This window comes from Rhizobium sp. CCGE 510 (assembly GCF_000292525.1).
Lineage (GTDB): Bacteria > Pseudomonadota > Alphaproteobacteria > Rhizobiales > Rhizobiaceae > Rhizobium.
Genome location: NZ_AEYF01000044.1, coordinates 670,511 through 783,599 on the forward strand (window position 1 = coordinate 670,511; position 113,089 = coordinate 783,599).

Below are 113,089 nucleotides of genomic sequence, written 5' to 3' on the forward strand. Positions count from 1 at the left end.
CATCCTTGTGGAAAGGACAGGTTTTCGATGTTGGCGCCGGTATAGACCTTGCCGTCCTCGGCACGGATCGCCGCGCCGACCGGGAATTTGGAATAGGGCGCGTGCGCGAAGGCCATGGCGCCGCGAGCGGCTTCGAACAGATCGTGAGACATATCAACGCTCCTTCGTATAGGGCACGCCGCCGGCTTTCGGCGGGGTCGCGACGCCGATGAAGCCGGCAAGCAGGATGCAGGTCAGGATATAGGGCAGCGCCTGGAAGACCTGTACCGGCACTTCGCCGATCAGCGGCACCTGCTTGCCCTGCATGAAATTGGCCAGCGCATCGAGGAAACCGAAAAGCAGGCAGGCAAACATGACCGGCACCGGCTTCCACTTGGCGAAGACCAGGGCGGCGAGCGCGATATAACCCTTGCCGGCCGACATGTCCTTGATGAAGGCGGCGGACTGGGCAATCGCCAGATAGGTGCCGGCAAAGCCGCAGAGGATGCCGGCGCACATGACGGCGCGGTAGCGCAGCCAGGCGACCGAGATGCCGGCGGTATCCACCGCACCCGGGTTTTCGCCGACGGCGCGCAGCCGCAGGCCGAAGCGGGTGCGGTAAAGCACCCACCAGGAAAACGGTACGGCAAGAAAGGCGAGGTAGGTCAGAATATTGTTGCCCGATATGACATTGGCATAGAGCGGGCCGAGGATCGGTATGTCGCGGGCGGCATCGGCACCCGGCAGGACGATCGGTGCGAAACGCGCATCCGGTGACAGCTGCGGCGTGCGCCCGCCTTGGCCGAACCAGGCCTGACCGAGCACGATGGTGATGCCGGCGATGAAGAAGTTGATCGCCACACCCGAGACGATCTGGTTGCCGCGGTTGGTGATCGAGGCAAAGCCATGCACCAGGCTGAGTGCCACCGAACAGACGATGCCGGCGCCAAGCCCGAGCCAGGCCGAATCGGTGAGATAGGCGATGCAGGCGGCCGCAAAGGCCGAGCCCAGCATCTTGCCCTCAAGGCCGATATCGAAAATGCCGGCGCGTTCGGAAAACAGACCGGCAAGGGCGGTGAAGATCAGCGGGATCGACAGACGAATGGTCGAGCTCAGAACGCTGATGAAGATGTCATAATAATCCATCGCCCGCTCCTTAACCGCGCTTGAACTGTTGGTAGAGGCGCACCACCGCCGGCCGGAACATGTATTCCAGCGCGCCGGCAAAGAGGATCACCAGACCCTGGATGACAAGGATCATCTCGCGGGTGATGTTCGGCATTTCGAAGGAAATCCAGTCGCCACCCTGGTAGAGGATGCCGAACAGGATCGCAGCGAAGACGATACCGAGCGGATGATTGCGCCCCATCAGCGAGACCGCGATGCCGACGAAGCCGGCACCACCGACGAATTCCACCTGCAGGCGGGCCGACGAGCCCATGACCGGGTTCAGCGCCATCATGCCGGCGAGCGCGCCGGAGAGCAGCATGGCGATGATAACGATCCGAGCATAGGGAATGCCAGCATAGTCGGCAGCCGTCGAGCTCACACCCAGCGTGCGCATCTCGAAGCCAAGCTTGGTGCGCCAGATCAGGACCCAGACAAACCAGGCGGCAAGAAGGGCGATGATAAAGGAGACGTTGAACGGCGCAGCACCCAGCTTGGCTCCGAACATCGTCATGAGCCAACCGAGCTTTGGAAGCTGCCCTCCCTCAAGGAAGGTGCGGGTTTCAGGCGCCATCTTGCCCGGCACGATCAGCACGTGCACCAGCAGATACACCATGAGCGCGGCGGCGATATAGTTGAACATGATCGTGGTGATGACGATATGGCTGCCGCGCTTGGCCTGGAGGAAAGCGGGGATGAAGGCCCAGGCCGCACCAAAGAGACCTGCGCCAATGACGGCGATCGGCATCGTCACATACCAGGGAACGTAACGATCGAGCGCCAGTGCCACCAGCGCGCAGCCGAGACCGCCGACATAGGCCTGACCTTCAGAGCCGATGTTGAAGAGGCCGGCATGGATTGCCACCGCGACGGAGAGGCCAGTAAAAATGAAGCTCGTCGCATAGTAGAGCGTAAAGCCGATGCCTTCACCGTTGCCGAGCGCACCCTCGATCAGCAGCGACAGCGCGTCGAGCGGGCTTTCGCCGATCAGCCAGACGACAAAACCGGAGATCAGGAAGGCGACGACGAGGTTCAAAAGCGGGATCAGGCCGTAATTGATCCAGTGTGGTAGCGGAACGGAAGCAGTGCTCATAAAGGCCTCACGCGGCAATGCCGGCCATCATCAGGCCGAGGGTCTGTTCACCGGCATCGGGCGTCTTCTCGCCGACCACATGGCCGGCAAACATGACAAGGATACGGTCTGAAAGGGAGCGGATTTCATCGAGTTCGACGGAGACGAGCAGGATCGCCTTGCCGGCGTCGCGCATTTCGATGATCCGGCGGTGGATGAATTCGATGGCGCCGATATCGACGCCGCGGGTCGGCTGGCCGATGATCAGCATCTTCGGATCGCGCTCAATCTCGCGTGCAACGACGATCTTCTGCTGGTTGCCGCCGGAAAAATTCGCTGTCTTCAACCGCGGGTTCGGCGGGCGGATGTCGTATTTCTCGATCATCCCCATTGCATCCTTGCGGATCGCTTCGAGATCGAGCAGCGGGCCTTTGCTGTAGCCCGGACGCCGGTGATAGCCGAGCACGGAATTTTCGTATTCTTCGAATTTCAGCACCAGGCCCATGTGGTGGCGGTCTTCCGGAATATGGGCGAGACCGAGCTCGCGCAGGCGGGCCGGATCGGCCTTGTCGATCGTCTGGCCGTCGAGCAGGATTTCGCCGGAGGCCGGCTTGCGGATGCCGGCAATCGCCTCCAGCAATTCGGACTGGCCGTTGCCGGCAACCCCGGCGATGCCGACGATCTCGCCGGCGCGCACGTCGAAGGAGACGTTGTCGACCATGGTGACGCCGCGATTGTCCTTGACCGAAAGGTTGCGGACGGAGAGCACGGCAGCTCCCGGGTTCGCCTCGCCCTTCTGCACGCGCAGCAGCACGCGGCGGCCGACCATCAGTTCGGCAAGCTCCTCCACCGTCGTTTCCGCCGTCTTGCGGGTCGCGACCATCTCGCCGCGGCGCATGACGGAAACCGTATCGGTGATCGCCATGATCTCGCGCAGCTTGTGGGTGATGAGGATGATCGTCTTGCCCTGGTCGCGCAACACCTTGAGAATGCGGAAGAGGTGGTCAGCCTCGGCCGGGGTCAGCACACCGGTGGGTTCGTCGAGGATCAGGATCTCGGCGCCGCGATACATGGCTTTGAGGATTTCGACGCGCTGCTGCAGGCCGACCGGAAGCTCTTCGATCAGCGCGTCCGGATCGACCTCGAGGCCGTATTCCGTTTCCAGCCGCTTGAGTTCGGCGCGGGCCGATGCAACGCCTCTCGCCAGCAGCATGCCGCCTTCGGCGCCGAGCATGATGTTCTCAAGCACCGTGAAATTGTCGACCAGCATGAAATGCTGGTGCACCATACCGATGCCGGTGGCGATCGCCGCCTGGCTGTCGCGGATGGTGACGGGATCGCCGTTGACGCGGATCTCGCCGCTATCGGCATGGTAGAAACCGTAAATGATCGACATCAGCGTCGATTTGCCGGCGCCGTTTTCGCCGATGATCCCGTGGATCGTCCCCCTGGCAACGGTGAGGTTGATGTCCTTGTTGGCATGGACGGCACCGAATTTCTTATCGATGCCGACAAGCTCGATAGCGGGCTTATCTGTCACTGCAGGCTCCAAATAAGAAAAGGGCGTATGGCGAAAATCCCCTCCGCCATACGCCCGATCTCAATCGTCGATCACTTCCGGGCGCGGATCACTTCGGGCAAGCATTGTCCGAAGTGTAATCGTGAACCTTGACGGTTCCCGCGATGATGTCGGCCTTGGCCTTGTCGACGGCAGCCTGCATTTCCGGCGTGATCAGCGACTTGTTGTTGTCGTCGATCGCGGCACCGACACCCTCTTCCTTGACGCCGAGCGCCTGGACGCCACCAGTGAACTTGTCGTTCTTGGTGTCGGTATAGGCGTTGTAGACGGCGAGATCGACGCGCTTGACCATCGAGGTCAGGACCGAGCCCGGATGCAGATGGTTCTGGTTGGAATCGACGCCGATCGAAAGCTTCTTATTATCGGCGGCCGTCTGCAGAACGCCGAGGCCGGTGGCACCGGCTGCCGCGTAAATGACATCGGCGCCCTGATCGATCTGGTTCTTGGTGAGTTCGCCGCCGCGAACCGGGTCATTCCAGGCTGCACCCGTGGTGCCGGTCATATTCTGGAAAACTTCGACATCGGCCTTGGCGGCGCGTGCGCCCTGCTCATAGCCACATTCGAACTTGCGGATCAGCGGAATGTCCATGCCGCCGACGAAGCCGACCTTGCCGGTCTTCGATGCCATGCCGGCGAGAATGCCGACGAGGTAAGAGCCTTCTTCTTCCTTGTAGACCACCGAGCGGACGTTCGGTTTTTCGACGACCGAGTCGACGATGATGAACTTGGTGTCGGGGAATTCGGCTGCAACCTTCTCGATGGCCGACGTCCAGGCGAAGGAAACGGCGACCACCGGATTGAAGCCGCGGCTTGCGAAGTTGCGGATGGCCTGTTCGCCCTGGGTGTCGCCCGTCGGCTCGAAGTCGCGATAGGCAATGCCGGTCTCGGCCTTGAATTTCTCGGCGCCGTTATAGGCCGCCTCGTTGAAGGACTTATCGAACTTCCCGCCGGTGCCGTAAACCAGCGCCGGCTTGACATCGGCAGCGAGCGCCGTCGTCGACATGGCAGCCACGGCAAGGAGAGTGAGAAGGGATTTTTTCATTGTGCAGCCCTGTTGTTGCTATTCGTTAGGGGTCCTCCCGCAAGTCCTTTTCGGACATGTCTGCGGAACCACCGACCTCCCCCCGGAGGCCTGGCTGCGTGCATCCTTGCATGGCTCACGGAAAAATTCACCAGAAATTTTTCAGCTGGTAAAGATTTGCAGCGATTGCCGAAAATCCGTTCTCCGGGGCTGATTTTTAGACATTTCCGCCGCCCGGATGCGAAATTTCCAGCCAATCCAGCAGCCATTTCGGGGCTACGGAACCATTGGCGACCGATTGGATTCCCAGCCGGATCGTGGCGGCAAAGCAGCTTGGCTATGCAGTAAAGCGGCCGGCCACCGGCGGCTTCTTATAACCGACCATCCAGAGAAGCAGCGCGATCACCAGGAAAACGGCAAAGGCCGGCTGGAGCATCAGCCACTGGAAGATGAAGGTGTAGAAGCGCGGATGAACATAGTAGGACAGGGACGATTGCAGCGACGTGAGGGTTGTCGGGCTCACATCCTGCCAGGCATCGGAGATCGGCGTCACCACCACCGAGGACGCCGCAACCGATTGGATCGAATCGATGGTCCCGGCAATAACGGCCGCCGCAAGCGCGACAAGGCTGGCCAGACGCAACAGGAAACGCATCAATTCCTCCGACGCTCGTTATGCCGGACAATTCCGGCCGGCCGCGCCATTCTCCACCTTGAGAATTACATAGTCGTCGATGAGGTGAAGCACAATGGACGGGTCGAGGCGAGTTTTATCGGAAGAAGTCAAAAAACTGTTAGATTTCGGTTGATCGACAAAAATTCATCGGTATATATCGCGCCGTTCCGACGATTTGCTCCTATCCAGGCGCGAACGCCAAAGAAGGACAGGTGGCCGAGTGGTTTAAGGCGCACGCCTGGAACGCGTGTGTACGTGAAAGCGTACCGTGGGTTCGAATCCCACCCTGTCCGCCATATCTCTTTAAAACCGCAGATCCCTTCCTTCGCAGGGCCGTGCCAGCCCTCGCGAAGATCTATTGTGTGTGGGCTCCAGCTCAACACCCCTACCGAGATTCCCGGACTTGCAGATTGGAATGCCCGGCGGCGGCTCAGCATGATCACGACTAGCGCGTCGGCCCGAAAATCGGAATCGATTCGGGCCGATGCGTAGATTCAGAGTGTTACAGGGTCCTTTCCGCGTCTGAAAAGACGTGCGGCGCTGTAGGCCCTATTCGAAAATTTCCGAGACGCTCGTCGCTGCGGCCGCATTCCCTTGACGTCCTCCGATTGGAGACCGCGGAGCCTCGGAACTCACCAGTTTGCGAGCCAGGACGATCGAAACGTAGCACAGGCCGAATATCGACGCCCATTGGCAAATCACCAGTACTGCTAAAGCGATGAGGTTCAGTTTTCCGTCCGAGAAGATGCTATCGGCTTCGTATGACATCGATGTTGCTGCCGTCATCAATATCAAAGCACAGATGAAGGGCAGACAAAGTCCAGCAAACAGCCGTAAAAAGGTGGGAACCAAACCGCGTTTCCCCCGGCTGAAGGCAGCTGAAAGCCCGCTTTTGGACCCCGCAATTCCGGCAATGGGCCAGGTTCCGATAAGGGCAAGTATCAGCGGAAGGATGATTGCGACCACCGCAAGACATAAGAGTAGAAATACGTTCTTTGATAGAGAGGCGGCGCCGAATGCGACAGGGCCACCAATCCCAATTCCAAATCCGACGAGCATGATAAGCAAGTTCTTCCAGATGTAGCCACCAAACCCACGCATGCCGCTGGTCAGGCTTGAAACTTTCCCGTCTCCATTTAATATTGCATTCTGAATGAAGAATGCAAAAGACAGAGAAACGAAGAATTGCGCTGAATTACTTTTGTTTCCACCGCTGTAATCATCAAAAGCGACGAGTGCGCAATTGGCTGCAACAACAACACACACAAAAGACAGATTACGTCTTACAAAGGAAATCGCTTCACCTAACATTGCACACCTGCCATCCCTCGCCTCTGGATGGAAGATATCGTCATTAAAACATGGTGCTGTCAAACGTCGATCTTTCTTTTCAGCAAGTGCCTGCACCGCAACCCCGCAGAAGCCACCAATCGGTAGTGTCGAGCGTGGCGACGGTACCCGATTGACGCCCCGACAACCTGGGCAAGATTCCTGATTTTTTACCATGCCGCTTCACCGCGTCTTTGCACGTTTGGGTTTATCTTTCTGCCAAACCAAAAAACGGAGATTTAAACAGGTGGAAGAACTTTCGGTGAAGTCGAAGATCATTAAATCGGTCTATTTCAGCCAGGACGACGGACAACTGAGGATTTGTTTCAAGAATGGCGAGGAGCGTCTGTTCGAAGGCGTTCCCTCTTCGGAAGCTCATGCGATGACGGTGGCGGCGTCTCCCGGCCATTATTACCTCGACCGGATCAGAACCCGGTTTCGCAGGCTGGCGGCCTGAACGTTTGAGAGAACGACCGCGTCGCCTCGAATTGAGACGGCATCGGTGGATATTCACCGTTGGTTAACTCTGGCGATCATCAGCATTGGATCGGCCCGAGCGGAAAGCGGCATCTGTCGATGCTGCCGGTTTTCGAGATTCGGTCAGCCGGGAGGCTCGGTGGCGGACCCCAGCCAGGAAGCCGGGCCTCCCCGTCATGCTAGCGGTGAACGCGATCGGATGATCCTGACGGGATTCCGCCGGAGATCATGGAAAACTAGCAAATTAGAGCTAATCCTGTGAAAAACTCGAATTATCGCATCCGGACTCGACAATGCTTTATTAGGATGATTGCATAAAGCCTTCGACTTGGACCGGGGGCGATGATGTTCGAGAATCTGCTTGAAATGCAGGAGCGTGGCGTGCGGGACCGTGCGCGTGGCCGCAGCCTGACCGACAATCCGATGTCGAAGCCGGATATTCTGCCGATCACCGATTTCCAAGAATGGTACTCGATGTTCGACGCCTGGCGTTTCGGCTGGTCGATCGAGGATGCAATGGCCGGGCATGACAATGCGCCGCGGGATGGCGTCGCCGTGTCGCTCGCCTACACCAGAACGGTCTGATCGATCCTGTCCTCGGCGCCGAAGAATTTCAGGTAGCGCTCGACCTCTGCCGGTTCGCCGGTCGCCTTCTGCGGATTGTCGGAGAGCTTGACCGCCGGACGGCCGTTGGCGTCGCTGACCTTGCAGACGACCGAGATCGGGTTGAGGCCGGATATTTCGATCGGCGCGCAGCCGGAAAAATCGTTGGTCAGGTTCGTGCCCCAGCCGAAGCTCATGCGCACGCGGCCTTCGAAATGCCGGTAGGTATCGATGATGGCATCGACATCGAGACCGTCGGAGAAGATCAGCAGCTTCTGGCGCGGATCGCGGCCCATCTTCTTCCACCAGTCGACAATCTTTTCGCCGCCTTCGATCGGCGGGGCACTGTCCGGGCGGAAGCCGGTCCAGTCGGCGACCCATTCCGGCGCATCGCGCAGGAAAGCCGCCGTACCGAAAGCATCCGGCAGAACGATCAGAAGGTTGCCGCCGTAGAGCTTGTTCCAGTCGCGCAGGATCTTGTAGGGCGCGTTGCGCAGTTGCTCATCGGTTTGCGCAAGGGCGGCAGCCACCATCGGCAGTTCGTGGGCATTGGTGCCGACGGCCTCGAGATCGGAATCCATCGCCAGCAAGACGTTGCTGGTGCCGGTGAAAGCCGGGCCGATGCCTTCCTTCAGAGCCTCGACGCACCAGCGCTGCCAGAGGAAACTGTGACGGCGGCGGGTGCCGAAATCGGAGATGCGCAAGCCCGGCAGTTCCTTCAGCCGTTCGACCTTCGACCACATCTTCGCCTTGGCACGGGCATAGAGCACATCGAGGGTAAAGGGACCGAGCGCCCTCATCGCCGAGCGCGACCGCAGCTCGTTGACGATGGCGAGCGCCGGGATCTCCCACATGGTGGTTTCCTTCCAGGCCCCGTGGAAATCCAGTACATATTGACCGTCCTTCTTCGACAGCTCGTATTCGGGGAGCTGGAAGTTGGAAAGCCAGGCGAGGAATTCGGGCTCGAAGATCTGGGCGCGGCCATAGAAACTGTTACCCGCCAGCCAGATCATCTCCTTCTTGGCGAGTTTCAGCGTGCGAGCATGATCGAGCTGTTCGCGCAATTCGCCTTCGTCGATCTCATCGGCAAGGCGCACGCGCTTGGTGCGATTGATAAGGGTAAAAGACGCGTTCACGTCAGGATAAAGCTTCCAGATCATCTGCAGCATCAGAAGCTTATAGAAGTCGGTATCGATCAGGCTGCGAACGATCGGATCGAGTTTCCAGGCGTGATTGTAGACGCGTCTTGCAATATCGGTCCTGGCCATAAAATTCCTGCCCCTGTCCACTCCGGTCAGGTGCTGCCAAATTCCCGGGTATTGCCAAGTCCGGGCCGGCGCACGAACCGGCTCGTGCGCCTTCTTATCGAAAAATCGACAGACAAAGTCCAGATAAAACAACAAGCATCCCGCGGCGCGCATGGCGGCGGGATGCGAGAGATCATCTGCCGAATGCTTATCGGGCCGGCGCTACGGGCTGGGCCGGTGCTGCAGGCGTGACACCAGGGGCCGCCGGCTGAGTGTTTTGCGTCTCGGTCGGAACCGCCGTGCCGTTTTGCAGCGTTGGCGCAGGTGCCGTGTCAGGCTGTTGCGACTGCAGCTGCTGGCCGGGCTGCTGCGGGGCCACCTCGTTTGCTTCGCGCTTGCCCCAGATCTCCACCGGGATCCAAACCACGAAAGCCAGCACCAGCGCGGCAAGCAGCACCAGCAGGATGCGATAACCCGTGCGCCCCTGCCTTGCCTTCACCGGCGGGATCTGTTCTTCCTTGTGAAGCTTGCCGTCAGACTTTTCCCAGCGTGTTTCCGTCTGATGCGCCATCATCGTTTCCTTCCGCTGTCTTGACCGGCCGGATCCGGCCCGAGAATTCCACAGGGAAACGGGTTGCTGTGTGGAAGGTTCCGAGGGCTTAGTAACCGACGGCGCGGTCGACCAGGAATTGCAGCGGCTCGCCACGCTCGAAACGGGCGATCTGCGTCTCGACATAACGGAACAGCGCGTTTTCTTCGGAGACAGCCGCGTCGTGCGGTGTGATGAAGACGTTTTCCAGTTCCCACAATGGGCGGTCGGGGCCAAGCGGCTCCACCGCGAAGACATCGAGCGAAGCGCCGCCGAGCGTGCCGTCGCGGACGGCGGAAACGATATCGGCTTCGACCTGGCTCTTGCCGCGGCCGGCATTGATGAAGACCGGGCGTCCGAGCGCGCCGCCGCGACGCAGCCTTTTAAATAGCCCGCTATCATAAAACCCTGTCGTCTCCGGGGTCAGCGGCAAGAGGCCCACGAGGATATCGGTCCTTGCGAGGAAATTGTCCAACGCGACGGCGTCGAAGGTTTCGACGCCGTCGATCTCCTTGCGCGTGCGCGACCAGCCGATGACGTTAAACCCCATCACCTTCAGCTTGGCGACCGCATCCAACCCGAGAATGCCGAGGCCCATGACGCCGACCGTCACCTCCGCCGCCTCCGGCGCGATCAGCTTGGCCCATTGGCGCTGCCGTTGGTGGCTGTCATGGGCATATTGCCCCCGCAGATGCATCAGACACTGCATGACCACCCATTCGCTCATGCGGGTCGTCAGGCTGCGATCGACGAAACGGACGATCGGGATTTCGGGCAGGCCGTCCATGCCGATAATATGGTCGACGCCGGCGCCGCCGGAGAAGATCACCTTAAGGTTTGGTGCCCTTGCGAAAAGGTCGGCATCCGGCTTCCAGAGAAGCGCGTACTCGGCCTCGCGGAGATCACGCTCCCGATCGGCGGGATCGGCGAGATTGATGCTGCCGCGATCGGAAAAGGCCGTCTTCAACACCCGGGCGACGCCTTCGGGATTGAACTTGATATCGACGAGAACGGGAGGTGTCGGCATGATCATCTTTACTGCTGCACGGCGGGCGTCGGCACCGCCTCGATGTTGAAAGCGGCCGCCATCAGCGCCCTGGTGTATTCGTCCTTCGGCGCGCGGAAGATTTCCGATGACGGACCCTGCTCCACCACCTTGCCGAAGCGCATGACGATGACGTCGTTGGCGAGCGCCTTCACCACCTTCAGGTCATGACTGATGAAGAGATAGGCGAGATCGTGCTTCTTCTGCAGATCGCGCAGCAGGTCGACCACCTGGGCCTGCACGCTCATGTCGAGCGCAGAGGTCGGCTCGTCGAGCATGACGAAGCGCGGCTTCAGCACCATGGCGCGGGCAATGGCAATGCGCTGGCGCTGACCGCCGGAAAATTCGTGCGGATAACGCCAGCGGGTTAGGGGATCGAGGCCGACCTCCTCCAGCGCCCAGCAGACGCGCTGGTCCCGCTCTTCCGATGTCAACGAGCGCTCATGCACCTTCAGCCCTTCGGCGACGATATCGCCGACCGACATGCGCGGGCTGAGCGACCCGTAAGGATCCTGGAAGACCACCTGCAGCTGGTTGCGCAGCGGCCGCATCTCGCTGAACGAATAGCCGGCTATATCCTTGCCGACGAAGGCAATCCGCCCCTGCGAGGATATCAGCCGGGTCAGCGCCAGGCCGAGCGTGGTCTTGCCGGAACCGGACTCGCCGACGACGCCGAGCGTCTGCCCGGCACGCAGCGAAAGATCGATGCCGTCGACGGCCTTGACGTGATCGACGACGCGGCGCATCAGCCCCGCCTTGATCGGGAACCAGACGCGAATGTCGGATCCTTCCATCACCATCGGCTTTGCGGGATCGGCAAGCGGCGGCTCGCCGCGCGGTTCGGAGGCGAGAAGGTGGCGGGTATATTCGTGTTTCGGATTGGCGAAGACTTCCTCGACCGTTCCGGTTTCGACGATCTTGCCCTTGGTCATGACGCAAACGCGATCGGCGAATTTGCGCACAATGCCGAGATCATGGGTGATGAACAGCATCGACATGCCGTGCACGGCCTTCAACTGCCGGAGCAATTCGAGGATCTGCGCCTGCACGGTGACGTCGAGGGCGGTGGTCGGTTCGTCGGCGATCAGCAATTCCGGCCGGTTGGCGAGTGCCATGGCGATCATGACGCGCTGACGCTGGCCGCCGGAGAGCTCGTGCGGATAGGCCTTCAAGCGCTTCTCCGGCTCGCGGATGCCGACCTGGTTCAACAGTTCCAGTATGCGCTGGCGCGCCGGCTGGCCGGTGAGACCCTGATGCAGCGCCAGGATCTCGGCGATCTGCTTCTCAATCGAATGAAGCGGATTGAGCGAGGTCATCGGCTCCTGGAAGATCATGGTGATATCGTTGCCGCGCACCTCGCGCAGCGCCCGTTCCGGCGCCTTCAGAAGATCCTTGCCCTTGAACAGGATTTCGCCGGAGGGATGGCTTGCCGAGGGATAAGGCAAAAGCTTCAGGATCGAATTGGCCGAGACCGACTTGCCGGAGCCGGATTCGCCGACCAGCGCCACGACCTCGCCCTTGGCGATATCGAAGGAGATGTGGTCGACGGCGAGCGAGGTCTGGCCGCCCTGATGAAAGGCAACCGAGAGATCGCGGACGGAAAGCAGCGGTCCTGTCATCTCACTCATTGAAACGTCTTCCTCGGATCGAAGGCATCGCGCACGGCTTCGCCGATGAAGATCAGCAGGGACAGCATGATCGACATCGCAAAGAAGGCCGTCAGCCCGAGCCACGGCGCCTGCAGATTGCTTTTGCCCTGGGCGATCATTTCACCAAGCGAAGGGGAGCCAGGCGGCATGCCGAAGCCTAAGAAATCGAGCGAGGTCAGGGTTGTGATCGAGCCTGAGAGGATGAAGGGCAGGAAGGTCAGCGTCGCGACCATGGCGTTCGGCAGCAGGTGGCGCCACATGATGGTGCGATTGTTGACGCCGAGCGCGCGGGCGGCGCGGACATATTCGAAATTGCGGGCACGCAGGAATTCGGCGCGCACGATGCCGACGAAGCCAACCCAGGAAAAGAGCAGCATGATGCCGAGCAGCACGAAGAAGCCGGGCGGCAGGATGGCGGCGATGATCAGCAGGATGTAGAGCACCGGCATCGACGACCAGATCTCGATGAAGCGCTGCAACAGCAGATCGGTCCAGCCGCCGAAATAGCCCTGTACCGCACCCGCGGTCACGCCGATGACCGCCGAGCAGATGGTCAGCACCAGGCCGAAGAGCACCGATATGCGGAAACCGTAGATGACGCGTGCCAGCACGTCGCGGGCCTGGTCGTCGGTGCCGAGCCAGTTGAGATTGCCCAGCGTGCAATCCGGATCGTTCACGCCCTGCGGATAACCGGCGCAGCGTTCCTCCTTGGTCATCAGCCAGAAGGGGGCAGTCGGCGCCGAATGCGGAATGTTTGAGTTGACCGAGCGGTAGGAATAGCGGATCGGCGGCCAGACCATCCAGCCATTGGCATTGATCTCGTCCGATATCACCGAGGAACGATAGTCAGTCTCGGCGAGGAAGCCGCCGAACTTCTCCTCGGGATAGTCGATCAGAACCGGAAACAGGATCTCGCCCTTGTAGGAGGCGATGATCGGCCGGTCGTTGGCGAGGAATTCGGCAAACAGGCTGAGGACGAACAGCAGCAGAAACAGCCACAGCGCCCAGTAACCGCGGCCGTTCGCCCGGAAATTCTGCCAGCGGCGAATGTTAGTCGGCGACAGCAGGCCCTTGCGCGGAGGCTTGACGGGTGTTGCGACAGCAGGATTTGCGGCGGCGTCCATCAGACATCCCTCCGCTCGAAATCGATGCGTGGATCGATCCAGGTGTAGATCAGGTCGGAAACCAGGCTGACGACGAGGCCGAGCAGCGAGAAGATGTAGAGCGTGGCGAAGACGATCGGATAATCCCGGTTGACGACCGAGAGATAGCCGAGACGGCCGAGGCCATCCAGCGAGAAAATGTTCTCGATCAGCAGCGAGCCGGTGAAGAAAGCCGAGATGAAGGCGCCGGGAAACCCTGCGATGATGATCAGCATGGCGTTGCGGAAGACATGACCGTAGAGCACCTGCCGCTGGTTGAGGCCCTTGGCGCGGGCGGTGACCACATATTGCTTCTTGATCTCCTCGATGAACGAGTTCTTGGTCAGGAGCGTCGTCGTCGCGAAGGCCGACAGCGAAAGCGAGATCAGCGGCAAGGTGAGATGCCAGAAATAGTCGAGCGGCTTCTGCCACCAGGCCAGCTGGTCGAAATTATCGGAGACCAGGCCGCGCAGCGGAAACCAGTCGTAGAAGGAGCCGCCGGCGAAAAGCACGATCAGCAGAATGCCGAAGAGGAAGCTCGGCACGGCGTAACCGACGACGATGACGCCCGACGTCCAGACATCGAAGGTCGATCCATCCTTGACCGCCTTGCGGATGCCGAGCGGGATGGAAATCGCATAGGAGAAGATCAGGATCCAGATGCCGAGCGAGATCGACACAGGCAGCTTCTCCTTGACGAGTTCGAGCACCGAGGTATTGCGGAAGAAGCTTTCGCCGAAATCAAAGCGGATGTAATTCCACATCATCTCGCCGAAACGCGTCAGCGGCGGCTTGTCAAAGCCGAACTGCTTTTCGAGCTTGGCGATCAGCTCCGGATCGAGACCCTGGGCGCCGCGATATTTAGAGCCTTCGTCGTTACCGCCGCCGCCGAGGAGATCGCCACCGCCGGACAGGCGCTGGTCGGCACTGTCGGCCTGACCAGTCAATTGAGCGATCACCTGTTCGACGGGACCGCCGGGGGCAAACTGAATGACGGTGAAGGAAATCGCCATGATGCCGATGATGGTCGGGATCATCAAAAGCAGACGGCGAAAGATATAGGCGCCCATCAGCCTTCAGCCTCCGGAAATGTTTTTCCTGTCTGCCCGCCGTCCAGTCCAATGCCGCTCAATCCGCCAGCCTTCCCTTGCCGGCACTGCCGACGTGTCGTGATTCGCTCGTGCCATTTGGAGCCCAGGGCCCCTGCATTGCAAGCCCGCTCATTTTGCCGCGGTCGACCACCAGGCATCGGGGAAGCCAAGGCTGTAGGCCGGAAACTCCGCCGGATGTGTGACGGTGTTCCAATAGGCGATGTTATAGGTATCGCGGTAAAACAGCGGAATGACGTAGTGATTTGCCAGCAAGACTCGGTCCATCGCCTTGATCGCAGCGACTTGTTCCTCGCGGTTCGGCGCGAATATAATCATGCGAATGAGTTCATCGACGGCCGGGTTGGCAATACCGGCATAATTGCGAGAACCCTGCTGGTTGACCGAGCCGGATCCCCAATAGTCGGCTTGTTCGTTGCCTGGATTCATCGTCTCCGCCCAGACATTCCAGATCATATCGTAATCAAAGCTGCGTTCGCGGTTGACAGCTTGCGAAGCGTCGACCGTCCGAACCCGCGCATCTATGCCGATTTTCTTAAGATTGCTGGCATAGGGCACCGCCCAGCGCTCCAACATCGGGCTCGACAACAATATCTCGAAACTCATCGGCTGGCCGGTCTTGGTATTGACCATGCGATTGCCCTTCAGCTCCCAACCGGCTTCTTTCAGCAGAGCAATCGCCTTGCGGAGGTTGTCGCGGCTCTTCTGCGGATCGCCGCCGACGGGATTGGTGTACGGCGTCGTGAAGACCTCCGGCGGAATCTTGTCTTTCAGGCCTTGCAGTAATTCGAGTTCACGCCCCTGCGGCAGACCGGAGGAGGCGAGCTCGGTGTTCCAGAAATAGCTGTCGATGCGCTTGTAACTATTAAAGGCAACGGTGCGGTTCAGCTCCTCGAAATCGAGGCCATAGTTGAGCGCCTCGCGAACTCGCTCATCCTTGAAGAGGTCACGCCGCATGTTGGGCACGAGCGCTTGCAGGATGCCGGTGGAGCGTAGCGGATTTGTGACCTCTTGCTTCTTGACGCGTCCTTCCTTCACCGCGGGAAAATCATATCCCGTCGCCCAGCGGGCAGCCGTGGTCTCTTGCCAGTAGTCGCTGTTGCCAGCGCGAAAGGCTTCGAACTCCACATCCCGATCACCGAAATAGGTGTAGATGACGTTGCGGAAATTGTTCTGGCCGACATTCACATTGAGATCCTTGCCCCAATAGTCGTCGCGCAGTTCATAACGGATCGTTGCGCCAGGCGAGAAGGACGCAATCTTATACGGCCCGGAACCCATCACCGGCTCCAGCGTCGTCTTGGTAATGTCGCGCGGCTTGCCGTCCGGTCCGGGCGCTTCCCACCAATGTTTCGGCACGATCATCAACTGGCCGAGAATGTTTGGCAGTTCACGATTGTTCTTCTCGTCGAAGGTGAAGGTGACGTCACGCTCGCCGGTCTTTTCCGCCTTGACGACGTGATGGTAATAGTTGCCGGCCAGGGGGTTCAATTCCTTGGTCTTATCAAGGCTGAAGATGACGTCTTCGGGCGTCACCGGCTGACCATCTGCCCATTTTGCTTCCTTACGCAGGCGAAAGGTCGCGCTGGAGACGTCAGCGGGGTAGGATAGCCCCTCGGCAAGCAGACCGTAGGAGACCAGGAGTTCGTCATCGGCCGGCTTCATCAACGTGTCGTAAGCAAGCGACAGACCTATCGCTGTCTGGCCTTTTGCCAGCAGAGGATTGAAGGTGTCGAAGGCGCCGCTTGCGGAAAGACGCAGATCTCCGCCTTTCGGCGCATCGGGTTTGACGTAGTCGAAATGCGCAAAGCCCGGCTTGTACTTCATCTCGCTGATGACGGAGCTGCCGATCTGAAAGGGCTGGTCCTGACCCGTTGCCGTCATGGGCGCCAGGGCCCCCGCAAGCGATAGAAATACACCGATCTTCGACCACAGAGCCATTCAAGCTTCCCCTGATTATTGGTGGTTCGACAATACGAAAAATACCGGCGAAAAACAGGAGAGAGTTTGGTTTTTGCCGGGCACGCGAAAATTTCAGCCATCGGAGCGTGTCACGGCATCGCCTCTTCGAGCCGCCTCGCAATTTGAGGCACAACGCCCCGCGGCGATCCGCCACCGGCTCCTCTTGCGGCCATCCGGCAAAACATCGATTCACCAAAATCGCTTTTCACGATAGGCTCGACGCAAATCACTTCGGCGGTGGTTCAAGGAAACAATATGGCTTTCGGCTTCGCACAGGCTTTCAGGACATTCGGTAAACTGACGCTTGCCGGCGCAATCGGCGCAGGCCTTGCCGCCGGCGATGTCGGCGCTGAGCAGAAGACGCCGAGCCCCGGCAGCGCCAAAGGCCAGTTCGGCGCCGTCAGCCTGCCGACCCAGGGATCGGCGCAGCCGATCGGCTTTTACGCCAAGGGCTGCATGACGGGGGCGGTGGCGCTGCCGACCGACGGGCCGACCTGGGAGGCGATGCGGCTTTCGCGCAATCGCCGCTGGGGCAATCCGGCGATGATTTCGCTGCTCGAACGTCTTTCTGAGGACGGGGCCAAATATGCCGGCTGGCCGGGTCTTCTCGTCGGCGATATTGCGCAGCCGCGCGGCGGGCCGATGTTCAACGGTCATGCCTCGCACCAGATCGGCCTCGATGCCGATGTCTGGTTCACGCCGATGCCGGCGCGCCGCATGTCGGCCAAGGAGCGCGAGGACCTGCCGTTCACCACCATGCTGCAGAAAGACAAGTTTCTGACCGTCGACCCGAACGTGTGGACGCAATCGCGGGCGCGGCTGTTAATGCTGGCGGCAAGCTATCCCGAGGTGCAGCGCATCTTCGTCAACCCGGCGATCAAGAAGAAGATGTGCGACACCTGGACGGGGGATCGCACCAATCTCGGCAAGCTTCGGCCGGAATACGGCCATGACTCGCATTTCCACATCCGCATCAAATGCCCGGCCGGTGCGGCCGGATGCACGCCGCAGGCCCCTGTGGCTGCCGGCGATGGCTGCGACAAGTCGCTCGCCTGGTGGTTCACGCCGGCCCCCTGGGCGCCGCCGAAACCGCCGAACCCCGGTGCCAAGCCACCGAAGCCGCCGCGCGAGATGATGGTTTCGGATTTGCCGAAGGCCTGCGCCAGCGTGCTCGATGCGGCTGCCGTCGCCTCGATGCAGGCGGCCACCTATGGCGGGCCTTCCGCCGCGAGCGCGCTTACCGCCGCTCCGGCAGCAGAGCCGGCCGCCGATCCCGACGGGACACTGCCGGATGTCGGCCCGGTCCCGAACGACAAGCCGGCGATGCAATGAATAAGACCCGGGGTGCGCTGTCTTTCAAATGGCAAACTCTTGATATAGAAGCGGTCAAATCGATTGAATTGTTCGGGCGGAGGGGTTGATGGCCGGCGGCAAATGCCTTGCATTGATTGCGCATGACCAAAAGAAAGACGACATGGCGGATTTCGCCCGTGCCCACAGGGACATTCTCTCCCGCTGGAAGATCGTCGCCACCGGCGCGACCGGCGGGCGCGTGCTCGACGCCGCCCCGGATCTCGACGTCACCAGGCTGAAAAGCGGACCGCTCGGCGGCGATCAACAGATCGGCGCGCTGATTTCGACCGGCGAGGTCGACGCCCTGATCTTCTTCGTCGACCCCCTGACGCCGATGCCGCACGATGTCGACGTCAAGGCGCTGATGCGGCTCGCCATCTTTTACGATATTCCGATGGCGCTCAACCACGCGACCGCTATAAAACTTCTTCCCACACTCGAAGCCTGATCAGCACGGAACCGGCCATGCCAAAACCGAACAACAGCACCGCTCCGCTGCCTTTCCCGATCCTGATCGGCGATATCGGCGGCACGAATGCCCGCTTCTCCATCCTGACCGATGCCTATGCCGAGCCGAAGCAGTTTCCGAACGTGCGCACGGCGGATTTCGCGACGATCGACGAAGCGATCCAGCAAGGCGTGCTCGACAAGACAGCCGTGCAGCCGCGTTCGGCGATCCTTGCCGTCGCCGGCCCGATCAGCGACGACGAGATCCCGCTGACCAATTGCGACTGGGTGGTGCGGCCAGAGACGATGATCGAGGGCCTCGGCATGGAGGACGTGCTCGTCGTCAACGATTTCGAGGCGCAGGCGCTGGCAGTCGCCGCCCTTTCGGATGAGAACCGCGAACGCATCGGCGACGCCACCGGCGACATGATCGCGTCCCGCGTCGTGCTCGGACCGGGCACCGGGCTCGGCGTCGGCGGGCTGGTGCATGCCCAGCATAGCTGGATCCCGGTTCCCGGCGAAGGCGGCCATGTCGATCTCGGACCGCGCAGCAAACGCGACTATCAAATCTTCCCCCATATCGAGACGATCGAAGGCCGCGTCTCGGCCGAGCAGATCCTTTGCGGGCGCGGCCTCGTCAACCTCTACCATGCCATCTGCGTGGTCGACGGCATCCAGCCGACGATGAAGGATCCGGCCGACATCACCTCGCACGCGCTTGCCGGCAGCGACAAGGCGGCCGTTGAGACCGTCTCGCTGTTTGCCACCTATCTCGGCCGGGTGGCGGGCGATATGGCGATGGTTTTCATGGCGCGCGGCGGTGTCTATCTGTCCGGCGGCATCTCGCAGAAGATCCTCCCGGCGCTGAAGAGACCGGAATTCCGCCTCGCCTTCGAGGACAAGGCGCCGCATACGGCGCTGCTTCGCACCATTCCGACCTATGTGGTGACGCATCCGCTGGCAGCGCTTGCCGGGCTTTCCTCCTATGCGCGCATGCCGGCGAATTTCGGCGTCTCGACGGAAGGCCGCCGCTGGCGGCGTTAGCGTTAGCCCCGTCTAGCCAAACCAATCCTAACTCTTTATAGACCCCGGCAAAAGTGCGCGTCGCCTCCGCGGCGCGCTTGGTCCGAGACAGGAAACCTCATTTTTGGAAGCGGCGGAAACGAGAACGCAGAGCGTCAGCAGCGATACCGTAACCGGCATCCTGAAGCGCATCATCGCTGAAAACGGCCGCGACCATCTCTGGGGCTATGTCTTTGCGATTGCCTGTCTGATCGTGGTGGCGCTTTCGACGGCGTTTACCGCCTGGATCATGCGAGCGATCATCGACGAAGCCTTCGCCAACCGGCGCGCCGACGTCGTCTGGATCATCTGTCTTTCGATCTTCATCGCCTTCGTGTTGCGCGGTTTTGCCAGTTACGGCCAGGCGGTGGCGCTGTCCAAGGTCGGCAATGATATCGTCGCGCGTTACCAGCGCCGGCTCTATTCGCATCTGATGTCACTTTCGGTCGGCTTCTTCAGCGAAGCGCGCTCTGCCCATATCGCCGCGCAGGTGAGCCAGAACGTCAGCGGCATTCGCGACGTACTCAACCTGACGATCACCTCGACGGTGCGCGACCTGCTGACTTTCGTTTCGCTGCTCGCGGTGATGATCCTCCAGGATCCATTGCTCAGCCTTGCGGTGTTCATCATGGCCCCGCCGCTGCTTTATGCGCTGCGTTATGTTTCCAAGCGGCTGCGCTCGGCGACGCGCGAGGCGGTGCATTTGAACAGCCACGTTCTCGGCGCCATGCAGGAGACGATCCAGGGCATCGCCATCGTGAAAGCCTTCACGATGGAAGACGAACTGGAACGCAAGGTCACCAAGCTCATCAAGGGTGCCGAAAACAGGGCGAACCGGATTGCCCGGCTTTCCGAACGCACTTCGCCGCTGACCGAGAGTTTCGCAGGCTTTGCCGTCGCCAGCGTGCTGGCCTATGCCGCCTACCGCTCGATCTACTACAATGTGCCGCCCGGCGCCTTTTTCTCCTTCGTCACGGCGCTGCTGCTTGCCTATGACCCGGCCCGCCGGCTTGCCCGCCTGCAGGTGCAGATGGAGCGTGCCGTCGTCAATGCGCGGATGATCTACGAATTGCTCGACATGGAGCCGCGCCAGCGCGACCTGCCGGATGCCCAGCCGCTGACGGTGACGCAAGCCAGGATCGAATTCCGCAACGTTTCCTTCGGCTATGGCAGCGAGAGTGTGTTGAGCGGTGTGAGCTTCATCGCCGAGGGCGGCGGGACCACGGCGCTGGTCGGTCCTTCGGGGGCCGGCAAATCCACCGTCATCAACCTCATTCCGCGCTTTTACGATCCGCGCGAGGGCGAGATCCTGATCGACGGGCAGGACATTGCCCACATCACCAAGAAGTCGCTGCGCCATCAGCTCGCCTATGTCTCGCAGCAGCCCTACCTGTTCGAGGGCACGATCCGCGACAATATCCGCTACGGCCGGCCGGAAGCGACCGATGCCGAGGTGGAAGAAGCGGCCCGGCTTGCCTATGCGCATGATTTCATCTCAGCGCAGCCGCAGGGTTACGAAACCCCGGTCGGCGAAAACGGCGTGACGCTTTCCGGCGGCCAACGCCAGCGGCTGTCGATCGCCCGTGCGCTGGTGCGCAATGCGCCGATCCTGCTTCTCGACGAGGCGACCTCCGCCCTCGACACCGAATCCGAGGCGGCTGTGCAGAAGGCGCTCGACGAGGCGATGACCGGCCGCACCGTCGTCGTCATCGCCCACCGGCTTTCGACCGTGGTGCGCGCCGACAAGATCGTCGTCATGCAGCAGGGCCGCGTCGTCGAGGAAGGCAATCACGAGACGCTTGCGAAGGTCAGCGACGGCCTTTACGCTCGCCTCAACAATCTGCAGAGGCCTTCGGCCTCCGATACAAACTGACCTGGTGAGCCTGACATGAGCGATGCTGCGATGAAACTGGTGGTGGTTGGCGCAGCCGGGCGCATGGGGCAGACGCTGATCCGGCTCATCCATTCCATCGAGGGCGCCACACTGCATGCCGCGGTCGAACGCAGCGGTTCGCCCTTTATCGGCAAGGATGCCGGCGAGATCGCCGGTCTCGGCCCGACCGGTGTCATCATCGGCGACGATCCGCTCAATGCCTTTCTCGATGCTGAAGGCGTGCTCGACTTCACCTCGCCTGCCGCAACAGTGGAATTCTCAGGCCTGGCCGCTCAAGCTCGCATCGTCCATGTCGTCGGCACCACCGGCTGTTCGGCCGACGACAATGCCAAGATCACTGCAGCGGCCCGCCACGCCCGCATCGTCAAGTCAGGCAACATGAGCCTCGGGGTCAATCTGCTCAGCGTGCTCGCCGAACAGGCCGCGCGGGCGCTCGAGCCTGCCGACTGGGATATCGAGATCCTGGAAATGCACCACAAGCACAAGGTGGATGCGCCGTCCGGCACCGCCCTTCTGCTCGGCGAGGCCGCGGCAAAGGGGCGCGGCATCAATCTTGCCGCCAAATCCGTACGGGTGCGCGACGGCCATACCGGCGCCCGACAGGCCGGCACGATCGGCTTTGCGACGCTGCGCGGCGGCTCCGTCATCGGTGAGCATTCGGTGCTCTTTGCCGGCGAAGGCGAAATCGTCACCCTGTCGCACAGTGCGGCCGACCGTTCGATCTTTGCGCGCGGCGCCATCAAGGCGGCGCTCTGGGCGCGCAACAAGAAGCCGGGTCTCTATTCCATGCTCGACGTGCTCGGGCTTTCTTCTTCATAACGATATTAAGGAGGCAAATTCATGAGCGGTACCCTCGTCCTCGTTCGCCACGGCCAGAGCGACTGGAACCTGAAGAATCTCTTCACCGGCTGGAAGGATCCCGATCTGACGGCGCTCGGCATCGAGGAAGCCAATGCCGGCGGCGCCGCACTTGCCGAATACGGGATCAAATTCGACGTCGCCTACACCTCGGTCCTAGTGCGCGCGCAGCACACGCTGAAGCTCATCCTCGACAAGGTCGGCCAGCCCGATCTCAAGACGATCCGCGACCAGGCGCTGAACGAGCGCGATTACGGCGATCTCTCCGGTCTCAACAAGGACGATGCCCGCGCCAAATGGGGCGAGGAACAGGTGCATATCTGGCGCCGTTCCTATGAGGTGCCGCCTCCCGGCGGCGAAAGCCTGCGCGATACCGGCGCCCGCGTCTGGCCCTATTACCTCACCGAAATCCTGCCGCGCGTGCTCAACGGCGAGAAGGTGCTGGTTGCCGCACACGGGAATTCGCTGCGCTCGTTGGTGATGGTGCTCGACAAGCTGAGCAAGGAAGGCGTGCTTGCCCTCAATCTCGCAACCGGCGTGCCGATGGTCTACACGCTGAAGGCGGATTCCACCGTCGCGTCCAAGGAAGTGCTCGGCGACATGTCCGGCGCACACTGAAGCCCTGCCGTCCGTGCCAGCCGCAAGCGGCTGGCACCTCATGTCTCAATTCTCGATGGTGAACTGCACCCGGTCGGCCGCGAACCGGCTGATCGAATATTGCACCGGCACGCCATCGAGATCGGTGTTCATCGCCTTGGCGATCAGCAGGATGGCGCCGGGGGTGAGTTCGAGGTCGGCCATATCGGCCGCACTCGCATGCGCGGCCGTCACCTCGGTCGTCGCCCGGACATAGTCCGACAAACCAAGTTCGGCAAAAGCCTTGGTGATCGATTCGTGCTTGCGGTAGGCCTCACCGATCCCGGCGAAACGTTCGGCAGGAAACCAGCTCGTCGCCTTTGAAACCGGCCGCCTGTCGGCATGGCGTAATGTTTCCAGCCGGATCACCTGCTCCCCTGGCTTGAGATCCAGCCAACGGGCGACCTCGACACTCGCCTCCTCCTTCGCCTCATCGAGTAGAAGGCCGCGCATCTCACGCGCCTGATCGCCGATGCCGGCGGTGAATCGGGTGCGCCGGGTGATCGGGAAATTCAGCCGCTCCTTGCGCTCGATCAGCGTGCCGCGACCTTGTACCGCACGGACGATTCCTTCCTGCGTTAAAGCCGCCAAGGCGCTTCGCACCGTATGCCGGTTGACGCCGAATTGCAGCGCCAGCACCGTTTCCGGCGGCACCATTCCCGTTTCGTCATAGGTACCGCTGCTGATCGCTTCGCGGATCCGATCGGCGATCTGGCGCCAGAGCGCCACGCCGGTCTGCCTTTGCACCTGTTTCAATCCGCCGCCCCCCATTCCCGCTTGTCATACGCTTGTCGCGACATCGATTTAAGCGTAGGTATCTTGTATGGTTGTCTATATCAATAGACATTTAAAGGAAGCGGCAATGATATCGGCGGACAGGACAGACGCTGCGCCACAGACGGTATCCGGGCGCAAACGCGCCGCCGATCTGCTGGCGCGCGCGGAACTGAGCGAACTCTCGGCGGTGTGGAATGCGTTGCCGGAAAAGCCCGTGGCACATCCGGTGCGCGGACCGGAGACCGGATTGGTGATGGTCCGCGGACGCATCGGCGGCGGCGGCGCTCCCTTCAATCTTGGCGAAGTGACGGTGACGCGGGCCACGATCCGGCTCGACTCCGGCTCGGTCGGCCATGCGCAGGCGCTCGGCACCGACCGTGAGAAGGCCCGGCTTGCGGCGATCTTCGACGCACTCTGGCAGGAGGAGGCGACAAAGGATTTCGTCGAACAGGCCCTGCTTTTGCCGATCACTGAGCGGATCGCCGATGCCGAACGCCGCAAGGCGGACGAGACGGCGGCGACCCGCGTCGATTTCTTCACCATGGTGCGGGGAGACAATTGATGGGACTGAAGACAGAAGCCCTGACCGGCGGCTTTGCCGACCCGGTCTTCCACGCCCAAAGCGTTTTCAAGATGCTGATGGATGGCATGGCTCGCCCCGGCACGATCCAGACCGTCCGGCCCAATGTCGCGCCGCCTGTGCCGTTCGGCATCGCCGCCGGCGCCATCGCGCTGACGCTTTGCGACCACGACACGCCTGTCTGGCTGTCCCAGGGACTGGCGAAATCGGCCGTGCCGGAATGGCTCGGCTTCCACACCGGTGCGCCATTGACCACGGAGAAGGCAGAGGCGCGCTTCGCGTTCACGGAAGCGGGCATTCCGCTTTGCCCCTTCAGCCTGTTCGCCTCGGGCACGCAGGAATATCCCGACCGGTCGACGACCGTTGTCATCGAGCTCGCCGAACTCGAAGGCGGGCGCAGGCTGGCGCTGATGGGCCCCGGCATCCAGAGCGTGACCGAGATCGCGCCTGTCGGCCTGCCGGAAACCTTCCTGCGGCTTTGGGCCGAAAACCGTGCGCTCTTCCCGCGCGGCGTCGACATCGTGCTGACGTCGGGCGCGCGTTTTCTGTGCCTGCCGCGCACCACCAAGATCACAGCAACGGAGATCTGAGCTCATGTATGTTGCCGTCAAGGGTGGCGAGGCCGCCATCGCCAATGCCCACCGCCTGCTCGCCGACCGCCGCCGCGGCGACCGTTCGCTGCCGGCGATCGGCATCGAACAGATCGTGGCGCAGCTGGCGCTCGCCGTCGACCGGGTGATGGCCGAGGCCTCGCTTTTCGACCGCACGCTCGCAGCGCTTGCCGTCCGCCAATCGCGCGGCGACATGATCGAGGCGATCTTCCTGCTGCGCGCCTACCGCACGACGCTGCCGCGTTTCGGCTATTCCAAGCCGCTCGACACGGCTGATATGACGATCGAACGCCGCATCTCGGCGACCTACAAGGATCTGCCGGGCGGCCAGCTTCTTGGGCCCACCTTCGATTATACCCACCGGCTGCTCGATCCGTCGCTGCTCTCCGACGAGGCGGTCGAGGCGCCTGCCCAGCGCGCCGCCGAGACCGGCCGCGTCATGCGCGTCTCCGAGATCCTCGGCGAGGAGGGGCTGATCGAGGCCGACGGCGACATGCCTGAAGATCATGAGATCGGCGACCTGACCCGCGAGCCGATGGAGTTTCCGATGACCCGCGATCTGCGCCTGCAGGCGCTTGCCCGCGGCGACGAGGGCTTCCTGCTGGCGCTCGGTTATTCCACCCAGCGCGGCTACGGCCGCAACCACCCTTTCACCGGCGAGATCCGTATCGGCGAGGTCGAGGTGGAATTCGACGTGCCGGAACTCGGTTTTGCCGTCTCGCTCGGCACGATCCAGGTCACCGAATGCCAGATGGTCAATCAGTTCAAGGGTTCGGCCAAGGCGCCGCCGCAATTCACCCGCGGCTACGGCCTGGTTTTCGGCCAGAGCGAGCGCAAGGCGATGGCGATGTCACTGGTCGACCGAGCGCTTCGTGCCGAAGAGCTCGGCGAGGATATCACCGCGCCGGCGCAGGACGAGGAATTCGTTATCTCCCATTCCGACAATGTTCAGGCGACCGGCTTCGTCGAGCACCTGAAGCTTCCGCATTATGTGGATTTCCAGGCCGAACTCGATCTTGTCCGCCGCATGCGCCGCGAATTCGAAGCCGCCCGCAACGCCGGCGAAGACATGAAGGAAGCCGCCGAATGAGCGATCTGGCCTGCTACAACTTCGCCTATCTCGACGAACAGACCAAGCGGATGATCCGCCGCGCCATCCTGAAAGCGATTGCCATTCCGGGCTACCAGGTGCCCTTTGCCTCTCGCGAAATGCCGATGCCCTACGGCTGGGGCACCGGCGGCGTGCAGGTGACGGCCTCGATCATCGGACCCGACGACGTGCTGAAGGTCATCGACCAGGGCGCCGACGACACGACCAACGCCGTTTCCATCCGCGCTTTCTTCCAGAAAGTCGCCAATGTCGCGGTGACGACGCGTACCGGCGAGGCGACGATCATTCAGACCCGCCACCGCATTCCGGAAGAGAAGCTCGGACCTGGCCAGGTGCTCGTCTATCAGGTGCCAATCCCCGAACCGCTGCGCTTCCTCGAGCCGCGCGAGACCGAGACCCGCAAGATGCATGCTCTCGAGGAATACGGCCTGATGCATGTGAAGCTCTACGAGGACATCGCCCATAACGGTCGCATCTCCAAGACCTATGCCTATCCGGTGAAGGTGCATGGCCGCTATGTCATGGATCCGTCGCCGACGCCCAAATTCGACAATCCGAAGATGCACATGTCGGACGCGCTGCAGCTCTTCGGCGCCGGACGCGAGAAACGCATCTATGCGGTTCCGCCCTATACCGACGTCGTCAGCCTGGATTTCGAGGACTATCCTTTCGACATCCAGCGCTTCGACAAGCCTTGCGCCCTTTGCGGCGCCGAGGATGTCTATCTCGACGAAGTGGTTCTCGACGACAAGGGCGGGCGCATGTTCGTCTGCTCCGACACCGATCATTGCGAAGACCGCCGCGCCCACGGGCATGCCGGCGAGATGCTGGCCCGGGAGGCTGCAGAATGAGCGATATCCCGCTTCTCAAAGTCCATGACGTTTCGAAATTCTACGGCAACCGGATCGGCTGCCGCGACGTTTCCTTCGAGCTCTGGCCGGGCGAAGTGCTCGCCATCGTCGGCGAGTCCGGCTCCGGCAAGACGACGCTGCTCAACTGCCTCTCCACCCGGCTTATGCCGAGCACAGGCAGCGTCGAATATCACATGCGCGACGGCAGCTACCGCGATCTCTACCGCATGAACGAGGCCGAGCGGCGTTTCCTGATGCGCACCGACTGGGGCTTCGTGCACCAGAACCCGGCCGACGGCCTGCGTATGACGGTTTCGGCCGGCGCCAATGTCGGCGAACGGCTGATGGCGATCGGTGACCGGCACTATGGCAAGATCCGCGCTTCGGCGATCGACTGGCTGGAACGGGTCGAGATCGACGCCGACCGCATCGACGACCAGCCGCGCGCCTTTTCCGGCGGCATGCGCCAGCGCCTGCAGATCGCCCGCAACCTCGTCACCGGCCCGCGCCTCGTCTTCATGGACGAACCCACAGGCGGCCTCGACGTCTCGGTGCAGGCGCGCCTGCTCGATCTGGTGCGCGGCCTCGTCAACGATCTCGACCTGTCGGCGATCATCGTCACCCACGATCTCGCCGTCGCCCGCCTGCTCTCACACCGGATGATGGTGATGAAGGACGGCTACGTCATCGAACACGGGCTCACCGACCGGGTGCTCGACGACCCGCGCGAACCCTACACGCAGCTGCTCGTCTCCTCGATCCTGCAGGTCTGAGCGTACGGTCCGAAACCAGAAAAGAAGATATCATGCCAACGCCCCTCGTCGTTTCCGAAGTCTCGAAGAGTTTCACCATGCACCTGCGCGACGGCATCAGGCTGCCCGTGGTTTCCAATGTCGCCTTCTCGGTCGCATCAGGCGAATGCGTCGTGCTCGGTGGCCCATCGGGCATCGGCAAGAGCTCGCTGCTCAAGATGATTTACGGCAATTATGCCGTCGACACCGGCCAGATCCTCATTCGCCACGACGGACGCATCGTCGATCTCGCCGCCGCCGATCCACGCACCGTGCTTAATGTGCGCCGCCATACGCTCGGCTATGTCAGCCAGTTCCTGCGCACCGTGCCGCGCGTCGCGGCGATCGATGTGGTCGCCGAACCGCTTGTGGCACGCGGCGAAGACACCGTCGCCGCACGGGAGAAGGCGGGCGCCCTGCTTGCCCGGCTCAATCTGCCGGAAGCGCTCTGGCAGCTGCCGCCCGCCACCTTCTCCGGCGGCGAGCAGCAGCGCGTCAACATCGCCCGCGGCTTCATCACCGAACACAGGATCCTGCTTCTCGACGAACCCACCGCCTCGCTCGATGCCAAAAACCGTGCCGTCGTCGTCGGCATGATCGAGGAGAAGAAGCAGGCGGGCGTCGCCCTTCTCGGCATCTTCCACGACGAGGAAGTGCGCGAAGCGGTCGCCGACCGCATCCTCGACGTCCAGCTCTTCTCGCCTGGAAAGATCGCTGCATGAGCCGCAAGCTGGGCACCGACCCCTATGTCCACGAGACGGCCTCCGTCAGCGATTCCACCTTCGGGCGCTATACGGAGGTCTCGGAACGCTGCCGCATCAGCGAGGCCAGCTTCGGCGACTATTCCTACATCATGCAGGACGGCTCGGTCTGGTGTGCGACAATCGGCAAATTCGTCAATATCGCCGCCGCTGTGCGCATCAACGCCACCAACCATCCCACCTGGCGCGCGACGCTGCATCATTTCACCTATCGCGCCGCCGACTACTGGCCGGACGGCGACATGGAAACGGATTTCTTCGCCTGGCGGCGCGCAAACCGCGTGACGATCGGCAACGACGTCTGGATCGGCCATGGGGCGACGATCCTGCCCGGCGTCACCGTCGGCAACGGCGCAGTGATCGGCGCCGGCGCGGTGGTGTCGAAGGACGTCGCTCCCTACACGATCGTCGGCGGCGTGCCGGCCAAACCAATCCGTGAGCGCTTCTCCAAGGAGATCGGTGAGCGGATGGACAGGCTGTCCTGGTGGGATTGGGAGCACGGCCGGCTGCGCCAGGCGCTGGAGGATTTCCGCAACCTTGACGCGGAAGATTTTCTGTCCCGCTACGGCGGTTAAACCCGCGATATAGATGCGGAGAATTGTGACACGACTTACACAAAAACGACATGCGAGGTTCATCAAGCGGGACTAATGCGATGCTGACCAGGGCCTGGAGTGCAAAGGGAAAGCATGATGTTCGAGCTGAAGAATGTCACACGTCGTTTCGGAAAAAAGCTCGCCGTAGATTCCGTCACGCTCGACATTCCTCAGGGTCAGATGGTCGGCATCATCGGCCGCTCCGGCGCCGGGAAATCGACGCTCTTGCGGATGATCAACCGGCTGCAGGAACCGAGCTCCGGCTCCATTCATTTTTCCGGCGTCGAGGTCTCCGGGCTTCGCGGCCGGGCACTGCGCAACTGGCAGCGCGATTGCGCGATGATCTTCCAGCAGTTCAACCTGGTGCCGCGCCTCGACGTTCTGACCAATGTCATGCTTGGCCGCCTCAACCACCGCTCGACGCTTCTGAGCCTGCTCAACATCTTCACCCGCGAGGAACGTGTGCATGCCATCGCAGCACTCGAACGCCTCGGCATCGAGCAGACGGCGCTGCAGGCAGCCGGCACGCTTTCCGGCGGCCAGCAGCAGCGCGTAGCGATTGCGCGGGCGCTGATGCAGAACCCGAAGATGGTTCTCGCCGACGAGCCGATCGCCTCGCTCGATCCGCTCAATGCCAAGATCGTCATGGATGCGCTGCGCGATATCAACGAGCGCGAGGGCATCACCGTCATCACCAACCTTCACACGCTCGACACCGCCCGCAACTATTGTGAACGCATCGTCGGCATGGCCGGCGGCCGCGTCGTCTTCGACGGCAAGGCTTCGGAACTGACCGCCGAGGCGGTCAAGGCAATCTACGGGACGGACAAGGATGGCGCCAGCATCGACGAAACGATGACCTCGACATCGATCAATATCGCTCCCGAGCGGGCAGACAATCAAACCGCCGGCACCCAACCGCTGGCGCTGGCCGGTCTCTGAGCGAGGCGGCCGCGATCGAGCGCCCGCGTCAAGGGCACACTTCTTCGTAACGGAAGACCGGGGGCACCGGTCAATAGGAGAGACACATGTTGAAGAAAGCACTCTTTGCGGCAACGGCGCTCTTCGCGCTCGCCGGCGCTGCCCATGCAGCAGACCTCAAGGAATTCCGCATCGGCATCCTCGGCGGCGAAAACGAAACCGACCGGCTGCGCAACTATGCCTGCCTTGCCGACCACTTGAAGCAGGAATTCGGCTTCGAGAAGGTGTCGCTGTTCCCGGCCGCCGATTATGACGGCGTCATCCAGGGCCTGCTCGGCGGCACGCTCGACTTCGCCGAACTCGGCGCATCCGGCTACGCAGCCATCTACATCAAGGACGAGAAAGCCGTTACGCCGATCCTGACGACGCAGCAGAAGGACGGCTCGACGGGTTACTACTCGGTCGGTCTCGCGCTGAAGTCCTCCGGCATCAAGAACATCAAGGACGCCAAGGGCAAGAAGCTCGGCTACGCCGATCCGGATTCCACTTCGGGCTATCTCGTTCCGCTGACGCAGATCCCCAAGGACACGGGCATGCCGAACGACAAGTTCTTCGCCTCGACGCAGTTCAACGGCGGCCACGAGAACAACCTGCTTGCCGCTTATGACGGCAAGGTCGACGTTGCCGTCGACGATAGCTCGGGCATCGGCGAATTCAAGGACGGCTACACCTCCGGCACCTTCCGCAAGGAAGTCGACAAGGGCGCTGTCGATCCGAACAAGCTGGTTGAAGTGTGGCGTTCGCCGCTGATCCCGAACGGCCCGCTCGTCGTTCGCAACGCGCTTGGCCAGGACTGGCAGACGAAGCTTGCAGCCTTCTTCACGGCTCTGCCGGAAAAAGATCACAAGTGCTTCGCGGCTATCGAAGGCGGCGACTACAAGGGTTACGCCCCGGTCAAGCACGACTTCTACAACGCCGTCGTCGAAGTCCGCAAAGCTGCCATCGGCGGCTGATCGGTTTCTGGAATGCGGGGCGGCCGGAAACGGCCGCCCTTTATCTTTGATCGGGCGAGGCGTCCATGACTGTTGCCGATACACAGCCGCATATGCAGAGCGCAAAGGAGATCGGCACCGCCTGGGAGCGGATGGTCTCCAGGCGCCGCTTCTATACCATCCTCGGCCTCGTTATCCTGATTGCGGCTTTCGTCAGCTCCGTCCGCTTCGCCGACGAGAGCAATGCCGGCCATTTCTTCGACCGGCTGCCGCATCTCTTCGACTTCCTGAGCTGGCTCATTCCCAAGGATTGGCACGACGTCTGGCGGGCGCTATTCGACATCGCGAGCGTCAACGACACGGGCGGCGAGGAATTCAATTTCGACAAGGGCCGCGTCTACATCTCAGGCGCCTTCTACATTCCCGAATATTTCGAGCTGATGATCGTCACGATCAACGTGGCGCTGATCTCGACGATCATCGCCTTCATCTTTGCCGTTCCCTTGAGCTTCTTTGCCGCCCGCAACCTGACCAGTTCATGGCCGCTGCGCATCTTCGCCAAGCGCCTGATGGAATTTTTGCGCGCCTTCCCCGAGATCGTCATCGCCGGCCTGTTTTCCGCGATCCTGTCGATCGGACCGGTGGCTGCCATCATCGCCATCACCCTGCACACGATCGGTGCGCTCGGCAAACTGTTCTACGAAGTGGCCGAGAATATCGACATGAAGCCCGATGAGGGCATGAAAGCCGTCGGCGCCAACTGGTGGGAGCGCGTGCGCTTCGCCGCCCTGCCGCAAGTGCTGCCTAATTTCACCTCCTATGCGCTGCTGCGTCTCGAGATCAACGTGCGCGCCTCGACCATCATCGGCGCCGTCGGCGGCGGCGGCATCGGCGAAGAGTTGAAGCTTTCGATCTCGCGCGGCTTCGGCGCCAAGACGATGGCGCTCGTTCTGCTGCTGTTAGTGACGATCATCGCCGTCGACCAGTTCTCCGCATGGCTGCGCCGCCGCCTCGTCGGCGAGCACGCCTTCCTTCTGCAACATTGAGGCCGCCATGACGGTGATCGACGCAAACCGCATGCTTGAGATAGAAGCGCGCTATCCGGAATATTTTCACCGGTCGTTCCGCCAGCGGTTCGGCGGGCTGATGATCCTGATTGCAACGCTGCTTTACAGCCTCTATGCCGTCTGGTTCTTCGACCTGCCCAAGCTTTTCGCCGAAGCCCATTGGGAGCGCGTCGGCATCTATCTCAGCCAATGGGTGAGCTACGACGTTCAGCCGGAATTCCGCATCGGGGATGACGGCTCGATCGACATCCGCTATCCGCGTTTCTCGCCGCTTGGCGACAATCCGCATCTGGACTGGCTGGTCAACAACCCCGACGGCAGCATCACCGTTTCGATCAGCGGCACCAGCCGCACCGTCACCGTCTCGAAGAGCGAGACGATCGTCACCGCGCATGGCGTCAGCGTCCCGGTCGAAGTTTCGAGCGGTGCGCCGAAAGTCGTCGGACCGGTGCCCGGCTGGATGACGGTCTATGACGACAACGTGCTGGCCGATCTCGGCTTTGCCGGCAATGTCAGCATTTCCGTCGATCGGGTGAAGATCCGCAAGCGTTTCATCGGCTGGGCGAATTTCATCTTCGACACGCAATCGTTCTTCTTCGACAAGCCGGTCGGCGAGGTTGTCAGCCTCATCGTTTCCGGCCCGCGCATCAAGCCCGACCAGTCCAACCTGTCGCTCGCCTTCGACGACATCTGGAACAACAGCGAATGGCAGCACGGCGATGTCTGGACCAAGCTTTTCCAAACGATCGTCATGGCATTCCTCGGAACGCTGCTCGGCTCGCTTACCGCCTTCCCGCTCGCCTTCTTGGCAGCGCGCAACATCACGCCGAACCGGCTGCTCAATCAGATCCTCAAGCGCTTTTTCGATTTCCTGCGCTCGGTCGACATGCTGATCTGGGCGCTGTTCCTGACGCGTGCCTTCGGCCCCGGCCCGCTTGCCGGCAGCGGCGCGATCTTCCTCACCGAGACCGGTACGCTCGGCAAGCTCTACTCCGAAGGCCTCGAGAATATCGACAGCAAGCCGCGCGAAGGCATCAAATCGACCGGTGCTCAGACCGTACTCGTCCATCGTTACGGCATTATGCCGCAGATCGTTCCCGTCTTCGTCAGCCAGACGCTCTACCAATGGGAATCGAACGTGCGCGGCGCGACGATTATCGGCGCCGTCGGCGCGGGCGGCATCGGCCTCAAATTGTGGGAGGCCATGCGCACCAACGCCAACTGGGAAAACGTCGCCTACATGGTCATTCTGATCCTGATCGTCGTCTTCATTTTCGACGCCGCTTCGAACGCGCTGCGCCACCGGCTGATGGGCATGAAACCCCACTGATCCATCGGCTCAAAAGGCGATGGCGGCGCTGCGCCATCATCATTTTGTCACGCAAATCTTTTAGCCGGGAGCCTGCTTGCGGTTCGCCGCCAAATCACTGCACATTGCGCTCCCCGTTTCGACGATCCCCAGGATGAAAGCCTTGCGCTACGCTCTCTATTTTTCGCCGCCGAAGGATGACCCCCTCACCGGCGCGGCCTCGCTCTGGCTCGGCCGCAATGCGTTCACCGACGAGACCTATCCTGCACCGGACGGCCCGCAGCTCGGTGCGGCGGAGCAGTTCGAGCTGACCGCCGACCCGCGCCGTTATGGCTTTCACGCGACGATCAAGGCGCCGTTTTCGCTCGCCGCCTCGGTCACCGAGAAGGATTTCATCGCCGTCGTCGAGGATTTTGCCGCGCGCACTGAAGCTTTCGAGATTCCTGAACTCGTGCTCGGCCAGCTCGGCCGTTTTTTTGCCCTCGTTCCCGGTTCTCTTCATCAACCCCTTCAGGATTTCGCCGCGAAGGTGGTAAGGTCCTTCGAACCGTTCCGCGCAGCGCTTTCCGAGGCCGATATGGCGCGGCGCAACCCGGAGAAACTCAGCGACAGCCAGCGCATCCATTTGCAGCGCTGGGGTTATCCCTATGTGATGGAGGATTTCGGCTTCCACATGACACTCACCGGCCAGGTGCCTGAGACACGCGCTGCGGTGATGAAGGCGATCCTGACCGAGCGTTTTGCCGATTTCACCGGCCGGCCGCTTAAGATTTCCGGCCTTGCCGTCTTCACCGAGGAAACGCGCGGCGCGCCGTTCAAAATTCATTCCTGGCTGCCGCTTGCCGGCGCCAAAAGCTGAAAGACCTGACGAGATGAGCAAAGAGACCGTGTTTTCCAACGCCCGCATCGTTCTCGAGGATGACATCCTCTCCGGATCGATCCTCATTCGCGACGGCAAGATCGCCGATATTTCCGAAGGAAACTCGGTAGCCGGCGAAGATTTCGAGGGCGACTACGTCATTCCCGGCCTCGTCGAACTGCATACGGACCATCTCGAAGGCCATTATCAGCCGCGTCCCGGCATTCGCTGGAACAAGACCGCCGCAGTCCAGGCGCATGACGCCCAGATCGTCACGTCAGGCATCACCACGGTGTTCGACTGCCTGCGCATGGGCGCGGACGAGGACGGCGGCTTCGAACATGGCGAGATGCGCGAGATGGCCGATGCCATCCAGTCGGCGGAGAAGGAAGGCCGGCTGCGCGCCGAGCACCTGATCCACCTACGCTGCGAGGTCTCGGCCGACAATGTGCTTGAACATTTCGCCGATTTCGAAAACGACCGGCATGTGCGGCTCGTCTCGCTGATGGATCATGCGCCCGGCCAGCGTCAATTCCAGACGATGGATCAATATATCTTCTACTACCAGAAGAAGCGGGGCTTAAGCGACGAGGTCTTCGCGCGTTTCGTCGCCAAGCGCCAGGCGGAATCGGCGCGCAATTCGACACCGCATCGCAACGCCATCGCCAAGGTCTGCGCCGAACGCGGCATAACCGTGGCAAGCCATGACGACGCAACCCTCTCCCATGTCGGCGAGGCGATCGACAACGGCGTGCGGCTTGCCGAATTCCCGACCAGCTTCGATGCCGCCCGGGCCTCGCACGAACATGGCATGAGCGTGCTGATGGGGGCGCCGAACATCGTGCGCGGCAAGTCCCATTCCGGCAATATCGCTGCCCGCGACCTTGCCGAGATGGGCGTGCTCGACGTGCTGTCCTCAGACTACGTGCCGCTGAGCCTGCTGCATGCGCCGTTCATCCTCGCCGACGAGGTCGAGAGCATTACCCTGCCGAAGGCGATCGCCATGGTGACGTCGACGCCCGCCCGCACCGTCAGCCTCGACGATCGCGGCCGGATCGCCACGGGGCTGCGCGCCGATCTCGTCCGCGTCCACCGTTCGCATGGCGTGCCGGTGACCCGCTCCGTCTGGCGCCAAGGACGCCGTGTCGCATGATGCCGCACGAACCCCATCCAGGAGCCGGAGCCGAGCGCGGTATCATGGTCGTCGTCGTCGGGCCGAGCGGCGCCGGCAAAGACACGCTGATGAACCTTGCCGCCCGCCGTTTTTCCGGCCGCGCCGACGTGCATTTCACCCGCCGCGTCATCACCCGCCACCGCGACGCCGGCGGCGAGGATCATCTTTCCGTATCCCTCCAAGGGTTTGCGGCCATGGAGCAGTCAGGCTCCTTCGCCGTCTGGTGGGAAGCGCACGGCTTGAAGTACGGTATTCCGGCCGAGGTTTCGGTGGCGCTGTCGCGGGGCCATGTCGTCGTTGCCAACGGCTCGCGCTCGGCACTGCACCGCTTCCAGGCCGCCTTCCCACGGCTGAAGGTCATCAACGTCACCGCCCGCCCCGAAGTGCTCGCCGGCCGGCTTGAGGCGCGCGGACGCGAGACGCATGAAGATATCATGGCGCGGCTCGCCCGCGGACCGCTGACGGTGCGCGGCGAATATGACGTGGTAGAACTCGACAATAGCGGCTCGCTCGAAGAGGCCGAGCAGAAGATGATCGCGATCCTCGACGGGTTGCTGACCAAGGCGCCCTGAGCAGATCGAGAGGAAGGGCATGCGCGCCATCAAAGTGGTCGACTACGATCCCTCCTGGCCGCTGCTGTTTGCCCAAATCAGCAGTGGAGTTTCTACTCTGCTCAGCGATCTCGTGCTGTCCGTCGATCATATCGGCAGTACCTCGGTTCCTGGTCTGGCCGCCAAGCCGAAGATCGACCTCGATGTCGTCGTGATCTCCGACGACGTTCTGCCGGCAGCGATCGAAGCCGTGCGTGCCGCCGATTTCGTCTTCCACGGCGATTCGGGAGGGCAGCGCTGGGCCTTCACCCGAGATCATGACGGTTATGGGTTCAGGCTCTATCTCTGCGGACCCGATCATCGCGGACACCGGGAGCGCATCCTGTTTCGCGACTATCTCGAGGATTGCCCCGAGAGAGCCACGGCCTATGCCGATCTGAAACGCCGGCTGGCTGCGAGGGCTGACGGCGATTGGGATGTCTACACCGGCGGAAAGACCGAGTTCATCAGCGAGACGCTGCGGCTGGCGGAGTGCGGAGCGCACTCCGCGGCCGATTAATCGCCATCGCCTCGCCCGGAAACGATTTCGCGTTTGCCGACATGGTTGGCCGGCCCGACAAGACCTTCCTTCTCCATGCGCTCCACCAATGAGGCGGCCCGGTTGTAGCCGATGCCGAGGCGGCGCTGGATGTAAGAGGTGGAGCACTTCTTGTCGCGCATGACGACCTTGACCGCCTGCTCATAGAGCTCGTTGCCATCCTCGGAGGCCATGGCGCTCTTGTCGAAGACGGCGCCGGCTTCTTCCTCCTCCGTCTCATCCTCTTCGTCGGCGGTGACCGTGTCGAGATATTCGGGGCGCCCTTGCGTTTTCAGATGGGCAACGACCTTTTCAACCTCGACATCCGAGACGAAGGGACCGTGGACGCGGGAAATCCGCCCGCCGCCCTGCATATGCAGCATGTCGCCCTGGCCGAGCAGCTGCTCGGCGCCCTGCTCGCCAAGAATGGTGCGGCTGTCGATCTTCGAGGTCACCTGGAAGGAGATGCGGGTCGGGAAGTTCGCCTTGATCGTACCGGTGATGACGTCGACCGAGGGGCGTTGCGTCGCCATGATCAGATGGATGCCGGCGGCACGGGCCATCTGGGCAAGGCGCTGGATCGCACCTTCGATCTCCTTGCCGGCGACCATCATCAGGTCGGCCATTTCATCGACGATGACGACGATATAGGGCATCGGCGTCAGGTCGAGCGCCTGGCTTTCCTCGATCGGGACACCGGTGCCCTTGTCGAAGCCGACCTGGACCATGACATGGATCGTCTCGCCCTTGTCGCGGGCCTGCGCCACGCGCTCGTTATAGCCGTCGATATTGCGCACGCCGAGGCGCGACATCTTGCGATAACGCTCCTCCATTTCGCGCACGGCCCATTTCATCGCCATCACCGCCTTCTTCGGATCGGTGACGACGGGCGTCAAAAGATGCGGGATGCCGTCATAGACGGAAAGTTCGAGCATCTTCGGGTCGACCATGATCAGCCGGCACTGCTCCGGCGTCAGGCGGTAGAGCAGCGACAGGATCATCGTGTTGATGGCGACCGACTTGCCGGAGCCGGTGGTGCCGGCGACGAGCAAATGCGGCATCTTGGCGAGCTCGGCAATAACCGGTTCGCCGCCGATGGTCTTGCCGAGACCGAGCGCCAGCTTGTAGCCGCTCTTCTCGAAATCCTGGCTTTCGATCATCTCGCGGAAATAGACGGTTTCACGAGTGACATTCGGCAATTCGATGCCGATGACGTTGCGGCCGGGCACGACGGCGACACGGGCCGAGAGCGCCGACATCGAACGGGCAATATCGTCGGCAAGACCGATGACGCGCGACGATTTCACGCCCGGCGCCGGCTCGAATTCATAGAGGGTGACGACCGGGCCGGGGCGGACATGGATGATCTCGCCCTTGATGCCGAAATCTTCCAGCACACTTTCCAGAAGTCCGGCATTCTGCTCAAGCGTCTCCTGCGACATGATCTCACCGAAGCGTTCCGGCGGCTCCTGCAGGAGGGCACGCGGCGGGAACTCATAGCCGGATGCGTCGATCCTTTCGGGTCTCGCGACACGACGCGGCGATGGCAGAACCGCGGCGACGGGCGGCGTACGCTGGGGCGCTGGAGCCGGTTGAGGGGCTGAGACGACCTGAGGAGCAGGCGCAACCTGAGAGGTCGGTGCCGCCTGAGGGGTCAGCACGATCGGTGCTACGACGGGGATGCGCCTCGGCCGCTCCAGGGACACTATTGCCGGAGGGCGTACGGCAACCTTTGCGGAGACCGCGGCCGGCGGCGGGACCGGGCGGGAGACGACGGCAGCCGGGGCCGGACGGCCGGGGCGCCATTCCATGATGCGGAACAGCGACGTGATCGATTCGGGTGTGGTTTCATTCTTCGGGAACGAGATCAGCGGCGGCGCGCGAACCGGCTCGGCCTCTTCAAAGGCCATGACTTCCCAGAAGGCGAAATCCGAAATGGAAGAAAGCTCGGCGCTGGCGCGGAAGGCGGGTTCGGCGGGCACTTCAGCCAAGGGTGACGGTTGCAGTTCGATCATCTGCGGTGCTGCGGAAAGTTCGTAGGGCTCCGGCAGATAGACATCGAACGGCACATCGACGGCAACCGGCTCGATCCGTATCGCCTGCTGTCCAATCTGCGAATCATCGTGAACAAGCTCATTCGGGGCCCGCCGCTTGCTGATCAGCGTCTCCGGCGTGCGGGTGAAACGGACATTCGGCGCGAGGGAAAAATTGCTCTGCCAGATCGGTGCCGCCGGCTTTTCACCGGGATTTACCTCCGGAAGCTCGGTTTCAATCTCGCTGGAAAAGTCTCCGGCGTCCGTCAAATTGGTTCTGGGAAAACGCATGCGTCCGCTACTCACTCATGCCTAACAAATTACGACCCTACCGGGATAGAAAAGGAAGGTTAATAAGTTCCTTCCCGCCGTATCGTTCCGATACGGCTTCCGGAGGTAAATTTCTGCGCTTTCAATGACTTGCGGTAAGCGGAAAAATCTTTGCCAATTTCTAGTGCGCCTCGTCCCAATTGCTGGCAGCGCGCGCATCGACCCTCAGCGGCACGCGCATTTCGAGTGCCGGCATGGTGGCGTTTTCCATGACCGAGACGATAACAGGCATTGCCTTTTCGACATCCTCGTCCTCGACTTCGAAGATGAGTTCGTCATGCACCTGCAGCAGCATGCGGACGCGATCGCCAAGGCCGACTTCAACAAGCGCCGGCTCCATCTTGATCATCGCCCGGCGGATGACGTCGGCAGCCGAACCCTGGATCGGCGCGTTGATCGCCGCACGCTCGTTGAAGGCGCGCACGGACGGATTGGAAGAGCGGATTTCGGGGTAGTTGATTCGCCGCCCAAAGATCGTTTCGACATAACCCTTGTCGCGCGCCATGGCCTTTCGGCTGTCCATATAGTCGCGGATGCCCGGGAACCGCTCGAAATACTTCTTGATATAGTCGCCGGCTTCCGAACGCTCGATTGATAGCTGGTTGGCAAGCCCGAAGGCCGAAATGCCGTAGATGATGCCGAAATTGATCGCCTTGGCGCGGCGACGCACCTCGCCCGGCATGCCCTCGACCGGCACGCCGAACATTTCCGACGCGGTCATGGCGTGAATGTCGACGCCATCCTCGAAGGCCTTGGTCAGCTGCGGGATCTCGGCCACATGGGCAAGCACGCGCAGTTCGATCTGGCTGTAGTCGGCGGAAATCAGCTTGTGGCCGGGTGTCGAGATGAAGGCGGTGCGGATCTTGCGGCCTTCGGCGGTGCGGACCGGAATGTTCTGCAGGTTCGGCTCGGAGGAGGACAGCCGTCCCGTCGTCGTCGATGCCAGCGAATAGGAAGTGTGGACCCGCTTGGTCTCCTGGTGGACATAGCCGGGGAGCGCGTCGGTATAGGTGGACTTCAGCTTGGTGACCTGGCGCCAGTCGACGATCTTGCGCGGCAGCTCGAAACCGGCGGCGGCCAGATCCTCGAGCACAGAAGCGGAGGTCGACCATTGCCCGGTTTTGGTCTTGCTGCCGCCGGCAAGACCCATCTTGCCGAACAGAATATCGCCCAGCTGCTTCGGCGAGCCGATATTGAAACGTTCGCCGGCCAACACATAGATCTCGTCTTCCAATCTTGCAGCGCTTTGGGCCAGCTCGCCGGACAGGCGTGACAGGATCTGCCGGTCGACGGTGATGCCGCGCGCTTCCATGCGCGCCAGCACCGGCAGCAGCGGCCGTTCCAGCCGTTCATAAACGCTGGTCAGTCCTGCCGCCGCCAGCCGTGGCTTCAGCACCAGCCACAGCCGCAGCGTCACGTCGGCATCTTCGGCCGCATAATGGGTGGCGCGGTCGATATCGACGAGATCGAAGGTGACATTCGCTTTGCCGCTGCCGGCCACGTCCTTGTAGGGGATCGGGGTGTGGCCGAGGAATTTTTCCGAGAGCGGGTCCATGCCATGCGCGCCGGTGCCCGCGTCGAGCACGTAGGAGATCAGCATCGTGTCGTCGAAACTCCTGGTCTCGATGCCGTAGCGCTTCAATAGCAGATAGTCGTATTTCAGGTTCTGCGCGACCTTGAGAACCGCCCCGTCCTCCAGCAATGCCTTCAGCCGCGGCAAGGCATCACGCATGGCGACCTGGTTTTCGACAAGGCCGCCGCCGAGCAGATCGCCGACGCCGTTCTTGTGGGTGAGCGGCACATAGGCGGCGCGAATCTTCGTGCCGGTGGGATCGGCTACATTGTCGGCGATCGCCAGCGAAAAGCCGACAAGCTCGGCCTGCATCGCATCGAGCGACGTGGTCTCGGTATCGAACGCGACGAGGCCGGTGTCGCGCGCATCGGCGATCCACCGGTCGAGCGTCGCCAGATCGCGGATCGTGACATAGGCCGAATGATCGAAGGGCAGCGTCGCAAAGGCGTCGGCGCGTGCCTTGGCAAGATCGGCGGGCGAAAATGCGCCCTCGACGGCGGCCTTTGCCTTCGCACGGGCCGGCACAGGCACCGCGTCACCAGAGAGCTCGGGAATGCCGCCGGCAACGGGGGCCGGCGCGGCCGCATCGAGATCGGGGCCGTGGGCAGACTTGCCCCATTCGACGCGGACGATCGCCGGCTCGATGGCGTTGGCATCGCAATCGCAGACTTCGGCGACGCGGCGCGTCAGCGTGGTGAATTCCATCGTCTTGAGGAAGCCGATCAGCTTCGGGCCGTTCTGCGGTTCCAGCACCAGTGCGTCGAGATCGAGGTCGAGCGGCACATCGGTGCGCAGCCGCACGAGGTCGCGCGAGAGTCTCGCCATATCGATATTGGCGAGGATCGTCTCGCGGCGCTTGACCTGCTTGATCTCGGTGGCGCGTTCGAGCAGCGTGTCGAGGTCGCCATATTCCTCGAGGAGCTGGGCGGCGGTTTTCGGGCCGATGCCGGGAATGCCGGGAACATTGTCGACGGAATCACCGGTCATCGCCTGCAGGTCGATCATCTTTTCCGGCGGCACGCCCCATTTCTCGACGACGTCGGGAATGCTGATCTGCTTGTCCTTCATGCTGTCATACATATGGACATTGGGACTGACGAGCTGCATCAGGTCCTTGTCGGAGGAGACGATGGTGACATCGGCGCCGGATGCCTCCGCCTGGCGGGCGTAGGTGGCGATGATATCATCGGCCTCGAAGCCTTCGGTCTCGATGCAGGGCAGGTTGAAGGCGCGGGTCGCCTCTCTTATAAGCCCGAATTGCGGGATAAGTTCTTCCGGCGGGGCGGAACGGTTCGCCTTATAGGCGTCGTAGAGATCCTTGCGGAACGTCTTGGCGGAATAATCGAAAATGACGGCAAGGTGTGTCGGCGTCACGCCCACATCGGTGTTGCGCGCATCCCTCAACAACTTCCACAGCATGTTGCAGAAACCGGAAACGGCGCCGATCGGCAGGCCATCGGTCTTGCGGGTCAGCGGTGGCAGTGCATGAAACGCCCGGAAGATGAAGCCGGAACCATCGATAAGGAAGAGGTGATCGCCTTTTTTCATGGGTGCATGGATAGCGCGGGCACGGGACGAGGTCCATATAAAGTTCGACGGGCGAAAAGGATTACGCACGTCTATTCAGAGGCGCAAAGGTCGCTATCGCACTTTGAATGGATGCATAATTTTATCCCTAAACCGCGTTTCGATTTGACGAATTGTGCAGCGGAGATTCCGCTCACCAAACTGTTACCGATTTGTAACGGTCGCCCTCCCTTGAAAAACCACATTCACAGGCACAAATCCATGTCACCGGCGCTTGATCGCGCCGCGGGTCTGATTACCGGCTTGTCCCCCGCCGCGTCAGGCTTGGACAAAGGCCTTATCCCCCTCTCCGGGCCTTTGTCCCCACTTTAAGGTCGCCATGGCCAACCTCCAGGCCATGGCGACTTTTGTTTTTTCCAAACACTCGAAATTATCATTGTCGCTTGCATATTTTGAAGCATCGCATGCGATTTGCTGCATTGTCTCCGGCATGGTTTTGAGCCTAACTTGCAATCATGGGATTTAACCGCATGGATTCGGGAGCCTACCTTGCCAGCCAGCTGGCGAAGGGTTTTGCCCGCTCGCTGCACCAGCGCGCGGTCGGGCTCGGTTTTTCTCCGGGCCAGTTCCCCATTCTGCTGGAACTCTGGGCCGAAGACGGGCTGACCCAGAAACAGCTTCTCGAGCGGGTCGATATCGAGCAGGCGACCATGGCCAACACGCTTTCGCGCATGGTCCGCGACGGGTTGATCGAACGCCGGCCGCATCCATCCGACAAGCGGGCGCAACTGCTGTTCCTGACACCGAAGGCCCGGGCCATGGAGGCCGAGGCGATCGAGACCGCGCGTGAGGCCGACCTTGCGCTGTTCAAAGGTTTTCGGGTTTTCGAGCGCGAGCTGACACTTGAATATATCCGCCGGCTTCTGGAAAACGCCAAGGCGCTCTGACCGGGATTATTCGCTGAGATTATTCGCTGATAAGGCGTGTGCGCCGTCGCGGCGGCATGCCGGATCCGGCCTGCCCCGACAGGACGCTTTTACGAACGAGTGGCTTCAAGCTCGGCTCGATATCCGGCTTGCCGAGCAACAGGCCCTGCACCTGCGCGCAGCCTTCCTCGACGACGATCCGGCGCTGCATCTCCGTTTCCACCCCCTCGGTGACGACGGGCATGCCGAGGCTGTGGCCGAGACCGATGATAGCGCGCACGATCGATCGCGCCGCCGCGTCATGCTCCAGCACGCCGGTGAAGCTGCGATCGACCTTGATCTTGTCGAAAGGAAACGAACGCAGGTTCGAGAGCGAAGAGTAGCCGGTGCCGAAATCGTCCATGACAATGTGCACTCCCACCTTACGCAGGCGCTGCAGCATTGCCATCACCCGGTCGCGATCGCGGATCAGGGCTGCCTCGGTGATCTCAAGCTCCAGCCGATCGGGTGCGAGCCCGGTCTCGGCGAGGACCGCCTCGATCCGCTCGCATAGGTTGGGCAGCATGAACTGCACCGGCGAAACATTGACTGCAATCGTCAGCGGCTGCGGCCAGCGCGCGGCCTCCATGCAGGCCTGCCGCAATATCCATTCGCCGAGTTGAACAATCGAACCGCTTTCCTCGGCGACGGGGATGAAAATGTCGGGCTCAGTCATGCCGTGGCCCGGCCGGTGCCAGCGCATCAAGGCCTCGTAACCGCTGATCTCGCCGCTCTGCGCATTGAGGATCGGCTGATAGTTGACATGGAGTTGGTTGCGGATGATCGCATGGCGCAGGTCGCTTTCGATCTGGCGGCGGTTCCGCGCCGCTTCGTCCATCTCCGCGTCGAAGAAACAGGCCCTGCCGCGACCATCATGTTTGACGCGGTAGAGTGCGGTATCGGCGTTGTTGCAGAGTTCTTCGGCCGTGAACCCATCTCTTGGATAGAGCGCGATGCCGAGGCTGACGCCGACGGCGGTGGGGTCACGGGCCGTGTCCATCTCGGCGGCGAATTCGTCGATGATATCAGCCGCAAGCTTTTGCGCCGACGCCGGCTGCTGCCCAGCGGACTGGATGATGGCGAATTCGTCACCGCCGAGCCGGGCGATCGTATCGCTTTCACCGGCCACCCGGCGCAGGATGGAGGCAACCTTGCGGAGAATGCGGTCGCCTTCGGCGTGGCCGAAGATGTCATTGACGGCCTTGAACCGATCGAGGTCGAGACAGAACAGCGCCACCTCGGTGTTCTTTCGTTCCGCCACCTGCAGCGCCTGCCGGATGCGGGTGTCGAACAGCGACCTGTTCGGCAGATCGGTGAGCACGTCGTGGTGGGCGAGATGCTCGATCATCTCCTCGGCCTGTTTGCGCTCGGTGAGATCGCGCACCGCCAGCACTTCGCAATTGCGGCCACGATAAACGATCCTGCTGGAGCTCGCTTCCACGGCAATCTCTCTGCCGGTGCGGGTGTTCAGCAGCGTCTCGCCGGGCCTGTTCTCCCGGGGTCCCTGAACGACCGTCAGCACATCCGATGGCGCCTTACCCGAGAGATCGGCAAGCTTCCAGCCAGACAAAGCCTGGAACCGCTCGTTGGCATCGATGATCCGGCCTTCGCGCAGAATCAGCAGCCCCTCCTGCGAGGCATTGGCAAGTCCGCGCAGATCCGTCAGATGGCTTTGGACGAAGACCACGGCAAGCGCGACCAGGATAAGAGCCGTTGCCGCCACCACGACGATCGCGGCGAGCACCCTGGTGTCGAGCATCGATGTGGGAACCTCCATGCCGGGATCCGGCACGAGCGTGATGCTGCCCATCGAAATGAAGTGAAGGGTGCAGATGGCGAGGACGAAAACCAGCGATGAGGTGAGGAGACGCCTCATGCCCTTCAGACCGAAAAAGATATGGAAGGCGGCGCTCGACAGAAGCATCCCGGCAACGACCGCAGTCAGTGTCATCAGAGGATCGTAGAGGATTGCCGCCTGCGCCTCGATCGCCTGCATGCCGGTCAGGTGCATGGAGGCGATGCCGAGCGCCATCAGCACGCCGCCGCGGATGGAGGCAAACCTTCCGTCACGTTGCGAAGCGGCGAGGATCGCCACCCATGAGCCGATCACCGACAGCAGAAAGGAAAGCAGCGTCAGGTCGAGCGCGTAGCTTATCGGCGTGCCACCGTCATAGGCGAGCATCGCGATGAAATGCGTTGCCCATACGCCGGTGCCGAAGGCAAAGCCCGACGCGCCGATCCAGAGCTTGCGGCTTCCGGCGTCGCAGTCCTGGGCACGGGAAAACAGCAGCATCGCCGCCATGACGCCAACCAGGCAGACCACGGCCGCGGCTATGACCAGCCGCCAATCGTGATTGTCGCGTATACATGCAATGACCGAAAACATCTGTGCCCCCGAACAGCTGGTTTTGGTCGATGCTATTTAGGTTGTGCTAATTAACTGTAAATTGAATTAGATCTTTCTTTATTATCGCGAGACACCCCTCCACGAGAGCCTATCCACGTTTTCTCAGCCCCTTCGCGCGCCGCTGTTTTTTTGCTTTTTCCGCCTCGCCTGCTTTCCTGGTTTGGTCTATCGTCCCGCCAAATTTCGAAAAGGAGTCGAAAATGACCGATATACAACCGGTGCTTTCGCGCGCGGATCAGAACCTCCCATCAAGCCTCGAAAAACTGTTCGAGCTGCTGCGCATCCAGTCGATTTCCACCGATCCCGCCTACAAAGCCGAATGCCGCAAGGCCGCCGAATGGCTCGTCGCCTATCTCCAGACGCTCGGCTTCGAAGCCTCGGTGCGCGACACACCAGGCCACCCGATGGTGGTCGCCCATCATGCCGCCGCTTCCACTGAGGCGCCGCACGTTCTGTTCTACGGCCATTACGACGTTCAGCCGGTCGACCCGATCGAGCTCTGGGAAAACGACCCCTTCGAGCCATCGATCAAGGATGTCGGCGACGGCCGCAAGATCCTGACCGGCCGTGGCACCTCCGACGACAAGGGCCAGTTGATGACTTTCCTCGAGGCCTGCCGCTCCTATAAGGAGGTCCAGGGCGCGCTTCCCTGCCGCGTCACCATTCTCTTCGAGGGCGAGGAAGAATCCGGTTCGCCGTCGCTGAAGCCCTTCCTCGAAGCCAATGCCGCCGAACTCAAGGCCGACTATGCGCTGGTCTGCGATACCGGCATGTGGGACCGCGACACGCCGGCGATCGCCGCAGCGCTGCGCGGCCTTGTCGGCGAGGAAGTGACCGTGACGGCCGCCGACCGCGACCTGCATTCCGGTCTGTTCGGGGGCGCTGCCGCCAACCCGATCCATATCCTCGTCGAGGCTCTCGCCGGCCTGCATGACGAGACCGGCCGCATCACGCTCGACGGCTTTTACGACGGCGTCGAGGAAACCCCTGAGAACATCAAGGCGTCATGGGAGACGCTGGGCAAGACCGCGGAGAGCTTTCTCGGCGAAGTCGGCCTTTCCGTTCCCTCGGGCGAAAAGGGCCGTTCGGTGCTCGAACTCACCTGGGCGCGGCCGACTGCCGAAATCAACGGCATCTGGGGCGGATATACCGGCGAAGGCTTCAAGACGGTGATCGCCGCCAAGGCTTCGGCGAAGGTTTCGTTCCGCCTCGTCGGCACGCAGGATCCGGCCGCCATCCGCGAGGCTTTCCGCAGCTATGTCAGCTCGAAGATTCCCGCCGATTGCTCTGTCGAGTTCCATCCGCATGGCGGCTCGCCGGCGATTCATCTCTCCTATGATTCGCCCGTTCTGACCAAAGCGAAGACCGCGCTTTCCGACGAGTGGCCGAAACCCGCCATCGTCATCGGCATGGGCGGCTCGATCCCGATCGTCGGCGACTTCCAGAAGATGCTCGGCATGGAATCGCTGCTCGTCGGCTTCGGCCTCAGCGATGACCGCATCCATTCGCCGAACGAGAAATACGAGCTTGTCTCCTACCACAAGGGTATCCGTTCCTGGGTCCGGATTCTTCAGGCGCTCGCCGCCTGAGGGAAACGCCGTGCCAGATCGCAACAACAAAAAGGCCGGTTAAAACCGGCCTTTCGTCATCCGCTCGCTCAGTGCCAGTTCATCCGTGGTCAAGGAGAAGCGGGTATTGCAGCCAGACTGCCTCCGAAAGGTTAACGGATCGTTAACGGCGCACGGAGCGCCCGGGATTATCGGAAGCATTGCACGGGTTCGAGGGATCTTCGGCAATTTCTCCGTTCAAGCTACGTTCATCGCGGACAGCATATAAGCCATTGAAAGACAAGGATAATGATAACGCTCTCACAAGTGCGGGTGTCGTTTAACCTTCGTTTCAGATGGCATATGCCAGGCAAGTGCAGCCAGGCGCTGCCCGAAAATGCGCCCACGAGGAGTGAGAAAAGCGTGAAAAATCTGTTTGCTAAAATCGCCGCGGCCGGTCTGTTCATGCTGGCGCCTGTTATCGCGCAGGCTGCCGAAGGCTATTCGACGGCAAACGTCAACATGCGCGCCGGTCCGAGCACCCGATATCCCGCCGTCGCGGTCATACCCGCCGGTTCTTCCGTCGAGATCCGCGGGTGCCTTTCCGACGTCAACTGGTGCGATGTGGAATTCTACGGCGGCCGCGGCTGGGTTTCCGGCCAATATGTGCAGGCGCTTTACCAGCAACGCCGTATCTATGTCGGCCCGCAATATTACCGTCCGCTCGGCATCCCGGTCATCCGCTTCAGCGTCGACAATTACTGGGATCGCTACTACCGCAACCGTGATTTCTATCGCGAGCGCGACCGCTGGAGCCGCGGCCCGGACTACTATTACCGCGACCGCGACAATCGGGATCGCGACTACCGCGATCGGGACAACAGCGATCGGGACAATCGCGATCGGGATAACAGGGATCGGGATAACCGGGATCGCGATCGGAACTGGCGCGACGGGGATCGCAACCGGGACGGCGATAGAGACTGGCGCAATCGAAATGGCGATCAGGGTGGGCGCGACGACAATCGACGGAGCGACCGGAGAGATGGAGATCGCAGACCCAATGGCAGGGATTTTGATTGCCGGCCCGGCGATCCTTCCTGCGACCAATGAGATCTGAAGGGCGGCCGCAGCGCCGTCCCCTTCGAGGTTTCCCCGGGCACCGGCGGGTATTCAAGAAAAAGCCCGGCGCTCCCAAGAGGGATGCACCGGGCCTGATGTCGATCGGCGCGTGTTGAGGGGAGACGGCCGATCATGCGCGGGACGTGAGGGGTTGTCCCGCTTCTTCCTAAACAATCGCGGCGCCGATTGGTTCCGACCAGCAGACAGAAGATCTGCGGCGAAAGCAGCGCGCGCATTTCGGCGTAACGCCCATGAAGATCTTCCCCCGGCCTTGCTCTGTGTGGGAATCCGGTATTGCCGCGCGAAAAGCATGCACGCAGCGAGCGCAATCCGGGACGATCCATGTGAGATTTTGACAGTCGCCATGACTGGGCATCCATGCCTGCAACAGGCCGACGACAATTTGATGTGAGAGCACCCTTGATGCTCTTGTCTTGCGGGATTCTTTGTTGCAGTTTTGAGACGTTGCGGATCGATTTTGATCCGTTCGAGGCGGGATCCTGATGACGCAAGACTACCTGGCTTTTCTGGGGCTTTTCGGCGCTCGGGCAGCCGCCATGGATGTGACCGTTTGGCATAAACACAACCCACTCCTTCCTGTGCGACTTACCGATGGGGCGAAGCTCAACCCTTCCGGCCAGATCTGGCGCCGCTTTCATTTCGGCGAGTGGGAATATAAGCAGGACCCGGAAACGCTCGACGATTACGAAGCCCGCCAGTTCTGACATGCATAGAGTTAAAGCGCATCGAATGACGCGACGCGCTTTATCGACACGTTCTGCTTTGCTTTCCATTATTAACACCCCGTTAAATCGCCGCATTTACAGTTCAGTCGGTGATCACGGCGCCTGATGCATAATTCCTTAGATCGGAATCGGTCTAAGGATGAAATTCTGCAGCAGTTCAAAGTCCTCCAGCGTCCTTTGCGCATCTTTTTCAGATGCGCGGCGCTGTAGAAGAGCGCCGTTGTGCGAAGTCACGCTTCGCGATCGAACATGGGGTGTGACCGGTCGGCGATGGCAGGCAGAGGCAGATCAGGCGACAGAATCGAACCGTCCTTCAACGGCCGCCCGGCACGCGACGATGACGCGTTTTCGCTCGATGCCGACGATCGCATTGCCGGAGGCCGATTCCCGCGGCGCAGCGGCTCCAAACCCCCGCCGCAGCGTGCCGCCCCCCGGCAGCGGCGCGAGCCGAGGGAGCGCGAAGGCGGCGGCTTTTTCGGCTTCCTGCGCCGTGTGATCTACTGGTGCGTCGTGCTGTTCATCTGGGCCGGCATCGGCGTTGCCGGGCTTGTCGTCTATTATGGTTCGCGCATGCCGAGCGCCAGTACATGGGCAATCCCGGAACGGCCGCCGAACGTCAAGATCACCGCCGTCGACGGCAGCATCATCGCCAATCGCGGCGCCACCGGCGGCGAAGCGCTATCGCTCGAAAACATGTCGCCGTATATTCCGGAAGCCGTCATCGCCATCGAGGATCGGCGCTTCTATTCGCATTTCGGCGTCGATCCGCTCGGCCTCGGCCGGGCGATCGTGACCAATTTTACGGCTGGCCACATGGTGCAGGGTGGCTCGACGCTGACGCAGCAGCTTGCCAAGAACCTCTTCCTCTCTCCTGAAAGGACGCTGGAACGCAAGGTGCAAGAGGTGCTGCTCTCGCTCTGGCTGGAGCAGAAATACACCAAGGACCAGATCCTTGCGATGTATCTCAACCGGGTGTTCTTCGGATCGAACGCCTATGGCGTCGAAGCGGCTTCACGCCGTTATTTCAATAAATCGGCGCGTGACGTGAACCTCGGCGAGGCCGCGGTACTGGCCGGCCTGCTCAAGGCGCCGTCGCGACTTTCACCGGCCCGCGACCCGGAAGCCGCGAATGCGCGCGCCCAGCTCGTGCTTGCGGCAATGCGCGAACAGGGCTTCATCACCGATTCCGAGGTCAAGACCGCAATGTCGCAGACCCCGGCTTCGGCCAAAAGCTATTGGTCGGGGGCCGGACACTACGTCGCCGACATGGTGATGGACGAGCTGCCGGGCCTGATCGGCGACGTCAAGGAAGATGTCATCGTCGATACGACCATCGACAAGTCGCTGGAAAAGAAGGCCGAGCAATCGCTGGTCGACGTGCTCGACAAGGAGGGCGGGAAGCTCGACGCTTCGCAGGCAGCCCTCGTGTCGATCGACGGCACCGGTGCGATCCGAGCGCTCGTCGGCGGCAGAGACTATGCGACGAGCCAGTTCAACCGCGCCGTCAAGGCCAAGCGCCAGCCAGGCTCCTCATTCAAGCCCTTCGTCTATGCTGCCGCACTCGAGAAGGGGCTGACGCCCTATTCGGTGTTCAATGACGCGCCGATCCGGATCGGCGATTGGACGCCCGAAAATTACGAGAAGAAATACAATGGCGACGTGACGCTGGCGACCGCACTTGCCAAGTCGCTGAATACGGTGGCCGCCCAGCTGGTCATGTATGACGGGCCGGATCAGGTGATCAAGCTTGCCCATCGGCTCGGCATCGAAAGCGAGCTGCAGCCGAACGCCTCGATCGCGCTCGGCACCTCCGAAGTGTCGCTGATGGAACTCACGGCCTCCTATGCCGCCTTCATGAACGGCGGCTACAAGGCGACGCCGCACGTCATCCGCCGGGTGACGACCGCCGAAGGCAAGGTTCTCTACGAAAATACCTATGACAGCCCGCCGCGGGTGCTGTCCGAGCAGATCGTCGCCGAAATGGATGCCATGATGATGGGCGTCATCGACAACGGCACCGGCAAGGGCGCCAAGATCCCCGGCTGGCAGGCGGCAGGAAAGACCGGCACGACGCAGAATTCGCGCGACGCGCTCTTCGTCGGCTTCACCAGCAACCTCACCACCGGAGTCTGGTTCGGCAATGATGACGGCAAGCCGATGAAGAAGGTGACCGGCGGCGGCTTGCCCGCCAAGGCCTGGAAGGAATTCATGATCGCCGCCCACAAGGGTCTTTCGCCGGCGCCGCTCTTCGGCAACGGCCAGTTGATCGCCGATCCGAACAATGGTCAGCCGATGGCGCAGTCGGCACCCGGCAATGGACAATCAGGCAGCGGGCAACCGATGACGGCCGAAGCGCCGCCGTCGACCATCGGCGGGATCATTTCCGGCGTCTTCGGCGGCAACGACAATGCAAATCGCTATCCGCAAGCGCCTGCCCGACAGCAACCGACGACCTCCGGCAACGGCCCGGTTCCGCCTGGAGACATTGCCGAAGGCGGCGGTTCGGGCTACGAGGGCATGGTTCCACCCGGCGATGTCGGGGCGGCGCCGACAACCTCTTCCGTCCAGCCGCGGCGCACGACGCTGCTCGATCTGATCATGGGTCAGTGAGAGCTTTGCTGCATGCGCGGCGCAGGCCCGATGCTTACAAGCGCGCTGCGTCGGAATTGGTTTAGCGACGCACTTTGGTCTTTGTTTTGATGCACTTCGTTATTCCGGAACCGCTTCACACGTGAGGACGACAGGCATCAGAAATCGGCGGCTTTCCGGACATGGGGCGACCTCCTTCCCGGTGACTGTAAAAAATGAATGCAACACATTCGTTTTGCTGGATTCCGGGCGATTTCTCGCCTTGCAGTCCAGAAAACCGCTCCTTATATACGCCGCATCACCGCAATCACGATTGCGTAATATCAAGTAGACCCATCCCGTAAGGGGCTGTCAGGGAAATGCCTTCTCGGGGTTCCGACAGCTTGCTTCAAGGAGAGAATGACATGGCAAAAGTAATTGGTATCGACCTTGGAACGACGAATTCCTGCGTCGCAGTCATGGACGGCAAGGACGCGAAGGTTATCGAGAATGCGGAAGGCGCACGCACGACCCCTTCCATGGTGGCATTTTCCGAGGACAGCGAACGCCTCGTCGGCCAGCCGGCCAAGCGCCAGGCAGTCACCAACCCGACGAACACGCTCTTTGCGGTCAAGCGCCTGATCGGCCGCCGCTACGAAGACCCGACCGTCGAGAAGGACAAGCACCTCGTTCCCTTCACCATCGTCAAGGGTGACAATGGCGATGCCTGGGTTGAAGCCAATGGCAAGGGCTACTCGCCCGCACAGATTTCCGCGATGATCCTTCAGAAGATGAAGGAAACGGCCGAATCCTATCTCGGCGAAAAGGTCGAGAAGGCCGTCATCACCGTTCCTGCCTATTTCAACGACGCGCAGCGCCAGGCAACCAAGGATGCCGGCCGCATTGCCGGTCTTGAAGTTCTGCGCATCATCAACGAGCCGACCGCTGCCGCACTCGCCTACGGCCTCGACAAAAAAGAAGGCAAGACGATTGCCGTCTACGACCTTGGTGGCGGTACCTTCGATATCTCCATCCTCGAGATCGGCGACGGCGTCTTCGAAGTGAAGTCCACCAACGGCGATACGTTCCTCGGCGGTGAAGACTTCGACATGCGCCTCGTCGAATATCTCGTCGGCGAATTCAAGCGCGACAACGGCATCGACCTGAAGAACGACAAGCTTGCCCTGCAGCGCCTCAAGGAAGCTGCGGAGAAGGCGAAGATCGAACTTTCGTCCTCGCAGCAGACCGAAATCAACCTGCCGTTCATCACGGCCGATGCCTCCGGCCCGAAGCATCTGACGCTGAAGCTGACCCGCGCCAAGCTCGAGAGCCTGGTCGACGATCTGGTTCAGCGCACGATCGCGCCGGCCAAGGCCGCGCTCAAGGATGCCGGCGTCACCGCCGCCGAAATCGATGAAGTGGTTCTCGTCGGCGGCATGAGCCGCATGCCGAAGGTACAGGAAGTCGTCAAGCAGCTGTTCGGCAAGGAGCCGCATAAGGGCGTCAACCCGGATGAAGTGGTGGCGCTCGGTGCCGCCATCCAGGCCGGCGTTCTGCAGGGCGACGTCAAGGACGTGCTGCTTCTCGACGTGACGCCGCTGTCGCTCGGCATCGAGACACTCGGTGGTGTCTTCACCCGCCTGATCGAACGCAACACGACGATCCCGACGAAGAAGAGCCAGACCTTCTCGACCGCCGAAGACAACCAGCAGGCCGTTACCATCCGCGTTTCGCAGGGCGAGCGTGAGATGGCTGCCGACAACAAGCTGCTCGGCCAGTTCGACCTCGTCGGCCTGCCGCCGTCGCCGCGCGGCATGCCGCAGATCGAAGTCACCTTCGACATCGACGCCAACGGCATCGTGCAGGTTTCGGCTAAGGACAAGGGCACCAGCAAGGAACAGCAGATCCGCATCCAGGCTTCCGGCGGACTTTCCGACGCCGACATCGAGAAGATGGTGAAGGATGCTGAAGCCCATGCCACCGAGGACAAGAAGCGTCGCGAGTCCGTCGAAGCCCGGAACCAGGCCGAAAGCCTGATCCATTCCACGGAAAAGTCGTTGAAGGATTATGGCGACAAGGTTTCCGAGGCCGACCGCACCGCGATCTCGGATGCAATCGCCGCGCTGAAGACGGCATCGGAAGCATCCGAGCCGGATGCCGACGACATCAAGGCGAAAACCCAGACGCTGATGGAAGTGTCGATGAAGCTCGGCCAGGCGATCTATGAAGCGCAGCAGGCCGAAGGCGGCGCTGCGGGCGATGCCTCCGCGGAAGGCGGCGACAATGTCGTCGATGCCGACTACGAGGAAATCAAGGACGACGACCGCAAGAAGTCCGCGTAATCCGCGACGGCGTGGTTATGCTTCAACATCTGATCCGGCTGCTCACCATGGCAGCCGGAAAATCCATTTCCGGGGTTTAATCCTTAATGGCAAAAGCGGACTATTACGAAACTCTGGGTGTAGCCAAGACGGCGGACGAGAAAGAGCTGAAGAGCGCCTTCCGCAAGCTGGCGATGAAATTCCATCCGGATAAGAACCCGGATGACAAGGACGCCGAACGCAAGTTCAAGGAAATCAACGAAGCCTACGAGATGCTCAAGGACCCGCAGAAGCGGGCGGCCTATGATCGTTATGGCCACGCTGCCTTCGAGCATGGCGGCATGGGCGGCGGTGGCGGCGGATTTGCCAGCGGCGGCGGCTTCTCCGACATCTTCGAAGATATCTTCGGCGAGATGATGGGCGGAGGGCGTGCGCGCCAGCGCTCGTCAGGCGGCCGCGAACGCGGCGCCGATCTCCGCTACAACATGGAAATAACGTTGGAAGAATCGTTCGCCGGCAAGACGGCGCAGATCCGCGTTCCCACCTCGATCACCTGCGACGTCTGTTCGGGTTCGGGTGCCAAGCCCGGCACGCAGCCGAAGAATTGCGGCACCTGCCAGGGAAGCGGGCGCGTGCGTGCCGCACAGGGCTTCTTCTCGATCGAGCGGACCTGCCCGACCTGCCACGGCCGCGGCCAGATCATTCCCGATCCCTGCCCGAAATGCCACGGCCAGGGCCGGGTGACGGAAGAGCGTTCGCTCTCGGTCAATATTCCGGCCGGCATAGAGGACGGTACACGCATCCGCCTGCAGGGCGAGGGTGAAGCCGGCGCCCGCGGCGGGCCGGCAGGCGACCTCTATATCTTCCTGTCCGTCAAACCGCATGAGTTCTATCAGCGCGACGGAGCCGATCTCTATTGCGCCGTTCCAATCTCGATGACGACGGCCGCTCTCGGCGGAACTTTTGACGTGGCAACGCTCGACGGCACCAAGTCGCGTGTCAGTGTGCCGGAGGGCACGCAGGCCGGCAAACAGTTCCGCCTGAAGAGCAAGGGCATGCCGGTGCTGCGTTCGGCGCAGACGGGCGACCTCTACATCCAGATCCAGATCGAGACGCCGCAAAAGCTCACCAAGCGCCAGCGCGAACTGCTGCAGGAATTCGAGCAGCTTTCCTCGAAGGAGAACAACCCCGAATCGACGGGCTTCTTCGCCCGGATGAAGGAATTCTTCGAAGGCTGATGCATGTCGCCCGGAAAAATGTAGCGGTTCCGGGATAACGACTTGCGTAAAAACAGAGGCAAAGCGCGTCGCATGAAGCAAATCTGATGCGATGGGCTTTGGCCGCAATCGATATCGCCATTTACAAAGCCGGGGACGGAAACGCCTCCGGCTTTTTCGTTCAGCAGATCCCGATTTGAAACATTTGCCGCACATCCCGCCGACGTGTCCCAGATCGACACGGCTGCGCATGGGAACACGACTTGCGTTAACGCAGCCACGTGATGTCGCTTGCAAGTTTTCCAAATGAATTCAGTCTCTGCCGTCAGCGCATAACCCGAAAATCAAAATCGATTTTCGATACGCGGCGCTCTAGCGGGAACAACCAACCAAGGGTATCTGCCATGGCGCCAGCCTTTTCCTCCCAGTCAGACGATGTCGACGTTCTCGCCGGCGCCCTCTACACATGGTGCGCCGAGCGCAACATCAAGCTTCGCAGCCAGCAGGGGCTTTCCGTCGCCAGCATCGCGATCGACCTCTATCATGCCGGCCACCAGACGCAGGACGATCTGCTGATGGCGCTGCACGAATGCGACATCCACTAAAACGCGTCGCAATCTTTCAGATTCGCTCCGGCTCCGGGCAGGTCATGCTCTCCGTCGCGCTCGGTGGAATCAGGCGGCGGTTTCGGCCGCTTCGCCAGTCATCAAGGTGACTATGGTTTTGACTGCTTCCTTGCCTGCCGGCGAGCTCAGCCTGTCGTAGCTCAGCGCAAGCGCATAGGCGTCGGGGCTGAGTTCGATGCGACTGGCGAACTGCGATATGCCGGCTCCCTCGAAAAGGGCAGAGATCTCGACATCAAGAAAAACCGCGATCTGATGCAGCTTGCTGGCAGAAACGCGGTTCGCCCCTTTTTCGTATTTCTGGATCTGCTGGAACGTCAGTCCGAGTGCTTCACCCAACTCGAGCTGGGAAACACGGCGAAGGGCGCGAAACTGTCTTACGTTGCGACCTACGATAATATCAACCGGATCTGGCACTTCATCACTCTCTGATACATAAACAGTTCGTTTACCATATCGTTTTTGCTGGATAACTCAACCCAGCAGTTGCAAAATTCAACTTGCCTTTTTGAGCCTTACGTTACGTCAGACGGCCAAGACGATTGTGACGAAACCCCGAATATCCGGGGTTCGAAAGGACTGAAAAATACCCTCGCCGATACTGCCGCGGCGACGTCGGAGCCTCTTCCAAAGGTTGTATTTTTAAGCGAAAGTTGATCCCGCGTCGCGTCGTGTTCGGAGCTAATCGCACATAGACCGGAGCAGCGACAACGTTCCACGGCGACGACGCTGCGAGCCTTGCCATCAACGCCGCTTAGGCTTAGCTGTCACGCTTTACGATTCCGGACATTCGATGCCGCACAAGGTTGCTCTTTCCCGTCTGAAGCTGACAGATTTCCGTAACTATGCGGCAGCGGCCCTTGCGCTTGACGGTCGGCATGCCGTGCTGACGGGTGACAACGGTGCCGGCAAAACCAATCTCATGGAGGCGGTCTCGCTGCTTTCGCCTGGCCGGGGCTTACGCCGCGCCGCCTATGGCGACATTACCCGCGTCGGTGCGGCCGGCGGTTTTTCGATCTTCGCCGCGCTCGACGGCATGGAAGGCGAAGTCGAGATCGGCACCGGCATCGAAACCGGCGAGGAAACCACCTCGCGCAGACTGCGGATCAACGGCACCCCCGCCAAGACCGCCGACGAACTGACCGACCATCTGCGCCTTCTCTGGCTGACACCGGCGATGGACGGCCTGTTTACCGGCGCCTCCTCCGACCGGCGCCGCTTTCTCGACCGGCTGGTGCTGTCGCTCGATCCCGCCCATGGCCGCCGCGCCAGCGATTTCGAGCGTGCCATGCGCAGCCGCAACAAATTGCTGGACGAAGGCCGCTTCGACCCGTCCTGGCTTGCCGGTATCGAGCAGCAAATGGCCAGCCTCGGCATCGCCATGGCGCTTGCCCGACAGGAGATGCTCGGCCTGCTGACCCGGCTAATCGAGGAAAGGCCGGAAAGTTCCCCCTTCCCTTCGGCTGCGCTGCAGCTCTCCGGCTTCATGGACGGTCAGTTTTCCCGGCCCTCGGTCGATCTCGAGGACGACTATGCGGCAATGCTGGCAGAGAGCCGTTACCGCGACGCCGGCGCGGGGCGCACGCTGGAGGGGCCGCACCGGGCCGACCTCATCGTGCACCACCGCGAAAAAGCGATGGAGGCCGAACGTTGCTCCACCGGCGAGCAGAAAGCGCTGCTTGTCGGCCTGGTGCTTGCGCATGCGCGCCTCGTCGGCAATCTCACCGGCCATGCGCCGATCCTGCTGCTCGACGAGATCGCCGCGCATCTCGATGAGGGCCGCCGCGCCGCGCTGTTCGACCTCATCGACGGGCTCGGCGGCCAGGCCTTCATGACCGGAACGGATCGCGCGATGTTTTCAGCGCTCGGTGAGAGGGCGCAGTTCCTGACCGTTGCCGACGGGAAAGCTTCTGAATGACGGAGACGGCTTTTCCCATCGCCGGGCGCCATGATAATATCGGCGCCATGGAACCGCTCAGCCCGGACGAAATCGCCCGTTATCACCGCCACATCCTGCTCCCGGAGATCGGCGGCGCCGGCCAGCAGCGGTTGAAAGCCGCCCGTGTGCTGGTCATCGGTGCCGGCGGCCTCGGTGCGCCGGTACTGCAATATCTCGCCGCAGCCGGGATCGGCACACTCGGCATCGTCGATGACGACCGGGTGTCGCTGTCGAACCTGCAACGCCAGGTGATCCATGATTCCGGCACGATCGGCGAGTTGAAGACGGAAAGTGCCGGCTTCGCCATCGCAAGGCTCAACCCGCATGTCCGGCTGATCCGCTTCGAGGAACGCTTTTCTCCAGAGACTGCCCGCCGGCAACTGTCCGGCTTCGATCTGCTGATCGACGGCTCCGACAATTTCGACACGCGTTACGCCGCCGCCGATGCGGCGGAGGAAGCGCGCATTCCGCTCGTCAGCGGCGCCGTCGGGCGTTTCGATGGCTCGCTGACAGTTCTCAAACCCTATGAGAGCGCCGAGGACGGGACGCCCAACCCCAGATATCGCGACCTCTTTCCTGAGGCCCCGCCGGCAGGGCTGATTCCGGCCTGCGCCGAGGCCGGCATCATCGGCGCGCTCACCGGCGTCATCGGCACGATGATGGCGATGGAGGCGATCAAGCTCGTCACCGGCACCGGGGAGCCGCTGGTCGGGCGCCTGTTGCTCTACGACGCCCTCAAGGCCCGGTTCGACACTGTGCGCTATAAACGACGCCGCACGACAGAAAGACAGGCCGGATGACGATTATTGCTCTTGATCATCATTTCACACGCTGGGACGAACTGCTCGCGCTCATCCTCGCCGCCTTCGCTTCGATGAACGGCAGGATTGATCCGCCATCCTCGGCGCTGAAGCTGACGGCGGAGTCACTGGCCGAAAAGGCCGGTGCCGAGATCGGCCATGTCGCCATTGACGGCGAAAAATTGATCGGCTGCCTGTTCCTGCGGCCGGAGGCCGATTGCCTCTATGTCGGCAAGCTCGCCGTTCTGCCCGAGGTGCAGGGCAAGGGCCTCGGCAAGCGGCTGTTGGCGATTGCCGAACAGACGGCAACAAAGCTCGGTCTTCCGGTTCTACGGCTGGAGACGCGTATCGAACTTACCGACAATCACGCCGTGTTTGCCGCCTGGGGATTTTCCAGAACGGCCGAAAAGGCGCATCCCGGCTTTGCCAGAACGACATTCGTCGAGATGCGCAAGGTTCTTGCTCCTCAGATCCGCGCCGCCTGATATCACCACGCAGCGTCCCTTAACGGCCCGGCAGCACCCGGTTCGGCGGCCTGTGGCCGTCGATGAAGGCGCGAATATTGATGATGACCTTGTCGCCCATATCGATGCGGCCTTCGATCGTCGCCGAACTCATATGCGGCAGCAGCACGACCTTGCCCTCATTGGCGAGCTTGACGAGCTTCGGGTTAACGGCGGGCTCGTTTTCGAAGACGTCGAGGCCGGCGCCGGCGATCCGACCCTCCCTCAGAGACTTGATCAGCGCAGCTTCGTCGACGACGTCCCCGCGCGCGGTGTTGACGAGATAGGCTGTCGGCTGCAGCAGCGCCAGCCGGCGGGCCGAGATCAGGTGGAAGGTCGCCGGCGTCGATGGGCAATTGACCGAAACGATGTCGACGCGGGCGAGCATCTGGTCGAGGCTTTCCCAATAGGTCGCCTCCAACTCGTCCTCGACGGCCGGATTGACGCGTTTGCGGTTGTGATAATGGATCGACAGACCGAAAGCCTTGGCGCGGCGGGCCACCGCCGTGCCGATGCGCCCCATGCCGACAATGCCGATGCGTTTGCCGTGAATGCGCCGGCCGAGCATCCAGGTGGGAGACCAGCCGGCCCATTCGCCGGGCTTGTCGGTCAGCACCCGTGCGCCTTCGCCGAGCCTTCTCGGAACCGCCAGAATGAGCGCCATGGTCATATCGGCGGTATCCTCGGTCAGGACGTTCGGGGTGTTGGTGACGGTGATGCCCTTGCGCGCCGCCGCCTCGACGTCGATGTGATCGGTGCCGTTGGAGAAGCTGGCAATCAGCTTCATCTGCGGTCCCGCCTGATCGATCAGCGCCGCGTCGATGCGATCGGTGACGGTCGGGACCAGCACGTCGGCGGTCTTGACCGCGGCGACAAGCTCGGGAACGGAACGCGGCGCGTCGTCAATATTCAGCTCGGCGTCGAAGAGTTCCCGCATGCGGGTTTCGACGGCATCGGGCAGCTTGCGGGTGATGTAGACCTTCGGTTTTTCTTCGCTGTCATGGTTGGCTGTGGTGCCTTGTTCAGAGGTCTTTAACCAAGAGGGGTGATAATTTTCCCATCCGGGCATTTTCTACCAGACCCGCACGCGAAGACAAACAAAACTCGCGGTGCAGCCGGGGAATGTCAGAGCCCGGACCGCGAACAGGCCGGGCCTGCCCGCGAATTCGAGCAAACGGAAACTTCCATGCGCAGCAAAGTCCTGAAGTCCTGCCTCGCCCTTGCCATCGCTCTGGCCGCATCCATGGGAACAGCTGAATTTGCCCATGCGCAGGCCGCCAAGGGTCCAAGCGGACTGCCATTGCCGCGTTTCGTCACGCTGAAATCCAAGCGCGTCAACCTGCGCATCGGCCCGGGAACGGATTATGCCGTTTCGTGGATGTACCTGAAATCCGGCTTGCCGGTGGAGATCATCCAGGAATACGACAACTGGCGCCGCATCCGCGATGCCGACGGCACCGAAGGCTGGGTCAACCAGTCGCTGCTGTCAGGCCAGCGTGCGGCGATCGCCGCCCCATGGATGAAGACGAAGGGTAAGGGCGTCTTTGTCAATCTGCGCCGCGAGGCGCAGCCCTCCGCATCGATCGTCGCCAAGCTGGAACCCGGCGTAATGGTGACGATCGGCGAATGCAACGGCGACTGGTGCCGCGCCGAAACCGACGGCGCCTCCGGCTGGGTGGCGCAGTCGGAGATCTGGGGCGCCTATCCCGGCGAAGCCTTCAAATAAGCCCTGCCTGCTTGGCGGCCTCGGACAGCGAGGTCATCGGGCGCGGGCCGATCTGCTGGATAACGATGCCGGCGGCGAGGCAACCGAGCTTGCCGCAATCCTCCAGAGAGCGTCCCTGCGTGTAGCCGTAGAGGAAGCCGGAGGCGAAGAGATCGCCGGCACCCGTCGTATCGACAACTTCCCTGATCCTGATCGCATCGACGTAATAACGCTCGCGGCCCTTCAAAATGACGGCGCCGTCCTCGCTCATCGTCACGGCGGCGATCTTGCAATCGGCGGCGATGCTGTTCAGCGCCTCTTCGAAATCGTCGGTTTCGTAGAGCGACAGCGCTTCCTGGCGATTGGCGAAGACGATATCGATCTTGCCGGAGCGCATCAGATCGAGGAATTCACCGCGATAGCGGCCGACGCAGAAGCTGTCGGACAGCGTCATCGACACTTCCCGGCCGTTTTCATGGGCGATGCGGGCACAATCGAGGATCGCTTCCTTGGCGCGTGGCGGATCCCAGAGATAACCTTCGAAATAGGTGACCTTGGCGTCGGCCACGACGTCGGTCTCGACATCCTCAGGCCCGAGTTCGACGCAAGCGCCGAGATAGGTGTTCATCGAACGCTCGCCATCCTCGGTAACGAAGATCATTGAACGCGCCGTCGGCGGGAAGGTGCCCTTGGGCCGGGTCTGGTAGTGAACGCCCTGGGCGCGGATGTCGTGGGTGAAGATGTCACCCAACTGATCTGCGGCGACATTGCCGAAATAGGCTGCCTTGCCACCGAGGTTAGCCACGCCTGCGGCGGTGTTGCCGGCACTGCCGCCGGAGGCTTCGAGCGCCGGTCCCATGCGCGAATACAAGAGTTCGGCGCGCTCGGCATCGATGAGGTTCATCGCCGCCTTGGTGATCTGGTTGTCAATGAGGAACTGGTCGTCGCAACGGGCAATGATATCCACGATTGCGTTGCCGACTGTCAGAACATCGAATCTTGTCATGAAATGGGGAGTCCCGGATTTGTGATAGCCGGGGTTCGGTCTTAGCGAAATTTCTGCAGTTTGGAAGGATAAATGGTGGATGGCGTCGCTATTTCTTCGCAAATCTGCCGCTTATTCGTCATGCCCATGTCATCTTCAAAATCTAGAAATAGTCGCAAGAAGACCGGCATGAGCAGCTTTCAGTTGCAGTCGGGCGCACGAGGGATGATCCCTTCGATCTTACCGGCGTGATGCTGACCACGGATGAACTGGCAGCATTGCGATCCGGATATCCGGCAAGACCGGAGCGGAAAAGCGGGCTCTGCCCGCTTTTTTTGCTTTGCGGATGCGGCCGGATTGGCGATTGGCTTTCAATCCTCAGACGCGCAGGACTGTAGAACTTTGAATTGCTGGATAATTTTCTCCTTAAACTGATTCCGATTCGAGGAATTATGCAGTAGAGGTTGATACTCCCCCCGCGCAAAGCAGCCTCCCTTATGTCAGCCATCATTCTCGACGTTCTTCCCATCTTCATCCTGATCCTCATCGGCTGGGTGATCGTCCGCAGCGGCTTGATGGCATCGAATGTCGGAGAAGCGCTCAGCGAATTCGTCTTCAAGATCGCTGTGCCGCTGCTGCTCTTCCGCACCATCGCCGAGGCCGATTTTCATGGCGCCTCGCCTTTCCGGCTATGGATCGTCTATTTCTCAGGCGTTGCCATCACCTGGGCGACCGGCCATATCGCCGCCACGCGCCTCTTCGGCCGCGACGAACGGATCGGCGTGCTGGCCGGCGTTTCCTCCGCCTTCGCCAACAATATCTTCATCGGCCTGCCGCTGGTCGAGCGGACTGTCGGCGACGAGGGGCTGGTGGCTCTGTCGATCCTGCTTGCCGTGCATCTGCCGGTGATGATGGTCGCCGGCACGGTGCTGATGGAGCGTGCCGAGCGCAAGATCGCCGGCAAAAGCGATCGCAGCATGGCGCTCGTGCTTCGCCAGATCGCCGTCAATCTCGTGCGCAATCCGCTGGTGATCGGGCTTGCGGCCGGCATGGCCATGCATCTTTCCGGTCTCACCATGCCTGTAACCCTGGCAACGGTCGTCAAGCAGATCGCCGGCATTGCCGGTCCGGCGGCGCTGATCTCGCTCGGCATGGCGCTGGAGAAATACGGGATTTCCGGCAATCTCGGCATCGCCAGTGTCACGTCGAGCTTGAAGCTGCTGATGCTGCCGGCCTGTGTGTGGGCGGCAAGCCGTCTACTCGGGCTCAGCCCCGAATGGACGGCGGCGATCGTGCTGACGTCCTCGGTGCCGACAGGCGTCAACGCCTGGCTGATCGCCAACCGATTCGGCGTCGGTCATAGCATCGCGGCCTCGACGATTACGGTGACGACGGCGCTCGGCGCCATCACGGTGTCGCTCTGGGCCTATTTCCTGGGTGCCTGAAAAACTCTTTGCACAACAAAAAGCCCGGCTTCGCGGGCCGGGCTTCTATGACATGCGATTATTCCGTCCGCGTCACTGCGTCGCTGTCGGCAGCGGCGCCGGCGAATCGGCGAGCGTGTGCAGGTAGAGGATAACGTTGGCGCGATCCTGATCCTTCGGCAGACCGGCAAAGCCCATCGCGGTGCCAGGAACATCCTTCTTCGGCGCCATCAGGAACTTGTTGAGAAATTCGAAGGTCCACTTCTCGCTGCTACCCTTGGAGAAATCCTTCATGGCAGCGGAATAGGCAAAGCCTTCATGCGAGGCGATCGGGCGATCTACGACACCAAAGAGGTTGGGACCGACCTTGTTCGGTCCCCCTTTGGTGCCGTCATGACAGGCCTGACACTTCTTGAAGACCGTTTCACCAGCCTTGGCATCGGCAGAAGCGAGCAATTGCGCGATCGGAACGGCAGCAGCGGCAGGCGCAGCTTCGCCACCGGCGGCGGGCGCCTCTTCGGCAACGATCGCGAAACCTTCCTTTTCCGGCGCTTCGGAATGGAAGATCCCTTCGGACGCGATGGAGACCGACATCAGAACGAAAATCGTTCCGAGCAGCGCCCCAACGGCCGTATTGACGTATGAATTCATCTGCAATGCTCCCCTTGCAGCCGGCAGACCATAACCCGACCATCTTGAAATCGCGCGGAACCTATGTCTTTTGGCTGATCGTTGCAACTGTCTAAATGGTCTTGTGCGTGAGACTTTTTGACACTTTTCAGCCCGGAATAGAAGGCCCGACCAATGAGTGATTCAAATTTAGATGACGTGCTTGTATTGATCCCGGCGCGCATGGCCTCGACCCGGCTTCCGGGCAAGCCGCTTGCCGATATTTGCGGGCTGCCGATGATCGTCCAGGTGGCGATGCGCGCCAGGGAGGCGGCCATCGGCCGCGTCGTCGTCGCCGTCGACGACATCAGGGTGTTCGATGCCGTTTCTGCCGCCGGCTTCGAAGTCGTCATGACCAGCAGCGATCATCAATCGGGTTCCGATCGGATCTTCGAGGCGCTGAAGAAAGTCGATCCTGCCGGCAAGGCGAAATTCATCGTCAACGTCCAGGGCGATCTGCCGACGATCGATCCGGAAACCGTGCGCGCGGCTTTACGCCCTCTCGAGGACGAGGCGGTCGATATCGGCACGCTGACGACGGAAATCGACAATGAAGCGGATAAAACCGCGCCGCACATCGTCAAGGTTGTCGGCTCGCCCGTTTCCGACACCCGACTGCGCGGGCTCTATTTCACGCGTGCGACCGCACCTTACGGCAAGGGTCCGCTCTACCACCATATCGGCCTTTACGCCTATCGGCGCGCAGCGCTGGAACGCTTCGTCTCGCTCGGGCCTTCAACGCTCGAAAGACGCGAATCGCTGGAGCAGCTGCGGGCGCTGGAGGCGGGCATGCGCATCGACGTCGAGATCGTTGACACGGTTCCGCTCGGTGTCGATACTCCCGCCGACCTCGAAATAGCGCGGCGCATCCTCTCCGCCAGAACAGGATGATTTTAGGCTCGGTTGGCCTAAAATCTGAATCCTGTTCTCAATTAAAGAGTTAGAGCATGATGTCGTCCGAAAACCGCTCACACTTTTCGGCATCATGCTCTAAGTCGAACTGACGGAACCATCATGAACATCAAGACCAACAAGATCGCCTTCCAGGGCGAATTCGGCGCCAATTCCGACATGGCCAGCCGGGACATGTTTCCGACCATGGAGCCGCTGCCCTGCCAGACCTTCGAGGATGCGTTCACGGCGGTCGACAACGGCGACGCCGATATCGGAATGATCCCGATCGAGAACACCATCGCCGGGCGCGTCGCCGACATCCACCATCTGCTGCCTGAATCGCGTCTGCACATCATCGGCGAATATTTCATGCCGATCCGCTTCCAGCTGATGGTGCTGCCGGGGGTGACCAAGGACGAGATCCGCACCGTGCACAGCCATATTCACGCGCTCGGCCAGTGCCGTAAGATCGTTCGCGCCAATGGCTGGAAGCCTGTCATCGCCGGCGATACGGCAGGCGCCGCAAAGCTGGTGAAGGAAACCGGCGACCGCTCGATGGCCGCCCTGGCACCGCGGCTAGCCGCCGATCTCTACGGGCTCGAGATCATTGCCGAAAATGTCGAGGATACCGAAAACAACGTCACCCGCTTCGTCGTGCTGTCGCGCGACGAAGAATGGGCGCAACGGACTTCGGCGGACGAAAAGGTCGTCACCACCTTCGTCTTCAACGTTCGCAACATTCCGGCCGCGCTCTACAAGGCGCTCGGCGGTTTTGCCACCAACACTATCAACATGACCAAGCTGGAAAGTTATCAGCTCGGCGGAAGATTCGTGGCAACGCAGTTCTACGCCGATATCGAGGGCCATCCGAACGATCCGAACGTGCGGCGGGCATTGGAAGAATTGCGGTTCTTCTCCGAAAAGGTGCGCATCCTCGGCGTCTACAAGGGGCATGCGATGCGAGGGCTGCTTTAGTTCTTGGCATATCGCCCGGAACCACCTTCCGGGCGACAGGCATGAGGCCTCACATATCAGCCATTATTTATCCGGCTCACAAACACGCAGGCGATGACCATCCGGATCGAGCACGACGAAGGTCGGGCCGAAGTCCAGTTCGGTCAATTCCTGAGCGATCGGCAAGCCGCGCTTGCGCCAGTCCTCATAATGGTTGGCGACGGCATTTTCCCCCGCAACCATGAAGGCCACCTCGCCGCGATTGCCGATGGCGGAGGGCTGCGGCTCAACCTTGCTGCGCCGCCAAAGGCCGAGGGTGAAGCCACCGTCGAGCGGAAAGGCGACGAAATTCGGTGCTTCCACGGCCGGTTCGCGGTTCAGGAGGCTCCGGTAGAAGCCGGCGCTTTCGCCGGGGTCCTTGACGTAGAGGATAATCAGATTGGGGCTGGCCATTTCGGTTCTCCCGTTTATGTGAAATGGTGAAGGCGAGGCCCCGCTGCTGCCAATGGATGGCAGCAGGATGGGGAGGCTCGGCGACTGCCGCGCCTCGTTTCCGTCGGGCCGAAGGTCAATGGTGATGCAGTAATTTACAGCGGAAAACGATCCTCGCGGCGCGGGCCGCGCCCATCCAGGAAGCCGAGATCGCGCTTCAAGGAATCCGGTGTCGATTCAAGATCGAGTTTCGGACGGTTTCCCCTGGGATTCTGGAGAAGGCCCATGACCAGCCGCAGCAAGCCGGAGCGCGCCGATTGGCGGACGTCGGCAAAAGTTTCGGCCGAAATCACATCGGCAAATGTCTCAGCTGTAAAACGCTCGTTGGCGAAATGAATGGCGGGAGGCGTTGCCATGATCAGTACTCCTTCCTGGTGCATTGGTACTGATTATAACCTCGACTGCTGACAGTTTATGGCAGCAGCGTTTCAGTTCTCGAGCGGGACGTCCTGCTCGCGCCATTCCTTGAGAAGCACCGTGCGGCGACGCGGATAACGCACCTCATGCAGCGTCATGTCGATGATGCGGTCGGTGCGGAAATGGCGGAAGTCCTGCCGCAGTTCGCACCAGGCCATGAGGACGCGGACATGCTCGAAATAGCCGAGCGCAAAAGGCCAGACGCGGCGGCGGGAAATTCGGCCCTGCTCGTCGCCGTAATGCAGTTCGAGGATACGCTCCAGGCGGATCGCCCTGCGGATGGCCGAGACATCCGCCTTGTCTTCATCACGGCGTTTGGGACCGACGAAAAGGGCTGCCGAATCGATCATCTCCCGCAGATCGGCCGGCAGCACCGCAGCAATCTTGGCGAGCGCATCGGCGCCGGCGCCGGCCAGGCGCGGTTCGGCGGCGCGGGCGACCCAGCGCGAGCCGAGCACCAGTGCCTCCAGCTCCTCTTCCGAAAACATCATCGGCGGCAGCATGAAGCCCGGCTTCAGCACGTAGCCGATGCCGGCTTCGCCTTCGATCATCGCGCCCTGGGCCTGCAGGCTGGCAATATCGCGGTAGAGCGTGCGCAGGCTGACGCCGGTCTCCGCAGCAAGCACGATGCCGGTCACCGGCCGCCGGTAACGCCGAAGCGTCTGGAGCAGCGTCAGCAGCCGTTCCGAGCGGGCGACCGGCATGGCGTTACCGCTTCCACTCCACCCAATCGCGCATCAGGCGGTGGGCGATCGCCCCTTTCGGCGGAGAGGCCTTGCCTGTCGCGCTCGGGCGTTCCAGCATCTCGATCGTTTCCTCGCGGGTGAACCAGCGGCAATCCTCCAGTTCCGTCTCGTCGCGGGTGATTTCGGTGGATTTGGCCTCGGCGTAACAGCCGATCATCAGCGAATGCGGCATCGGCCAGGGCTGCGAGGCGTGGTAGCGGATGCGGCCGGTGCGGATGCCCGATTCCTCCAGCGTCTCGCGGCGCACGGCGTTCTCGATGGTCTCACCGGGTTCGAGGAAGCCGGCAAGACAGGAATACATGCCGGGCGCGAAATGCGGACTGCGGCCAAGCAGGCAAAGGTCGCGGCTCTCATCGATCGTCAGCATGATGACGACCGGGTCGGTGCGGGGGAAAATCATGTGCTCGCAGGCGGCGCAGACCCGCTTGTAGCCGCCGATGTGGACCTCCATCGCCGAGCCGCAGCGGCCGCAGAAGCGGTTGTCGCCATTCCAGCGGATGAGGCTGGCGGCCTGGGCGAATTCACCGAGCAGCACCTCGTCGATCAGCATTTCGCGAAACAAAGTGCGGCCGTCAGCAGGCTTGTACTGGCTGGTGAGATCGTCGACGTCGATGCCGACGGGAACCGCAAGGCGCGGCTCGCCTGATTTGCGGTAGCCGAGAAGCACCGTCTCGTCCCAATTCGGCCGAAGCTCCTGCAGTTCGTAGCGGGCAAACAGCGGATCGAGCACCTGGCCGTCATGCTTCAGCACCAGCTTGTCGCCGGCGAACGCGAAGATATGCGTGCCTTCCTTGGCCAGCGCCTTTTCGACGGAGCGTTCGTCGCGATGTTCGGAATCGCGATTGAGGTCGTTGGCGGCAAAAGCCGTGAGATTGCTAGGTTCCGGATGCGGCACATCCGAATCGAAAAGCGAATGACTCATGATGAAAGGGCTTCCCGCAGCTTCGCTATGAATTCGTCTCTCTTTGCGTCTTCGTAAGGCTCCGCGCGTCCGAAGCCCCAGACGGGACCCGGCCAGTTGGCATCGCCTTCGAAGCGGGCAATGACATGAACATGAAGCTGGCGGACGATATTGCCAAGAGCCCCGATATTGATTTTTGCAGCACCAGTGATCTGATTCAGCGCCGTGGCCGTGAGCTCGGTCTCGAAGGCAAGCAGCACCTGGTCGAGCGGCGTCAGCTCGAAGATTTCGGTGATGCCTGCCCGGCGCGGCACCAGAATGAGCCAGGGCCAGCGGGCATCCCTCGACAATCTGAGATCACAGAGGCCGGTGACCATGATGCTGGTGCTGTCGTTTTCCAGCCGGGGGTCGAGCACGAAACCGTTCAAAGGGCATTCCTCCCATGTTTTCCAACGACTAGCAGTTTTTTCGCATGTTGGCTTGCTTTTGATGACGATATTGCCGATATGTGCATTCGGGAGGTTGGTGGTGGACGAGCCACTCGCCAACCGGGTCAGGTCCGGAAGGAAGCAGCCCTAACGAGCCCGGCACGGGTCATCGTGCCAGCCTCCCACCTTCTCTCCACGAAGTGCCCGACGATCCGGGCGACAAGCAGGGCGATGAGCGACACCGAGCGACAATCAAAAGATGCCGCCTCGACGGGCACCGGATACCGGGTGCTGGCTCGCAAATACCGCCCCAAGGATTTCACGGACCTGATGGTCGGCCAGGAGCCGATGGTCCGCACCCTGACCAACGCCTTCGAAACCGGCCGCATCGCCCAGGCCTACATGCTGACCGGCGTGCGCGGCGTCGGCAAGACGACGACGGCGCGCATCCTGGCGCGAGCGCTGAATTACAAGACAGCCGATATCGACAAGCCGACGATCGACCTTCGCACGCCCGGCGAGCACTGCCAGGCGATCATGGAAGGCCGGCATGTCGACGTGATCGAGATGGATGCCGCCTCCCATACCGGCATCGACGATATAAGAGAGATCATCGAGCAGGTGCGCTACCGGCCGGTTTCGGCGCGCTACAAGGTCTACATCATCGACGAAGTGCACATGCTGTCGACGCAGGCCTTCAACGGCCTCTTGAAGACGCTGGAAGAGCCGCCGGAGCATGTGAAGTTCATCTTCGCCACGACCGAGATCCGCAAGGTGCCGATCACCGTGCTGTCACGCTGCCAGCGCTTCGACCTGCGCCGCATCAGCGCGTCGGATCTCGTCGGGCTGTTTTCGACGATCGCCGCCAAGGAAGGCATCGAGGCGGAACCGGACGCGCTGGCAATGATCGCACGTGCCGCCGAAGGCTCGGCGCGCGACGGGCTGTCGCTGCTCGACCAGGCGATCGCCCATGGTGCCGGTGCCGTGCAGGCGGAAGCCGTGCGCGGGATGCTCGGTCTTGCCGACCGCGCCCGGATCGTCGATCTCTTCCAGCATGTCGTCCAGGGCGACGTGGCCGCCGCCCTCGGCGAATTCCAGAGCCAATACGAGGCCGGCGCCAATCCGGTGGTGGTGCTGACCGATCTTGCCGATTTCACCCATCTGGTGACGCGGCTGAAATATGTGCCGGATGCGGCAAACGACCCCTCGCTCAGCGAAGTCGAGCGCACCAAGGCGGCGGAATTCGCCAAGGGCGTTGCGGTCACGACGCTGTCGCGCATCTGGCAGATGCTGCTGAAGGGCATTCCGGAAACGGAGGGCTCGTCGCGCACGGCGGGTGCGGCCGAAATGGTGCTGATCCGGCTGGCGCATGCGGCACATCTGCCGGCGCCCGAAGACGCGGCGCGGCGGCTTGCCGAATTTTCCGGCGACAATGCCGGCCCGCGGCCCGCCTCCCCGCCCTCCGGCAGTGGCGGCGGCAACGGCACGCGGGTTCCCTATCAAAGCGGTGTCGCGGCACGCGCGCCGGAAATTGCACCGAGCAAGCCGCAGGCGTCCGCGCCGGTGGCAATGCTGCGTGCGGTACCGAGCAGCCAGCCCGAGACGATGGCTGTCGGCCGGATCGAGACGAAACCGGCTGAGACACCGAAGCCGCTCGTCCAGGTCAATTCGGTCAGCGATATCGTCGATCTGGCCGCCGAGAAGCGCGACCCAAAGCTGAAGGCGATGGTGCGCACCTTCGTGCGCCCGGTCCGGATCGAGCCCGGCCGCCTTGACGTCAGCCTGACCGAGGGTGCGCCGACGACGCTGCTCAACGAGCTTGCCGTCAAGCTGAAGGAATGGACCGGCATCCACTGGATCGTCAGCCTCAGCCGCGAAGAGGGCAAGCCGACGCTGGTGGAAGCCGAGGCCAGGACCCGGGAACAGCATGTCATCGACGCCCGTCAGGACCCCGACGTGGCAGCGATCCTGGCGCATTTTCCCGGCGCGAAAATCATCGACGTGCGCGTGCGGGCGCCCGAACCGGACGAGGAAGGCGAGGCAACGCCGCCGGCCGCCGCCGAATCCGATGAAGGCGACATTCTGCCTGGCGACGACATAGAGTTCTAGAGTTTCAACAAGGAGCAAGACGATGCGCGACATCATGGGCATGATGGGCAAAGTCAAGGAAATGCAGGCCAAGATGGAGCAGATGCAGGCGGAGATCGCCGAGCTCACGGCCGAAGGCAAGGCCGGCGGCGGCCTCGTCACCGTGCTCATCTCGGGCAAGGGCGAGCTGAAGAGCCTGAAGATCGACCCTTCGCTGTTCAAGGAAGACGATGTCGAGATCCTCGAGGACCTGATCGTCGCTGCCCACAAGGACGCCAAGGACAAGGCCGAAGCGCTCGCCGCCGAAAAGACCAAGGCGCTGACCGCCGGCCTGCCGATCCCCCCGGGATTCAAGCTGCCGTTCTGATCGAGCCGCTAAACAAAGACGTCGCGCCTATGCCCGCTACTCAGTGGGCCTCCAACATCGCTCGCAATTTGTAGTGAATCGGTGCTGCGAGATATCTCGCTCGATCCACCTCCGAAAGCCGTCGCCCGAAGGTTTCCATCAGCTCCGGCATCCTGACTTTCGCTCCCGCAAACGCTTGATGGTTCACCGGCATTCCGGCCTCGACCACGCCGCCTCGAATGACGCGGCAGTAGATGCCGGGACGGGCGGCGACTGTATAGCGCTTGACGAATTTCGGGTCGGCCATCCTGGCGGCGAAGGTGGCGCAGGGAATGCGGCATGACGTGACTTCGAGGACGAGATCGCCGGTGGCAAAGCGATCGCCGACGGCGACGTCGCGGTTGTCGAGATCCGAGATCACCATGTTTTCGCCGAAGGTGCCGGGCTCGTAGGGCCGGCCGAGTTCCTTTGCCCACCAATCGAGCGTCAGCGATCCCTCGACATAAACCGCCTGATCGACACCGCCATGGTGTTTGCGGTTGCAGATGGCATCGCCGACGAGGCCTTCAGCATCGACGATCACCGCGCCGTTGACGGCATGTTTGAAGATGCCGGTCTTATAGCTCTTGCCCGGCAGCCTTTCCGGATTGCCGGTACACAGCGCCAAGATTTTCATGGGACGGCCGATCCTTCCGCGATTCCGTTTTCGTGCCATATCAGTTAAGAACGGCGCATGGCAAAACGAGTCACCGGCCCCGAAATCGAAAAACTCATCCAGCTTCTGGCGAAGGTGCCGGGCCTTGGGCCGCGCTCGGCGCGCCGGGCGGCACTGCATCTGATCAAGAAGAAGGATCAGTTGCTGGGGCCGCTGTCGAATGCGATGGGCGAGGCCTATGACAAGGTGAAGATCTGTTCGCGCTGCGGCAATGTCGATACCGTCGATCCGTGCACCGTCTGCACCGACACGCAGCGCGATCAATCCATCATCATCGTCGTCGAAGATGTCTCCGACCTCTGGGCGCTGGAGCGGGCAGGCGCGATGAACGCCGCCTACCATGTGCTCGGCGGCACGCTGTCGCCGCTCGACGGGATCGGCCCCGACGATCTGAATATTCGCGGGCTGATCGACCGGCTCGGCGAAGGCGGCATTCGCGAACTGATCATCGCCGTCAATGCCACCGTCGAAGGGCAGACGACGGCGCATTACATTACCGACCAGCTGCAGGGGCTCGAGGTGAAGATCACCCGCCTGGCGCACGGCGTGCCGGTCGGCGGCGAACTCGACTATCTCGACGAGGGCACGCTGGCGGCGGCGCTGCGGGCGCGAACGGTGATATGAGGGATTTGCATATGTTGAAAGAGACCCCCCTCTGCCCTGCCGGGCATCTCCCCCACAAGGGGGGAGATCGGCAAGATGCATCGGTTCCGAGAAATCTTGATCGCGAGCCAAGCGGCGCCGGTCTCCTGCGGCGCTTGATTGGGACAACAGGGTGCCCCCAGCCGGTCTCCCCCCTTGTGGGGGAGATGTCCGGCAGGACAGAGGGGGGTGCTCCGCGACGGCTATGGACGATCGCACTCGCTGCAATGGCCGCTCTCCTCCCGCTCCCCGCCCTCGCCGCCCCCTCGAAGGCCGATGTCGAGGCGCAGTTCGAGACGTGGGTGCAGAAGGACCTCTGGCCCGAGGCCAAGGCGAACGGCATTTCGCAGAAGACCTTTCAGGCCGCTTTCTCCGGCATTGGGCTGAATTGGAACTTGCCCGATCTCGCGCCGCCCGGTTTTCCGCCGCCGAAGGAGCAGAAGCAGACGCAGGCGGAATTTTCCTCGCCCGGTCCCTATTTCAACGAGGACCATCTGAAGAGGCTTGCCGCAACGGGGCGCGGCTTTGCCGCGCAATACGGCTCAACGCTGAAGCGGATCGAGAAGACCTATGGGGTGCCGGGCTCGATCGTGCTGGCCATCTGGGGCCGGGAGACCGGATTCGGCGCGGCGAAGATTCCGAATTCGGCGATCGAGGTGCTGGCGACCAAGGCTTTCATGTCGACGCGCAAGGAGATGTTCCGCACCGAACTGGTGGCGGCGCTGCATATTCTCGACGGCGGCGACGTGACGCCCGCCGATTTCAAGGGTTCGTCGGCCGGCGCACTCGGCCAGCCGCAGTTCATGCCGACGAGTTATCTGAAATATGCGGTCGATTTCGACGGCGACGGCCATCGCAACATCTGGACCTCGGTGCCGGATACGCTCGCCTCGATCGCCAATTTCCTGGTCAAAAAGGGCTGGCAGCGCGACCGCGACTGGGGCTTCGAGGTGTCGATACCGGAGGCGGTCTCCTGCGCGCAGGAAGGGCCGGATCTCGCAAAGCCGCTGTCGCACTGGGCTTCGCTCGGCATCGACCGCATCTCCGGCAAGGGTTTTCCCGCCGGCGAGATGAAGGCTGAGGGCATGATGCTGGTGCCGGCCGGCCGCGACGGGCCGGAATTCGTCGTCACGCCGAATTTCTACATCATCAAGGAATATAATAATTCCGATCTCTACGCGCTTTACATCGGCAATCTCGCCGACCGGATCGCCGACAATGGCGGCCCCTTCCAAGGCCGATGGGGCGATGTCGGCAAGATGCTGCGCTCTGATGTCGCCGCCATGCAGAAGGCGCTGGAGCGGCAGGGCTACGATGTCGGCGGCTCCGACGGTCTGCCGGGTTACAAGACCCGGCGGTCGATCGGCCAGTGGCAGGCAAAAAACGGCATGAAGCCGACCTGTTTTCCCGAAGCGACGATGAAGGGCAAGCTGAAGTAATCCGCTTCAGAGCGTGCGCTTCAGCCCTTCGTGACTGGCGACAAAACCGAGCTTCTCATAGAAGCGGATCGAATCTGCCCGCGTTTTGTCCGATGTCAGCTGCACGAGGCCGCAGCCGCGCTCGGCGCATTGGGCGATCGCCCATTCGATCAATTCCGCGCCGAGGCCCGAGCCGCGACGATCGCTTGCGACACGCACACTTTCGATCTGCCCGCGCCACATGCCTGTCCTCGACAGGCCAGGAATAAAACTCAGCTGCAGGCAGCCGACGACCCGATCGGCCGCATCGATTGCAACGGCCAAAAGCTGATTGGCATCCGCCTCGATCGCGGCAAAGGCCGAGAGATAACGCGCATCGACGGGATTGGCGATGACCTCCCTGGTGCCGCCAAGATCGTCGTCGGCCAGGAGCCGGACGATGGCGGCGAGATCGGATTGGCGGGCGAGCCTGAAACCGTGCATGGCTATTCTCAATGATGCAGATCGATCGGCGCCTTGTGGAAGACATCGTCACCCGGCGGGATCGCCTGGCGTTCGATCATCCGGTGAACATGGAGCGGGCCTTCGCCGCGGTGAAGCGCCCGAAGCCTGTCGGTGTTTTCGGCATCGGCCTGGGTGCGCCGCTGGTTGTGTCTGATGTATTCGACCCAGGTCGGCGTATGGTAGGTTTCCGTCCACAGTCCGGGATTTTCGAGATCGCGCATCAGCGCCCAGTTGCGGGCGCCGTCACGGATGCGGATACGGCGGCGTTCGCCCATCAACTCCATGAATTCGGCAAGGTCGTCATCTCCGATCTCGTAATCGACCTGGATGACGATGGGGCCGCTACGCGGCGTGATGTCGAGACTGAGGGCCGGTTCGGTGAAGCGGTTCAGCGGATCGAGGTTGAGCGAGGCGAAGGCCGGCATCGAAAACCGCAGGCCGGCCACGATGCCGAGCAGCATGATGGCTGATGACATCAGCAGCGCGTCGGCGACACCGTAGCGATCGGCGGCAACACCCCACAGCCAGCTGCCGCCGGCGATGCCGCCGAAAGTGACGGTCTGGTAGAGCGACAGCGCGCGGCCGACCACCCAGCGCGGCGTCGACAGCTGAACGATGGTATTAAAGAGAGAAAGTGCGGAGACCCAGCAGGCGCCGGAGACGAGCAGCCCGGCAGAGGTGAGGACAGCGCTTGGGCTGAAGGCGGCGATGACGGCGCTCAGTGCGAAGCCGGCGAAAGACAGGCGGATGATCATCTCGCTGGAAAGCACCTGGCGCAGCCGCGCATTCAGCACCGCGCCGCCGATCGCGCCGATGCCGAAGGCGCCGAGCATGAAACCATAGGTCAACGGGCCGCCGCCGACGAGATCGAGCGCGACGATCGGCAGCAGCGCCAGGATCGAGCTGGCGCCGGTGCCGAAGAGCAGTCCCCTGAGGAGAACCTTTTCGAGGTTCGGCGACATCGAGACATAACGCAGGCCGGCGAAGATGGCGCTGCCGAGCGCCTCCCGCGGCAGGGTCGAGGCCGGTGTGCCTGGGCGCCAGCGCAGCAGGGCATAGATCAAAGCGAGGTAGCTCACGGTGTTCACCGCGAAAGCTGCAGCGGCGCCCGCCGCGGCGACGATGACGCCGCCAATCGCCGGGCCGACGCTGCGGGTAATGTTGAAACCCATGCTGTTCAGCGTGACGGCGCCCGGCAGATCGGCGCGCGGCACCATGTCGCCGACCGAGGCCTGCCAGGAGGGATTGTTGAGTGCAGTGCCGCAGCCGATCAGGAAGGTGAAGAACAGCAGCAGCCAGGGAGTGATCCAGCCGAGAAGGGCGAAGATCGTCAGCAGGGCCGAGACCGTCAGCATCATGCATTGCGCGGTCAGCATGACCCGCCGGCGGTCGTAATTGTCGGCGAGCGCACCCGATATCAGCGAAAACAGCATGATCGGCAGCGCCGTCGAGGTCTGCACCAGCGCGACCATATCCTCCGAGGAGGTGATCGTCGTCATCATCCAGGCAGCACCCACCGCCTGGATCAGGCCGCCGAAATTCGAGGACAGGCTGGCGAACCAGATGGCGCGGTAGGTATCGTGCCGCAGTGGCGCCAATGTCGACGAAGTGTAGGCCACGATTTCTCCGCTTTTGTTATTGCGCCGCAACGGCAATATATGCGCAAGATCGGCGCTGGCCATAGGCCCCGCCGACGTCGCCCGACACCAATTGGCGGAATCGGTCGCAGACCTTGCAATTTCGGAAAAACCCGACTATATGGCTCTCAAATTCTTGATCGCTTGATGAAGAGTGGGCCGCAAGGACCCGCTCTTTTTTATTAACGCGATCCCTAAAAAGCATGAAATTGCGAGGAGCGCACCGCTTGTCGGACATGACAAACGCAGACAACGAACTTGAGCCGCGGCTGATTACCGAAACCGGACTCGACCAGCGTCTTGCCGATATCATCGAACCCGTCCTCGTCGGCATCGGCTTCCGGCTGATCCGCGTCCGTATGCTGAACCAGAACGGCGTGACGATGCAGGTGATGGCCGAACGCAACGACGGGACGATGACGGTTCAGGACTGCGAAGAAGTCTCGATGGCGATTTCTCCTGTCCTCGATGTGGAAGATCCGGTCGATAAAGAGTATCATCTCGAAGTGTCTTCGCCCGGCATCGACCGTCCGATGGTGCGGAAATCCGATTTTGTCCGCTGGCAGGGCCACCTTGTGAAATGCGAGACGTCGATCTTGATCGACAATCGCAAGCGCTTCCGCGGCAAGATCGTCGAAGCAGGCGTCGATGGCTTCACGCTCGAGCGTGACCAGGTCGCTTACGGGGAAGAACAGAAGGTCATCATTCCCTTCTCGGCGCTTAGCGATGCGAAGCTCATTCTGACCGACGACCTGATCCGCGACGCGTTGCGCGCCGACAAGCTGGCGAAAGCCCAGGCAGCCAACCAGAACGAAGCGGACGACCAGGAATAACCGATCAACAGACCGCTACAGGGACGGGAACCCTGGAGTAAAGACGGAGAAACAAGACAATGGCAGTCAGTGCGAACCGGCTCGAACTTCTGCAGATCGCAGATGCAGTGGCGCGCGAAAAGGTCATCGACCGCGAGATCGTGCTGGCCGCAATGGCCGACGCCATCCAGAAGGCGGCACGCTCCCGTTACGGCACCGAGTCCAACATTCGGGCCGATATCAATCCGAAGACCGGCGAAATCCGTCTTCAGCGCCTGCTCGAAGTCGTCGACAAGGCTGAGGATTATTCGACGCAGATCCCGCTGGAGCTTGCTCGCGACCGCAATCCGGACGCCGCACTTGGCGATTTCATCGCCGATCCGCTGCCGCCGATGGATTTTGGCCGTATCGCCGCACAGTCCGCCAAGCAGGTGATCGTGCAGAAGGTGCGTGAAGCCGAGCGCGACCGCCAGTTCGACGAATTCAAGGATCGCGTCGGCGAAATCGTCAACGGCACTGTCAAGCGCGTCGAATATGGCAATGTCATCGTCGATCTCGGCCGTGGCGAAGGCATCATCCGCCGCGACGAAATGATCCCGCGCGAAAACGTCCGCTACGGCGATCGTGTCCGTGCCTATGTCTATGATGTCCGTCGCGAGCAGCGCGGCCCGCAGATTTTCCTGTCGCGTACTCACCCGCAGTTCATGGTGAAGCTATTCACCATGGAAGTGCCCGAGATTTACGACGGCATCATCCAGGTGAAGTCGGTCGCCCGCGATCCGGGTTCGCGCGCCAAGATCGCCGTGATCTCGAACGATAGTTCGATCGATCCGGTCGGCGCCTGCGTCGGTATGCGCGGTTCGCGCGTTCAGGCCGTCGTCGGCGAACTCCAGGGCGAGAAGATCGACATCATCCCGTGGAGCCAAGACCCGGCGACTTTCGTCGTCAATGCCCTGCAGCCGGCCGAAGTCGCCAAGGTCGTTCTCGACGAGGATGCCGAGCGTATCGAAGTCGTCGTTCCCGATGAGCAGCTGTCGCTTGCGATCGGCCGCCGCGGCCAGAACGTCCGCCTCGCCTCGCAGCTGACCGGCTGGGACATCGACATCATGACGGAGGCCGAGGAATCGGAACGCCGCCAGAAGGAATTCAACGAACGCACCAACCTGTTCATGGATTCGCTCGACGTCGACGAAATGGTCGGCCAGGTTCTGGCCTCCGAAGGTTTTGCCGCGGTCGAAGAACTGGCCTATGTCGATCTCGACGAGATCTCCTCGATCGACGGTTTCGACGAAGAGACGGCCCAGGAAATCCAGCAGCGTGCCCGCGAATTCCTCGAGCGTCTCGAAGCCGAGATGGACGAGAAGCGCAAGGCGCTCGGCGTTCAGGACGAGCTGCGCGAAATCGACGGCATCACCGCCCAGATGATGGTGGCGCTCGGCGAAGACGGCATCAAGTCGATCGAGGACTTTGCCGGTTGTGCCGCCGACGATCTCGTCGGCTGGACGGAACGCAAGAACGGCGAAACGAAGAAGTTCGAAGGCCTGTTCTCGAAGTTCGACGTCTCGCGCGTCGAGGCTGAACAAATGATCGTCCAGGCCCGCCTTTCGGCCGGCTGGATCACGCAAGAGGACCTGGCTAAGGGGACCGAAGAAGAGGTCATCGAAGCCGAAGCCGAACAGGAAGTATGATGACCGCGCATGAGCCGGACGCTCTCCCTGATGAGGACGACGATCTTGCAGGTTATGACGTGAACGGACGCATGTGCATCGTGACGCGCGAAAGCGGATCGCCGGAAGAGCTGATCCGCTTCGTTGCCGCTCCCGATGGAACTATTGTCGCCGACCTGAAGCGCGAGCTTCCGGGACGCGGATGCTGGGTGAAGATCGACCGGTCGCTGGTCGACAGGGCAGTGGCGAAGAAACTCTTCGCCCGTGCGCTGAAAATGGATGTGAAGGCGGCAGACGATCTCGGCGCGAGCGTCGATCGGCTGCTTTCGGCGCAATTGATGCAGATGATGAACATGGGGCGGAAAGCCGGTCAGTTCGTCAGCGGGTCCTCGAAAGTGGATGCCGCAGTCAGAAGCGGAGCAGCGCTTGCGGTGTTCCATGCGACTGATGCAGCGGACGACGGCGTCCGGAAAATCGACCAGGCCCGCAAGGCCTGGCACCTCGGAATGGAGACCGAGGAGGAGATACCTTCCTTCCGTCTCTTCTCGGAGAGCGAAATGGAAGGCCTGATGGGCCAGAATGCTTTTATCCATGCCGCAGTGCTTGCAGGGCAGGCGGGTGAGGGTGTAGTGAAGCGCGCAAAGATGCTCGAACAGTACCGTATTGGCGGTCAGTCCCGGGCAGCGGGCGGCGCTGGCCGGCAAAAACAATGAGGCGGTCACCGGCATCGGCCGGTCGCATCTTCATTGATCGACAGTATTGAACGACAGGGTCTGATCTAGTCATCGCTCCCTGTCCGAAGGAACGGGAACGAATGACCGATAGTAACGACGACAAGACAATCAGCGTGACGGGCAAAAAGACGCTTACCCTGAAACCATCGGGGATGAGCCAGGGCACCGTTCGCCAGGATATGGGTCGAGGCCGCACCAAGGCGGTCGTCGTCGAGACCCGCAAGCGGCGCCCGATGCGCCCGGAAGACGAAAAGCCGATCACACCTGCCGCTCCGGTGGTCGCTGTGCGTGCTGCCGAACCGGCGCCCGCGCCTGTGCAGGCGCGCCCGCAGCAGCCGGCACCGGCACCGCGGATCCAGCAGGGCAACAACAGCCAGACGAACCAACGTCCGCAGCAGTCCCACCAGACGCCGCGCCAGAACGATCGTCCGCGCCCGGTGGTGCTGAACCATCTGTCGCCTGAAGAGATGGACGCCCGCCGCCGTGCGCTTGCCGACGCCCAGGCGCGTGACGCACAGGATGCGATCCGCCGCGCCGAGGACGAAAAGCGCCGTGCCGCCGAAGAGGTTGTCCGCAAGGCAGCCGAAGCGGAAGAAGCTGCCCTCAGGGCCGCTGAAGAGGCGACGCGCCAGGCCGAGGCACCCGCCGCCATTACTGAACCAGCAGCCGCCGCACCGGCTCCGGCCGAAGCACGCGCCGACGCCCCGCAGCAACCCGCACCGTCGGCACCTGCCGCGCGCCGGCCCGATGCGGCTGGAGCACCGGCTGCTGCCCGTCCGGCAGCGGGCGCTGCTGTTCCCGGCGCCGTTCGCGGCCGTCGCGACGAAAAGGAAGAAGAAGATCGGGGTGCCGCGCGCGGCGCTCCGGTCCGTGGCCGTGTCGTTCGCCCTGAACCGGCAAAGCCGGTCACGACGCGTCCGAAGACGGATGAAGAACGCCGTCGCGGCAAGCTGACGATCTCCACGGCCAACGTTGACGGTGACGACAATGCCCGCGGACGTTCGCTCTCGGCGATGCGCCGCCGGCAGGAGAAATTCCGCCGCGGTCAGATGCAGGAAACCCGCGAGAAGATCTCCCGTGAGGTAGTTCTGCCCGAGACCATCACCATTCAGGAACTGTCGCAGCGCATGTCCGAACGCGCCGTCGACGTCATCAAGTACCTGATGAAGGAAGGCCAGATGATGAAGCCGGGCGACGTCATCGACGCCGACCTCGCCGAACTCATCGCCGGCGAATTCGGCCATACGGTCCGGCGCGTGTCGGAATCCGACGTCGAACTCGGCATCTTCAATGTGTCCGACGAGGACGGCGAACTGGTTTCGCGCCCGCCCGTCGTCACCATCATGGGCCATGTCGACCACGGCAAGACCTCACTGCTCGACGCCATCCGTCATGCCAACGTGGTTTCCGGCGAAGCCGGTGGCATCACGCAGCATATCGGCGCCTATCAGGTGGAGCAGAGCGGTCAGAAGATCACCTTCATTGATACGCCTGGCCACGCCGCCTTCACGGCAATGCGTGCCCGCGGTGCCCAGGCGACCGACATCGCGATCCTGGTCGTCGCAGCCGACGACAGCGTGATGCCGCAGACAATCGAATCGATCAACCACGCCAAGGCGGCCGGTGTTCCGATCATCGTTGCGATCAACAAGGTCGACAAGCACGAGGCTGATCCTCAGAGGGTCCGCAACCAGCTGCTGCAGCACGAAGTCTTCGTGGAATCCATGGGCGGTGAAGTGCTCGACGTCGAAGTTTCGGCCAAGACCGGCAAGAACCTCGACAAGCTGCTCGAGGCGATCCTGCTGCAGTCGGAAATTCTCGATCTCAAGGCTAACCCGAACCGGACTGCGGAAGGTACCGTCATCGAAGCCCAGCTCGATCGTGGCCGTGGTTCGGTCGCGACCGTGCTCGTCCAGAAGGGCACGCTGCGTCCGGGCCAGATCATCGTCGCCGGCGACGTCTGGGGCCGCGTGCGCGCCCTCGTCACCGACAAGGGCGACCATGTGAAGGAGGCAGGTCCCGCGACCCCGGTCGAGGTTCTTGGTCTGTCCGGCACGCCGCAGGCGGGCGACAAGTTCGCCGTCGTCGAAAGCGAAAGCCGCGCCCGCGAAATCTCGGAGTATCGTCAGCGTCTTGCCCGCGATAAGGCGGCTGCCCGCCAGTCGGGACAGCGCGGTTCGCTGGAACAGATGATGATGCAGCGCCAGAGCGCCGGCATCAAGGAGTTCCCGCTGGTTATCAAGGGCGACGTGCAGGGCTCGATCGAAGCCATTGCCGGCGCGCTGGAGAAGCTCGGTACCGACGAAGTCCGTGCCCGTATCGTCCATTCGGGCGCCGGCGGCATCACCGAGTCGGATATCTCGCTCGCCGAAGCGTCGAACGCGGCCATCATCGGCTTCAACGTTCGTGCAAATACGCAGGCTCGCCAGTTCGCCGAACGCGAAGGCATCGAAATCCGCTACTACAACATCATCTACGACCTGGTGGATGACGTGAAGGCAGCGATGTCGGGCTTGCTCTCTCCGGAACGGCGCGAAACCTTCATCGGCAATGCCGAAATCCTCGAAGTGTTCAACATCACCAAGGTCGGCAAGGTCGCAGGCTGCCGTGTCGTCGAAGGCAAGGTCGAACGCGGTGCGGGCGTCCGCCTCATCCGCAACGACGTCGTCGTTCACGAAGGCAAGCTCAAGACCCTCAAGCGCTTCAAGGACGAAGTATCCGAAGTGCCGATGGGTCAGGAATGCGGCATGGCCTTCGAGAACTACGAGGACATGCGCGCTGGCGACGTCATCGAGTGCTTCCGCGTCGAACATATCACGCGCACGCTCTAACCCGCTGAGCACGATATCAGCTTTCCGAAAGCCATTCGCCAGCCGGCGGATGGCTTTCGGGTATCTGCCGACTTGACCTTTTCGACCAAAAGAGTCATGGACGCTCTCCTTTGACGGGTTCGATTCCCAGCCGCATCGGCAAATAGAGATAACAATGACCAGATCGACTTCTTCCGCGCCTTCGCAGCGCATGCTGCGCGTTGGCGAACAGGTTCGCGCCGCGATCACCCAGGTGCTGCAGCGCGGCGAAGTGCGTGACGACATCATCGAAGCGACCGTGATCTCGATCTCGGAAGTGCGCATGTCAACCGACCTCAAGATCGCCACCGCCTATGTGACACCGCTCGGCGTTTCCGACCACAGCATCGTCATCGAGGCGTTGAACCGTAATGCGAGGTATATCCGCGGGCGCCTCGGGCAGCAGCTTCGGCAGATGAAATACATGCCGGAGGTGCGCTTCCGTGACGATACCAGCTTCGACAACTACAAAAAAATCGACGAGCTGCTGCGTTCGCCCGAAGTCCGACGCGACCTCGACGGCGATAATGACGAACAATAAACAGAAGAGACGCATGTCCAAACCACGCAAACCCAAGGGCCGGCCGATTTCCGGCTGGCTGATCCTCGACAAGCCGGTGGATTTCGGCTCGACGGAAGCCGTTTCCAAGATCAAGTGGCTCTACAAGGCGCAGAAGGCCGGTCATGCCGGCACGCTCGATCCGCTCGCCTCCGGCATGCTGCCGATCGCGCTCGGCGATGCGACCAAGACCGTTCCCTATGTGATGGACGGCCGCAAGATCTATGAATTTACGGTCAGTTGGGGCGAGGAACGGGCAACGGACGATCTCGAGGGCGAAGTGACCAAAAGCTCGGACACGCGCCCGAGCGAACAGCAGATCCGCGATATCCTGCCCAGCTATATCGGCACCATCAGCCAGGTGCCGCCGCAGTTTTCGGCGATCAAGATATCGGGTGAACGCGCCTATGATCTGGCGCGCGAAGGCGAAGTTGTCGAAATTCCCTCGCGCGAAGTCGATATCTTCCGGCTGACATTGCTCGCCTGCCCGGATGCCAATACCGCGCATTTCGAAGTCGAATGCGGCAAGGGTACCTATGTCAGGGCGCTTGCCCGCGATTTTGGCCGGGAGCTCGGCTGCTACGGCCACGTGTCCGGGCTGCGGCGCAGCTTTGTCGCGCCCTTCGCCGAAGAGGCCATGGTGCCGCTCGCAGACCTTGTGGCGCTGGAGGCGATCGAAGATATGGACGAGCGGCTTGCGGCCCTCGACGCGCTGCTGATCAACACCTGCGAGGCACTTTCCGCCCTTCCCCATCTCGTCATCAACGACGACCAGGCGCATCGGCTGAAGATGGGCAACCCGATCCTCGTGCGCGGCCGTGATGCGCCGGTTGCCGAAAGCGAGGCCTATGCGACGGCCCGCGGCCGGCTGATTGCGATCGGCGAGATCGGCGAGGGCGAGTTTCGCCCGAAGCGCGTTTTCGGCTGAGCTGTTTGTTCGTGACGGCGATTGCCAGTCGATAGCGATGCAATATCTTCCTTTCGGGTCATTGTGGCCCGAGGGGAAAATCATGCGCGCACTCACTGTTGGAATACTGACGTTCTTTTCGATGTTCCTGACCGTTGCCGGCGCTCAATCCGCCGAGCGCTGGGCCGAGCTCCCGGCCTTCCCTTCGATGCCCGTGCCGAAGACAAGCGGCATGGCCGATGTGAACGACATCAAGATGTACTACGCCGAATATGGTGAGGGCGACCCGATCCTCTTCATCCATGGCGGTCTTGGAAATGCCGAGGTCTGGGGTCATCAGATCGCCGATTTCGCCAGGGATCACCTGGTCATCGTTGCTGACAGCCGCGGGCATGGGCGCTCGACGCGCAGCCAGCAGCCTTTCGGCTACGATCTGATGACCTCAGACTATGTCGCGCTTCTCGACCATCTGAAGATCGGCAAGGTTACGCTTGTGGGATGGTCCGACGGTGGCATCATCGGCATCGACATGGCGATGAACCATCCGGAAAAGCTGACGCGCGTGATCGCCCAGGCGGCCAACGTCACCACCGACGGCGTAAAGCCAGATGTGATGAGCAACAAGACCTTCAACGACTACATCAACGTCGCCGGCGACTATTACCGGAAGCTGTCGCCGACACCGAACGAGTACGACGCCTTCGTCTCTCAGATCTCCGAGATGTGGGCGACACAGCCGAACTGGACGGCAGCCGACCTTGGAAGGATCACAGTGCCTGTGACGCTTGCCATCGGCGACCATGACGAGGCGGTGAAGCTCGACCATACCGAGATGATGGCAAAAGACATTCCGGGCGCAAGGCTCGTGATCCTGAAAAACGCCAGCCATTTCGCCATGCTGCAGGATCCCGAAGGTTACGATGCAATGATCCGGGAGGCCATGGCGGGCCGCTGAAAACCGCTGCGGGAGCTCCCCTCTTTCCATCGCTGCTTATTTGGTTTATAGGCAGCGCCAGCGTCAGGTTCGCCTGTTCGCATTCACGGCCAAAGCTGGACGACATCCCGGCTTTTGGCGACCTTTATCTCCTCTCTTAGAAAGGATCACCCGATGTCGATCACTGCTGAGCGCAAGTCTGCGCTGATCAAGGAATACGCAACCGTCGAAGGCGATACCGGTTCTCCGGAAGTCCAGGTCGCGATCCTGACCGAACGCATCAACAACCTGACCGGACACTTCAAGGACCACAAGAAGGATAACCATTCCCGCCGTGGCCTGTTGACGATGGTTTCGAGCCGCCGCTCGCTTCTTGATTATCTCAAGAAGAAGGATGAAGGCCGTTATTCCAAGCTGATTTCCAGCCTGGGTATCCGCCGCTAAGATTGTCCGGCGGGCGCTTTCCAAGTGCCCGCCGGATCTGTTTCGGGACATGGTTCCCGATGAAATGTTCCAGCCGCGCCCTATCTCCGAGCGGTGGAAAAGACCGGCGGACCCGGATGGGCCGGTTCTGCCAAACCAACCGTTGACCTGTCATGGGGCAGGATTGCCGGATGCTTTCGGCCAAGGCTTCTTGAGGCTTTGGCCTGGTTTTCCCACGGACCTCGGATTGCCGAGGAAACCGAGGACGAAAAGCCTCCCGTTGTCTTGCCCGTGATACGTCACATTGCTTGCGGTCGACTGTGCGCTGCGCCTTGATATCGGCGATGGCGCGTGCTCCCGCATTGAAGGACAAGACATGTTTAATACACACACAGTCGAAATCGAGTGGGCCGGCCGCCCGCTGAAGCTCGAAACCGGCAAGATCGCCCGTCAGGCCGACGGTGCGGTTCTCGCCACCTACGGCGAAACAGTCGTTCTCGCCACCGTCGTTTCGGCCAAGTCGCCGAAGCCCGGCCAGGACTTCTTTCCGCTCACCGTCAACTACCAGGAAAAGACCTACGCAGCCGGCAAGATCCCCGGCGGCTATTTCAAGCGCGAGGGACGTCCGAGCGAAAAGGAAACCTTGGTTTCCCGCCTGATCGACCGCCCGATCCGCCCGCTGTTCCCGGAAGGCTACAAGAACGACACGCAGGTCGTCGTCACCGTCGTTCAGCACGACCTTGAAAACGATCCCGACGTATTGTCGATGGTTGCTGCGTCTGCAGCGCTCACGCTCTCAGGCATTCCCTTCATGGGTCCGGTCGGCGGCGCGCGCGTCGGCTACATCAACGGCGAATACGTTCTTAACCCGCATCTCGACGAGATGGACGAGTCGAGCCTCGACCTCGTCGTCGCCGGCACCTACGACGCCGTGCTGATGGTTGAATCCGAAGCAAAGGAACTCAACGAAGAGGTCATGCTCGGTGCCGTCATGTTCGGCCACAAGGGCTTCCAGCCGGTTCTCGACGCGATCATCAAGCTCGCCGAAGTGGCCGCCAAGGAACCCCGCGACTTCCAGCCGGAAGACCACTCCGAACTCGAAGCCGAAATGCTGAAGCATTTCGAAGCCGAACTGCGCGAAGGCTACAAGATCACCCAGAAGGCTGATCGCTACGCTGCCGTCGACGCCGTCAAGGCGAAGGTCAAGGCTCACTTCTTCCCGGAAGGCGTCGAGCCGAAGTACAGCGCCGAAGTCATCGGCGCGGTCTTCAAGCATCTGCAGGCGAAAATCGTCCGCTGGAACATCCTCGACACCAAGAGCCGCATCGACGGCCGCGATCTGTCGACCGTTCGCCCGATCGTTTCGGAAGTCGGCCTGCTGCCGCGCACCCATGGTTCGGCACTGTTCACCCGCGGTGAGACGCAGGCGATCGTCGTTGCCACGCTCGGCACCGGCGAAGACGAGCAGTATGTCGACAGCCTGACGGGCATGTACAAGGAACGTTTCCTGCTCCATTACAACTTCCCTCCCTACTCGGTTGGCGAGACCGGCCGCATGGGCTCCCCGGGTCGCCGCGAAATCGGCCACGGCAAGCTCGCATGGCGCGCGATCCGTCCGATGCTGCCGACGCCCGAGCAGTTCCCCTACACGCTGCGCGTCGTCTCCGAGATCACCGAGTCGAATGGCTCGTCCTCGATGGCCACCGTTTGCGGCACCTCGCTCGCTCTGATGGACGCCGGCGTTCCGCTGGCAAAGCCGGTTGCCGGTATCGCCATGGGTCTGATCCTGGAAGGCGATCGCTTCGCCGTGCTCTCCGACATTCTCGGTGACGAAGACCACCTCGGCGACATGGACTTCAAGGTTGCAGGGACCGCCGACGGCATTACCTCGCTGCAGATGGACATCAAGATCGCCGGCATCACCGAAGAGATCATGAAGGTTGCCCTTGGCCAAGCTCAGGGCGGTCGCACCCACATCCTCGGCGAAATGTCCAAGGCCATCACCGAAAGCCGCGGCCAGCTCGGCGAGTTCGCTCCGCGCATCGAAGTCATGAACATCCCGGTCGACAAGATCCGTGAAGTCATCGGCTCCGGCGGCAAGGTCATTCGCGAAATCGTCGAAAAGACCGGCGCGAAGATCAACATCGAGGACGACGGCACCGTCAAGATCGCCTCCTCCTCCGGCAAGGAGATCGAAGCGGCCCGCAAGTGGATCCACTCGATCGTTGCCGAGCCCGAGATCGGCCAGGTCTACGAAGGTACGGTCGTCAAGACCGCCGACTTCGGCGCCTTCGTCAATTTCTTCGGCGCCCGCGACGGCCTCGTCCACATCTCGCAGCTTGCTTCCGAGCGTGTTGCGAAGACGCAGGACGTTGTCAAGGAAGGCGACAAGGTCTGGGTCAAGCTGCTCGGCTTCGACGAACGCGGCAAGGTTCGCCTGTCGATGAAGGTTGTCGACCAGGCCACCGGCCAGGAAATCCCGAACGAAAAGAAGAAGGAAGAAGCGGCCGAATAAGCCGCGCCTTCCAGATTTAATTCCGGGCGCGGGAATCTTCCGCGCCCTTTTTGTATCCTATAATCTGGCGCAATCTTTCCGATCGCCCGCCACACTTTAGGTTTCTGGTTTTGCGCATGTCGTGGCCGCAAAATCGCTCAACACTTTTGCGCGACATGCTTTAACGAGACGAGACCCATGAGCCGCGAGACCCTGAAGACACTGTTCCATCCCTTTGCCAGCGGCACAGTCGCAGCGCCCGGCGAGGGCGAGCGCGTGCTCTTCCTCGGCGCCGAGGCCGGCTTTGCGCTGCCGGAAGGCTTTGCCGCCTCGCTCAGCGCCGTTCAGGGCTTCCGGCCGCTCTATCGACAGTTGCTGGCGCAGCGGATCGACGCAAAGCCCGACATCGACGGCGAGGACTATGATGCCGCGCTGGTGCTCTGCACAAAGCACAAAGGCGAGAACGAGGCCAATCTCGCCGCGGCAATCGCCCGCACGCGGGTCGGCGGCCTGATCGTCGTTGCCGGCGCCAAGGAAGACGGCATCCAGCCGCTGCGCAAGCGCCTCGAAGGTTTCAACCTCGCAATCGACCATATGCCGAAATATCACGGTGTCGCCTTCTGGTTCGGCCGCCCTGCGGATGCCGGCGACATCGTCTCCAAGCTGGTAAAAGCGCCGGTGCGCGTCGACGGCCGATTCCATGCCACCGCCGGCATGTTCTCGCATGACCGGATCGATGCCGGATCGGAATTGCTCGCCTCGCGCCTGCCGCAGGATTTTACCGGCGACGTCGCGGATTTCGGCGCCGGATGGGGTTATCTCTCCGCTGAGATGGCGCAGAAGTCGCGTGGACTGACCCGCCTCGACCTCTACGAGGCCGATCACGCGGCTCTGGAGGCCGCGAGGGATAATCTGGCAGAGAACTGCCCGAAGGCGCCTGCACGCTTCTTCTGGCATGACCTGGCGGGCGAGCCGGTCAAGGACAAGTACGATCTCGTCATCATGAACCCGCCCTTCCACGAAGGGCATGCCGCCGATCCGGCGCTCGGCCAGGCAATGATCAAGACAGCCGCATCCGCGCTTCGCGGCGGCGGCCGTCTGCTGCTGGTGGCCAATCGTGGCCTGCCTTACGAGCCGGTTCTGGCGGCGAATTTCAAGGAAAGCGGCGAAACCTGCCGTAACGCCCGCTTCAAGGTTCTGTGGGCGAAGAAATAAGCATTATGCAGCCTCGATATCCTTGCGGGCCGCACTCGCAAGGAAAGCCGAACGGGTCAAGCCGCGCTCTTTCGCAGCCTTGTCAATTGCCTCCAACATGCCTTTGTCGAAGGTTACATTGGCTCGAACGGTGCGCGTGGTATCCTCGATAAAAGGAACGCGCGTCAGAAAAGCACCCTCGGCCAGCTGCGTGCGGATATCCTGCCGGGAACTGATCTCGTCGTATGAGGAGGGCATCGGCAGGATTTCGTCTTCCGCCCAAAGGCGAAGTGCTTCTATGGCGCAAGCGGTGAGGTCTTCTTCCTCATCGGCAGCGGAGAATACCGCCGGCAGATCTGGAAAGCTGATACCAAAAGCGCTGTCTCTGTCCTTATGCACGAGGGCAATGAAATATCTCATGATTTGTCACTCACACTCCACCCGGCCTGCTTTGCAATAGCAAGCGCGGTGCCGGTCGGCAGATCCTTTTTCGGGTGCGGCACGATGATGGTCTGATCGCCTCTTCGAAGCTTGTGATGCGAGCCTTTAATCGAAACGACTTCGAAGCCTTCCCGCTTCAACCTGGCGATGATCTTCTGACTGTTTCGCTCCACGGACCGCCCCATAATCCTTTTTCCAATATAACTCTCCCGGACAAAACAGCAAGGCCATGCGCATTATGATGCGCATGGCCTTGGAACTTCGGAATAGGGCTCTTATTCGACGTCGGCTCCGCGCAACATGTCCAGCGTCGGCATGGAGGTGACGTTAAAACCGGCGTCGACGAAATGGATTTCACCGGTGACGCCGGCGGAAAGGTCGGAAAGCAGGTAGAGAGCCGAACCGCCGACCTGATCGATGGTCACGGCCTTGCGCAGCGGTGCATTGCGCTGGTTCCAGGAAAGGATGGCGCGCGCATCGGAGATGCCGGCGCCGGCCAGCGTGCGGATCGGGCCGGCCGATATGGCGTTGACGCGGATGCCGCGCGGACCGTAATCGGCGGCGAGATAACGCACCGAAGCCTCGAGCGCTGCCTTGGCGACGCCCATGACGTTGTAATTCGGGATGACGCGGGTCGAACCGTTATAGGTCAGCGTCAGCATCGCACCGCCATCCTCCATCAACGGAGCGCAGCGCTTGGCGATCTCGGTGAAGGAGAAACAGGAAATGACCATGGTGCGGCTGAAATTCTCACGCGTCGTATCGGCGTAGAGACCCTTCAGCTCGTTCTTGTCGGAAAAACCGATGGCGTGGACGATGAAATCGAGCTTGCCCCAGCGCTCGCTGATCGCGTCGACCACGGTATCGACCGAGGCGACGTCTTCGACATCGCAGGGCAGAACGAAATCCGAGCCGACCTCGGCAGCGAGCGGCTTGACGCGCTTGCCCAGCGCATCGCCCTGATAGGTAAAGGCGAGTTCCGCACCCTGTGCGGCGAGAGCTTTTGAAATCCCCCAGGCGATCGAATGGTTGTTTGCGACGCCCATGATGAGGCCGCGCTTACCCTGCATGATTCCCGACATGTGGTTATCCGTTATAGCGCTGGAAGACCAGCGTGGCGTTGGTGCCGCCGAAGCCGAAGGAGTTGGAGAGGGCGATGTCGACCTTTGCATCGTCGATACGCTTGCGCACGATTGGCACGCCTTCGAATTCCGGATCGAGCTCGGAGATATGAGCGCTTTCGCCGATGAAGCCATGCTGCATCATCAGCAGGGAATAGATCGATTCCTGCACGCCGGCTGCACCCAGCGAATGGCCGGTCAGTGACTTGGTCGACTGAATATGCGGGATCTTGGCGCCGAATACCTCGCGGATGGCGCCAATTTCCTTGCTGTCGCCGACCGGCGTCGAGGTACCGTGGGTGTTGACATAGTCGACATCGCCTTTGACGGTGGCGAGCGCCTGGCGCATGCAGCGGATGGCGCCCTCGCCCGAAGGGGCGACCATATCGTAGCCGTCCGAGGTTGCGCCGTAGCCGACGATTTCGGCGTAGATCTTGGCGCCGCGGGCCTTGGCGTGCTCCAGCTCCTCGAGCACCAGCACGCCGGCGCCGCCAGCGATGACGAAACCGTCGCGGTTGACGTCATAGGCGCGCGAGGCCGTATCGGGGGTATCGTTGTACTTGGAGGACATGGCGCCCATGGCATCGAAGAGATTGGACATCGTCCAGTCGAGATCTTCGTGGCCGCCGGCGAACATCACGTCCTGCTTGCCCCATTGGATCATCTCGGCGGCGTTGCCGATGCAGTGCGCCGATGTCGAGCAGGCCGACGAAATCGAATAATTGACGCCGTGGATTTTGAACCAGGTGGCGAGCGTGGCCGATGCGGTCGAGGACATCGCCTTCGGCACGGCGAAGGGGCCGATGCGCTTCGGGCTGTTGTTCTTCACGGTGATCTCCGCCGCCTCGATCAGGGTGCGGGTAGACGGACCGCCTGAGCCCATGATGATGCCGGTGCGCTCATTCTGAGCGTAGTCCTTCTCTTCGAGCCCGGAATCGGCCAGTGCCTGCTTCATGGCGACATGGTTCCAGGCGCCGCCCTGCGACAGGAAGCGCATGGCGCGGCGATCGACCAGTTCCGCCAGCTCCGCCGAACCGAGCTTGGGGCTGCCCCAGACCTGGCACTTGAAACCGTGTTCTGCGAAGTCGCTGGAGAAGGAAATACCCGACTTTGCCTGCCGCAAGGATTCGGTGACTTCGGCGGCGTCGTTTCCGATCGAGGACACGACACCCAGACCCGTGACAACTACCCGTCTCATCTGATCAAACCTTTTTGTTTCGTGAGCCGCTTGAGGTGCGGTTCAGGCCGTCTTGTCTTTCGAGAGACCGACGCGAAGATCGGCCGCCTGGTATATGGTCTCGCCATCGGCCTTCAGCCAGCCGTCGGCCGTGCCGAGGACCAGACGGCCGCGCATGACACGCTTGAAGTCGATGCCATATTCGATCAGCTTCGTCTGCGGCCTGACCATGCCCTTGAATTTCACTTCGCCGGTTGACAGCGCCATGCCGCGGCCTGCCTCGCCGAGCCAGCCCAGGAAAAAGCCGGTCAGCTGCCACATGCCATCGAGGCCGAGGCAGCCCGGCATGATCGGATTGCCTTCGAAATGGCAGGGAAAATACCAATCGTCAGGACGTACGTCGTATTCGGCCCTGAGGTAACCCTTGTCGAAGGTGCCGCCCGTTTCGGAAATATCGGTGATCCGGTGAACCATCAGCATGGGCGGCAGCGGAAGCTGCGCGTTGCCGGGCCCGAACAGCTCGCCATGTGCGCAGGCGATGAGTTCGTCGTACGAGAAGCTGGATTGTCTGGTCGTCATAAAGTTTCTTTTCCCTCCCGCGTGAGCCCATGGATGTGAACGTGTAGTCCAAGTTCTTCAGAAAATGAAGCACGATCAAGGCAGCTTCATTCACGGTCCTGGACCAAGCTTGCGCTATTATTTGGTGGTCGCATACAGGAAGGCCAGGGCTGCGACCAGACCTATTTGCGTCAAAAGCCCGTTTTGGCCGCGTTTATCAGGCTCTTGTCCCCATTGAACTATTGAAAGGCTCCGGTGCAAAAGTTATACCGCTTGAAGAAACATGATTGATTTATGCAGGAATAACCGGAGTTGGTTTTGATGACGGGTGCACTCCCGATCGCAATAGAGGTCAGGCTGCGCGGCGCGGGCCTGCGCCCCACCCGCCAGCGTGTCGCGCTTGGCGACCTCCTGTTTGCCAAGGGTGACCGGCACCTGACCGTCGAGGAACTGCATGAAGAGGCGGTCGCCGCCGGCGTGCCGGTATCACTGGCAACCGTCTACAACACGCTGCACCAGTTCACCGAAGCCGGTCTGATCCGCGTTCTCGCCGTCGAGAGCGCCAGGACCTATTTCGACACCAATGTTTCCGACCACCACCATTTCTTCGTCGAAGGCGAAAACGAGGTGCTCGATATTCCGGTCAGCAATTTGACGATCGCCAATCTGCCGGAACCGCCGGAGGGGATGGAAATCGCCCATGTCGACGTGGTGATCCGCCTGCGGGCGAAGCAGCGCTGACGCCGCTTCACATCACATCGTCGGGATGCCGGCCGGGCTTGTGCCTGTAGGTCGGGAAGGTCCAGCCAAACCACAGTGCTCCGCCGCGCACCGCAAAGGCCGCCACGACGCCGCAGGCAGACGCCAGATAGAGCGGCATTCCCAGGCCATTGGCGAGCGTGAACACACCGGCGCCGATAAGGGCTGCAGTCACGTAGATTTCCGGCCGCAAAAGCACCGAAGGCTCGTTTGCCATCAGATCGCGCAGAATGCCGCCGAAGGTCGCCGTCAGCGTGCCGGTGACGATCGCGATGGTCGGCGAACCGGTGGCGGCAAGGCCCTTGGCGGCGCCGAGCACGCAATAGGCGGCAAGACCGATCGCATCCAGCCAGATCAGCAGGCGATAGCGCGATTCCAGCAGGTGGGCGGTAAAGAAAACGACGACGCCCATGACGCAGCAGACGAGGATATAGGCGGGGTTCAGCACCCAGAAAACCGGCACGCGGCCGAGCACGATATCGCGCACGGTGCCGCCGCCCGTTCCCGTGACCATGGCGAAAAACAGAAAGCCGATCAGGTCCAGCTGCTTGCGCGAGGCGGCAAGCGCGCCTGTCGCAGCAAATAGCGCAATGCCGGCATAATCGAGATAGACGAGCAAGGACATGCGGACCCCGGAACCGGCAGAAGTTTTACGGAAAGAACCATGGCGGCAAGGGCGGCGCAAGGCGGCGCGGCCATAAAGCCGGGTGATGGAGCCTTTATCCAAAAGAGGAAAGCTGTGAAAACGCTGGTGCTCGCCGTTCTGAATATCGTCCTGCTGCTCGTCATGCCGGCTGTCGCCTTCGGCCAGCAATCGCTGATTTCCGATCCGGAGATCTACGAGAAGAAACATTTCCAGGAGCAGTGCAAGACGGCCGAATTCGCCGACGGCTTCGTCACCCGGCAGGACATCAACAATGACGGGCTGATCGACGCGGTGGTCAACGAGGGCGAGCTCACCTGCGACGGGCAGAAGGGGCCGCAATGCAATGACGACGGCTGCACCTATAATTTTTACCTGCAGGTGGCGGAAGGCGGTTATTTCATGATCGCGACGGCGCAGATCTATGGCTACGACTTCGTCCAGCGCTTCGGCAACATGGTGCTGGCGATGAAGATGCATCCGCGCTTCTGCGACCGCACCGAAGGTGACCCCTGCATCGTGACGGCCCGCGTCCGCGGGACGAAATTCGTCACCATTTCGAAGAAGTGACTCAGCCCGGATAGAGCTCCGACGTCCGGCCGGCGAGATAATAGCCGACCAGGCCGTACCATTCGCGGATCGCCGTCGCCATGTTCTGCGCATTGAGGTTCGGCTGGGTGAAATCCAACCCCGGCCTCACCTCACCGTCGGTGCGATAATCGGTCGGCCAGGGCACGATATCGATGCCGAGCTTGCGGAAGATGCCGACGGAGCGCGGCATATGAAAACCCGAGGTGATCAGCAGGCAACTGGAAAGCCCCTGGCTTGCGAGGAATTCCTTGGTATTGACGGCGTTTTCGAAGGTGGTGCGCGACTGCTTCTCCTCGATCAGGCGATCCCTGCCGACGCGGAAGAGCGGGAAGAAACGCTCGGATGCCGCGGCATCGCCTTCGTAGATGCCCGAAAGCGAGCCGTCGCCGCCCGACACCAGAATGCGCGACTGCGGAAATGTCTGCGCGAGCCGCAGAGCTTCGATGAAGCGGTCGGCCGCGGCGTTGAATTCTATGCCATGGCGCGCCGTGTTCACCTCGTTTTCGAAAGCACCGCCGAGCACGATCATGCATTGCAGGTTCTCCGGATCAGCCGCGGGCTTTGCGAAGCGCTGCTCGAGACCCTGCATCATGAGGTTGCCGGCCGTGGTGTAGAGCGTGACGAAGAGGATCAAGACCGAACCGGCTGCGCCGAGGAGACTCAAGATACGCCAGCGCAGAAGGCCGGCAATGAGCGCAAGGAAGACGAGAAGGAATACCAGCGACAGCGGCTGAGCGAAAATCCAGACAAGCTTCGAAATCAGGAACAAGACCTACTCCTTCAGGACGGACGGCGCTCCTTCCTATCCGATTCGACGGTGACAGGAATGCGACGGCTCTATTTCGCCCGCGCGACGGCCGATCGATGCGGCGCGATCTTCTGGTTGAAGCGCCGCTGGAGCGGCCGGGGGATGAACCTGGCGACAAACGCCAGCACCATGGCAAAAAGGGAGACCAGCCACAGCGCATGCGCGCCGGTCAGCCGCGTCAGGAGGGCGCCGGCAATCGCCCCGAGCAGCATGCCGCCCCAGGGCACGATCTGGATCGTCCATTCGATACGGCGATCGCCGATGATCCAGCGGCCGATGCCGCGGCCGAAGCGCGACAAGGCGCCTGTGACATAAGTCAGCCCGATCGGCAGGCCTTCGATTTGCTCGACAGCGGCGTTCACCATGCCCATGGCAAGAACGATCAAATAGAAGCGCGCCAGCAGCAAGTTTTGCATCGTCATCATCGAAGCAAGTGCGAGGACGAGGCCGACGCATCCAAGCACCACGAAAATGCGGCGTTGCGAAAAATGGGCGATGACAATGCCGGCCGCATTGCCGAGCACGAAAACCAGGATGGCGGAGATCAGTACAGCGGCGTGATAGAGGTTGCCCTGGCTCAAGGCCAGTGCGGCCCGCGTCGTATTGCCGGTCATGAAGGAGACAAAATCGCCGGTCAGCAGCAGGCCGGTCGCATCGGTCATGCCGGCAAGAAACGAAATCGATCCAACGAGGGCGATCCCGGTCACGGTCCGTCGGGTGCGGATGAGGCGGCGGCGTCTTGCTCTGGTCATTGCGGGTCCTGAAGCCGAATCGCTGAGATTTCGGCAACAAGGATAATTCCTTTCATTGAGGAATTGGCAAAGACGACCAGGAGGGAATGGAGCTTGACTTGAACGGCAAAACTATTTCGGCCATAGAGACAGCGTTGCTTCAGATCGAAGCTCCGTAAGCGTTTACGTCAATCAACGCGCAATCCGCCGGTCGGCGATGCGCAATTGTTCTGATCGGCAGCTTATGGAGATCAACATGCCAAGGGCAAACTTCCCAAACGTTACAATTCCGTCGTCATGCCGCTCATTCTGTCGCTGCTGATGACCTCAGTCGTCTCGGCCATCAGCATCCTTCGAGTATAGGGCCTGACCGCGCCGGCTCTTGCCATGTGGCCCTCCGCATGGGCGCTTTCCTGGGCAATCGCCTTTCCCGTCCTGCTATTGATGCTGCCGGTGGTGAAGCGGGTGACGGCGGTTATCGTCGAGATGTGAGGCGCGAGGCGCCGGCGGGCTGTGGGAGCGGTCTGCCGGGGCGACGCGGGGAGGCTAGAGTTTACCTGGATCCGGATCCGGCTGGACCAATCTCTTGCCGGCAAAAGCTCTGCCGGAATGCGATTTCAGGTATGTTTCGAATTCAAGGGCTTTGTGCTTGTCGGGAAAGGCGCAATACCAGAGCAAATTCCATGGTGCGAATTTGGCCGTGTGGGTGGATTTTCCGGCGTTGTGAGCGGCGAATCGTTGTTTCAGATCTGCGGTAGAGCCGGTGTATTCCTGATCGGGAAAATCAACGCTGCGGAGAATATAGACGTACCACATCAGCGTTTCAGCCCGTCGTCGCCCTTCGGGCTATGCCGGGCACTGCTTCGGCCTAACGGTCTCTCGCGGCTGCGCCACGCGAAGCCCGTAAGGGCGAAGCGTGGTGGAGCTAAGCGGGATCGAACCGCTGACCTCTTGCATGCCATGCAAGCGCTCTCCCAGCTGAGCTATAGCCCCATCAAGGTGGTCCGGCTGAGCGCCGGTCCTGGGATACTCCTCAAGGCGTGCCCTTCGGAGTGGCGGCTTATTACTTCCGGTTTTCGGAGATAGCAAGCCTAAATAATCCGGCCCGGAGAATTTTTTCCTCACCGGGCCGAAATGTAGCCGTCAGACTTCGTCTTCGTCGCCGGTCACGCCGATGATATCGCTCATGTCGTCGTCGTCATCGTCTTCGTCGGGTGTCAGGAAGGTATCGTCGTCGTCATCGTCTTCGATTTCGACATCGTCGTCGCCGATATCGGGGATGTCGTCGCCGGAGGCGGCTTCATCGGCATCCTCAAGCGAAACCAGTTCGACTTCAGTGTTTTCAGTATCGACTTCCGCGACCTCGTCTTCCTCGGCAACGTCGGCGATCGCCGAGGTTTCCTGGAAGAAGGACAGGGGGTAGGACTTGCCGGTATAAGGTGAAACGACCGGATCCCGGTTCAGATCATAAAACTTCTTGCCGGTTTCCGGATCGGTACGCTTGGTTCCAAGTTCCGCTTTCGCCACTATAAGCCTCGTGAGAATGGCCGAATGCGAGATTCGGCAAATGCCGATCAAGCCGGCGTTCCATCGGAATTTATAAGCCGGTCCCCTTAATCGCTGTGGCTTCCCATGTCAAAGCCAAACTTTAGGATCAGAGCGCAGGCTATTTCCGCGGCCGCCGGATGACCGGCCGGCGGGTGTATGGTAACGAGCCGCGGCAGCCGCAGAGCGTAGCGAAGATTGTCGTCGGAAAAGGCGGCCTTGCGAAGGAAATGCTATGCGTTTACAAATGATTACGCTATGCATGGCTCCGCGCCAAGGCCTGTGAGCCCGCGGCCCCAGGATCGATCACATGACAATGAAGACCTTTACCATCGCCATCGATGGCCCGGCCGCCGCCGGCAAGGGCACGCTTTCGCGCCGCATCGCCGAGCGATACGGCTTCCATCATCTGGATACGGGCCTGCTCTATCGCGCCACGGCCAAGGCGCTGCTCGACGCCGGTCTGCCGCTCGACGACGAGGCGGTGGCAGAAAAGGTCGCGCGCGAGGTTGAACTCGCTGGATTGGATCGCGATATACTTTCCAAACATGAGATCGGTGAAGCCGCCTCGAAGATAGCCATCATGCCGGCGGTGCGTCGGGCGCTGGTCGAGGCGCAGCGGCGGTTTTCGATAAAGGCGCCGGGTACGGTGCTCGACGGGCGTGATATCGGCACGGTCGTCTGCCCGGATGCGCCCGTCAAACTCTATGTATCGGCGACGCCGGAGGTCCGGGCAAGACGCCGTTACGACGAGATTCTCGGCAAGGGGGCGACGGCCGATTTCGATGCGATTTTCGAGGACGTCAAACGGCGCGACGAACGCGACATGGGACGGGCCGACAGCCCTTTGAAACCAGCTGATGATGCGCACTTGCTTGATACGTCGGAAATGAGTATAGAGGCCGCGTTTCAAGCTGCACAATCGATCATCGATGCGGTCTTGAGCCGAAATGCCTAAATTGAAGCGATTTCGCATGCTGAGACGCATGGATCGCTGTTAATGCAGCCTGAAATTCCGTCCAAGCGCCGGATTGCCCTCGTGAAAGGGGGCGGACTGGGTTCAGGCCCGTTCAACGCAAACCAACCGGCGCGTACGTGTCCGCTTCGCTATCAGGACACGCAGGAGATTTTATGTCAGTAGCTACTCCCTCTCGCGAGGATTTCGCGGCCCTTCTCGAAGAGTCCTTTGCCAAGAACGATCTGGCCGAAGGCTATGTTACCAAGGGTATCGTCACGGGCATCGAAAAGGATGTCGCCGTTGTTGACGTCGGCCTGAAGGTCGAAGGCCGCATCGCGCTCAAGGAATTCGGCGCCCGCGCCAAGGACGGCCAGCTCAAGGTTGGCGATGAAGTCGAAGTTTACGTTGAGCGCATTGAAAACGCGCTCGGCGAAGCAGTTCTGTCGCGCGAGAAGGCTCGCCGCGAAGAAAGCTGGGTCAAGCTCGAAGCCAAGTTCGAAGCCGGCGAGCGCGTCGAAGGTGTGATCTTCAACCAGGTCAAGGGCGGCTTCACGGTCGACCTCGACGGTGCGATTGCCTTCCTGCCGCGTTCGCAGGTCGATATCCGCCCGATCCGCGACGTCACTCCGCTGATGCACAACCCGCAGCCCTTCGAAATCCTCAAGATGGACAAGCGACGCGGCAACATCGTGGTTTCGCGCCGTACGGTTCTGGAAGAGTCCCGTGCCGAGCAGCGTTCTGAAATCGTTCAGAACCTCGAAGAAGGCCAGGTTGTCGACGGCGTCGTCAAGAACATCACCGATTACGGTGCGTTCGTCGACCTCGGCGGCATCGACGGCCTGCTGCACGTAACCGACATGGCATGGCGCCGTGTGAACCATCCGTCGGAAATCCTGAACATCGGCCAGCAGGTCAAGGTTCAGATCATCCGCATCAACCAGGAAACCCACCGCATCTCGCTCGGCATGAAGCAGCTCGAGAGCGATCCGTGGGATGGCATCCAGGCCAAGTATCCGGAAGGCAAGAAGATTTCCGGTACCGTTACGAATATCACCGACTACGGTGCATTCGTCGAGCTGGAGCCGGGCATCGAAGGCCTGATCCACATCTCGGAAATGTCCTGGACCAAGAAGAACGTTCACCCCGGCAAGATCCTGTCCACGACTCAGGAAGTCGAAGTCGTCGTTCTCGAAGTCGATCCGTCCAAGCGCCGTATCTCGCTCGGCCTCAAGCAGACGCTGGAAAACCCGTGGGCAGCATTCGCCCGCAGCCATCCGGCCGGCACTGAAGTCGAAGGCGAAGTCAAGAACAAGACCGAATTCGGCCTGTTCATCGGCCTCGACGGCGATGTCGACGGCATGGTGCACCTCTCCGACCTCGACTGGAACCGTCCGGGCGAACAGGTCATCGAGGAGTTCAACAAGGGTGACGTCGTCAAGGCCGTCGTTCTCGACGTCGATGTCGAGAAGGAACGTATCTCGCTCGGCATCAAGCAGCTCGGCAAGGATGCGGTCGGCGATGCCGCTGCATCGGGCGATCTGCGCAAGAATGCAGTCGTTTCCTGCGAAGTCATCGCAGTCAACGACGGCGGCGTTGAAGTGAAGCTCGTCAACCACGAGGACATCACTTCCTTCATCCGTCGCGCTGACCTCGCCCGCGACCGCGACGAACAGCGTCCTGAGCGCTTCTCGGTCGGCCAGGTCTTCGACGCCCGCGTCACCAACTTCTCCAAGAAGGACCGCAAGATCATGCTGTCCATCAAGGCTCTGGAGATTGCGGAAGAGAAGGAAGCCGTTGCCCAGTTCGGTTCGTCCGACAGCGGCGCTTCGCTCGGCGACATCCTGGGCGCAGCCCTGAAGAACCGCGGCGGCGAATAAGCCTCGCATCCGCCTTTGAATTGAAGAACCCGCCGGAGCGATCCGGCGGGTTCTTCATTTTCGGGCGGTAAAAAATTATTCCCAGCCGACCATGCGCTGATAGAGCGCATAGACCGGGTCGGCGGCCGCGCCTGACTGATACGGCGTCGGCTCGGAATCAATCATCCTCGGCGTCCTGCGCTCAGGTGCCGCGCTGGCAGCTTCCAGATCGGGCGTGGCATCCCCGCTGCCCGACTGCGCCTGATCCTCCTGCTGTTCATCCCCTTGCTGCTGCTCTGGCGGCGCCCCATCGTGGTGGTGCTGATGCTGTGGGCTCGTCTCACCCGCCTTCTCGTTCGACGGGACATCCTTGGCAAACTGGTAGGGCAGTTGCGTATAGGCAAGTCCTTCCGGCATCCTTGCCGCCAGCGGTAGATAGGCAGCCTCGGCCGTCTCGGGAATCGGCATCATTGGCGGCGGCGCGGCGGTCTCTTTCGGCTGGCGGGCAGCCGCTGCCACGAACTCGGTATCCATCGGCGAAGGGCGAAGCGCTGCGGACTGGCGCGCATCGGGTGCTGCTAACTCCGCCGGCTGCCTGGTCAAGGTTTCGGCCGCATCGCTGATGACCGCTTCGTCGAGGATCACATCGATCTCGACGGCTGCCTCGACGGGACCGTCCTCCAAGACGGCTTCGATATCCTGCTCGCGGATGATGGTGACGATCAACTCGGAGACCTCTTCGGTCATCGAAGCGACAATGCCCGTCCAGTTCCTGGGAATGACGGGATCGCCTTTTTCCGACACCGTGCGAGGCTGGACGGCCGGCGTTTCCGGCGTTTCCGCCGCGTCGTCAGCCGCTGTCGCTTCAGCCGGCAAGGCCTGCGCGGCGTCGATCTCCTGCGGGGCGGATTTATCAGGGGCGATCTCGTTTGCCGCCGCCGACGCGGACTGCGCCCGGTTTTCAGCCTGCGGCCTTTCAAAATCGGCCGTGTCCACGGCTTCTGCGATGACCGCTTCGTCGGTGGTTGCCAAAGCTGCGGCCTCGATCAGCGGATCGGCCGCCACGGACAGCTTGTCTGGGGGCTGGCGCATGGCGGCGGGCCCGCTGTCCTCATGCAGCTGGATCTCCGGCCGGGTTTCGGCGCGCATCGGCGACGCGTCGTTCTGGCCATAGGAGCGCACGACGGCGCGAGCGGCGAGATCGCGATCCTTGTAGCGGAGAATTTCCAGATAGGCGACGATGCGGGCAGCTTCCGGGCCTGTAGGGTTCTTCAGGGCCGCGGCGATCGTCCGAAGCGGCAGGCTATGGCCTTCTCCGGTGAGTTGGCGCTCGAGCTCGTCGATCCTGACGGCCGGCAGCCGCTGGATGGCATCGGCAAGCCGGGAGGCGAAGGCAAGATTGGTCTCGTCCTCGCCGCGATCGAGCGAGATCGCGCGGCCGGCGGCGTCGATGGCATCGAAAAGGGCTTCGACCATGCGCTCACGCGCGGCAAGCAGCAGGATATTGAGCTTGCCGGCAATGGCGGAATTCAGGTCGGCGGCTTCAACGGCGTTAACAGGCGCGGGCGCAATCACGGAACGGCCGAGGCCGCCGGCGACGATCGCCGCAGTCTGGCCTTGGGACGAAAAGCTTGCATTGGACGCTGCACGAACGGGAGTCAACATGGCATGCTCCTTTCGCAAAGTGACGATGAAAGCAGGCTCTATAAAAGGACCGCGCTCATCCGGCCCCCTTGCATCCCAGCAGATCCTCCTATCCGCATGACGCAATTGCGTCATCGAAATGCATAAACATTAATGGGAATTTTAGGAAAGAGGCGTTAACGAATCGCTAACGCCGCGGACACGCCGGTCGACGGTCCCTATTTTCATGCATGTCGCAGGCAATTTACTCAGCTATGGGCGAAGATATCGGCCTCTTCCCAGCCGAGCAGGTCGAGCTTGGCGCGGGTCGGCAGGAATGCAAAGCAGGCCGTCGCATGGTCGAACCGGCCGTCGCGAAGCAGGCGCTCCGTCAGCTTGTCGCGCAACGCGTGCAGATAGAGCACATCGGATGCGGCATATTCGAGCTGGGCTTGAGACAGCGGCTCGGCCGCCCAATCGGACGATTGCTGCGCCTTGGAGACATCGACGTCGAGCATTTCCTTGAGATTGTCCTTGAGCCCGTGGCGATCGGTATAGGTCCGGATCAGGCGCGAGGCGATCTTGGTGCAGAACACCGGCGTCGTCGTGACGCCGAAAGTATGGAAGAGCACGGCAATATCGAAGCGGCCGTAATGAAAGATCTTCTGATGAGTGGGATCTTCGAGCAGGGCGACAAGATTGGGGGCTTCTTTCTGGCCGGCGGCGATGCGGATGACGTCGGCGGTGCCGTCACCCGGCGAAAGCTGGACGACACAGAGCCGATCCCGGCGCGGCACCAGGCCGAGCGTTTCGGTGTCGATGGCGATTGCGCCGGTGTAACGGGCGGCATCGGCCGCGGAAATATCGCCTACGTGATAACGTATGGTCGCCGCCATGAGACTATCTCTCGTTCGAATGTCAGGCTGAACCGGCCTGAAATCGTCGTGTTTTAGCGCTATAGCGCAAAGCCGCAACATGCGAAACCGCTTCCTGTGCGGATGGGTCAGAATGTCGGCGGCGTGTTGATCCACAGAAGCACGGTTTCGCCGTCGTGGCGGTTGCGCCAGGAATGATAGCGGCGGCTTTCGAAATAGAGCGAATCGCCCGGGCCGAGATCGAAAAACTGATCGCTGTCGAGCACCAGTTCGAGCCGGCCGGCCAGAACATGCATGAATTCCTCGCCCTCATGGCGATAGGCGCCCTCGCTGGCCGCCCCCGGCGCCAGCACGAAACGGTGGCAATCCATCATCCTGCGGCCTTCGGCGAGCAACTGCACCGCGACTCCCGGCGTTGTTTCAGGCCAGGTGCGCCACGCCCCGGCACGCACCACAGCCGACCCCTCCTCGTTTTCCTCGCCGGAAAGGCGCGAGACGGTGGTGCCGTAATACTCGGCAAGGTCATGCAGGGTCTTGAAGCTCACGCCCTGCGAGGTGCGTTCCAGCGTCGAGAGCGTCGAAGCGGTGATGCCGATGTCGCCGGCCACCTGATCGAGCGTCTTGCCGCTCGCATGGCGCAGGCTGCGCAGCTTGCGGCCAAGGCCGGCGCCCTGACTTGCCTCCGCACCATCGGCCGGAGGCTCCTCCCCTTCCAGGGCCTCGCGGATTGCCGCGGGATTGAGGCCACGTTCGACACGAAACCAGGATATGCGCTTCAACCGCGCCACATCGTCGGCGCTGTATTGCCGATGGCCGGTTTCCGAACGGCCGGGAACCAACAGGCCCTGGCTTTCCCAGAGGCGCAGCGTCGAAGCCGAAACGCCCGCCAGCCTTGCGGCCTCCGCCACCTTGTAGCGTACAGGCCCGCTATCGTTCATCCAGAAACATCCCGATTCCAATCGTCTGGGAGCATTCATCAAAACGGGTGATGTTTGAAGCAAAAAATGCCGCTTGTTTTCTTGCAGGAAAAATGTAGGAGTTTTCTACATGCCTTGCAGAACTTCTGCAAGATAATTCCAACCCCTTTTCAGCGCAGGAGCACATTCGATGAACGCGACAAACCTTACCGACCGGAAGAACGCCGCCATCTCCCGCGGCGTCGGCATGACGACCCAGATTTATGCCGATCGCGCAGAAAATGCCGAGATCTGGGACAAGGAAGGCCGCCGTTACATCGATTTCGCCGCCGGCATCGCCGTTCTCAACACCGGCCACCGCCATCCGCGGGTGATCGCCGCAGTCAAGGATCAGCTCGACCGCTTCACCCATACCTGCCATCAGGTGGTGCCCTACGAAAGCTATGTGCATCTCGCCGAACGGCTGAACGTGCTGCTGCCTGGTGATTTCGAGAAGAAGACGATTTTTGTTACGACGGGTGCCGAAGCCGTCGAGAACGCCGTCAAGATCGCGCGTGCCGCCACCGGCCGCTCGGCGGTCATCGCCTTCGGCGGCGGCTTCCATGGCCGCACTTTCATGGGTATGGCGCTGACCGGCAAGGTCGTGCCCTACAAGGTCGGCTTCGGCGCGATGCCCGGCGATGTCTTCCATATTCCTTTTCCGGTCGAACTGCACGGCGTCACCGCCGATCAGTCGCTCGCAGCCCTGAAGAAGCTCTTCGCCGCCGATGTCGATCCGCAGCGGGTCGCCGCCATCATCATCGAGCCGGTGCAGGGTGAAGGCGGTTTCTACTCCGCCCCCGCCGCCTTCATGAAGGCGCTGCGCGAACTCTGCGACCGGCACGGCATCCTCCTGATCGCCGACGAGGTGCAGACCGGTTTTGCCCGCACCGGCAGGATGTTCGCCATGGATCATCACGAGGTGGCGCCGGACCTGACGACGATGGCAAAGAGCCTCGCCGGCGGCTTTCCGCTCGCCGCCGTCACCGGCCGCGCCGAAATCATGGATGCGCCGGGACCGGGCGGGCTCGGCGGCACCTATGGCGGCAATCCGCTCGGGATCGCTGCCGCCCACGCCGTGCTTGACGTCATCAAGGACGAAGACCTCTGCGGCCGCGCCAACCAGCTTGGCGGACGGCTGAAGCAGCGGCTGGAATCACAGCGCGAGACCGTGCCCGAGATCGTCGATATCCGCGGACCGGGCTTCATGAACGCCGTCGAATTCAACGACCGGACGACGGGATTGCCAAGTGCGGAATTTGCCAATCGGGTGCGGCTGGCAGCACTCGACAAGGGCCTGATCCTGCTCACCTGCGGCGTCCACGGCAACGTCATCCGTTTCCTCGCGCCGATCACCATCCAGGACGAGGTTTTCGGCGAGGCGCTCGACATTCTCGAGGCCTCGATGCTGGAAGCGAGTTCGACCAAGTAACCGCACCCTAGAGCGGTTCAGCTTTTCACGGAAACGCAGAACCGCTCTAACTTTTTGTTTTTACGCAATTCCGGACGGAAAACCGCTGCGCACTTTTCCTGGAATTGCTCTAGCCGGATTTCAGCGGCTGCCGGCAAATGGCGGCCGCACTCCCAAGGAGGATATGACATGGCTTTCACCACCGCGCTCACCAAGCACATTCCCTTTTCCTCGCCGTTCCTGCGCGCCGCCGGTTATATCGACGGCGTCTGGACGGCTGGTGATGCGACGAAGACCTTCGACGTGCTCAACCCGGCAACCGGCGAACTGCTCGCTTCATTGCCCGATATGGGTGCTGAGGAAACGCGGACGGCGATCGATGCGGCGCATGCCGCACAGCCGGGCTGGGCTGCCCGTCCGGCCAAGGAGCGCAGCGCCATCCTGCGCAAATGGTTCGACCTGATGGTCGCCAATGCCGACGAACTCGCGGCGATCCTGACTGCCGAAATGGGCAAGCCGTTTCCGGAAGCGCGCGGCGAGATCCTCTACGCCGCGGCCTATATCGAATGGTATGCGGAGGAGGCCAAACGTATCTACGGCGAGACGATCCCCGCACCCTCCGACGACAAACGGATGATCGTCATCAAGCAGCCGGTCGGCGTCGTCGGCACGATCACGCCATGGAATTTCCCGGCGGCAATGATCACCCGCAAGATTGCCCCGGCGCTTGCTGTCGGCTGCACCGTCGTCTCGAAGCCTGCCGAACAGACGCCGCTGACGGCGATCGCGCTTGCCGTGCTTGCCGAACAGGCCGGCATTCCGGCCGGCGTCTTCAACGTCATCGTCGGCGTCGACAGCCCGGCGATCGGCCGCGAGCTCTGCGGCAATGACAAGGTGCGCAAGATCAGCTTCACCGGCTCGACGGAGGTCGGCCGCATCCTGATGCGGCAGTGCGCCGACCAGATCAAGAAGGTGAGCCTGGAACTCGGCGGCAATGCACCGTTCATCGTCTTCGACGATGCCGATCTCGACGCCGCCGTCGAGGGCGCGATCGCCTCCAAATACCGCAATGCCGGCCAGACCTGCGTCTGCGCCAACCGCCTCTACATCCAGTCCAACGTCTATGACGCCTTTGCGGCCAAGCTTGCCGCCAAGGTCGCCGAAATGTCGGTCGGCGACGGCTTCAAGGCGGGCGTCGTGATCGGGCCGCTGATCGACGCGCAGGGCCTTGCCAAGGTGGAAGACCATGTCGGCGACGCGCTTGCCAAGGGCGCCAAGGTGCTGACCGGTGGCAAGCGCATCGACGGCGCCGGCACCTTTTTCACGCCGACGGTGCTGACCGGCGTTGCCCGCGGCATGAAGGTAGCGCGCGAGGAAACCTTCGGCCCTGTGGCTCCGCTCTTCCGCTTCGAGACAGTGGAGGATGTCATCGCCCAAGCCAATGATACGGAATTCGGCCTGGCCGCCTATTTCTATGCCGGCGATCTGAAGAAGGTCTGGCGGGTAGCGGAAGCACTGGAATACGGCATGATCGGCATCAATACCGGCATCATGTCGTCCGAGACCGCACCCTTCGGCGGCATCAAACAATCCGGCCTTGGCCGCGAAGGCTCGCGGCACGGCGCCGACGATTATCTGGAAATGAAATATCTCTGCATCGGCGGTGTTTGATCCGTCGTCTCATGGCGCAAGATACCCGACGACACGCGGCATTGCGCCGGGTGTCGTCAATAGTGCGGCGGGCGGGTGATCGCTGGCGCGTCCAGCGACTGCTCCTCGAGCGACAGGAAGCGTTCGGTCAGCCGGTCGAGCTTGGTGCGCATCTGCTCAACCGTCTTCCATTGCTCGGTCAGCTGATCGGAAAGCTCTTCGATCGTCTTTGCCTGGTAGGCCAGCATTTCTTCCAGTCGGGTGATGCGGTTCGTCTCGTCGGACATCGATCCTCCTTTGCCGAAACCGGCAGAACAGATGGTTCTCCCAAAGCGGAAATAGGCCGCCGCGTCAATGCTTTCGATGGCCGGCAGAACCATGCCCAAAACTGTACCGTTCAGTTACCAAAAGACCTTGCCGCGCCTGATGTTGTGGGGTAGGCCCTTATCCATCAGGGAGGAATACTGATGGATGCAGGAAACGGCTTTCTTCATCCGGACCGGCTCTTTCCGGCCGATCCGGCAACACGTACCATCGCGCGAGATCTCTACGAGACGGTGCGCAATCTTCCGATCGTCAGCCCGCACGGGCACACCGAACCGGCCTGGTTCGCCGACGACAAGCCTTTCGAAGACGCCGCCTCGCTGCTGGTCATTCCCGATCACTATCTCTTCCGGATGCTGCACAGCGTCGGCGTCACCTTGGACGAGCTCGGCGTGCCGCGGCTCGACGGCAAGCCGGTGGCTGCGGGACGGGCGATCTGGCGGACCTTTGCCGCGCATTATCACCTTTTCCGCGGAACGCCTTCGAGCCTCTGGGTCGATCACGCGATGTCGGCCGTGCTCGGCTGCACCGAGCCGCTGACACCTGACAATGCCGATGCGCTCTACGACCATATCAATGCCCAGCTCGCCCTTCCCGAATTCCGTCCGCGGGCGCTGCATCAGCGATTCGGCATCGAAACGATCGCGACGACCGACGGCGCGCTCGACCCGCTGGTGCATCACCAGAAGCTGGCGGCAGACGGTTGGATCGGCAAGGTGCGCACCACCTACCGGCCGGACAGCGTCACCGATCCCGAAGCCGTCGGCTTCCGCGACAATCTCGTCAAGTTCGGAGAGATCACCGGCACTGAGGTGACGCGCTGGGACGGACTGATCGAGGCGCACCGGCGCCGACGCGCCTATTTCCGCCAATTCGGCGCCACCGCGACCGATCACGGCGTGCCCACAGCTTTCACCGCCGACCTGCCGCTTGCGGAAAAACAGGCGCTGCTCGACAAGGCGCTGAGGGGGCCGCTTTCGCCAGAAGAGGCCGAGCTCTTCCGCGGCCAGATGATGACCGAGATGGCCGGGCTTTCGGCCGAGGACGGCATGGTGATGCAGATCCATGCCGGCTCGAGACGCAATACCGACCGCGGGCTGTTTGCGACGCGCGGCCCGAATATGGGCGCCGATATCCCGAAACCCACGGATTGGGTCGGCGGCCTGGATGCGCTGCTTTCGAAATACGGCCATGCGCCGGGCCTGCGGGTGCTGCTCTTCACCCTCGACGAAACGACCTATGCGCGCGAGATGGCGCCGATGGTCGGCCACTGGCCCTGCCTGATGATCGGCCCGCCCTGGTGGTTTCACGACAGCCCGCTCGGCATTCGCCGTTATCTCGACCAAGTGGTGGAAACCGCGGGCTTCGCCAATATGGCCGGTTTCAACGACGATACGCGGGCGCTGCTTTCGATCCCGGCGCGGCACGACGTCTGGCGCCGCGAAGTCTGCGGCTTCCTCGCTGGGCTCGCCGCCGAGCATCGGATTTCCAAAGGGGAAGCCGAGATCGTTGCAGGTGAACTCTCCTATGGCAATGCAAAGAAGGCCTACAAGCTGTGACCGAACGACTGCAGACCCTTTCCGGCCTCGCCCCGACGGCGAAGCTTCCCGCCTATGACCGTGACCAGCTGAAAAGCGGCATTCTGCATCTGGGGCCCGGCGCGTTTTTCCGCGCGCATTTTGCGCCGTTTACCGATGGCGCGCTTGCAGCCGCAGGCGGCGACTGGGGTATCGAGGTGGCAAGCCTGCGCACGCCTGATGTCGCCGACAATCTAAGCGCCCAGAACGGGCTCTATACGACGCTGATCCGCGATACATCGGGCACGACGGCTGAGGTGATCGGCTCGATCCTGAAGGCGCATGTGGCCCCGCGCAATCCAGCCGGCCTGCTGGCGCGGCTCGAAGATCCGGCCATCCGCATCGTCAGCATGACGGTGACGGAAAAGGCCTATGGTTTCGATCCGGCAACCGGCGGCCTCGACCTCAAACACCCCGATGTCGTCGCCGACCTCGCCAATCGCCATGCGCCGCGCGGCGTCATCGGCTATCTGGTGGAAGGCCTTGCGCGCCGGCGGCAGAAGGGCATTGCCCCCTTTACGCCGCTCAGCTGCGACAACCTGCCGAGCAACGGCGCCGTGCTGAAACGCCTCGTGCTCGAATTCACCTCCCGCATCGATGCCGATCTGCATCGCTGGATCGAAGCGAATGTGCCCTTCCCGTCGACGATGGTCGACCGCATCACGCCGGCCAGCACCGATGCGACCTATGCCGATGCCGAGCGGCTGACGGGGCGCACGGATATGGCGGCGATCGAGACCGAGCCCTTTACCCAATGGGTCATCGAAGATCATTTCGCCAATGGCCGGCCGGCCTGGGAAAAAGTGCGTGGCGCGCTGATGGTCGAAGACGTCTCGGCCTATGAGAAGATGAAGCTCCGCATGCTGAACGGCGCGCATTCACTGCTCGCCTACCTCGGTTATATCGGCGGCTATGAATTCATCCGCGACGTGATGGATGATGACGCCCTGGCAGCACTTGCCTACCGCCACATGCATGCGGCGGCGAGAACGCTCGATCCGGTTCCGGGCATCGATCTCGACGACTATGCCAATGAATTGATAGCGCGCTTTGCAAACAAGGCGATCGCCCATCGCACCTATCAGATCGCCATGGACGGCACGCAGAAATTGCCGCAGCGGCTGCTGGAACCGGCCAGCGAGGCGCTGGCGCTTGGCGATCGGGCGGAGACCTATGCGATCGCCGTTGCGGCATGGATGCGCTATGCGCTCGGCGAACACGGCAATGGCGCGCGCTACGAACTGCGCGATCCCCGTGCGCAGGAAATCGCCGCGCTGATCGCCGATGTCCCGCGCACCGGCCCGGCGATTTCGGCGGCGCTTTTCACCCTTCCCGGACTTTTCCCGGCAGCGCTGACCGGACATCGGGCGTGGACGCAGGATGTGTCGGATAAGCTGGAGATTTTGATCCAGGATGACCGGCTGCCGTTGTTTTGAGATTTTCTGACATCGGAGAGGGTGTGCCGTGGCGGCCCCCCCTGCCGGGCATCTCCCCCACAGGTGGGGAGATCACAAGTGGCCAAACCTTCGGCACCGTCTATCGTTGTGCCGAGCTGTAACGCCAGTTGTTTGGGGAAGCCAGTGAGCCCAGCCGATCTCCCCACCTGTGGGGGAGATGCCCGGCAGGGCAGAGGGGGGTTCACACGGCATGCCGTCTCCTTGTCACCTATATCTCGGAGCGCTCGAGCGCACAGATTCGCCCCATCACGCCTTCACCCGCACCATGTCGGGATCATAAAGCGGCGCCAGCGAGACCTTGCAGGGAATGCGCTCCCTGGCGACATCCAGCTCATAGGTGCCGGAGAGGATGAAATCCTCCGTCACGCCATCGGGGCTGCGGACATAGCCGTAGCCGATCGGTTTGCCGAGTGTATAGCCGAAGCCACCGCTCGACAGCCAGCCGACGCGCTTGCCGGCGCGATAGATCGTTTCGCGGCCGAGCAGCACGGTATCGGGATCGTCGGGCACGAAGCAGGCGAGGCGCTTCTTCACTCCATCCGCCAACTGCCGCTCGATCGCCTCGCGGCCGCGGAAGGCAATGTTCTTCTTCATTTTTACTGCCCAGCCGAGGCCAGCTTCAACAGGCGTATGGTCGGGTCCGATGTCGGAGCCCCAGGCGCGATAACCTTTTTCCAAGCGGCAGCTCTCGATGGCGCGGTAGCCGGCATTGACGAGGCCGAGCTCGGCGCCTGACGCCATCAGCACGTCATAGACCGTCGTCGCATATTCAATCGGGATATGCAGTTCATAGCCGAGTTCGCCGACATAGGTGATGCGCAGCGCCCGCACCGGGCAGCCGGATATGCCGACGGTTCTGACCTTGCCGAAGGGGAAGGCCGCATTCGAGACGTCGCTGCCCGTTACCTTTTCCAGCACGGCGCGGGAATTCGGTCCCATCAGCGACAGTACTGAATAGGCTGAGGTGACGTCGACCAGCTCGGCATGCATCTCCGCCGGAATATTGCGGGCGATCCAGTTGAAGTCATGGGTGGCGAAACCGGTGCCGGTGACGATGTAATATTCGTCCTCGGCGATGCGGGCGACCGTCACGTCGCATTCGATACCGCCCTTGTCGTTCAGGATCTGCGTGTAAATGAGCGATCCCACCGGTCTTGCAACATCGTTGGCGGCGATCCAGGAGAGTGCGGCCTCGGCATCCCTGCCCTTCAGCACGAATTTGGCAAAGGAAGTCTGGTCGAAGATGACGGCCGCCTCGCGCACCGCCTTGTGCTCGCGGCCGACGGCGTCGAACCAGTTCTGCCTGGTATAGCTGTAGATATCCTTCGGCTCCTCATTGGCGAAGAGATCGGCAAACCAGTTCGGCCGCTCCCAGCCGAGTTTTTCGCCGAAACAGGCGCCCTGCGCCTTCAGCCGGTCATAAAGCGGCGATTTGCGACAGGGGCGGCCGCTCGAATGTTCCTCGAATGGCCAGGCCATGGTGTAATGCTTGCCATAGGCTTCAAGCGTGCGGGTGCGGACCCAGTCGGTATCGAAATGCGGCCGGCCGAAACGGCGGATATCGACCGGCCAGAGATCGTAGGGCGGTTCGCCTTTCGTCACCCATTCGGCAAGCGCCATGCCGGCGCCGCCGGCCGAGGCGATGCCGAAGGCGTTGAAACCGGCGCCGACGAAGAAATTCTTCAACTCCGGCGCCTCGCCGAGAATAAAGTTGCCATCCGGCGTGAAGCTTTCCGGGCCGTTCAGCAGCTGTTTGACGCCGACATTTTCCAGCGCCGGAACGCGGCCGAGCGCCTGTTCCATGATCGGCTCGAAATGGTCGAAATTACTGTCCAGCAGCGTGTAGTGGAAACCTTCGGGGATCCCGTCTTTCGCCCAGGCAATGGGGTTCGGCTCGTAGCCGCCCATAACGATGCCGCCGACCTCCTCCTTGTAATAGGTCAGGCGATCGGGATCGCGCAGCGTCGGCAGATTGGACGGCACGCCGAAGGATTCGGTGATGATATATTGATGCTCGACGGAGACCAGCGGCACATTGACGCCGAAACGCTGGCCGAAGGCACGCGTCCATTGGCCGGCGCAGACGACGACGCGTTCGCATTCGATGCGCCCTTGCGCCGTGATGACGGCGCGGACCCTCCCCTTGTCGATCTCGAGATCGAGGACCTCGGTATCCTCGAAGATCGAAACACCGGACATGCGGGCGCCCTTCGCCAGCGCCTGGGTGATGTCGGAGGGATTGGCCTGGCCGTCGGTGGGAAGGAAGGCGGCGCCGACGAGATCGTCTGTTGTCATCAACGGCCAGAGATCGAAGGCTTCCTGCGGCGTCAGCAATTGCATTTCGAGGCCGAAGGATTGAGCGGTGGTCGCCTGGCGCCTGACCTCGGTCCAGCGCTCCTCGTTGCAGGCAAGCCGCAGGCCGCCATTCATCTTCCAGCCGGTGCCGAGGCCGGTTTCCTCCTCCAGCCGTTTGTAGAGATCGACGGAATAACCGAGAAGCTGGGTGATGTTGGCGCTGGTGCGCAGTTGGCCGACAAGGCCGGCGGCGTGGAAAGTGGTTCCCGAGGTCAGCTTCTTGCGCTCAAGCAGAACGGTATCGGTCCAGCCGAGCTTGCCGAGATGATAGGCTGTCGAGCAGCCGATGATGCCGCCGCCGATGACCACGGCTTTCGCCGTCTTCGGTAATTCCCTCATCATTTATGATCCTGTTCAAAGGCTTGATAGGCGCGTTCGAAGCGCGCGAGATTTTCGGCCGTATAGGCGGCATAGTCGAAATCGATGGTGGAATGGACTTCCGAAATCATGCTCCAGAGCGTCTCGCGCAGCAGCGAGGCGCATTTCATCGCGCCGTAGCGCCGGCTGAGGTCATCGGTCAGCGGCCGATCGTAATAGATCTCCAGCATCATGCGCTCGGCCGCATTCGAGAGTTCGTTGTTCGAGGCCAATCCGCCGAGGTCGAACAGCGGCGTGTTGAAGCCGGCATAATCCCAGTCGATCAGCCAAAGCCGCTTGCCGTCATCGAGAAAGTTGGCGGCCAGCAGGTCGTTGTGGCCGAAGGCGATCTCGAACGGCCCTGCCGCTGCTTCCAGCGTCTCGGCACTAGCAACGAGCCCCGGCAGCAGCAGACGATAGGTGCTGCCTGCCGCCTTCAGATTGGCGGCATAGTCGCGGATGACATGGAAGACCCAGAAGATCATCGCCTGACCACGGAAATGCCGGGCGATGTCCTGGTGGCAGGCGCGGACCAGCGGCACAATGCGGGCCAGCGTTTCCGGCACTCTTATATCCTCCGGCGACAGCGCCCTCGCCTCGATGTATTCGAGCACCAGCACGCCCGGCGAATGGTGGAGAACGGCGGGCGATATGCCGGCGGCATGGGCCGCACGGCTTGCGGCAAGCTCGTTCTGACGGCTGATGTGGTGGATCGGAATATCGGTGCCGAGCCTGACCACGCAGCGCGCAACGGCATCGCTGACCAGATAGTTCCGGTTGGTAATGCCGCCGGATATAGGCGAAATTGCAATCGGGCCCTGCCAGATGCCAAGCGCATGAATCCTATCTTCAGGCGTCATGCTTATCCCCCAGAGCATGATGCCGAAAAGTGTGAGCGGTTTTCGGACGACAGCATGCTCTAACCAATTAAGTTAGAACCGAATTCATCCTGTTCTAACGGCCCCATCCGGAAATGATGGGGCAGAGGGGGATCTGCTGTCAAGAAGAGCGGTTAGATCGTTTTGCCGGCGGCATCGAAGACGTGACAGCGGGCCGGATCGAAGGAAGTCTTCACATTGGCGCCGCGCTCGACCTTCCGCTGGCCGTCGAGCGCAACGGTCAGGAGCTGGCTG

107 protein-coding genes, 2 tRNA genes, 1 other RNA gene and 1 pseudogene (2 of these 111 cut by a window edge) are annotated in these 113,089 nt (G+C 61.7%); 63 read left to right on the forward strand and 48 right to left on the reverse strand.

Going from position 1 to position 113,089, the window contains the following annotated elements:
* The 6 genes from RCCGE510_RS23370 to RCCGE510_RS23395 all read right to left on the reverse strand — a co-directional run.
* Positions 1–152 carry the beginning of a cytidine deaminase gene (locus tag RCCGE510_RS23370; RefSeq protein ID WP_007634088.1) on the reverse strand. It extends 238 nt beyond the left edge of the window, so the window shows 152 of its 390 coding nt (coding positions 1–152); the start codon lies at positions 150–152; its stop codon lies off the left edge, out of view.
* A 1-nt stretch (position 153) separates the two neighbouring features.
* Positions 154–1,125 (reverse strand): ABC transporter permease, encoded by a 972-nt coding sequence (locus RCCGE510_RS23375; protein ID WP_007634089.1) that lies wholly within the window; start codon positions 1,123–1,125, stop codon positions 154–156.
* Between the two features lie 10 nt (positions 1,126–1,135).
* Positions 1,136–2,239 carry an ABC transporter permease gene (locus RCCGE510_RS23380; protein ID WP_007634090.1) on the reverse strand — a complete coding sequence of 368 codons (1,104 nt, stop codon included), beginning with the start codon at positions 2,237–2,239 and terminating at the stop codon, positions 1,136–1,138.
* 7 nt (positions 2,240–2,246) lie between these two features.
* Positions 2,247–3,758, reverse strand: coding sequence for an ABC transporter ATP-binding protein (locus RCCGE510_RS23385; RefSeq protein WP_007634092.1), 1,512 nt, complete (start codon positions 3,756–3,758; stop codon positions 2,247–2,249).
* An 88-nt stretch (positions 3,759–3,846) separates the two neighbouring features.
* Entirely contained in the window at positions 3,847–4,839 is a 993-nt protein-coding gene (locus RCCGE510_RS23390) for a BMP family ABC transporter substrate-binding protein (RefSeq protein ID WP_007634093.1), read from the reverse strand.
* A 316-nt stretch (positions 4,840–5,155) separates the two neighbouring features.
* A complete protein-coding gene (locus RCCGE510_RS23395) occupies positions 5,156–5,473 on the reverse strand; it encodes a hypothetical protein (protein WP_007634094.1) in 318 nt (105 codons plus the stop codon).
* Positions 5,474–5,700: 227 nt separating this feature from the next.
* Here RCCGE510_RS23395 and RCCGE510_RS23400 point away from each other — a divergent pair.
* A tRNA-Ser gene (locus RCCGE510_RS23400) sits at positions 5,701–5,790 on the forward strand.
* A 253-nt stretch (positions 5,791–6,043) separates the two neighbouring features.
* On the opposite strand, the gene RCCGE510_RS23405 is transcribed toward RCCGE510_RS23400, so the two are convergent.
* The gene (locus RCCGE510_RS23405; protein WP_240539679.1) at positions 6,044–7,000 is read right to left on the reverse strand and encodes a hypothetical protein; all 957 of its coding nucleotides are present in this window, start codon (positions 6,998–7,000) and stop codon (positions 6,044–6,046) included.
* A gap of 70 nt (positions 7,001–7,070) precedes the next feature.
* On the opposite strand from RCCGE510_RS23405, the gene RCCGE510_RS23410 reads away from it, so the two are divergent.
* Both RCCGE510_RS23410 and RCCGE510_RS23415 read left to right on the forward strand, forming a co-directional pair.
* Positions 7,071–7,280, forward strand: a complete 210-nt coding sequence (locus tag RCCGE510_RS23410; protein WP_007634096.1) for a KTSC domain-containing protein — start codon at positions 7,071–7,073, stop codon at positions 7,278–7,280.
* Positions 7,281–7,645: 365 nt separating this feature from the next.
* Positions 7,646–7,885 (forward strand): CrpP-related protein, encoded by a 240-nt coding sequence (locus RCCGE510_RS23415; RefSeq protein WP_007634097.1) that lies wholly within the window; start codon positions 7,646–7,648, stop codon positions 7,883–7,885.
* On the opposite strand, the gene pncB is transcribed toward RCCGE510_RS23415, so the two are convergent.
* The 7 genes from pncB to RCCGE510_RS23450 form a co-directional block, all read right to left on the reverse strand.
* A complete protein-coding gene (gene pncB / locus RCCGE510_RS23420; protein WP_007634099.1) occupies positions 7,867–9,171 on the reverse strand; it encodes a nicotinate phosphoribosyltransferase in 1,305 nt (434 codons plus the stop codon). The two genes, RCCGE510_RS23415 and pncB, sit on opposite strands and share 19 nt — an antisense overlap.
* 187 nt (positions 9,172–9,358) lie before the next feature.
* Complete coding sequence (locus tag RCCGE510_RS23425; protein ID WP_192815342.1) at positions 9,359–9,724, reverse strand: hypothetical protein; 366 nt, start codon at positions 9,722–9,724, stop codon at positions 9,359–9,361.
* Between the two features lie 85 nt (positions 9,725–9,809).
* Positions 9,810–10,766, reverse strand: coding sequence for a glyoxylate/hydroxypyruvate reductase A (locus RCCGE510_RS23430; RefSeq protein WP_037079563.1), 957 nt, complete (start codon positions 10,764–10,766; stop codon positions 9,810–9,812).
* An 8-nt stretch (positions 10,767–10,774) separates the two neighbouring features.
* The gene (locus RCCGE510_RS23435; protein ID WP_037079474.1) at positions 10,775–12,412 is read right to left on the reverse strand and encodes an ABC transporter ATP-binding protein; all 1,638 of its coding nucleotides are present in this window, start codon (positions 12,410–12,412) and stop codon (positions 10,775–10,777) included.
* Complete coding sequence (locus tag RCCGE510_RS23440) at positions 12,409–13,557, reverse strand: ABC transporter permease (RefSeq protein WP_007634108.1); 1,149 nt, start codon at positions 13,555–13,557, stop codon at positions 12,409–12,411. Before RCCGE510_RS23440 ends, RCCGE510_RS23435 begins: the two co-directional genes overlap by 4 nt.
* Positions 13,557–14,645, reverse strand: coding sequence for a microcin C ABC transporter permease YejB (locus RCCGE510_RS23445; RefSeq protein WP_007634110.1), 1,089 nt, complete (start codon positions 14,643–14,645; stop codon positions 13,557–13,559). Before RCCGE510_RS23445 ends, RCCGE510_RS23440 begins: the two co-directional genes overlap by 1 nt.
* A gap of 150 nt (positions 14,646–14,795) precedes the next feature.
* On the reverse strand, positions 14,796–16,625 hold the full coding sequence (locus RCCGE510_RS23450) for an extracellular solute-binding protein (protein ID WP_007634111.1): 1,830 nt from the start codon (positions 16,623–16,625) through the stop codon (positions 14,796–14,798).
* Between the two features lie 276 nt (positions 16,626–16,901).
* Here RCCGE510_RS23450 and mepA point away from each other — a divergent pair, with 276 nt between their 5' ends.
* From mepA to RCCGE510_RS23480, 6 genes are all read left to right on the forward strand, one after another.
* Positions 16,902–17,978, forward strand: a complete 1,077-nt coding sequence (mepA, locus tag RCCGE510_RS23455; protein WP_007634112.1) for a penicillin-insensitive murein endopeptidase — start codon at positions 16,902–16,904, stop codon at positions 17,976–17,978.
* Positions 17,979–18,066: 88 nt separating this feature from the next.
* Positions 18,067–18,447, forward strand: a complete 381-nt coding sequence (locus tag RCCGE510_RS23460; protein WP_007634113.1) for a methylglyoxal synthase — start codon at positions 18,067–18,069, stop codon at positions 18,445–18,447.
* Positions 18,448–18,464: 17 nt separating this feature from the next.
* Complete coding sequence (locus RCCGE510_RS23465) at positions 18,465–19,490, forward strand: glucokinase (protein ID WP_007634114.1); 1,026 nt, start codon at positions 18,465–18,467, stop codon at positions 19,488–19,490.
* Between the two features lie 103 nt (positions 19,491–19,593).
* Positions 19,594–21,381, forward strand: a complete 1,788-nt coding sequence (locus RCCGE510_RS23470; protein WP_007634115.1) for an ABC transporter ATP-binding protein — start codon at positions 19,594–19,596, stop codon at positions 21,379–21,381.
* 15 nt (positions 21,382–21,396) lie between these two features.
* The gene (gene dapB, locus RCCGE510_RS23475; RefSeq protein ID WP_037079477.1) at positions 21,397–22,221 is read left to right on the forward strand and encodes a 4-hydroxy-tetrahydrodipicolinate reductase; all 825 of its coding nucleotides are present in this window, start codon (positions 21,397–21,399) and stop codon (positions 22,219–22,221) included.
* 21 nt (positions 22,222–22,242) lie between these two features.
* The gene (locus RCCGE510_RS23480; RefSeq protein WP_007634117.1) at positions 22,243–22,878 is read left to right on the forward strand and encodes a 2,3-bisphosphoglycerate-dependent phosphoglycerate mutase; all 636 of its coding nucleotides are present in this window, start codon (positions 22,243–22,245) and stop codon (positions 22,876–22,878) included.
* Positions 22,879–22,923: 45 nt separating this feature from the next.
* On the opposite strand, the gene phnF is transcribed toward RCCGE510_RS23480, so the two are convergent.
* Entirely contained in the window at positions 22,924–23,667 is a 744-nt protein-coding gene (phnF, locus tag RCCGE510_RS23485) for a phosphonate metabolism transcriptional regulator PhnF (protein ID WP_007634118.1), read from the reverse strand.
* Positions 23,668–23,758: 91 nt separating this feature from the next.
* Here phnF and phnG point away from each other — a divergent pair, with 91 nt between their 5' ends.
* The 15 genes from phnG (at position 23,759) to RCCGE510_RS23560 (ending at position 36,406) form a co-directional block, all read left to right on the forward strand.
* A complete protein-coding gene (phnG, locus tag RCCGE510_RS23490) occupies positions 23,759–24,235 on the forward strand; it encodes a phosphonate C-P lyase system protein PhnG (protein WP_007634119.1) in 477 nt (158 codons plus the stop codon).
* Positions 24,235–24,843 carry a phosphonate C-P lyase system protein PhnH gene (gene phnH / locus RCCGE510_RS23495; RefSeq protein WP_007634120.1) on the forward strand — a complete coding sequence of 203 codons (609 nt, stop codon included), beginning with the start codon at positions 24,235–24,237 and terminating at the stop codon, positions 24,841–24,843. The genes phnG and phnH overlap by 1 nt, the downstream gene beginning before the upstream one ends.
* A 4-nt stretch (positions 24,844–24,847) precedes the next feature.
* Positions 24,848–25,954 (forward strand): carbon-phosphorus lyase complex subunit PhnI, encoded by a 1,107-nt coding sequence (locus tag RCCGE510_RS23500; protein ID WP_007634121.1) that lies wholly within the window; start codon positions 24,848–24,850, stop codon positions 25,952–25,954.
* Positions 25,951–26,826 (forward strand): alpha-D-ribose 1-methylphosphonate 5-phosphate C-P-lyase PhnJ, encoded by an 876-nt coding sequence (locus tag RCCGE510_RS23505; protein ID WP_007634122.1) that lies wholly within the window; start codon positions 25,951–25,953, stop codon positions 26,824–26,826. The genes RCCGE510_RS23500 and RCCGE510_RS23505 overlap by 4 nt, the downstream gene beginning before the upstream one ends.
* Complete coding sequence (phnK, locus tag RCCGE510_RS23510; RefSeq protein ID WP_007634123.1) at positions 26,823–27,599, forward strand: phosphonate C-P lyase system protein PhnK; 777 nt, start codon at positions 26,823–26,825, stop codon at positions 27,597–27,599. The genes RCCGE510_RS23505 and phnK overlap by 4 nt, the downstream gene beginning before the upstream one ends.
* 32 nt (positions 27,600–27,631) lie before the next feature.
* On the forward strand, positions 27,632–28,339 hold the full coding sequence (gene phnL, locus RCCGE510_RS23515) for a phosphonate C-P lyase system protein PhnL (protein ID WP_007634124.1): 708 nt from the start codon (positions 27,632–27,634) through the stop codon (positions 28,337–28,339).
* Positions 28,336–28,953 carry a DapH/DapD/GlmU-related protein gene (locus tag RCCGE510_RS23520; RefSeq protein ID WP_007634125.1) on the forward strand — a complete coding sequence of 206 codons (618 nt, stop codon included), beginning with the start codon at positions 28,336–28,338 and terminating at the stop codon, positions 28,951–28,953. The genes phnL and RCCGE510_RS23520 overlap by 4 nt, the downstream gene beginning before the upstream one ends.
* 117 nt (positions 28,954–29,070) lie before the next feature.
* The gene (gene phnC, locus RCCGE510_RS23525; RefSeq protein WP_007634126.1) at positions 29,071–29,916 is read left to right on the forward strand and encodes a phosphonate ABC transporter ATP-binding protein; all 846 of its coding nucleotides are present in this window, start codon (positions 29,071–29,073) and stop codon (positions 29,914–29,916) included.
* Positions 29,917–30,002: 86 nt separating this feature from the next.
* Positions 30,003–30,908, forward strand: coding sequence for a phosphonate ABC transporter substrate-binding protein (gene phnD / locus RCCGE510_RS23530; RefSeq protein ID WP_007634127.1), 906 nt, complete (start codon positions 30,003–30,005; stop codon positions 30,906–30,908).
* Between the two features lie 65 nt (positions 30,909–30,973).
* On the forward strand, positions 30,974–31,933 hold the full coding sequence (gene phnE, locus RCCGE510_RS23535; RefSeq protein WP_007634128.1) for a phosphonate ABC transporter, permease protein PhnE: 960 nt from the start codon (positions 30,974–30,976) through the stop codon (positions 31,931–31,933).
* A 7-nt stretch (positions 31,934–31,940) separates the two neighbouring features.
* Positions 31,941–33,284, forward strand: coding sequence for a phosphonate ABC transporter, permease protein PhnE (gene phnE, locus RCCGE510_RS23540; protein ID WP_007634129.1), 1,344 nt, complete (start codon positions 31,941–31,943; stop codon positions 33,282–33,284).
* Between the two features lie 142 nt (positions 33,285–33,426).
* Positions 33,427–34,122 carry a DUF1045 domain-containing protein gene (locus tag RCCGE510_RS23545; RefSeq protein ID WP_037079565.1) on the forward strand — a complete coding sequence of 232 codons (696 nt, stop codon included), beginning with the start codon at positions 33,427–33,429 and terminating at the stop codon, positions 34,120–34,122.
* Between the two features lie 13 nt (positions 34,123–34,135).
* Positions 34,136–35,275 (forward strand): alpha-D-ribose 1-methylphosphonate 5-triphosphate diphosphatase, encoded by a 1,140-nt coding sequence (locus RCCGE510_RS23550; RefSeq protein WP_007634131.1) that lies wholly within the window; start codon positions 34,136–34,138, stop codon positions 35,273–35,275.
* Positions 35,272–35,868, forward strand: a complete 597-nt coding sequence (gene phnN / locus RCCGE510_RS23555; protein WP_007634132.1) for a phosphonate metabolism protein/1,5-bisphosphokinase (PRPP-forming) PhnN — start codon at positions 35,272–35,274, stop codon at positions 35,866–35,868. Before RCCGE510_RS23550 ends, phnN begins: the two co-directional genes overlap by 4 nt.
* Before the next feature lie 19 nt (positions 35,869–35,887).
* The gene (locus tag RCCGE510_RS23560) at positions 35,888–36,406 is read left to right on the forward strand and encodes a GrpB family protein (protein ID WP_007634133.1); all 519 of its coding nucleotides are present in this window, start codon (positions 35,888–35,890) and stop codon (positions 36,404–36,406) included.
* Here the strand turns inward: RCCGE510_RS23560 and RCCGE510_RS23565 are convergent.
* Together RCCGE510_RS23565 and polA are read right to left on the reverse strand one after the other, a co-directional pair.
* Positions 36,403–38,748, reverse strand: coding sequence for a DNA translocase FtsK (locus tag RCCGE510_RS23565; protein ID WP_007634134.1), 2,346 nt, complete (start codon positions 38,746–38,748; stop codon positions 36,403–36,405). The two genes, RCCGE510_RS23560 and RCCGE510_RS23565, sit on opposite strands and share 4 nt — an antisense overlap.
* A gap of 160 nt (positions 38,749–38,908) precedes the next feature.
* Positions 38,909–41,908 (reverse strand): DNA polymerase I, encoded by a 3,000-nt coding sequence (polA, locus tag RCCGE510_RS23570; RefSeq protein WP_007634135.1) that lies wholly within the window; start codon positions 41,906–41,908, stop codon positions 38,909–38,911.
* A 509-nt stretch (positions 41,909–42,417) separates the two neighbouring features.
* On the opposite strand from polA, the gene RCCGE510_RS23575 reads away from it, so the two are divergent.
* Positions 42,418–42,834, forward strand: a complete 417-nt coding sequence (locus tag RCCGE510_RS23575) for a MarR family transcriptional regulator (RefSeq protein ID WP_003583451.1) — start codon at positions 42,418–42,420, stop codon at positions 42,832–42,834.
* A gap of 19 nt (positions 42,835–42,853) precedes the next feature.
* On the opposite strand, the gene RCCGE510_RS23580 is transcribed toward RCCGE510_RS23575, so the two are convergent.
* Positions 42,854–45,238: an EAL domain-containing protein gene (locus RCCGE510_RS23580; RefSeq protein ID WP_007634136.1), complete on the reverse strand. Its 2,385-nt coding sequence runs from the start codon at positions 45,236–45,238 to the stop codon at positions 42,854–42,856.
* A 221-nt stretch (positions 45,239–45,459) separates the two neighbouring features.
* On the opposite strand from RCCGE510_RS23580, the gene RCCGE510_RS23585 reads away from it, so the two are divergent.
* The 7 genes from RCCGE510_RS23585 to RCCGE510_RS23615 all read left to right on the forward strand — a co-directional run bounded on the left by RCCGE510_RS23585 (position 45,460) and on the right by RCCGE510_RS23615 (position 55,385).
* Positions 45,460–46,848: a dipeptidase gene (locus RCCGE510_RS23585; RefSeq protein WP_007634137.1), complete on the forward strand. Its 1,389-nt coding sequence runs from the start codon at positions 45,460–45,462 to the stop codon at positions 46,846–46,848.
* Between the two features lie 381 nt (positions 46,849–47,229).
* Positions 47,230–47,919 (forward strand): SH3 domain-containing protein, encoded by a 690-nt coding sequence (locus RCCGE510_RS23590; RefSeq protein ID WP_037079481.1) that lies wholly within the window; start codon positions 47,230–47,232, stop codon positions 47,917–47,919.
* 512 nt (positions 47,920–48,431) lie between these two features.
* On the forward strand, positions 48,432–48,653 hold the full coding sequence (locus RCCGE510_RS23595; RefSeq protein WP_007634139.1) for a hypothetical protein: 222 nt from the start codon (positions 48,432–48,434) through the stop codon (positions 48,651–48,653).
* Positions 48,654–48,944: 291 nt separating this feature from the next.
* A complete protein-coding gene (locus RCCGE510_RS23600; protein WP_007634140.1) occupies positions 48,945–51,284 on the forward strand; it encodes a transglycosylase domain-containing protein in 2,340 nt (779 codons plus the stop codon).
* A 383-nt stretch (positions 51,285–51,667) separates the two neighbouring features.
* Positions 51,668–53,584, forward strand: coding sequence for a molecular chaperone DnaK (gene dnaK / locus RCCGE510_RS23605; RefSeq protein WP_007634141.1), 1,917 nt, complete (start codon positions 51,668–51,670; stop codon positions 53,582–53,584).
* Positions 53,585–53,670: 86 nt separating this feature from the next.
* Positions 53,671–54,801 carry a molecular chaperone DnaJ gene (gene dnaJ, locus RCCGE510_RS23610; protein ID WP_007634142.1) on the forward strand — a complete coding sequence of 377 codons (1,131 nt, stop codon included), beginning with the start codon at positions 53,671–53,673 and terminating at the stop codon, positions 54,799–54,801.
* A gap of 383 nt (positions 54,802–55,184) precedes the next feature.
* Positions 55,185–55,385 carry a hypothetical protein gene (locus tag RCCGE510_RS23615; RefSeq protein ID WP_007634143.1) on the forward strand — a complete coding sequence of 67 codons (201 nt, stop codon included), beginning with the start codon at positions 55,185–55,187 and terminating at the stop codon, positions 55,383–55,385.
* A 69-nt stretch (positions 55,386–55,454) separates the two neighbouring features.
* Here the strand turns inward: RCCGE510_RS23615 and RCCGE510_RS23620 are convergent, their stop codons facing one another.
* On the reverse strand, positions 55,455–55,820 hold the full coding sequence (locus RCCGE510_RS23620; protein ID WP_007634144.1) for a helix-turn-helix transcriptional regulator: 366 nt from the start codon (positions 55,818–55,820) through the stop codon (positions 55,455–55,457).
* 376 nt (positions 55,821–56,196) lie between these two features.
* Here RCCGE510_RS23620 and recF point away from each other — a divergent pair, with 376 nt between their 5' ends.
* From recF to RCCGE510_RS23635, 3 genes are read left to right on the forward strand one after another with little or no spacing between them, the layout of a single operon-like run.
* Positions 56,197–57,321 (forward strand): DNA replication/repair protein RecF, encoded by a 1,125-nt coding sequence (recF, locus tag RCCGE510_RS23625; RefSeq protein WP_007634146.1) that lies wholly within the window; start codon positions 56,197–56,199, stop codon positions 57,319–57,321.
* Positions 57,318–58,142 (forward strand): molybdopterin-synthase adenylyltransferase MoeB, encoded by an 825-nt coding sequence (locus tag RCCGE510_RS23630; protein ID WP_007634147.1) that lies wholly within the window; start codon positions 57,318–57,320, stop codon positions 58,140–58,142. Before recF ends, RCCGE510_RS23630 begins: the two co-directional genes overlap by 4 nt.
* Positions 58,139–58,627 carry a GNAT family N-acetyltransferase gene (locus RCCGE510_RS23635; RefSeq protein WP_007634148.1) on the forward strand — a complete coding sequence of 163 codons (489 nt, stop codon included), beginning with the start codon at positions 58,139–58,141 and terminating at the stop codon, positions 58,625–58,627. Before RCCGE510_RS23630 ends, RCCGE510_RS23635 begins: the two co-directional genes overlap by 4 nt.
* Positions 58,628–58,646: 19 nt before the next feature.
* Here RCCGE510_RS23635 and RCCGE510_RS23640 read toward each other — a convergent pair whose 3' ends face one another.
* Positions 58,647–59,714, reverse strand: coding sequence for a D-glycerate dehydrogenase (locus tag RCCGE510_RS23640; RefSeq protein WP_007634149.1), 1,068 nt, complete (start codon positions 59,712–59,714; stop codon positions 58,647–58,649).
* Positions 59,715–59,831: 117 nt separating this feature from the next.
* Here RCCGE510_RS23640 and RCCGE510_RS23645 point away from each other — a divergent pair, with 117 nt between their 5' ends.
* Positions 59,832–60,371, forward strand: coding sequence for an SH3 domain-containing protein (locus tag RCCGE510_RS23645; RefSeq protein WP_007634150.1), 540 nt, complete (start codon positions 59,832–59,834; stop codon positions 60,369–60,371).
* Here RCCGE510_RS23645 and RCCGE510_RS23650 read toward each other — a convergent pair.
* Positions 60,364–61,356, reverse strand: a complete 993-nt coding sequence (locus RCCGE510_RS23650) for an adenosine kinase (RefSeq protein WP_007634151.1) — start codon at positions 61,354–61,356, stop codon at positions 60,364–60,366. The genes RCCGE510_RS23645 and RCCGE510_RS23650 overlap by 8 nt on opposite strands.
* A gap of 476 nt (positions 61,357–61,832) precedes the next feature.
* Here RCCGE510_RS23650 and RCCGE510_RS23655 point away from each other — a divergent pair, with 476 nt between their 5' ends.
* Positions 61,833–62,780 carry an AEC family transporter gene (locus RCCGE510_RS23655; protein ID WP_007634152.1) on the forward strand — a complete coding sequence of 316 codons (948 nt, stop codon included), beginning with the start codon at positions 61,833–61,835 and terminating at the stop codon, positions 62,778–62,780.
* Positions 62,781–62,852: 72 nt separating this feature from the next.
* On the opposite strand, the gene RCCGE510_RS23660 is transcribed toward RCCGE510_RS23655, so the two are convergent.
* Complete coding sequence (locus RCCGE510_RS23660) at positions 62,853–63,410, reverse strand: cytochrome c family protein (RefSeq protein WP_007634153.1); 558 nt, start codon at positions 63,408–63,410, stop codon at positions 62,853–62,855.
* A gap of 153 nt (positions 63,411–63,563) precedes the next feature.
* Here RCCGE510_RS23660 and RCCGE510_RS23665 point away from each other — a divergent pair, with 153 nt between their 5' ends.
* Entirely contained in the window at positions 63,564–64,319 is a 756-nt protein-coding gene (locus tag RCCGE510_RS23665; protein WP_007634155.1) for a 3-deoxy-manno-octulosonate cytidylyltransferase, read from the forward strand.
* 123 nt (positions 64,320–64,442) lie between these two features.
* Positions 64,443–65,297 carry a prephenate dehydratase gene (locus tag RCCGE510_RS23670; protein ID WP_007634156.1) on the forward strand — a complete coding sequence of 285 codons (855 nt, stop codon included), beginning with the start codon at positions 64,443–64,445 and terminating at the stop codon, positions 65,295–65,297.
* Between the two features lie 63 nt (positions 65,298–65,360).
* On the opposite strand, the gene RCCGE510_RS23675 is transcribed toward RCCGE510_RS23670, so the two are convergent.
* The 5 genes from RCCGE510_RS23675 to RCCGE510_RS23695 form a co-directional block, all read right to left on the reverse strand.
* Positions 65,361–65,729: a VOC family protein gene (locus RCCGE510_RS23675; protein WP_007634157.1), complete on the reverse strand. Its 369-nt coding sequence runs from the start codon at positions 65,727–65,729 to the stop codon at positions 65,361–65,363.
* 134 nt (positions 65,730–65,863) lie between these two features.
* The gene (locus RCCGE510_RS23680) at positions 65,864–66,124 is read right to left on the reverse strand and encodes a hypothetical protein (protein WP_007634158.1); all 261 of its coding nucleotides are present in this window, start codon (positions 66,122–66,124) and stop codon (positions 65,864–65,866) included.
* A gap of 72 nt (positions 66,125–66,196) precedes the next feature.
* Positions 66,197–66,889, reverse strand: a complete 693-nt coding sequence (locus RCCGE510_RS23685) for a YafY family protein (RefSeq protein ID WP_007634159.1) — start codon at positions 66,887–66,889, stop codon at positions 66,197–66,199.
* Positions 66,890–66,893: 4 nt separating this feature from the next.
* A complete protein-coding gene (nudC, locus tag RCCGE510_RS23690) occupies positions 66,894–67,853 on the reverse strand; it encodes an NAD(+) diphosphatase (RefSeq protein ID WP_007634160.1) in 960 nt (319 codons plus the stop codon).
* A complete protein-coding gene (locus RCCGE510_RS23695; RefSeq protein WP_007634161.1) occupies positions 67,850–68,260 on the reverse strand; it encodes an HIT family protein in 411 nt (136 codons plus the stop codon). Before RCCGE510_RS23695 ends, nudC begins: the two co-directional genes overlap by 4 nt.
* A gap of 89 nt (positions 68,261–68,349) precedes the next feature.
* Between RCCGE510_RS23695 and ffs the strand changes: the two genes are divergently transcribed.
* The 3 genes from ffs to RCCGE510_RS23705 all read left to right on the forward strand — a co-directional run bounded on the left by ffs (position 68,350) and on the right by RCCGE510_RS23705 (position 70,715).
* Positions 68,350–68,446, forward strand: an RNA gene (gene ffs / locus RCCGE510_RS33700) — signal recognition particle sRNA small type.
* A gap of 45 nt (positions 68,447–68,491) precedes the next feature.
* Entirely contained in the window at positions 68,492–70,369 is a 1,878-nt protein-coding gene (locus RCCGE510_RS23700) for a DNA polymerase III subunit gamma/tau (RefSeq protein ID WP_007634162.1), read from the forward strand.
* 22 nt (positions 70,370–70,391) lie between these two features.
* Complete coding sequence (locus tag RCCGE510_RS23705; RefSeq protein WP_007634163.1) at positions 70,392–70,715, forward strand: YbaB/EbfC family nucleoid-associated protein; 324 nt, start codon at positions 70,392–70,394, stop codon at positions 70,713–70,715.
* A gap of 40 nt (positions 70,716–70,755) precedes the next feature.
* On the opposite strand, the gene RCCGE510_RS23710 is transcribed toward RCCGE510_RS23705, so the two are convergent.
* Entirely contained in the window at positions 70,756–71,370 is a 615-nt protein-coding gene (locus RCCGE510_RS23710; RefSeq protein ID WP_007634164.1) for an MOSC domain-containing protein, read from the reverse strand.
* A 57-nt stretch (positions 71,371–71,427) separates the two neighbouring features.
* Between RCCGE510_RS23710 and recR the strand changes: the two genes are divergently transcribed.
* Both recR and RCCGE510_RS23720 read left to right on the forward strand, forming a co-directional pair.
* Positions 71,428–72,033, forward strand: a complete 606-nt coding sequence (recR, locus tag RCCGE510_RS23715; RefSeq protein ID WP_007634165.1) for a recombination mediator RecR — start codon at positions 71,428–71,430, stop codon at positions 72,031–72,033.
* A gap of 185 nt (positions 72,034–72,218) precedes the next feature.
* Positions 72,219–73,490, forward strand: coding sequence for a lytic murein transglycosylase (locus RCCGE510_RS23720; RefSeq protein WP_037079485.1), 1,272 nt, complete (start codon positions 72,219–72,221; stop codon positions 73,488–73,490).
* A gap of 6 nt (positions 73,491–73,496) precedes the next feature.
* On the opposite strand, the gene RCCGE510_RS23725 is transcribed toward RCCGE510_RS23720, so the two are convergent.
* Both RCCGE510_RS23725 and RCCGE510_RS23730 read right to left on the reverse strand, forming a co-directional pair.
* On the reverse strand, positions 73,497–73,952 hold the full coding sequence (locus RCCGE510_RS23725; protein ID WP_007634167.1) for a GNAT family N-acetyltransferase: 456 nt from the start codon (positions 73,950–73,952) through the stop codon (positions 73,497–73,499).
* Between the two features lie 8 nt (positions 73,953–73,960).
* The gene (locus RCCGE510_RS23730) at positions 73,961–75,592 is read right to left on the reverse strand and encodes an MFS transporter (protein WP_037079569.1); all 1,632 of its coding nucleotides are present in this window, start codon (positions 75,590–75,592) and stop codon (positions 73,961–73,963) included.
* A 245-nt stretch (positions 75,593–75,837) separates the two neighbouring features.
* Between RCCGE510_RS23730 and rimP the strand changes: the two genes are divergently transcribed.
* The 10 genes from rimP to RCCGE510_RS23780 all read left to right on the forward strand — a co-directional run bounded on the left by rimP (position 75,838) and on the right by RCCGE510_RS23780 (position 88,204).
* Positions 75,838–76,443: a ribosome maturation factor RimP gene (gene rimP, locus RCCGE510_RS23735; RefSeq protein WP_007634170.1), complete on the forward strand. Its 606-nt coding sequence runs from the start codon at positions 75,838–75,840 to the stop codon at positions 76,441–76,443.
* A 59-nt stretch (positions 76,444–76,502) separates the two neighbouring features.
* Positions 76,503–78,110 carry a transcription termination factor NusA gene (gene nusA, locus RCCGE510_RS23740; RefSeq protein ID WP_007634171.1) on the forward strand — a complete coding sequence of 536 codons (1,608 nt, stop codon included), beginning with the start codon at positions 76,503–76,505 and terminating at the stop codon, positions 78,108–78,110.
* Positions 78,107–78,802, forward strand: a complete 696-nt coding sequence (locus RCCGE510_RS23745) for an RNA-binding protein (protein ID WP_007634172.1) — start codon at positions 78,107–78,109, stop codon at positions 78,800–78,802. The genes nusA and RCCGE510_RS23745 overlap by 4 nt, the downstream gene beginning before the upstream one ends.
* A 101-nt stretch (positions 78,803–78,903) precedes the next feature.
* Positions 78,904–81,654 (forward strand): translation initiation factor IF-2, encoded by a 2,751-nt coding sequence (gene infB, locus RCCGE510_RS23750; RefSeq protein WP_007634173.1) that lies wholly within the window; start codon positions 78,904–78,906, stop codon positions 81,652–81,654.
* Positions 81,655–81,808: 154 nt separating this feature from the next.
* Positions 81,809–82,213, forward strand: coding sequence for a 30S ribosome-binding factor RbfA (gene rbfA, locus RCCGE510_RS23755; RefSeq protein ID WP_007634174.1), 405 nt, complete (start codon positions 81,809–81,811; stop codon positions 82,211–82,213).
* Between the two features lie 13 nt (positions 82,214–82,226).
* Positions 82,227–83,159, forward strand: a complete 933-nt coding sequence (truB, locus tag RCCGE510_RS23760) for a tRNA pseudouridine(55) synthase TruB (protein ID WP_007634175.1) — start codon at positions 82,227–82,229, stop codon at positions 83,157–83,159.
* Between the two features lie 82 nt (positions 83,160–83,241).
* Positions 83,242–84,093, forward strand: coding sequence for an alpha/beta hydrolase (locus tag RCCGE510_RS23765; protein ID WP_007634176.1), 852 nt, complete (start codon positions 83,242–83,244; stop codon positions 84,091–84,093).
* A 153-nt stretch (positions 84,094–84,246) separates the two neighbouring features.
* Positions 84,247–84,516, forward strand: coding sequence for a 30S ribosomal protein S15 (rpsO, locus tag RCCGE510_RS23770; protein WP_007634179.1), 270 nt, complete (start codon positions 84,247–84,249; stop codon positions 84,514–84,516).
* Between the two features lie 355 nt (positions 84,517–84,871).
* The gene (gene pnp / locus RCCGE510_RS23775) at positions 84,872–87,010 is read left to right on the forward strand and encodes a polyribonucleotide nucleotidyltransferase (RefSeq protein WP_007634180.1); all 2,139 of its coding nucleotides are present in this window, start codon (positions 84,872–84,874) and stop codon (positions 87,008–87,010) included.
* Between the two features lie 177 nt (positions 87,011–87,187).
* The gene (locus tag RCCGE510_RS23780; RefSeq protein WP_007634181.1) at positions 87,188–88,204 is read left to right on the forward strand and encodes a class I SAM-dependent methyltransferase; all 1,017 of its coding nucleotides are present in this window, start codon (positions 87,188–87,190) and stop codon (positions 88,202–88,204) included.
* A 3-nt stretch (positions 88,205–88,207) separates the two neighbouring features.
* Here the strand turns inward: RCCGE510_RS23780 and RCCGE510_RS23785 are convergent, their stop codons facing one another.
* The 5 genes from RCCGE510_RS23785 to fabA all read right to left on the reverse strand — a co-directional run bounded on the left by RCCGE510_RS23785 (position 88,208) and on the right by fabA (position 91,501).
* A complete protein-coding gene (locus RCCGE510_RS23785) occupies positions 88,208–88,603 on the reverse strand; it encodes a type II toxin-antitoxin system HicB family antitoxin (RefSeq protein ID WP_007634182.1) in 396 nt (131 codons plus the stop codon).
* Complete coding sequence (locus RCCGE510_RS23790; protein WP_037079572.1) at positions 88,600–88,797, reverse strand: type II toxin-antitoxin system HicA family toxin; 198 nt, start codon at positions 88,795–88,797, stop codon at positions 88,600–88,602. Before RCCGE510_RS23790 ends, RCCGE510_RS23785 begins: the two co-directional genes overlap by 4 nt.
* A 102-nt stretch (positions 88,798–88,899) precedes the next feature.
* Positions 88,900–89,706, reverse strand: coding sequence for an enoyl-ACP reductase FabI (gene fabI, locus RCCGE510_RS23795; RefSeq protein ID WP_007634184.1), 807 nt, complete (start codon positions 89,704–89,706; stop codon positions 88,900–88,902).
* Positions 89,707–89,710: 4 nt separating this feature from the next.
* The gene (gene fabB, locus RCCGE510_RS23800) at positions 89,711–90,943 is read right to left on the reverse strand and encodes a beta-ketoacyl-ACP synthase I (protein WP_007634185.1); all 1,233 of its coding nucleotides are present in this window, start codon (positions 90,941–90,943) and stop codon (positions 89,711–89,713) included.
* Positions 90,944–90,985: 42 nt separating this feature from the next.
* Positions 90,986–91,501 (reverse strand): 3-hydroxyacyl-[acyl-carrier-protein] dehydratase FabA, encoded by a 516-nt coding sequence (fabA, locus tag RCCGE510_RS23805; protein ID WP_007634186.1) that lies wholly within the window; start codon positions 91,499–91,501, stop codon positions 90,986–90,988.
* A gap of 300 nt (positions 91,502–91,801) precedes the next feature.
* Here fabA and irrA point away from each other — a divergent pair, with 300 nt between their 5' ends.
* Positions 91,802–92,221 (forward strand): iron response transcriptional regulator IrrA, encoded by a 420-nt coding sequence (gene irrA / locus RCCGE510_RS23810; RefSeq protein ID WP_007634187.1) that lies wholly within the window; start codon positions 91,802–91,804, stop codon positions 92,219–92,221.
* Positions 92,222–92,228: 7 nt separating this feature from the next.
* Here the strand turns inward: irrA and RCCGE510_RS23815 are convergent, their stop codons facing one another.
* Positions 92,229–92,864, reverse strand: coding sequence for a trimeric intracellular cation channel family protein (locus tag RCCGE510_RS23815; RefSeq protein WP_007634188.1), 636 nt, complete (start codon positions 92,862–92,864; stop codon positions 92,229–92,231).
* Positions 92,865–92,978: 114 nt separating this feature from the next.
* On the opposite strand from RCCGE510_RS23815, the gene RCCGE510_RS23820 reads away from it, so the two are divergent.
* Complete coding sequence (locus RCCGE510_RS23820) at positions 92,979–93,452, forward strand: hypothetical protein (RefSeq protein WP_037079580.1); 474 nt, start codon at positions 92,979–92,981, stop codon at positions 93,450–93,452.
* 1 nt (position 93,453) lies between these two features.
* On the opposite strand, the gene RCCGE510_RS23825 is transcribed toward RCCGE510_RS23820, so the two are convergent.
* Entirely contained in the window at positions 93,454–94,242 is a 789-nt protein-coding gene (locus tag RCCGE510_RS23825) for a YdcF family protein (RefSeq protein WP_007634191.1), read from the reverse strand.
* A gap of 68 nt (positions 94,243–94,310) precedes the next feature.
* The gene (locus tag RCCGE510_RS23830; RefSeq protein ID WP_007634192.1) at positions 94,311–95,033 is read right to left on the reverse strand and encodes a YoaK family protein; all 723 of its coding nucleotides are present in this window, start codon (positions 95,031–95,033) and stop codon (positions 94,311–94,313) included.
* Positions 95,034–95,309: 276 nt separating this feature from the next.
* Between RCCGE510_RS23830 and RCCGE510_RS23835 the strand changes: the two are divergent.
* Positions 95,310–95,504 (forward strand): annotated as a pseudogene (locus tag RCCGE510_RS23835) (DUF2798 domain-containing protein).
* 54 nt (positions 95,505–95,558) lie between these two features.
* Here the strand turns inward: RCCGE510_RS23835 and RCCGE510_RS23840 are convergent.
* The 3 genes from RCCGE510_RS23840 to RCCGE510_RS23850 form a co-directional block, all read right to left on the reverse strand.
* Entirely contained in the window at positions 95,559–95,828 is a 270-nt protein-coding gene (locus tag RCCGE510_RS23840) for a GIY-YIG nuclease family protein (protein WP_007634194.1), read from the reverse strand.
* Between the two features lie 101 nt (positions 95,829–95,929).
* Positions 95,930–96,005 (reverse strand) — tRNA-Ala (locus RCCGE510_RS23845).
* 150 nt (positions 96,006–96,155) lie between these two features.
* On the reverse strand, positions 96,156–96,539 hold the full coding sequence (locus tag RCCGE510_RS23850) for a TIGR02300 family protein (protein ID WP_007634195.1): 384 nt from the start codon (positions 96,537–96,539) through the stop codon (positions 96,156–96,158).
* Positions 96,540–96,867: 328 nt separating this feature from the next.
* Between RCCGE510_RS23850 and cmk the strand changes: the two genes are divergently transcribed.
* Positions 96,868–97,515, forward strand: coding sequence for a (d)CMP kinase (cmk, locus tag RCCGE510_RS23855; protein ID WP_007634196.1), 648 nt, complete (start codon positions 96,868–96,870; stop codon positions 97,513–97,515).
* 173 nt (positions 97,516–97,688) lie between these two features.
* The gene (gene rpsA, locus RCCGE510_RS23860) at positions 97,689–99,392 is read left to right on the forward strand and encodes a 30S ribosomal protein S1 (RefSeq protein ID WP_007634197.1); all 1,704 of its coding nucleotides are present in this window, start codon (positions 97,689–97,691) and stop codon (positions 99,390–99,392) included.
* Positions 99,393–99,467: 75 nt separating this feature from the next.
* Here rpsA and RCCGE510_RS23865 read toward each other — a convergent pair whose 3' ends face one another.
* From RCCGE510_RS23865 to RCCGE510_RS23875, 3 genes are all read right to left on the reverse strand, one after another.
* Positions 99,468–101,036: a hypothetical protein gene (locus RCCGE510_RS23865; protein ID WP_007634198.1), complete on the reverse strand. Its 1,569-nt coding sequence runs from the start codon at positions 101,034–101,036 to the stop codon at positions 99,468–99,470.
* 227 nt (positions 101,037–101,263) lie between these two features.
* Positions 101,264–101,890: a ribonuclease D gene (locus RCCGE510_RS23870; RefSeq protein ID WP_007634200.1), complete on the reverse strand. Its 627-nt coding sequence runs from the start codon at positions 101,888–101,890 to the stop codon at positions 101,264–101,266.
* Positions 101,891–101,997: 107 nt separating this feature from the next.
* A complete protein-coding gene (locus tag RCCGE510_RS23875; RefSeq protein WP_007634201.1) occupies positions 101,998–102,807 on the reverse strand; it encodes a MerR family transcriptional regulator in 810 nt (269 codons plus the stop codon).
* Between the two features lie 169 nt (positions 102,808–102,976).
* Here RCCGE510_RS23875 and RCCGE510_RS23880 point away from each other — a divergent pair, with 169 nt between their 5' ends.
* Together RCCGE510_RS23880 and RCCGE510_RS23885 are read left to right on the forward strand one after the other, a co-directional pair.
* Positions 102,977–104,257: a 4-aminobutyrate--2-oxoglutarate transaminase gene (locus RCCGE510_RS23880; RefSeq protein WP_007634202.1), complete on the forward strand. Its 1,281-nt coding sequence runs from the start codon at positions 102,977–102,979 to the stop codon at positions 104,255–104,257.
* A gap of 168 nt (positions 104,258–104,425) precedes the next feature.
* Positions 104,426–105,907, forward strand: a complete 1,482-nt coding sequence (locus tag RCCGE510_RS23885) for an NAD-dependent succinate-semialdehyde dehydrogenase (protein WP_007634203.1) — start codon at positions 104,426–104,428, stop codon at positions 105,905–105,907.
* Between the two features lie 56 nt (positions 105,908–105,963).
* Here the strand turns inward: RCCGE510_RS23885 and RCCGE510_RS23890 are convergent, their stop codons facing one another.
* Positions 105,964–106,173 (reverse strand): SlyX family protein, encoded by a 210-nt coding sequence (locus RCCGE510_RS23890; RefSeq protein ID WP_007634204.1) that lies wholly within the window; start codon positions 106,171–106,173, stop codon positions 105,964–105,966.
* A 180-nt stretch (positions 106,174–106,353) separates the two neighbouring features.
* Here RCCGE510_RS23890 and uxaC point away from each other — a divergent pair, with 180 nt between their 5' ends.
* Both uxaC and RCCGE510_RS23900 read left to right on the forward strand, forming a co-directional pair.
* Complete coding sequence (uxaC, locus tag RCCGE510_RS23895; protein ID WP_007634205.1) at positions 106,354–107,769, forward strand: glucuronate isomerase; 1,416 nt, start codon at positions 106,354–106,356, stop codon at positions 107,767–107,769.
* Entirely contained in the window at positions 107,766–109,223 is a 1,458-nt protein-coding gene (locus tag RCCGE510_RS23900) for a mannitol dehydrogenase family protein (RefSeq protein WP_007634206.1), read from the forward strand. The genes uxaC and RCCGE510_RS23900 overlap by 4 nt, the downstream gene beginning before the upstream one ends.
* Before the next feature lie 267 nt (positions 109,224–109,490).
* Here RCCGE510_RS23900 and RCCGE510_RS23905 read toward each other — a convergent pair whose 3' ends face one another.
* From RCCGE510_RS23905 to ugpC, 3 genes are all read right to left on the reverse strand, one after another.
* Positions 109,491–111,941, reverse strand: a complete 2,451-nt coding sequence (locus RCCGE510_RS23905) for an FAD-dependent oxidoreductase (RefSeq protein WP_007634207.1) — start codon at positions 111,939–111,941, stop codon at positions 109,491–109,493.
* Complete coding sequence (locus RCCGE510_RS23910) at positions 111,938–112,816, reverse strand: phosphotransferase (protein ID WP_007634208.1); 879 nt, start codon at positions 112,814–112,816, stop codon at positions 111,938–111,940. Before RCCGE510_RS23910 ends, RCCGE510_RS23905 begins: the two co-directional genes overlap by 4 nt.
* 152 nt (positions 112,817–112,968) lie before the next feature.
* Positions 112,969–113,089: the 3' end of a sn-glycerol-3-phosphate ABC transporter ATP-binding protein UgpC gene (gene ugpC / locus RCCGE510_RS23915; RefSeq protein WP_007634209.1), read on the reverse strand. It continues 956 nt past the right edge of the window; the window shows 121 of its 1,077 coding nt (coding positions 957–1,077); the start codon falls outside the window, past its right edge; it ends in the stop codon at positions 112,969–112,971.

Excerpts from the sequence above, each read along its gene's own strand:
- RCCGE510_RS23375 (WP_007634089.1), bottom strand. The coding sequence starts at position 1,125 with ATGGATTATTATGACATCTTCATCAGCGTTCTGAGCTCGACCATTCGT.
- RCCGE510_RS23380 (WP_007634090.1), bottom strand. The coding sequence starts at position 2,239 with ATGAGCACTGCTTCCGTTCCGCTACCACACTGGATCAATTACGGCCTG.
- RCCGE510_RS23390 (WP_007634093.1), bottom strand. The coding sequence starts at position 4,839 with ATGAAAAAATCCCTTCTCACTCTCCTTGCCGTGGCTGCCATGTCGACG.
- RCCGE510_RS23395 (WP_007634094.1), bottom strand. The coding sequence starts at position 5,473 with ATGCGTTTCCTGTTGCGTCTGGCCAGCCTTGTCGCGCTTGCGGCGGCC.
- RCCGE510_RS23405 (WP_240539679.1), bottom strand. The coding sequence starts at position 7,000 with ATGGTAAAAAATCAGGAATCTTGCCCAGGTTGTCGGGGCGTCAATCGG.
- RCCGE510_RS23415 (WP_007634097.1), top strand. The coding sequence starts at position 7,646 with ATGTTCGAGAATCTGCTTGAAATGCAGGAGCGTGGCGTGCGGGACCGT.
- pncB (WP_007634099.1), bottom strand. The coding sequence starts at position 9,171 with ATGGCCAGGACCGATATTGCAAGACGCGTCTACAATCACGCCTGGAAA.
- RCCGE510_RS23425 (WP_192815342.1), bottom strand. The coding sequence starts at position 9,724 with ATGATGGCGCATCAGACGGAAACACGCTGGGAAAAGTCTGACGGCAAG.
- RCCGE510_RS23430 (WP_037079563.1), bottom strand. The coding sequence starts at position 10,766 with ATGCCGACACCTCCCGTTCTCGTCGATATCAAGTTCAATCCCGAAGGC.
- RCCGE510_RS23435 (WP_037079474.1), bottom strand. The coding sequence starts at position 12,412 with ATGAGTGAGATGACAGGACCGCTGCTTTCCGTCCGCGATCTCTCGGTT.
- RCCGE510_RS23440 (WP_007634108.1), bottom strand. The coding sequence starts at position 13,557 with ATGGACGCCGCCGCAAATCCTGCTGTCGCAACACCCGTCAAGCCTCCG.
- RCCGE510_RS23445 (WP_007634110.1), bottom strand. The coding sequence starts at position 14,645 with ATGGGCGCCTATATCTTTCGCCGTCTGCTTTTGATGATCCCGACCATC.
- RCCGE510_RS23450 (WP_007634111.1), bottom strand. The coding sequence starts at position 16,625 with ATGGCTCTGTGGTCGAAGATCGGTGTATTTCTATCGCTTGCGGGGGCC.
- mepA (WP_007634112.1), top strand. The coding sequence starts at position 16,902 with ATGGCTTTCGGCTTCGCACAGGCTTTCAGGACATTCGGTAAACTGACG.
- RCCGE510_RS23460 (WP_007634113.1), top strand. The coding sequence starts at position 18,067 with ATGGCCGGCGGCAAATGCCTTGCATTGATTGCGCATGACCAAAAGAAA.
- RCCGE510_RS23465 (WP_007634114.1), top strand. The coding sequence starts at position 18,465 with ATGCCAAAACCGAACAACAGCACCGCTCCGCTGCCTTTCCCGATCCTG.
- dapB (WP_037079477.1), top strand. The coding sequence starts at position 21,397 with ATGAGCGATGCTGCGATGAAACTGGTGGTGGTTGGCGCAGCCGGGCGC.
- RCCGE510_RS23480 (WP_007634117.1), top strand. The coding sequence starts at position 22,243 with ATGAGCGGTACCCTCGTCCTCGTTCGCCACGGCCAGAGCGACTGGAAC.
- phnF (WP_007634118.1), bottom strand. The coding sequence starts at position 23,667 with ATGGGGGGCGGCGGATTGAAACAGGTGCAAAGGCAGACCGGCGTGGCG.
- phnG (WP_007634119.1), top strand. The coding sequence starts at position 23,759 with ATGATATCGGCGGACAGGACAGACGCTGCGCCACAGACGGTATCCGGG.
- phnH (WP_007634120.1), top strand. The coding sequence starts at position 24,235 with ATGGGACTGAAGACAGAAGCCCTGACCGGCGGCTTTGCCGACCCGGTC.
- RCCGE510_RS23500 (WP_007634121.1), top strand. The coding sequence starts at position 24,848 with ATGTATGTTGCCGTCAAGGGTGGCGAGGCCGCCATCGCCAATGCCCAC.
- RCCGE510_RS23505 (WP_007634122.1), top strand. The coding sequence starts at position 25,951 with ATGAGCGATCTGGCCTGCTACAACTTCGCCTATCTCGACGAACAGACC.
- phnK (WP_007634123.1), top strand. The coding sequence starts at position 26,823 with ATGAGCGATATCCCGCTTCTCAAAGTCCATGACGTTTCGAAATTCTAC.
- phnL (WP_007634124.1), top strand. The coding sequence starts at position 27,632 with ATGCCAACGCCCCTCGTCGTTTCCGAAGTCTCGAAGAGTTTCACCATG.
- RCCGE510_RS23520 (WP_007634125.1), top strand. The coding sequence starts at position 28,336 with ATGAGCCGCAAGCTGGGCACCGACCCCTATGTCCACGAGACGGCCTCC.
- phnC (WP_007634126.1), top strand. The coding sequence starts at position 29,071 with ATGTTCGAGCTGAAGAATGTCACACGTCGTTTCGGAAAAAAGCTCGCC.
- phnD (WP_007634127.1), top strand. The coding sequence starts at position 30,003 with ATGTTGAAGAAAGCACTCTTTGCGGCAACGGCGCTCTTCGCGCTCGCC.
- phnE (WP_007634128.1), top strand. The coding sequence starts at position 30,974 with ATGACTGTTGCCGATACACAGCCGCATATGCAGAGCGCAAAGGAGATC.
- phnE (WP_007634129.1), top strand. The coding sequence starts at position 31,941 with ATGACGGTGATCGACGCAAACCGCATGCTTGAGATAGAAGCGCGCTAT.
- RCCGE510_RS23550 (WP_007634131.1), top strand. The coding sequence starts at position 34,136 with ATGAGCAAAGAGACCGTGTTTTCCAACGCCCGCATCGTTCTCGAGGAT.
- phnN (WP_007634132.1), top strand. The coding sequence starts at position 35,272 with ATGATGCCGCACGAACCCCATCCAGGAGCCGGAGCCGAGCGCGGTATC.
- RCCGE510_RS23560 (WP_007634133.1), top strand. The coding sequence starts at position 35,888 with ATGCGCGCCATCAAAGTGGTCGACTACGATCCCTCCTGGCCGCTGCTG.
- RCCGE510_RS23565 (WP_007634134.1), bottom strand. The coding sequence starts at position 38,748 with ATGCGTTTTCCCAGAACCAATTTGACGGACGCCGGAGACTTTTCCAGC.
- polA (WP_007634135.1), bottom strand. The coding sequence starts at position 41,908 with ATGAAAAAAGGCGATCACCTCTTCCTTATCGATGGTTCCGGCTTCATC.
- RCCGE510_RS23575 (WP_003583451.1), top strand. The coding sequence starts at position 42,418 with ATGGATTCGGGAGCCTACCTTGCCAGCCAGCTGGCGAAGGGTTTTGCC.
- RCCGE510_RS23580 (WP_007634136.1), bottom strand. The coding sequence starts at position 45,238 with ATGTTTTCGGTCATTGCATGTATACGCGACAATCACGATTGGCGGCTG.
- RCCGE510_RS23585 (WP_007634137.1), top strand. The coding sequence starts at position 45,460 with ATGACCGATATACAACCGGTGCTTTCGCGCGCGGATCAGAACCTCCCA.
- RCCGE510_RS23595 (WP_007634139.1), top strand. The coding sequence starts at position 48,432 with ATGACGCAAGACTACCTGGCTTTTCTGGGGCTTTTCGGCGCTCGGGCA.
- RCCGE510_RS23600 (WP_007634140.1), top strand. The coding sequence starts at position 48,945 with ATGGCAGGCAGAGGCAGATCAGGCGACAGAATCGAACCGTCCTTCAAC.
- dnaK (WP_007634141.1), top strand. The coding sequence starts at position 51,668 with ATGGCAAAAGTAATTGGTATCGACCTTGGAACGACGAATTCCTGCGTC.
- dnaJ (WP_007634142.1), top strand. The coding sequence starts at position 53,671 with ATGGCAAAAGCGGACTATTACGAAACTCTGGGTGTAGCCAAGACGGCG.
- RCCGE510_RS23615 (WP_007634143.1), top strand. The coding sequence starts at position 55,185 with ATGGCGCCAGCCTTTTCCTCCCAGTCAGACGATGTCGACGTTCTCGCC.
- recF (WP_007634146.1), top strand. The coding sequence starts at position 56,197 with ATGCCGCACAAGGTTGCTCTTTCCCGTCTGAAGCTGACAGATTTCCGT.
- RCCGE510_RS23630 (WP_007634147.1), top strand. The coding sequence starts at position 57,318 with ATGACGGAGACGGCTTTTCCCATCGCCGGGCGCCATGATAATATCGGC.
- RCCGE510_RS23635 (WP_007634148.1), top strand. The coding sequence starts at position 58,139 with ATGACGATTATTGCTCTTGATCATCATTTCACACGCTGGGACGAACTG.
- RCCGE510_RS23640 (WP_007634149.1), bottom strand. The coding sequence starts at position 59,714 with ATGCCCGGATGGGAAAATTATCACCCCTCTTGGTTAAAGACCTCTGAA.
- RCCGE510_RS23645 (WP_007634150.1), top strand. The coding sequence starts at position 59,832 with ATGCGCAGCAAAGTCCTGAAGTCCTGCCTCGCCCTTGCCATCGCTCTG.
- RCCGE510_RS23650 (WP_007634151.1), bottom strand. The coding sequence starts at position 61,356 with ATGACAAGATTCGATGTTCTGACAGTCGGCAACGCAATCGTGGATATC.
- RCCGE510_RS23655 (WP_007634152.1), top strand. The coding sequence starts at position 61,833 with ATGTCAGCCATCATTCTCGACGTTCTTCCCATCTTCATCCTGATCCTC.
- RCCGE510_RS23660 (WP_007634153.1), bottom strand. The coding sequence starts at position 63,410 with ATGAATTCATACGTCAATACGGCCGTTGGGGCGCTGCTCGGAACGATT.
- RCCGE510_RS23665 (WP_007634155.1), top strand. The coding sequence starts at position 63,564 with ATGAGTGATTCAAATTTAGATGACGTGCTTGTATTGATCCCGGCGCGC.
- RCCGE510_RS23670 (WP_007634156.1), top strand. The coding sequence starts at position 64,443 with ATGAACATCAAGACCAACAAGATCGCCTTCCAGGGCGAATTCGGCGCC.
- RCCGE510_RS23675 (WP_007634157.1), bottom strand. The coding sequence starts at position 65,729 with ATGGCCAGCCCCAATCTGATTATCCTCTACGTCAAGGACCCCGGCGAA.
- RCCGE510_RS23680 (WP_007634158.1), bottom strand. The coding sequence starts at position 66,124 with ATGGCAACGCCTCCCGCCATTCATTTCGCCAACGAGCGTTTTACAGCT.
- RCCGE510_RS23685 (WP_007634159.1), bottom strand. The coding sequence starts at position 66,889 with ATGCCGGTCGCCCGCTCGGAACGGCTGCTGACGCTGCTCCAGACGCTT.
- nudC (WP_007634160.1), bottom strand. The coding sequence starts at position 67,853 with ATGAGTCATTCGCTTTTCGATTCGGATGTGCCGCATCCGGAACCTAGC.
- RCCGE510_RS23700 (WP_007634162.1), top strand. The coding sequence starts at position 68,492 with ATGAGCGACACCGAGCGACAATCAAAAGATGCCGCCTCGACGGGCACC.
- RCCGE510_RS23705 (WP_007634163.1), top strand. The coding sequence starts at position 70,392 with ATGCGCGACATCATGGGCATGATGGGCAAAGTCAAGGAAATGCAGGCC.
- RCCGE510_RS23710 (WP_007634164.1), bottom strand. The coding sequence starts at position 71,370 with ATGAAAATCTTGGCGCTGTGTACCGGCAATCCGGAAAGGCTGCCGGGC.
- recR (WP_007634165.1), top strand. The coding sequence starts at position 71,428 with ATGGCAAAACGAGTCACCGGCCCCGAAATCGAAAAACTCATCCAGCTT.
- RCCGE510_RS23720 (WP_037079485.1), top strand. The coding sequence starts at position 72,219 with ATGTCCGGCAGGACAGAGGGGGGTGCTCCGCGACGGCTATGGACGATC.
- RCCGE510_RS23725 (WP_007634167.1), bottom strand. The coding sequence starts at position 73,952 with ATGCACGGTTTCAGGCTCGCCCGCCAATCCGATCTCGCCGCCATCGTC.
- nusA (WP_007634171.1), top strand. The coding sequence starts at position 76,503 with ATGGCAGTCAGTGCGAACCGGCTCGAACTTCTGCAGATCGCAGATGCA.
- RCCGE510_RS23745 (WP_007634172.1), top strand. The coding sequence starts at position 78,107 with ATGATGACCGCGCATGAGCCGGACGCTCTCCCTGATGAGGACGACGAT.
- infB (WP_007634173.1), top strand. The coding sequence starts at position 78,904 with ATGACCGATAGTAACGACGACAAGACAATCAGCGTGACGGGCAAAAAG.
- rbfA (WP_007634174.1), top strand. The coding sequence starts at position 81,809 with ATGACCAGATCGACTTCTTCCGCGCCTTCGCAGCGCATGCTGCGCGTT.
- truB (WP_007634175.1), top strand. The coding sequence starts at position 82,227 with ATGTCCAAACCACGCAAACCCAAGGGCCGGCCGATTTCCGGCTGGCTG.
- RCCGE510_RS23765 (WP_007634176.1), top strand. The coding sequence starts at position 83,242 with ATGCGCGCACTCACTGTTGGAATACTGACGTTCTTTTCGATGTTCCTG.
- rpsO (WP_007634179.1), top strand. The coding sequence starts at position 84,247 with ATGTCGATCACTGCTGAGCGCAAGTCTGCGCTGATCAAGGAATACGCA.
- pnp (WP_007634180.1), top strand. The coding sequence starts at position 84,872 with ATGTTTAATACACACACAGTCGAAATCGAGTGGGCCGGCCGCCCGCTG.
- RCCGE510_RS23780 (WP_007634181.1), top strand. The coding sequence starts at position 87,188 with ATGAGCCGCGAGACCCTGAAGACACTGTTCCATCCCTTTGCCAGCGGC.
- RCCGE510_RS23785 (WP_007634182.1), bottom strand. The coding sequence starts at position 88,603 with ATGAGATATTTCATTGCCCTCGTGCATAAGGACAGAGACAGCGCTTTT.
- fabI (WP_007634184.1), bottom strand. The coding sequence starts at position 89,706 with ATGTCGGGAATCATGCAGGGTAAGCGCGGCCTCATCATGGGCGTCGCA.
- fabB (WP_007634185.1), bottom strand. The coding sequence starts at position 90,943 with ATGAGACGGGTAGTTGTCACGGGTCTGGGTGTCGTGTCCTCGATCGGA.
- fabA (WP_007634186.1), bottom strand. The coding sequence starts at position 91,501 with ATGACGACCAGACAATCCAGCTTCTCGTACGACGAACTCATCGCCTGC.
- irrA (WP_007634187.1), top strand. The coding sequence starts at position 91,802 with ATGACGGGTGCACTCCCGATCGCAATAGAGGTCAGGCTGCGCGGCGCG.
- RCCGE510_RS23815 (WP_007634188.1), bottom strand. The coding sequence starts at position 92,864 with ATGTCCTTGCTCGTCTATCTCGATTATGCCGGCATTGCGCTATTTGCT.
- RCCGE510_RS23830 (WP_007634192.1), bottom strand. The coding sequence starts at position 95,033 with ATGACCAGAGCAAGACGCCGCCGCCTCATCCGCACCCGACGGACCGTG.
- RCCGE510_RS23840 (WP_007634194.1), bottom strand. The coding sequence starts at position 95,828 with ATGTGGTACGTCTATATTCTCCGCAGCGTTGATTTTCCCGATCAGGAA.
- cmk (WP_007634196.1), top strand. The coding sequence starts at position 96,868 with ATGACAATGAAGACCTTTACCATCGCCATCGATGGCCCGGCCGCCGCC.
- rpsA (WP_007634197.1), top strand. The coding sequence starts at position 97,689 with ATGTCAGTAGCTACTCCCTCTCGCGAGGATTTCGCGGCCCTTCTCGAA.
- RCCGE510_RS23865 (WP_007634198.1), bottom strand. The coding sequence starts at position 101,036 with ATGTTGACTCCCGTTCGTGCAGCGTCCAATGCAAGCTTTTCGTCCCAA.
- RCCGE510_RS23870 (WP_007634200.1), bottom strand. The coding sequence starts at position 101,890 with ATGGCGGCGACCATACGTTATCACGTAGGCGATATTTCCGCGGCCGAT.
- RCCGE510_RS23875 (WP_007634201.1), bottom strand. The coding sequence starts at position 102,807 with ATGAACGATAGCGGGCCTGTACGCTACAAGGTGGCGGAGGCCGCAAGG.
- RCCGE510_RS23880 (WP_007634202.1), top strand. The coding sequence starts at position 102,977 with ATGAACGCGACAAACCTTACCGACCGGAAGAACGCCGCCATCTCCCGC.
- RCCGE510_RS23885 (WP_007634203.1), top strand. The coding sequence starts at position 104,426 with ATGGCTTTCACCACCGCGCTCACCAAGCACATTCCCTTTTCCTCGCCG.
- RCCGE510_RS23890 (WP_007634204.1), bottom strand. The coding sequence starts at position 106,173 with ATGTCCGACGAGACGAACCGCATCACCCGACTGGAAGAAATGCTGGCC.
- uxaC (WP_007634205.1), top strand. The coding sequence starts at position 106,354 with ATGGATGCAGGAAACGGCTTTCTTCATCCGGACCGGCTCTTTCCGGCC.
- RCCGE510_RS23905 (WP_007634207.1), bottom strand. The coding sequence starts at position 111,941 with ATGATGAGGGAATTACCGAAGACGGCGAAAGCCGTGGTCATCGGCGGC.
- RCCGE510_RS23910 (WP_007634208.1), bottom strand. The coding sequence starts at position 112,816 with ATGACGCCTGAAGATAGGATTCATGCGCTTGGCATCTGGCAGGGCCCG.